The organism is Marinobacter sp. SS13-12 (assembly GCF_030227115.1).
Classification (GTDB): Bacteria; Pseudomonadota; Gammaproteobacteria; order Pseudomonadales; family Oleiphilaceae; genus Marinobacter.
In genome coordinates this window covers 517334-632676 of sequence record NZ_JASSUA010000001.1, presented here as the reverse complement: position 1 = coordinate 632676, position 115343 = coordinate 517334, and the positions used below count along the sequence as shown (strand labels likewise).

Below are 115343 nucleotides of genomic sequence, written 5' to 3'. Positions count from 1 at the left end.
CTGCTCTGCGATCGGCTTCTGGGTCATGGTGTTCACGAACTCGTTATAGATCACATAAAGGCGATCAATCTTGCCTTCCTCAAACGAATCCAGCATAACCTTGACGTTACCGATCAGCTTCTCCGCACTCGGGCTGTCACCGATATGAGTCAGTGCTGCCACCACGTTTCCGCCATAACTGCGGAAAAACGAGGCGCCTTTCTGCCCGATGGCGCAGATATCGGTCTCTACACCTTCTTCTTTCCATGCACGCATTTCACGAACGAGCAGCTTGAACGCATTGGTATTCAGACCACCACAGAGGCCCCGATCAGAGGACACCACGATGTAACCGACACGCTTGACGTCACGCTCCTTCATGAAGGGATGCACGTAATCCTTGTTGGATTTGGCAATATGTCCGATTGCCTGACGCATCTTTTCCGCATAGGGCCGCGTGGCCTTCATGCGTTCCTGAGCCTTACGCATTTTACTCGCAGCCACCATTTCCATGGCGCTGGTGATCTTCTGCGTGCTCTTGATGCTTCCGATCTGATTACGTATTTCTTTTCCGACGGCCATAAGTCACTGCCTTTTCAAGTTAGACACTCATGTGGACCAACGGGCCCGCCGTAGCGGGCCTCGGGCTTACCAGCTTTGAGTGGTCTTGAATTTCTCCAGAGCAGCTTTCAGGCTGGCGGCAACGTCGTCATCGTACTTGCCTTCTTCACCGATCTTGTCGAGCACGTCTTTCTGTTCGGCACGCATCCAGTCAAGCAGTTGCGCTTCGAATTTAACGACGTTGTTAACTTCGACATCATCCAGGAAGCCTTCGTTAGCTGCGAACAGCACGGTACCCATTTCCGCAACGGTCATGGGGCTGTACTGGTTCTGTTTCATCAGCTCGGTAACGCGCTGACCGTGCTCCAGCTGGTTCCGGGTGGCTTCGTCCAGGTCCGATGCGAACTGTGCGAATGCTGCCAGCTCACGGTACTGGGCGAGGGCCAGACGGATATTACCGCCGAGCTTCTTCATGATCTTGGTCTGGGCGGAACCACCAACCCGGGATACGGAGATACCGGCGTTCATCGCCGGACGGATACCGGAGTTGAACAGGTTGGTTTCCAGGAAGATCTGACCGTCGGTAATGGAGATTACGTTGGTCGGTACGAATGCAGACACGTCGCCGGCCTGGGTTTCAATGATCGGCAAAGCGGTCAGTGAGCCGGTCTTGCCTTTCACTTCGCCGTTAGTGAGCTTTTCAACCTCGTCGGCATTAATCCGGGAGGCACGCTCCAGCAGGCGGGAGTGCAGGTAGAATACGTCACCCGGATAGGCTTCGCGGCCCGGCGGACGGCGCAGCAGCAGGGAAATCTGGCGATAGGCCACAGCCTGCTTGGACAGATCATCATAGATGATTAGCGCGTCTTCGCCACGGTCACGGAAGTACTCACCCATGGACGTGCCGGAATACGGAGCCAGGAACTGCATCGCAGCAGGATCGGCGGCACCGGCAGCGACCACAATGGTGTGGTCCATGGCGCCATGCTCTTCCAGCTTGCGGACCACGCCCGCGATAGAAGACTGCTTCTGGCCAATGGCCACGTAGATACACTTGATGCCAGTGTTCTTCTGGTTGATGATCGCGTCGATGGCAACCGCGGTCTTACCAATCTGACGGTCACCGATGATCAGCTCACGCTGGCCACGGCCTATCGGCACCATGGTGTCGATGGCTTTCAGGCCGGTTTGTACCGGCTCATCAACAGACTGACGGGCAATAACGCCGGGCGCGACCTTCTCGACCGGTGAAGTCAGGGTATTGCCAAGCTCACCCTTGCCGTCGATCGGATTACCCAGACCGTCAACAACGCGACCCAGCAGTTCCGGGCCAACCGGAACTTCCAGGATACGGCCGGTACAACGAACTTTCTGACCTTCGGCCAGATCTTCGTAGTCACCCAGTACCACTGAACCAACGGAGTCACGCTCCAGGTTCAGTGCCATACCGTAAATGCCATTGGCGAATTCGATCATCTCGCCGTACATAACATCGGCGAGACCGTGAATCCGCACGATGCCGTCCGAAACGGACAGAATGGTACCTTCGTTTTTTGCTTCTGAAGAGATATCGAGCTTTTCGATTCTCTTCTTGATGATGTCACTGATCTCGGATGGATTCAGTTGCTGCATGCCTTTGTCCTCAAACCTTGTGCTGAAATCAGGAGCCCACGGCGTTGGCCATTCTTGCCAACTTGCCACGAACCGAAGCGTCAATAACCAGGTCGCCCGTGCGTATAACCACCCCGCCGATCAGAGACTGATCAACCGAGGATTCAAGTTCGACCTTGCGCTCCAGTTTCCTGGACAGGGCGTCGATCAATTTCTGCTGCTGCTCGGCTGTCATTTCGAACGCTGTGCTCACCTGCATCTTCACCGTGCGCTCAAGATCAGCTCGGTAGAGGCTGAACAGCTCAGATATGGCTGGCAGCAGGGCAAGGCGATTGTTTTCAGCAAGAATTGACAGGAAGTTGCTGAGCGACTCGGGTAGCTGCTCTTCAAAACAGTCAGCGAGAAGCTGCGCCTTGCGTTGCTCAGCCAGGCCCGGTTTGGCCAGGATGACCTTCACCTGTTCGTTGGCCGCAACCTGAGCGGCAAAAGCCAGAGCCTGATCCCACAGATCAACAGCGTCATGGTCCTTCGCAGCAGCAAAAACGGCTTTCGCGTAGGGTCGGGCTAACGTAGTCAGTTCTGCCATGGTGACCCTCGCTTAGAGTTCTGCGGCCAGCTTGTCCAGCATCTCGCTGTGAGCTTTGGCGTCTACAGAGGTTTCCAGGATCTTCTCGGCACCGGCAATGGCAATGGCTGCCACTTCTGCCCTGAGTGCATCGCGAGCCTGAACACGCTCCTGTTGAATTTCCGCCCGGGCCTGCTCGATGAGTTTCTCGCCTTCTTTGCGAGCGTCATCCTTGGAGGCCTCAACGATCTGGGCGGCACGCTTGTTAGCCTGGTCAATCAGAGCTGCGGATTCTTCCTTCGCCTTTTGCAGTTCCTTGGAGGCTTTTTCCTGCGCAAGTTCCAGATCGAGGGAAGCCCGATCTGCGGCAGAGAGGCCGTCGGCAATTTTCTTCTGGCGCGCACTCATGGCATCGGTAATCGGAGGCCATACATATTTGACGCAGAACCAGACGAAAATAGCGAAGGCAATCGTTTGCCCTATTAACGTAAGGTTTATATTCACGGCGGTGTACCTCTTGCTATTCGTTGCGTCCCGGTGTCCGTTAGAGCGGGGCGCCGCTGCAATTTAACAGAGCAGCGCCCGACAACCCTTCCGGCTGATTAACCAGCTACAACGAAGATCAGGTACATAGCGATACCAACACCGATCATGGGAACAGCGTCCAGAAGACCGGCCATGATGAAGGCCTTGGTCTGAAGCTGGTTGCCAAGCTCTGGCTGGCGAGCGGTAGACTCGAGCAGCTTGCCACCAAGCAGACCGAAACCAATGCCAGCGCCCAGGGCGCCCAGTCCGATGATCAGTGCTGCTGCAATAAATACCATTTCCATTGAAGACTCCTCAGTTTTCTCAGATAGTTAAGGGTTTATTTTCGGTTATCAGTGATCTTCGTGCGCGGCGCTGAGGTAAACCACAGCCAGCGTTGTAAAGATAAAGGCCTGCAGCGTAATTACCAAAAGGTGGAAGATGGCCCAGGGTACGTTCAGGGACCACTGAATCCACAATGGTAACAGCGCAATCAGGATAAATATGACTTCGCCAGCGTACATATTACCGAACAGACGCAGTGCCAGGCTGATCGGTTTGATAATCAGCGCCAGCAGCTCAAGCACCAGGTTGAAGGGTATCAGAGACCAGTGATTGAAGGGTGTAAACGACAGCTCTTTGGCGAAACCACCCGCACCTTTAACCTTGAAGCTGTAAAATAGAATGAGTATGAAAACGCCCAGAGCAATACCGAAAGTGCCATTAGGATCAGTGGTGGGCACGATCTTGAAGTATTCCAGCCCCATTGCATGGGCAATGGAAGGTATGTAATCCACCGGAATCAGCTTCAGGCTGTTCATCAGGAAAATCCAGACGAACAGGGTCAGGGCCAGTGGCGCAATGAGCGGGTTCTTGCCATGGAATACGTCGCGCACGATGTTCTGTATGAATTCGACTGTCATTTCGACAAAGTTCTGCAGGCCAGAGGGCGTATCCGTTGTAGCCCTTTTAGCCACATAGCGGAACAGGCCAAGGAATAACAGACCCATGGCGATGGACCAGCCCATGGAATCCACGTGGATCGCCATGAAGCCCATATCTGCCGCTTCCTGCCCGGTACGGGCCATGGTCCAGGTGGCTTCTTCCACAACCGTGCCATCCGCCCGCTCATAACCTTCAGGCAATTTGCCATAGGTCAGGTTCGTTAGGTGGTGCTTTATATACTCTACTGGGGTATCAGCTGCCATACTGCTCTCGTCCAGTCATCGCTGTGGTTGTGGCCGGATGAACCAACGCAGAAGCGGGCTCAACGCAACCATCACAGCAAAAGTGAATAACAGAGCCGGCACATGTACAGGCTCTATTAAGATGAAAACGGCCGCGAAAAAGACGGCAGTCAGGGCCAGTTTGACGGTCTCGGCCCTGAACATGTTGCCCACCACCAGGTGCGCGTGCTGCGCTCCCTCAAACCGGTACATCCGGTGGGCAAAATACGCGTTTGGTATGACATAAATAAGACCGCCGACAAAAGCGGAATAACCTGCCAAACGACTTTCTGTAAACCAGACAAGGCTCAATACGATAATGAGCCCGCCCTCGATTGCCAGCCACTGCAAAAACGGCAACCGGTTGATACGCTTTCTGGTCGGGGACATGGAACCAGCCTGAAAAATGTACCTGAGTACGTGAAACCTGCTTCCTGTCACACCCTGTCCGGAGTTAATGCAAGCGCGCGAAATTATATGTGTTAACCGATGGGTGTTCAACAGAAGCGGCGGGAAAATTTGATGGAAAAATAGCCAGTTTTCACGGCAGATCCCATCAATATCACACAAGTTGTGTTTTTAAACAATTCCGATCACGACATGTGGTGTTTTAGGGCCGTGTCAGTACTTTCGCACTATCGACCAATGACACTACTTGATGTGCCCCAGGATACCATCCAGCTCGTCCAGTGAGGTGTATTCAATCACCAGCTTGCCTTTTCCACGCTGACCATGGTCGATAGACACCCGGGCTCCCAGACGTTCAGCAAGGTCATCCTGCAGTGCACGGATATTGGGGTCCACCTCGCCCTTGGCTTTCTTGCTGCCCGGGGTTTCCTGCTGAACCCGGCGAACCAGGGCTTCGGTCTGGCGAACAGACAGGGATTTGGCCACCACCTGTTTCGCCACGTGCATCTGCTGTTCCGGCTGCAGGGTCAGCATGGCACGGCCATGGCCCATTTCCAGGTCGCCGTGTTCCAGCATCACCCGCACATCTTCGGACAGGCTGATCAGCCGCAGCAGATTGGTGATGGTGGTTCTGGACTTGCCTACTGCCTCCGCCACCTGGGCCTGGGTCAGGCCGAATTCGTCCTGCAGGCGCTGAAGTGCAAAAGCTTCTTCGATGGGATTGAGATTCTCGCGCTGGATGTTCTCGATCAGCGCCATGGCGATGGCGGCATCATCCGGCACGTCACGAATGATGGCGGGGATGCTGTCGAGTTCGGCCATCTGGGTGGCACGCCAGCGGCGTTCGCCGGCGATCAGTTCGAACCGGCCTTCGGCGATCGGGCGCACGACGACCGGTTGCATCACACCCTGTTGACGAATGGAGTCCGCCAGTTCCTGCAGGGCCGCCGGGTCCATATCCCGGCGCGGCTGGAACCGGCCACGCTGGATCAGGTCAATCGGAACGTCCCGCAGCTCGCCGTCGTGGTCCTTCAGCTCCTGGTCCAGATTGACCCTGGAGCCCTGTAACAGGGCGCCCAGTCCGCGCTCACCCAGTCCTCGTTTCTTCGCCGCCATGGTGTTTGTCATTCTTCCCGATGAAAAATCTGTGTGCAAAGGAGGGGTAGTTTACACGGCAACGGCCGCGGATGTCTTTTGTGAACCGTGCCGTCGAACCATTTCCCCGGCCAGGGCGAGGTAAGCTATCGCGCCCTTGGAGGTGCGGTCGTATTTCAGCGCCGGCAGGCCGTAACTGGGTGCTTCAGCCAGCCGTACGTTGCGGGGAATCACCGCCTTGTAGACCTTGTCGCCGAAAAACTCGCTGAGCTGACCGGATACGTCGAGGGTCAGGCTGTTACGCGGGTCATACATGGTCCGCAATATGCCTTCCACCTGCAGGTCCGGATTAACGGTTTCCTGAATCTGTTCAACCGTGTTCATCAACGCCGCCAGGCCTTCCAGAGCATAGTACTCACACTGCATGGGGATCAGCACGGTGTCTGCCGCCGAGAGCGCGTTGACGGTCAGCAGGCTGAGGGAAGGCGGGCAATCAATAAGGATGTAATCGTAGTTCTCCCGCACTTTGTTCAGAGCCAGACGCAAACGGTGTTCGCGGCCGATTTCGTTCATCAGCTCCACCTCCGCGGCAGTGAGATCGCCGTTGGCGGGGAGGATATCAAAACCAGAGGCTTCCGCCCGGAAAATCACCTCGGCGGCGGTGGCCCGCTTGGTGAGCATGTCATAACCGGAGCGCTCCAGGGCATTCTTGTCCACTCCGCTGCCCATGGTGGCATTGCCCTGGGGATCCATATCCACCAGCAGCACGCGGCGCTTGGTTGCGGCCAGGGAGGCAGCCAGGTTGACGCAGGTGGTGGTTTTCCCAACACCGCCTTTCTGATTGGTCACTGCAATCACACGCGCCATGACTAGCCTCCTGTCTTGAAATTCTTGTGGCCGGAATCCCGCCCGATCACCAGCAGATGCCGGTCTCCGTCCGAGCCGGGTACCGACAACGGATGCCGGGACTTTACCTGCCAACCCGATGGCAGTGCAGCCACCTCATCATCCGGAAACTGGCCTTTCATGGCAAGGAACTCGCCCTCATCCGCAAGCAAATGGCCGCACCAGGCGACCAGGTTGTCCAGTGCCGTGAACGCCCGGCTGCTGATCTGGCGGTACTGAATGGCGGGATCACAGCTTTCTGCCCGACCATGAATAATATCCACGTTCTTCAGGCCCAGTTCCAGAACGCACTGGGTCAGGAACCGGGTTTTCTTGCTGTTACTGTCCAGCAGGGTAAATCGCTTATGGGGCAAGGCAATGGCCAGGGGAATGCCCGGCAGCCCGCCACCGGCGCCCACATCCAGCAAATGTTCGGCGGTTACAAAGGGCAGGATGCTCAGGCTGTCCAGCAACTGGCGCGACACCATCTCCCGCGACTCCCGTACCGCGGTCAGGTTGTAGGCGCGGTTCCACTTGTTCAGCAATGCCAGAAACGCCAGCAGCTGTTGCTGGCTGGCGTCATCAAGCTCCAGTTCAAGATCTGCCAGGCCCTGGGCAAGCTGGCGTTGCCAGAGTACATCGTTCATGGGCGCACTCAGGCGGATTGCTTGCGCAGAAGATCACGCTTCTTGAGATGAACCAGAACCTGGGAAATCGCCGCCGGGGTCACACCCTGGATGCGTGAAGCCTGCGCCACGGTTTCCGGCCGGACTTCCTTGAGCTTCTGTCTGATCTCATTGGACAGGCCGCCAATCGCGTCAAAATCGATGTCGTCCGGCAGGCGGGTGTTCTCATTCCTGCGCAGGCGCTCGATTTCATCGGTCTGACGAGAGATGTAACCCTCGTACTTGATCTCGATTTCCACCTGGTCCGCAACAACGGGATCGTCGGCAATGCCGTCTGCCATCCGGGCAATATGGCTGTAGTTGATTTCCGGGCGACGCAGCAGTTCCGCCAGGGTCTGGTCCCGGTTCATGGGCTGGCGCAGATGGTTGTTGGCTGCATCGCCACCGGGGGTACCGGGATGGATTCGCGTGGTTTCCAGGCGGTTGCGTTCGGCGGCAATGGCGTCGCGCTTGGTGTTGAATGCCTGCCAGCGATGCTCATCCACCAGCCCCAGCCTGTGGCCGGTTTCGGTCAGGCGCAGGTCGGCATTGTCTTCCCGCAGAATCAGCCGGTATTCAGCACGGCTGGTAAACATGCGGTAGGGCTCGGAGGTACCCATGGTGATCAGGTCATCCACCAGCACACCCAGATAGGCTTCGTCACGACGGGGATACCATTCGTCCCGCTCCTGGGCACGCAGTGCCGCGTTGATACCTGCCAGCAGGCCCTGGGCGCCGGCTTCTTCGTAGCCGGTGGTGCCGTTGATCTGGCCGGCAAAGTACAGCCCCCGGATGAACTTGGTTTCCAGGGTATGGCGCAGGTCCTGCGGGTTCAGGAAATCGTACTCGATGGCGTAACCGGGCCGGGTAATGTGGGCATTCTCGAAACCGGGAATGGTACGCACGGCCGCCAGCTGGATATCAAACGGCAGGCTGGTGGAGATACCGTTGGGGTACAGCTCGTTGGTGGTCAGGCCTTCCGGCTCCACGAATATCTGGTGCGAGTCCTTGTCGGCAAAGCGGTTGACCTTGTCTTCGATGGACGGGCAGTAACGGGGCCCGATGCCTTCGATGTTGCCGGCAAACATGGGCGAGCGGTCAAAGCCGCTGCGGATGATGTCGTGAGTCTGCTCGGTGGTTCGGGTGACATAGCAGCACACCTGCTCGGGGTGCTGCTCGCGGGACCCCAGGAATGACATCACCGGTGCCGGGTCATCGCCCCATTGCTCCTGCATCACGGAAAAATCCACACTGCGGGCGTCGATACGGGGCGGGGTACCGGTTTTCAGGCGCCCGACATTGAACGGCAGCTCCCGCAGGCGCTGGGCAAGGGCGTTGGCAGGCGCATCGCCGGCGCGACCACCGGAGTGTTGCTGCATACCGATGTGGATAACACCGCCCAGGAAAGTACCGGTGGTCAGCACAACGGTCGGTGCACGGAACCGAATGCCGGACTGGGTGACCACACCGGTAATGCGCTCGCCTTCGACAATCAGGTCGTCCGCAGCCTGCTGGAACAGGGTCAGGTTGGGTTGGTTCTCCAGGATTTCGCGGATGGCTGCCTTATACAGTACCCGGTCCGCCTGGGCACGGGTGGCGCGAACGGCCGGACCCTTGCGGGAGTTCAGCACCCGGAACTGGATGCCGGCCTTGTCGGTGGCCATGGCCATGGCACCGCCCAGGGCGTCGATTTCCTTCACCAGGTGGCTCTTACCAATACCGCCAATGGCCGGATTACAGGACATCTGGCCCAGGGTTTCAATATTGTGGGTCAGCAGCAGGGTCTGTGAACCCATGCGCGCAGCTGCCAGTGCGGCTTCGGTACCGGCATGGCCACCACCAATGACAATCACATCGAAACGGGTTGGATAATCCACTACATCACCTCGGCAAACGGGGTATCAAAAAATTCCAAGTATAAAAAACAGCCTGAAAATCAGGGCGGGGAGTATAACGCCTCACCCGGTAAATTGCAGTCAGAATGTGCAAATTTTAACCAGACTGGATGGCAGGGAAAACCCTGACCCGCCCCCTCAGATAGGTTCGAGGGTTCCACGTCAGGTTTCACAGATAGGGAAAATGCGAAATCCGAAAAATTTCAGCGGCTTGTAGATGTCTTCTCAGAAAACTTTTCAAGAAAGTTATCCACATTCCCGGAGTGCCGTCAGAGGGCCTGAAACACCAATTAAGCGCTTGTTTTTAAAAGCGTGTTATAGTTTTAGCCAGAGCTTATCCGAAGGTTATCCAATAATTTATCCACAACCTGTCCCGCTTCCGGCCCGGCATACTCAGAATTTATCCATCTCCTTGGCTTGCGGTGCGGCAGCCACCCCGCGACCGCCAGCGGAATGACTGGCCTGTTTCTCGAGTTCGAGCTCAACGGCATTGGTGGACTTGGCGAACCGTGCCAGCAAGTTATAGAGCACGGGAATAATGAACAGGGTCAGGGTGGTGGCAAAGATCAGCCCGCCAAGGATGACAATGCCGATGGAGGCGCGGCTTTCAGCGCCTGCACCGGTTGCCAGCACAAGCGGCACGGCCCCGAAGACAGTGGATATTGTTGTCATCAGGACCGGACGGAAGCGCAGTATTGCCCCTTCCAGAATGGCCTCACGCACTTCGTAGCCCTTATCCCGCAGCTGGTTGGCGAACTCCACAATCAATATCCCGTTCTTGGCCATCAGCCCCAGCAACATGATAATGCCTATCTGGCTGTAGATATTCAGAGTAATACCGGAGAAAAACAGCGCATAGAGCGCGCCGGTCACCGCCAGCGGCACCGAGAGCATGATGATCATCGGGTGAATCCAGCTTTCAAACTGCGCCGCCAGCACCAGGAAGACAATCACGAAAGCCAGCCCGAAAGTAACGTAGATCGCCGCCGAGGAATCCTGGAACTCCCGGCTCAGGCCTTTGTAACTGACCCGTGCCTCAGGCGGCAGGTTATCCACCGCCAGGTTGTTGAGGTAGGTCAGTGCCGAGCCCAGATCATAGCCGTCTGCAAGGGAGCCGCTGATAACCACCGCAGGCAAACGGTCAATCCGCCGCAGGTCAGGATTTGCACCCACTTCTTCAATGGTCACCAATGCTTCCAGGGGAATCAGGTCGCCACCCTGTCGTGGACGCACAAATACGCGCCCGAGATCGTTGGGGGTGGCCCGGTCGATTTCCGCCGCCTGCACGATAACATCGTACTCCCGGCCACGATCCAGATAGGTCGTTACCTGCCGTGAAGCCAGCATGGTTTGCAGGGTCAGACCCACGTCTTCCACCGTTACGTCAAGATCCGCGGCCCGCTCCCGATCAATGGTGACATTCAGTTCCGGGCGGGTGAGCTCGAAGTCGGTTTCCAGGCTGAGGAGGTTGGGATTTTCCTTCGCCCGTTCAACGATCTCCTCACTCCAGGCCTGCACGGATTCGTAATCCGGGCCACCAATGACAAACTCCACCGGCTGATTGAAGCCGCGCTGGCCCAGGCCCGGCGGATTGACCGCCACAGACCGCACGCCGGGAATACTCTCCAGTTTTCCGCGCAACTCGCTGGTAATTTCCTGCTGCTTGATCTCCCGTTCGTCCCAGGGCGCCAGACCCATGATCATGAAGGCATTGTCCGCTTCGTTGCGGAACCCGACGATGGAGAGCAGCCGGTTGGCACTGCCGTCCTCCAGGTAGGGCAGCAACAGCTTTTCGGCCTTGAGGACATGGTGGTCGGTGTATTGCACCGTGGAACCCCGAGGCGCGCTGGTAGGCATGATAATGACGCCGCGGTCTTCGGTAGGAGCCAGTTCCTGGGGTAATTGCGGGAATACCACCACCGCCATGATCAGCCCCACCATACCGAGGCCCAGCAACAGTCCCGGCTGGCGCAGGGAGAACCGCAGCATGCGGGCGTAACCATTGGTGAGCCCGTTGAGAGCCCGCTCGCTGGCAGCCCACAGGCGATGACCTTCTTCGGTTTCGGGACTGTGTTTCAGCCACTTGGAACACAGCATCGGTGTCAGGGTAAGCGCCACGATGCTGGACACCACCACGGCCGCCGCCAGCGTAAATCCGAATTCGGCAAACAGACGGCCAACATTGCCCCCCATGAAAGAGATAGGCACGAACACGGCAATCAGCGTCAGGGTGGTGGCAATAACCGCAAACGCCACCTGCCGCGCACCGCGATAGGCCGCCAACAGGGGCGGTTCACCGTCATCTATGCGCCGCTGGATGTTCTCCAGCATAACGATGGCATCGTCCACCACCAGACCGATGGCAAGAATCACCGCCAGCAGGGTCAGCACGTTGATGGAAAACCCGAGCGCACCCAGGCCGATAAACGCCCCGATGACAGCAACCGGTATGGTCACCGCCGGAATCAGTGTCGCTCGCCAGGAACGCAGGAACATGAAGATAACAAGGATGACCAGAGACACGGCAATGGCCAGGGTGAAGATAACCTCCTTGATCGAGGCACGGATAAAGATGGATTCGTCGTAGCTTTCGGCGATAGTCACTTCGGGAGGGAGGGTATCGCGGATCCGGTCCAGTTCCGCCCTGACCAGATCCGAGACCGCCACGGTGTTGGACTTGGACTGGCGAATAACACCCATACCAATGGCTGTCTGACCGTTGGCCCGCAAGCGGCTGGTGTCAGACTCAACGCCCATCTGCACATTGGCCACCTCGCCCAGTCGCAGCAGATCGTTGCCGTCACGACGAATCACCAGATTGCGGAATTCCTCCACCTCCGACAGGCGCCCCTTGGCGCGCACCGTGAAGTCGCGGGTGGCGGATTCCACCGAGCCGGCGGGCAGTTCCACGTTGTTTGATCGCAGCGCCTGCTCCACTTCCGAGACGGTCATGTCCCGTGCCGCCAGCCGCTCCCGGTCCAGCCACACCCGGATGGCATAACGGCGCTCACCGCCAATACGAACATCGGCCACGCCATCAAGCACGGACAGCCGGTCCGCCAGTACCCGGTCGGCGAAATCGCTGAGCTCGGCACTGTCCCAGACATCACTGCGCAGGGTGATCCACATCATCGGGCGGGCATCAGAATCCGCCTTGCTCACCACCGGTGGGTCTGCTTCCTCGGGAAGAGTATTGGCCACCCGGGCAACCGCATCCCGGACATCATTGGCAGCAATATCCACATTGCGGGAGGTATTGAATTCGATGGAGGTGCGGGACTCACCCTGTTCGGTGCTGGACTCGATGGAACGAATGCCCTCAATGCCACTGATGGCCCCCTCAACCACCTGGGTGATCTGGGTATCCACCACTTCTGCCGCCGCACCGATGTAATCGGTAGAAATCGAAACCACCGGCGGATCAATGTCCGGGTATTCCCGCACCGGCAGGCCCCGCAAGGCGGCAAGACCGAAAACCAGGATCAAGAGGCTGATAACGGTGGCGAAAACCGGCCGTTTGATGGAAATGTCCGAGAGAATCATGGATCAGGACTCCCGGGAATTGGCGAAGCGATTATCCGGAATCGCCTTGTCGTCATCCACCACATCAATACGGTCGCCACTGCTGAGACGGTCCTGGCCGGTGATTATCACCCGGTCCTCCCGGGACAGCCCCTCGGACACTTCCACCCAGCCCGGGGACCTGGAGCCCAGGGAAACCGAGACCCGGCGGGCAACACCATCCTCTGCAATAAAGACGTACTTGTCAGCACCGCGAATCATCACCGCCTGCTCGGGGATCACCAGCGCTTCCCGTTTCCGCAGGGTCAGATTGGCGGACATGAACTGCCCCGGGCGCAGTTTGCCATCGGGATTGTCGATCACCGCCCGCACCGGTAACGTACGGCTGAGTTCGTTGATCCGCGTGCCCAGTTCCACCAGTTCACCCTGAAAACTTTCCTCTGGATAGGCCGGCGAGGTTCCACGAACCCTCTGCCCGATCTGTATCTGGCCGAGAAAGCGCTCGGGTATGGAAAAGCCCAGCTCCATGCGATCCGTTGAATCGAGCGTGGTAACCGAGGTTCCGGAAGCGAGGTAGGTACCGAGGCTGATATCGCTGAGACCGATCACACCCTCAAAAGGCGCTTCAATCCGGTGGTTGTCGAGACGGATCCGGGCTGATTCCCGCTGGGCCTCAGCCACAGCCATGGCCGTGCGGAGCTCATCCACCTGGGACCGGGAAATACTGTTGTTGGCCTGCAGCCGTTGTGCCCGTTCAAACTGACGCCGTGCATCCGCCAGGGTGGCTTCCGCCACCTGCAGATCGGCCCTGGCCTGACGATCATCAAGGCGAAGCAACAACTGGCCGCGACTGACTCGCTTGCTGCTGTCGAGGTTCATTTCCACCACGCGGCCGCTGACCTCGGTGGTCAGTTCAACCTGCTCGAGGGCCCGCAGGTTACCGACGGCGTTGACGGAATCCCGTACCAGCTCCATACCGGGGCTGATCGCGTTCACCTTGCTTGCGGGGCGCTCCATCTGTGCACTCTCAGAGTCTTCCTGGGCAAAGTAGTGCCAGGAAAAAGCGCCTCCAGCGGCCAGGACTACCAGTACCAGGGCGATCAGCCATTGCTTAACCATAATCGTCTCGTTCAGAGTGTTGTTACTTCCTGCTGATCACCAGCACAATTTCCCCCACTTCAATTCCCCACTTGCTCATGGTGGTCTGGTTAATCAATGTGTCGGGTGTGATCAGGTACATCCAGTCATCCATACGGACATCAATGGTGTCGTCACCGTAGGCCACCCGCAGGACATAATTCATATTGATGGCGTTACCCTGCCATCGCATGGTGCCTGGCTCCACCACATCCCCGGCATCTGCGTGCAGGGCACCGTTGTCCGGTGTCAGCGTCCAGACCCGGGTCTGCACCTCGCCGTCGTCAAACCGGAATTCTTCATCCAGCGTGCCAACACCGTCGCTGTCCCAGCTGGCGGAAATATCCGCATCAAAGGTACGGATCACCTCGCCTGAGAAATTCTTGACCACCCCTCGGGCGTACAGTTCGCCGGTGAAGAATTCCTGGGGCGTCAGTACCGGCTCACGATCCTTGTAGTCTTCCAGCGCTGGCCCGGCACAGCCAACGAGCAGGGCTGTGGATAACAATAACCACAGACAGCGGGGCAAACCAGTAATGGCCATCAATCCGGCTGAACTTTGCATGACTTTTACACTCCTGGGCGGTTCGGAATCGGTTACGGGCTCCACAAATACGCCAGCCGCACCGTTATCGATCATTACCGAACCCGTCCTGACCCGCTCCGTCATTTCAGCCAATTGTCCATTCTGACACCGGCAATAGCGATTTCCGTCAATGGCAGGTTGCCGGCAATGCCGTAAAACATAAGGCAACGGAAGGCTGCCGGCCTTCGCCAACGCTGCAAACAGAACCACAGAGGTATTGCCATGCCGGTTTACAAGGCGCCCCTGCGCGACATGAAATTTCTGCTCAACGAGGTGTTCGACTACCCCGGACACTATACCCGGCTCCAGAGTGGCGAAAACGCCACCCCCGATATCGTTGACGCCATACTCAACGAGTGCGGCCGGTTTTGTGAAGAGGTGCTGAGCCCACTCTACCAGAGCGGTGACGAAGAAGGCTGTAAGCTGGAAAATGGTGAAGTTACCACCCCGAAAGGCTATCCCGAGGCCTATCAGCAATACGGCATGGGCGGGTGGCAGGGTCTCTCAGCACCGGAGGAATACGGAGGTCAGGGTCTCCCGGCTTCCATGGGGCTGCTGAAACAGGAAATGATGGGAACCGCCAACTGGCCTTTCTCCATGTACCCTGGCCTGTCCATGGGCGCCATGAACACTATCTTCCTGCACGGCAGTGAAGAACAGAAACAGGCCTACCTGACACCGCTCACCGAAGGCCGCTGGGGTGGCACCATGTGCCTCACGGAACCCCAGTGTGGTACCGACCTGGGACAGGTCAAGGCCAAAGCAGAGCCTCAGGCAGACGGTAGCTACAAGCTCTCCGGCACCAAGATTTTCATCTCCTCCGGGGATCACGACCTGACCGAGAACATTGTCCATATTGTGCTCGCCCGTTTGCCCGATGCCCCCAAGGGCACCCGGGGTATCAGCCTGTTTATCGTGCCCAAATTCCTGCCCGACGGTAACGGTGGCGTTGGTGAACGCAACGGTGTGACCTGCGGCAGCCTGGAAAAGAAAATGGGCATCAAGGCCTCGGCTACCTGTGTACTGAATTTCGACGACGCCACCGGCTTTCTGATCGGGCCGGAGAACGAAGGCCTGAACTGCATGTTCACCTTTATGAACACCGCCCGTATCGGTACCGCCATCCAGGGTGTGGGGCCTGCGGAGCTGTCTTACCAGTGGGCTCTGGACTACGCCAAAGAGCGTCGCTCCATGCGGGCGCTGTCGGGTAAGAAAGAATCGGACCAGGCAGCAGACGCACTGATTCACCACGCCGACGTTCGCCGTATGTTGCTGACCCAGAAAGCCGTTGCCGAAGGAGGCCGGGCAATGCTGTATTACGCGGCCCGCCTGGCGGACCATATGGTGGAAGGCCACACCACCGGCGATGCCAAAAAGGCCGACGCCTACGACGATAAGCTGGGCTTCCTGACACCGATACTGAAAGGTTTCCTGACCGAACTGGGTAATGAAGCCGCCAACCTGGGCGTACAGGTTTTCGGCGGCCATGGTTACATCCGTGAACACGGTATGGAGCAGATTGTCCGGGATACCCGCATTGCCACACTTTATGAGGGCACCACCGGTATCCAGGCACTGGACCTGTTGGGGCGCAAGGTATTGCTGATGACACAGGGCGGGGCTGTCAGGGAGTTCACCCTCCGGGTGGCCAACTTTGCCCGCAAGAACCTGACCGACAAACGGGTGCGCCCTTTCGCCGTAGAGTTGCTCAAACTGACGGCTCAGTGGAATCTGTTGACGGTTCGCCTGATGCTGGCCGCCCGCAAGGATCGCGACATGGTGAGCTCGGCCGCCAATGACTTCCTGATGTACAGTGGTTACGTCACCATGGCTTACATGTGGGCTCGCATGGCTGCCGTCGCCTCCGACAAACTCGACAAGGGCGGGGCCGACTCGGAAGAGTTCTATCGCGCCAAGCTTGCGACGGCGGAATTCTACTATGAGCGCCTGTTACCCAGAGCCCAGGCCCATGCCACCAGTATGCTCAGCCCAAGCAGGAACCTGATGCAGCTGGTTGCGGAGGATATGAGCTTTATCGGCTAAACGTTTTGGGCATGCCGAAATAATCTCCCTGAGAAAAGTCGATGCCCAAATCGCATACCCGCTCCTGAACGGCCCCATTGTGGACAAATTCAGCCACCGTGCGGATGTTGAGGCTGCGGGCAAACTGGACAATGCCGCTGGTCACAAGAAACGCGGTGTGATCCTCATGAAGGTTGCGGATCAGGCTGCCATCGATTTTTATGTAGTCGACATTCAGGCTCAGCAGATGGGCAAAATTGGAGTAGCCGGTGCCAAAATCGTCAATGGCAATGTGACATCCGAAGGGCTTTACCTGTTCAATAAAGTGACGGATTTCATCGTAATTGGTAATACCGTCGGATTCCAGAATCTCGAATATCACCCGGTTACCGATACCGTAACGATCCAGTGCCTCCAGTATCCGGCTCACAGTTTCCGGATCGGCAATGTCGCCGTACGAGAGATTGATGGAAAACTCCTCATCCCGATGGCAAAAACACGCGAAACACTTCTCGATCATTAACACCGTGATTCTGCGATTCAGACGCAAACGGTCGGCAATTTTCACGAACTGGCCAGCACTGATCACACGTCCGTCCGGCTCTATCATCCGCACCAGACATTCGTATTTGGTGACGCGCTGCTGCTGATTGTCGTGAATTGGCTGGAACCAGGGCACCAGGCGGTCATCGTCAATAGCCGCTTTCAGCCGGTTGGCCCAGTAGAGGTTGGCCTCATAATTCTCTTCAATACCCACTGACGGGTCGTATAACAGATGATGACGGTTCTGCTCCCGCGCCTGCAGCACCGCCACCTTGGCCTGACTGACCAGTTGGTCGGCGGCATCCCCACTCTTCCGGTTTCTTCTGACGGCCATTCCGATCGTGACGTCCAGGGTCAGTGGCTGTTGCTGCCAATATATCCGCTCTCCATTAACCAGGTGGCGTAGTTGCCCGGCCAACTCGTGGATGGCATGCTCTTCAAGCAACGGGGCGAGAATGGCGAACTCGTCACCCGGTAGCCGGTAAACCCGCAACACATCCCGTGCCTGCTCATGATTGAAGGCCGTCAAACGCGTGGCAATTGCCAGCAATACATGGTCACCACAGACATTACCGAACAGGCTGTTGATTTCGTTAAAACGGTCCAGATTGATGATCAACAGTGAGGCACCACCGCGGGTCTGCAAATCCCGTAACAGGCGTACCCGATTGGGCAATCCGGTGAGTTCGTCGGTGTAGGAAGCCTGCAATTCCCGGATCAGCTGGATAATCCGGTACAGCAGGTACAGGCTCAGAAGCAGCATCGCTGAAACCGTACCTACGAGAATACGCTGGTTGGTCCGCTCCATGGGCCGCAGTACGGCATTGATCTCATCCACTGGCACGCCGGCGCCGTAGACCATGCCACCGGCCGTGGCTGCGTAATACAGCTCGTAGGCATCATCACCGACCGTGAGCTTGCGGGTGGTAAGGACTCTGGCTCCGGAATCGGAATCGGTATCGCCTGCCAGTTCAAGCGCAAGAATGGCATCAATCAAAGCCTGCTCCTCCCGGGTATCCTCACCTTTGCTGAGGCTCGACAGATTGCGGTTGTTCCTGTCGTTGAGGAAAGTAAAGCTGTGTTCGGTGACGGTGATGCGACTGACAACCTCTATGATCTGTTCCGCTGTCCAGGCCGTTGTTGCCAAACCCAGCAGATTGCTCCGCTGGTCGTACATCGGGCTTGCCAGGGTCAGTACTGCGCGTTCGGTGTTGAGATCGTAATAGATCGGGGACCAGTAGACTTCACCCGTGTTGTCCGGGGTCGGTGTCCATTCTGACCCGAGGGTGCGACTGAACCAGGCTGCATTACGGTAGTTCCGGAGCCGGCTTTCCATAGCCAGCCGCTTCAGCGCCGGGTCATCAGCGTCCCGGATAAAGTACGGCATATAACCCTCGTCGGGGCCGGAAAAGACACCGGGTTCAAACCACAAGCCGCCGCCGGCAGCCCCCTCAAAATCCTGCAAATGGTCTCTGAGGGCGTTTTCCAGACGGGCGCGGAGAATGGAACGGTCAGTCTCGGACAGATCGCTCTGCGCCAGTGAATGAAAGCTCTCTCCAACATTTGCCAGGGTCGTTGTATAACCGGCCAGTGCTGACTGACGTGCGTTGATGCGCATCAGACCGGCACTGACAACTTCATGAATCTGCTGACGCCGGAGCTCGGACAGCGCTTCCTGGGAGTAATTGAGGTTCAGGCGGGACAGCAGCATCATGCCGGCCACAAAGACCAGTATCAACAGGCCCAATAACCACATGACCGACTGTCGGGAAGACGGGTTTTTCCAGTAAGACGGGCGGCGGGGAAACGTTCCCGGCATGAAAAGATATCCTTCGGCGGAGAATCAGGTACCGTCGGCGGGTTTTTGTTCCCGGTAACGCTCAAGCGCTAGGCGGGCGTCCTTATGCCCCAGGTCAGCTGCCTTGTCATACCAGTATACGGCCTGCTCCGGATTTTGCTCGACTCCACGGCCGGACGCATACATCTGGCCCAGAAGATAGGATGCCGGGCCCGAGACAGGGGCCGCTTTCTGCGCCCATTCCAGGGCACTGGCGTAATCTTCAAAGGCGTGGGCAATCATTGCCATATTGGCCTGGGAGCGTGGATCTCCGTTCTCGGCAAATTCGCGGCAGGCTACCTTCGCAGCACTGAAGTTGCGAATGGTGGTCAGCAGGTAACAGTCACTGAGTGACTGTTCGCGCACTTTTTCGGGCTGGGGGTCGGGCCTGGCGCTTTCTTCGTTGTCATCGGCAACAACGACCGCTGGCGGTGGTTCGTTTTGCTGATTCTGCTTTACCCGCTGGGCAAACGCGTTCACGTCGGCCGGGCAGGAATAGTTATATCCGGCACGATAGCGGGAAAGTATCTGTTCCGTCGCTGGTTCACCGGCATAATCTTCGGCAATAACCTGGCAGCGGCGATCCCGTTCATGCCGGATTTGCGTGATCACTGGTTCATGATCGGCGTTATCACCATGCGCTTTCAGGTAGTCCGTAAGCGGGTCGATATAGGGCTGGGCAAACAGTGCCTGACGCTGCTGCTCGTAGGGCTCTTCGTCAGGTTGGGTAACGATCGTCTCTACCGGTTCCTCAGCCCGGGTCTGATCATCCGGCCAGGCTTCGAACAAACGTTCGCTATCGAAGCCAGCGCATCCCGACAGGATCAATAGGGTCAGAACAGAAATATACCAACGATGCATTGAAACCTTTTAGCCGTTTTCGGCAATGGAGCGTCCAGTCTCATGTGGAGGAGCACTGACTCAAAGGTTTCCCTGTGCTTATTTACCTATACAAAAGCTACTGAAGATCTTACCAAGCAACTCATCCGGTGTCATCGCACCGGTAATTTCACCCAGGGCATCCTGGGCGGCCCGCAGGTCCTCTGCCAGCAGCTCGCCGGCGCCGAAGCCCTGCAACTGCGCTTCGCCCTGGCGCATGAAGTCCTGTGCCCGTTCCAACGCATCCAGATGACGGCGCCGGGCAATAAAGCCCCCCTCTGTGGTACTGGCAAACCCCATACACTGCTTCAGGTGGTCCCGCAAAACCTCAAGCCCATCGGCGGATCGGGCGGCGATGCGGATGACGGGTGCCGCCTCCGCATCTGGCTGCTCAAAACCGACAGGTTCACCTGTCAGATCCACCTTGTTCCGGATCACTGTCAGGGGAGCACTCTGTGGCAGCTGGTCAATGAAGTCTGGCCATAACCGGTGAGGTTCGGTTTCCGGTGTGGTGGTGGCGTCCACCATCAGCAGTATGCGGTCGGCCTGACGGATTTCTTCCCAGGCCCGGGCAATACCGATCTGTTCCACTTCATCAGGGCTGTCCCGCAGGCCAGCGGTATCAATAATGTGCAGGGGCATGCCATCGATATGAATGTGTTCCCGCAGAACATCCCGGGTTGTGCCTTCCACCGCCGTAACAATGGCCGCTTCTCGCCCTGCCAGGGCATTAAGCAGGCTGGATTTACCGGCGTTGGGGCGGCCGGCAATCACCACTTTCATGCCATCCCTGAGAATAGTGCCTTGCTGGGCTTCCGCCAGAATAACCTGTAAATCCTGAATAATCGTCTGCAGATCCTTGGCGACCTTGCCATCGGCCAGGAAATCGATTTCTTCTTCGGGAAAATCAATGGCGGCTTCAACGTAGATACGGAGGTGGGTAACCGCTTCCACCAGGGCGTCGATGCGACGGGAAAACACGCCCTGTAATGACCGGACAGCGCAGCGCGCCGCCTGTTCGGAACTGCTTTCGATCAGGTCGGCGATGGCTTCTGCCTGAGTCAGGTCGAGTTTGTCATTGAGGAAGGCCCTTTCGGAAAACTCACCGGGCCGGGCCAGGCGGGCACCCAGTTCACAGACGGTTCTCAATAGCAGGTCCAGGATAACGGTACCGCCGTGTCCCTGGAGCTCAAACACATCCTCGCCGGTAAACGAATGCGGGTTGGGGAAAAACAGCCCTATACCCTCATCAATCAACTCACCATCGGAATCCAGGAACGGCCCGTAGTGGGCATAGCGGGGCTTCGGTTTGAAGCCCAGCATTCGGCGGGCAATGGCCGCTGCCTCCGGACCGGACACACGCACAATTCCCACACCGGACTGGCCCGGCGCAGTAGCAATGGCGGCAATGGTATCGGTGGCATTGAACATCTTGTTGTCCCCTGAAACAACAGAGGCCCCTTGAAGGAGCCTCTGTGATTACTGGTCTGGATTGCGCCTGATCAGCTCTTCTTGGTGGCCATTTCCGCTTCAATCTTGCGGGTAATGTACCACTGCTGGCTGATGGACAGGATGTTGTTAACCAGCCAGTACAGTACCAGACCTGCCGGGAACCAGAGGAAGAAGACCGTAAACACCAGCGGCATCATCTTCATGATCTTGGCCTGCATCGGGTCCGGCGGTGTCGGGTTCAGGCTCATCTGCAGCATCATGCTGGCACCCATCAGGATCGGCAGGATGAAGTAGGGGTCCATCACTGACAGATCGTGAATCCACAGCATAAAGGGCGCGTGGCGCAGTTGCACGCTCTCGAACAGAACCCAGTACAGGGAAATGAACACCGGCATCTGTACCAGTATCGGCAGGCAGCCGCCAAGGGGATTTATCTTTTCCCGTTTGTACAGAGCCATCATTTCCTGGGACATCCGTTGCCGGTCGTCACCGTAGAGTTCTTTCAATCGGGTCAGCTGCGGGGCGACTGCCCGCATTCTTGCCATCGAGCGATAGCTGGTGGCCGAGAGCTTGAAGAACACCGCCTTGACCAGAACCGTCAGCAGTATGATCGCTACACCCCAGTTGCCCACCAGGCCATAGAACCAGTCAAGAATGATGAACAGTGGTAATGCGATGAAGAACAGGAAACCGAAATCGACCGTGCGGTCCAGGTTCGGAGCCACGTTCTCCAGTCGTTCAATGATCTTGGGTCCGACATAGGCGCGGGCAGATACCTCCGCGGTTTCTCCGGGCCCGACCTGTGTGGCGGGATAGACAAACCCCATTACATGAAGTTGCCCGCGTTGCGTGGACTGGAACTGTGCGGGTTGATCCCGTTCCGGTATCCAGGCGGCCAGAAAGTAGTGCTGGAGGAATGCCAGCCAGCCATTGGTGACTGACTGATTAACCGGTTCTTCTGTCAGATCATCAAAATCGTACTTCTCATAGGGGTCTTCCGGGGTGCTGACAACCATACCCAGAAACGCCCTGATACCCAGGCTGTTCTGTGCTGTCGGATCCGGAGCCTGATCCCTGACGATCTTGCCGGTCATGTTGGCTTTCCAGACATCGTCTGACTGGTTATTGATCAGATAGCGTACATCGATCTCATAGCTGTCACGGGCAAACCGGTACTGTTTGGTAATTTCCACATTGTTATCGGTGGAGTAGGTCAGATCTACCGTCAGCGAGTCTTCGCCATCCTGGAGCTGGTATTCGGTTGCAGAGACATCGTAGACCGGTGCACCACCGTTACGTTTGCTGTCGATGCCATCGCGGCCAATGAGACCGCTTTCCATGATGTAGGTGCGTCTATTGGTATTGGTCAGGATCCGCAGGGACTCTTTACTATCCAGAGAACGATCATACTGGAGCAGGGAACTCTCGATCAGGTTACCGCCTACCCGGTCTATTTTCAGTTCATAGACGTCGGTGCGAACCGTAATCAGTTGGTCACTGACATCAACCGAACCATTGTCGGTCGCTCCAATAGCCTGGCTCTCACCTTCCGGTGTGGTGAACTCTTCATCGGAGACGTCAGACCCGCTTGCCGCTTCTGCCGGCAGTGTCATGTCATCGCCATCACCGGATGGGGTGCCGGCACTGGTCTGTTCGGCAACCTGCTCTGTTTGCGGCTGGTTATAGTCTTCGTTCCAGGCAAGCACCATCATATAACTGACAATGGCAAGGCCGGCAAATAATACAACGCGTTGAATATCCATAAACTTACTGTTTGGTCTGGTTAGTGTTATGGGTTTGGCTGGCCGGCCCGCAGCAGGTGGTAGGCATTACCTCGCTGCAGACTTCAGTGCCCGGAACGGGATCATACCCGCCTTTTGCCCACGGATGACACCTCAGAAGGCGTTTCACGGCAAGAAAAAGGCCTTTAACAGCGCCATGGGCGGTTATGGCTTCGACAGCATATTGCGAACAGGTTGGATAGTGACGGCAGTGGCTGGCCATCATCGGGCTGATTGCGTACTGGTAGACTCGGATGGGCAGGAGCAACAGTTTGCGCATTAACCCGTTCCTTTTCTTCTGAGACGCGACCAGAGCTCCGTCAGGGTAGCATTGAGCGTTGCGTTATCAAGCTCTGCCAGCCCTCGCCGCCCCAGTACCACGATGTCCATCGCAGGGTAGTCAGTCTGGTGCCTGAAGGTTTCCCGAACCCGGCGCTTGACGCGATTGCGCTGCACAGCGAGTTTAAGATTCTTCTTTGAAAACACCAGACCGATCCTGGCGTGTCCCAGAGTATTGGGTGTCGCCAGGATCAGAAAATTCCGATGCGGAACCCTGATTTGAACGTCATCGAAGACTTTGCCGTAATCACCTGGTTTGAGCAGCCGGGACGATTTTGGAAAGGTCAAAGCCTTCATCAGGCGGTCAATGTCTTACGCAGACAGACGGGCACGGCCCTTTGCACGGCGGCGGGAGATAACCTTGCGGCCGTTGGCAGTCGCCATGCGGGCACGGAAACCGTGAACGCGCTTACGCTTCAGTACGCTTGGTTGAAACGTTCTTTTCATGGTGTCGATCTCACATTACGGGGTATTGGAAATTCAATGATTGACTGGAAAATGATCAGCCAAAACAGGAGCGGCATTCTATGCAATGTGGGAGAGGAATTCAATGCTTATCGAATGCGCCATTTGCTTATCCGGATTGGGATCGAGCGGGGCGGTCGTGTAATAGATTCAGTAGGTCTTTTTTAATCTCTTTAAGGATTATTATTACTGTTATTACACAAGCTGTTTTCTGTGGACAAGGCTGGAAATGGTAGGGGTAATAGTCAATTGGGCGATTCATAAGACGGTTGACAAGTACCACTGAGCCCTGTGGATAAGCCTGGCAGGAAATGTGGGTAAGATCGGTGCCTGTCATACGGGTGAGTTATCCACTGTCTGATTGGGGGTTGTGCACAGGGTTGGGGCCGGTTTGCCAACAAAGGGCTGTGGGTAACTTTCGGTGCATTGTTTTCTGTACACAAGCCTGTAGGTAAGTCTGTAAAAAATTGAAAATAAACAATTTAAATTTCCACAGGCTGTTTATTAAATTGTTTTGACCCTTTCACTTGAGGGGGGCTCAGGTTAGAATCCTTGGTCATCTCTCTCATCGGGTCCTGGAGATCCGTTACGAGTAATTTCTGAGGCATCGGAGGCAATGCTGTCGTGCCGAATAATATCTGGCATCAGTGTCTGGAAGTACTCCGGGACGAGTTTCCCGCTCAGCAATTCAACACCTGGCTCAGGCCCTTGCAGTCTGATCACCGCGAGGGCCAGTTGATGCTGTTTGCGCCAAACCGCTTCGTGATGGACTGGGTTAACGAGAAATACCTCAGACGAATTGAAGAAGTATTGAAAGATCTGCACGGTGGCCAGGCTCCGCTGGTGAATATGAAAGTGGGTTCGGCACCTAAAATGGCGGACCTGGTGGTTCGTTCGGAAACAGCGGCTAGCGGGGCGGCGTCCGAACAGGAAGGCTCCAGTACGGTGACGGAAGAGGAAAGGGGCATTGCGGCCACGGCAAACCCTCGGTCTGCAAAGCTAAAAAGCGGGGATAATCGCCGCTCGGTGCAGGTGGAAGGGGATATCAAGCACCAGAGCTTTCTCAATGAAGGTTTTACCTTTGATACCTTCGTGGAGGGCAAATCCAACCAGCTGGCCAGGGCGGCATCTATGCAGGTTGCGGAAAATCCCGGTGGCGCCTATAACCCGTTGTTTCTCTATGGTGGCGTGGGCCTCGGTAAAACCCACCTGATGCATGCCATTGGCAACGATATCGTGCGCCGCAATCCCAGGGCAAAGGTAGCGTATCTGCGATCGGAGCGGTTTGTGGCGGATATGGTCAAGGCGCTGCAGCTTAACGCGATCAATGAGTTCAAGCGGTATTACCGGTCTGTGGATGCCCTGCTGATTGATGATATCCAGTTTTTTGCCCGCAAGGAGCGTTCCCAGGAAGAATTTTTCCATACCTTTAATGCGTTGCTTGAAGGCGGGCAGCAAGTCATCGTTACCTGTGACCGTTTTCCGAAAGAAATCGTGGATATGGAAGAGCGGCTCAAGTCCCGATTTGGCTGGGGCCTGACGGTAATGGTCGAGCCGCCGGAACTGGAAACCCGGGTTGCGATACTGATGAAAAAGGCTGAGCAGGTAAACGTGAAACTCAGTAGCGAAGCGGCCTTCTTTATTGCCCAGAAGATCCGGTCAAATGTTCGGGAGCTAGAGGGGGCGCTACGTTTGGTGATAGCGAATGCTCACTTCACTGGTTCGGAAATCACCCCGCCGTTTATTCGTGAGAGCCTCAAGGACTTGCTGGCGCTGCACGAAAAACAGGTGAGTATCGATAATATTCAACGCACGGTGGCAGAGTACTACAAGATCAAGGTGTCCGATCTGTTGTCGAAACGACGCACTCGTACGATCACCCGCCCACGGCAGGTTGCCATGTCTCTTTCCAAAGAGCTCACCAATCACAGTCTGCCGGAAATAGGTGATGCGTTTGGTGGCCGTGATCACACTACGGTGCTGCACGCCTGCAAGAAGATTGTGGAACTCCAGGAGACAGATCCCGGTATCCGCGAGGATTATCAGAACTTTATGCGGTTGCTTACAACCTGACCGGTTCTGTGAACAACCAATAAACATTCACCTTCCAATAAAAGAATGCTGAGTGCCATGAAACTGACGATCAGCCGAGAATCCCTGCTTACCCCGCTGCAGTCCATAGCTGGTGTGGTGGAACGAAAACAGACAATGCCGGTACTGTCCAACGTGTTGCTGGTGGCGGAAGACAATTCCCTGACCCTTACCGGAACCAATATGGAAGTGGAACTGGTGGGACGTGTGTCCCCGGTGCATGTGGACCAGCCGGGGCGTATTACCGTTCCGGCGCGGAAGTTGTCCGACATCTGCCGAGCGCTGGGCGAGGAGTCTCCCATCGAACTGGCACTGGAAGGTGACCGGCTGCACCTGCGATGTGGGGCCAGTCATTTCACCCTGTCGACGCTGCCTGCAGAGCATTTTCCCAATGTCGAGGATGAAGCCGAAAGCTTCCGGCTTGAGCTCCCCCAGAAGGAACTCAGCCGTATGTTTGATGCAACGGCCTTTGCCATGGCGCAACAGGATGTCCGTTACTATCTCAACGGCCTGTTGCTGGAAGTGGACAAGGATCATGTCCGCACGGTAGCGACAGATGGCCATCGCCTTGCCATGGCGCATTTCGACCTGCCTACCGGGTGCCCCGAACCCAGGCAGGTGATTGTGCCCCGTAAGGGTGTGCTGGAGCTCTCCCGACTGCTGGACGATGTGGAAACGCCGGTTACCCTGGTGATCGGGGATAACCATCTGCGAGCGACGGTCGGCTCCTACACGTTTACCTCCAAGCTGATCGAGGGCAAATTTCCCGACTACAACCGGGTCATTCCCCGTGGTGGCGACAAGGTCGTATTGGCGGATCGGGCCACACTCAAGAATACCCTGCAGCGCGCCGGGATTCTTTCCCATGAAAATATCCGCGGTGTGCGGCTGAACCTTGCTCCCAATGAGTTGCAGGTGTTCGCCAACAACCCGGATCAGGAACAGGCCGAAGATGCATTGCCGGTGGAGTATCAGGGCGAATCACTGCAGATCGGATTTAATGTAGGCTACCTGGTGGATGTTATGAACGCGCTGGAGGAAGACCAGGTGAAGATTACCCTGGCAAACCCCAACAGCAGCGCGTTGATAGAAGCGCAGAATGACAACCGCTGCCTTTACGTTGTGATGCCGATGCGGCTCTAGCAGACAATGTTTACGGAATAAGGAAGGAAGAAAACATGGGAACGGTGACGAACAGTCTCAAGGGTGCCTTTCGAATCGGTCAGACCATGTCCGTACTCGGGCGAGCCGGTGCGAATTGGGTTCGTGGCGACCGTCCGCCAGCTCCGCGGTTACTCAGGCAGACGTTTGAATCTCTGGGGGCGACCTATATCAAACTGGGTCAGTTCATTGCCAGTTCCCCCACTTTCTTTCCCAAGGAATACGTAGAGGAATTCCAGCATTGCCTGGACCGCACGCCTAATCTGCCGTTCAGCGTGATCAGAAAGATCATCAGGGACGAACTCGGGCGTCCCCTTGAAGAGGTGTATTCCGATATTGATCCGGTGGCGCTGGCCTCGGCTTCCATAGCGCAGGTCCACGCTGCAAAGCTGGTTACCGGCGAAGACGTGGTGATCAAGGTACAGAAACCCGGTGTGGAAAATATTCTGCTTACGGATCTGAATTTCCTGTACCTGTCCGCGAGGATTCTGGAAACGCTGGCTCCAAAACTGTCCTGGACGTCGTTGTCCGGCATTGTCGAGGAAATTCAGCGCACCATGATGGAAGAGTGTGACTTCATCAAGGAAGCCAATAACCTCAAGGTGTTCCGGGAATTCCTGCTCAATACCCACAACGAGGACGCCACTGTTCCGCTGGTGTATGAAAGCTGTAGCACGCGACGGGTTCTCACCATGGAGCGATTCCATGGTGTTCCGCTGACTGATCTGGAAAGCATTCGCGGTTACGCGCGTGACCCGGAGCGAACCCTGATCACCGCCATGAATACCTGGTTCTCAAGCCTGACCCAATGTGAGTTTTTTCACGCCGATGTCCATGCCGGCAACCTGATGGTATTGAAGGACGGCAGGGTCGGCTTTATCGACTTCGGCATTGTTGGCCGGATTCGTCCGGATACCTGGCAGGCGGTCAGCGATTTTATTTCATCTGTGATGGTCGGAAACTTTGACGGCATGGCAGACGCCATGATCCGTATCGGTATTACCCATCAGAAGGTTCAGGCCAGCGAACTGGCTAACGACCTTCGTCGCCTCTACCAGCAAATGGACACGATGGTGCCGGACGAAGTCCCGTATCAGCCTGATCAGGCCGAAGACGACGTCAACAATATCCTGATGGATATGGTGCGTATCGGCGAAGGCCACGGGCTGCATTTCCCAAGGGAATTCGCCTTGCTGCTGAAACAGTTCCTGTACTTCGACCGTTACGTTCACATACTGGCGCCGGAAATGGACGTCTTCATGGACGAGCGGCTGACGATGTTGCATTAATCGCGTTCGTCAACAAGGTTTTGTACACTGGGGCAGCGTCGCCGAATGGCACGCTGCCTTTTTTGTTCCGTCTCCAGGCTGATAACTTATCGTGACTTATGGCGCTCGTTAAACTGCAAACGGAACATTTCCGCAACCTCTCTCCCGCGCCGGCCAGCTTCTCTCCTTCGATCAATCTTCTGTATGGCGAAAACGGCAGTGGAAAAACCAGTGTGCTGGAGGCCATTGGTTATCTTGGTCTTGGGCGATCATTTCGTGTGGGCCGGCACCAGGCGGTGGTCAGTCATGGTCAGCAGAAGCTCACGGTTTTCGGTGGCCTGGATATGGGAATGGCTGATGGCGGTCGTTCGGTGCCTGGCGAGCTCAGCCATCGCGTAGGCATCTCCCGGGATGTGTTGGCGAAGGAGACAACGCTTCGTGTGGATGGTGAGGCGGTGAGGAATCTTTCATCGCTGGCAATGCACCTTCCGGTGTCGGTGATCGATCCAGGTGTATTCGATATTGTGGCAGGTGGGCCCGGCAAACGACGACAGTTTCTTGATTGGGCGGTGTTCCACGTGGAACATTCCTTTGCGTCGGTCTGGCAGCAGTGTCAAAGAGTCACATCACAGCGGAATCAAATCCTCAGAACTGGTAGAATAGACGATGCTCTGATGAAGGTCTGGGACTCACAGTACACGGAGTTGGCAGAGCGTCTGACAAAAGCACGGAAAGAAACCTTTCGTCTGTTCACAACGGCCTTTGATAGCTTGCTCGGCGAGATAGACGCGCCGTGGGTAGATGGGCTTAAGCTCGACTTTTATGCGGGTTGGGATTCATCGCAATCCCTGTTTGATGTGTTAAAGGCCCATCGCGAACAGGAACGGAAAATGGGTCATACGTTGTATGGTCCCAATCGTGCCGATATACGGTTGCGATTCCAGGGTCGCCCGGTGTCAGAAACCTTCTCCCGGGGTCAACAAAAGACACTGGTCATATTGATGAAGATTGCTCAGGGCATGGTACTGAGCAATCTCGGTAAACAGGTCACATTTCTGCTGGACGACATCAATGCAGAACTGGATGTGGGGCACCGGGCCATGCTTGCCCAGAAGCTCTACGAATTACGATGTCAGGTGTTTCTGACATCGATAGAGTCGCCCCGACCTGAAGAGCTATGGCAGAACACCATGCCGGAATACCGATTGTTCCACGTGGAACATGGAAAATTGACGGAAGAATAGAATAAGGCCCGGATGATCCATCTTCATTCCTCTGAACCAGAGACAATGGTTTCAGCCCGGGAAATCACCCTTCAGGAGTGCCCTAATGAGCGAATCGATTTACAATTCCTCCAGTATCAAGGTATTGAAAGGACTGGACGCGGTGCGGAAACGGCCCGGCATGTACATTGGTGATACCGATGACGGTACCGGACTGCACCACATGGTCTTTGAGTTGGTGGATAACTCCATTGACGAAGCGCTGGCCGGGCACTGTTCTGAAATCGGAGTGATCATTCATCCGGACGAGTCAGTCACGGTGAAGGATAACGGCCGTGGTATTCCTGTTGACCTTCACGAGGAAGAGGGAGTGTCGGCCGCGGAAGTCATCATGACCGTTCTCCATGCCGGCGGTAAGTTCGACGACAACAGCTATAAGGTCTCCGGCGGCCTCCACGGTGTTGGTGTCTCCGTGGTAAACGCCCTGTCCTCTTCGCTTACCCTCACCATCCGTCGTGACGGCAAGGTGTATGAGCAGGTCTACAACGGCGGCGTCCCGAAGGCACCTCTGGGTGTGGTGGGCGATACCGATGCCAGTGGTACCAAGGTTCACTTCATTCCCTCGCCTGAGACCTTCACCAGCATCGAATTCCATTGGGATATTCTGGCCAAGCGCTTGCGGGAACTGGCGTTTCTGAACAGTGGCGTGCGTATCCGCCTTCAGGATGAACGTTCCGGTAAAGAGGAAGTGTTCGAATATGAGGGCGGTCTGCGAGCGTTTGTTGAGCACCTGAACTCAAACAAGACTCCGATCAACCGGGTGTTCCACTTTATCAAGGAGCGCGACGACGGCATCGCTGTTGAAGTCGCCATGCAGTGGAACGACGCCTTCCAGGAGAACATCTACACGTTCACCAACAATATCCCCCAGCGGGACGGTGGTACTCACCTGGCGGGCTTCCGTGCTGCCCTGACCCGTTCGCTGAATAACTACATCGAGCATGAAGGCCTGGGCAAGAAGGCAAAGGTCAGCACCTCCGGTGACGATGCCCGGGAAGGCCTGACTGCGATTATCAGCGTCAAGGTGCCGGACCCCAAGTTTTCCTCACAGACCAAGGACAAACTGGTCTCTTCCGAGGTAAAAACGGCCGTCGAGCAGGAGCTATACCAGTCGTTTGCAGAATACCTGCAGGAGCAGCCTAACGAAGCCAGGCTGATCGTCAACAAGATGATCGACGCTGCCCGTGCTCGTGAAGCCGCACGCAAGGCACGGGACATGACCCGTCGCAAGGGCGCCCTGGATATCGCGGGGCTGCCCGGCAAGCTGGCAGACTGTCAGGAAAAAGACCCTGCTCTCTCCGAACTGTTCATTGTGGAGGGTGACTCTGCCGGCGGCAGTGCCAAGCAGGGTCGTGACCGCAAAACCCAGGCTATCCTGCCGCTCAAAGGCAAAATCCTGAACGTGGAGAAAGCACGTTTTGACAAGATGCTGTCGTCCGTCGAGGTGGGTACACTGATCACCGCCCTGGGCTGTGGTATCGGCCGGGAAGAGTTCAATCCGGAGAAACTCCGCTATCACTCCCTGATTATCATGACCGATGCGGACGTGGATGGCTCTCACATCCGTACGTTGCTGCTCACCTTCCTGTTCCGCCAGATGCGGGAAATCATCGAGCGTGGCCACGTATTTATTGCCATGCCGCCGCTTTACAAGGTCAAGCGGGGCAAGCAGGAGCAGTATCTGAAGGATGAAAAGGCCAAGGAAGCCTACCTGACCCAGACCGCACTGGAAGGCGCCCAGCTTTATGTGAACCCGGAAGCACCGGCGCTCAAGGATTCTGCACTGGAAACCATGGTCAAGGATTACCAGGCCGTGATGGCGATGATTGATCGCCTGTCCCGGGCTTACCCTGCCAAAGTGCTTCAGCAGATGCTGGATAACGTCACCCTGAAGCCGGAAGACCTGAAGAACGAAGAAGCGGTTGCCCGCTGGGTCGCGCGCCTGGGCGATGGCCTGCAGCTGGATACCCGCACGGGCACCAAGTACACCTTCTCGGTGGAAAAGGATTCCGAACGGAATCTCTACCTGCCGAAGGTGGTTATCTATGTGCATGGTATTCCCCACAACCACGTCTTCAGCCATGACTTCTTCGAGTCTTCCTCCTATGGCGCCATCGCGCGGATGGGCGAAACGCTTGATGGCCTGATCGAAGAAGGTGCCTATATCCAGCGTGGCGAGCGCAAACAGGCGGTATTGTCCTTCGCCGGTGCCCTGGAGTGGTTGATGAAGGAAGCCCAGCGCGGCCTGAACATCCAGCGCTACAAGGGGTTGGGCGAAATGAACCCGGAGCAGTTGTGGGAGACCACCATGGACCCGGAAACACGTCGCATGATGAAGGTGACCATCGAGGATGCCATTGCCGCAGACCAGATTTTCACGACCCTTATGGGCGACGATGTGGAGCCGCGACGGTTGTTCATCCAGAACAACGCACTGGAAGTGACCAATCTGGATATCTGATGCTACGAAGCCAGGATATCAAGGTACCCTGAGCTTTGGTCAGGGTCATAAAAAAGGCGGCCAGGTGGCCGCCTTTTTTATTGTAATCAATAGGTTGGAGAGCATACGTTATCTGTTACGGGTCTTGACGACTGGACGCCGAATCCGAGGATTTGCTGTCATGCTGGGCCGCAAGATGCGGCGCCATGACTTCTTCAAGGGTGTAGCCGGTGAGCCGACGAATGGAGCGCCATAAGTAATAGAAAATGGCGATCATCATGATCATCGACGGAATGGCAATCATCGGATAACTCACCAGCGTCATACGCCCCAGTTCTTCATTGAAGGCCTGAGTGCCGGAGGGGCTGGTCACTATCCACTTGGCCAGTACGAAGTTCATGATCGACGAGAACAGAAACGTCAGGCTGAAGAAGTAGCTGGCCTTGAGCAACCGTGCTTCAAACTCGGCCTCGCTTCCCCTCTCCTTCAGCACTGCCTGAATCTTTTCGACGTCCAGTACGGTGGGGTTGTACAGCAGCGTTTTCACCAGCGGGTATTTGGTGCGGGTGGAGACAAGTACGGCAATACCGATCACCGCAGGAACGGCGGCTTCCTTGATCGCCAGCCAGCCGGCATCCAGTTCCATCAGCCCGATACCGCCGGTAAGGCCGACACTGATGACGCCCAGCACCGCGATAAAGTTGTACTTGCGGTAGCGCACCAGCTCGAACAGGCCCCAGCCCAGGGGGAAAGCCAGCCCGATCACCAGTGCCATGACACTTCCCAGGTATTCATCCCCGCTCAACTTCATAAGAATGACAGAGGGAATGATGATGCTGACAAGCAGGTCTACCCAGGGCCTGGGTTTGTGGGTCGGTTTAGAAGGGGTTTCCGGGGAGTTCATAGATCAGCCTGATGGTTCGGAGGAATGATGCCGGTAAGAATCCAGCATACCGAAAAAGTCTTCAGGCAGTATACGATGAAACCACCACTAACCGAAGGCCAGTCGAACCAGCCTGCCAAGAGTGTCAGGCCGAGGAGTTGCAACTTTTATGTCGCTGATAACGACCTGTCATGTAACTGCAACACGCTTTCTGACGGGATCGGTTAAGCTGACAGCCGTTGCACTGTGAGGCTTCAGGGATAGACTTCAGGAGAGAGAATGAAGATCATTGCTTTTTACAGCTTGAAAGGCGGCGTCGGTAAAACCGCGGCGGCTGTAAACATTGCTTACCTGGCCAGTCAGGCCGGTATCCGTACCCTGTTATGGGACCTGGACCCCCAGGGGGCCGCAAGCTGGTACCTGGCCGGTACCGACGAGATCAAGGGCCGGAAACTGGCCGCACTGATGGATGGAAAAACCCCGATTGGCCAGTTCATTCGCGAGAGCGCCTATCCTGACCTGGACTTTATTCCCGCCCACAACAGTTTCCGCAACCTGGATGTCCGCCTGGACAAGGATGACAGTAACAATACCCTGAAGAACTGGCTGGCACCGCTGTCGGAGGAAACCAGCCTGGTGGTGCTGGACTGTCCACCGTCCATGTCGCGGTTATCCGAGCAGGTGTTAAAGACCGCCGATGGCGTATTTGTACCGGTCGTGCCCACCTGGCTTGCGCTGAACAGCTGGCATCAGCTTCAGGCCTTCGCGAAGGACAAGAAACTCAAACCCGGCCGTTTGCATCCGTTTTTCTCCATGGTGGACCGGCGCAAGAACCTGCACCGGGAAATGGTCATCAACCGTAAGAAGCATTTGGAGGGCGGAATGAACGCAATCATTCCCAATGCCAGTGTGGTGGAGAAAATGGGCGAAAGCGGCCAGCCGGTTGAACTGATGGACCGGTCCTCGGCTGCCGCTGACGCCTATCGTCGGCTTTGGAAGGAAATCCGTAAGCTGCTTTAGCCTATTTCTTTCAACGCCTGCTCAACGATGCCCAGGCCTTCCCCGAGAATGTTGTCCTCGATGGTTACCGGCATCAGGAAGCGGATGGTATTGCCATACATACCGCAGCTGAGCAGAATCAGGCCGTTTTCCTTGCATTTCTTGGTCACTGCACCAGCAAAGTCAGCTCTTGGCTCCTTGCTGGTCTTGTCTGTCACCAGCTCAATGGCAGCCATGGGGCCCAGGTTGCGGACGTTGTCCACATGGGGGAACTGCTCCTGCCACTGGTCAAAACGCTTGCGCAGCGTGTCACCCAGGCGCTGGCTCTTGCCCAGGATGTCATCCTCCTCGAACACTTCCAGTACCGCCAGGGCGGCTGCACAGGCACTGGGGCTGCCGGTGTAGGTACCGCCCAGAGAGTTGGGGCCGGAGGCATCCATGTGCTTGTCGGTGCCCACAATGGCGGAGATCGGCATGCCGTCAGCCATGCTCTTGGCCATGGTCATCATGTCCGGCTCAACACCGCTGTGTTCAATGGCAAACATTTTGCCGGTACGTCCGAAGCCACTCTGGACTTCGTCGACAATCATAAGGATGCCGTGCTCATCGCAGATCTCGCGAATGGCTTTCAGGAAGCTTGGCGGTGCGGAGTAGAAACCGCCCTCGCCCAGCACCGGCTCAATAATGATCGCAGCCGTGTCCTTGCCCGGAGAATCCGCTTTCATGGTCATCTTGAGGCCGCGAAGTGCTTCGTCTTCACTGACACCGTGGTACGGCACCGGATAAGGCGCGCGGAAGACGGTTCCCGGCATCGGGCCGAAGTCTGTCTGATAGGGCGCTGCCTTGCCGTTCATGGCCATGGTGTACAGGGTGCGGCCGTGGTAACCACCATCAAAACAGATCACATTACTGCGACCCGTAGCGGCACGGGCGATTTTAACGGCGTTCTCGAGCGCCTCAGCACCACTGTTGGCCAGCATGACCTTGGCGTGGCCACGGACCGGGGCAATGCCGCTCAGCTTCTCAGCGAGCCTGACATAGCCCTCATAGGGCATCACGGTCTGGCAGGTGTGCATCAGCTTGTCCAGCTGCCCTTTCACTGCCTCAACCACTTTGGGGTGACGATGGCCGATGTTCAGTACACCGATGCCGCCGGCGAAGTCGATCATTCGCTTGCCGTCGGCATCCCAGAGCTCGGCATTGGTCGCATGGTCGGCAAACTGCTCGTTGGGGCTGGCTGCACCGGCCGCGACATAACGTTCTTTGAGTGCCTGCAGTTCTTTGTTCGTCACTTTGCTCTCCTCGAATTCGGTTTAGTCCTGTCAGCATACACGAAATGACGGCCCGGTTTGAAAACCCGACCCTGATGTTTCTACGTACTCCGGCTCCCCATGTCTTCCCGGAACTGAAGTTCCGCCAGGCGCCGATACAGGGGATTCCGTGCCACCAGGTCGTCGTGTTTGCCAATATCCTGAAGAATGCCGGCTTCCAGGACAATGATACGATCGGCGTGTCTCACGGTGGCCAGCCGGTGAGCAATGACCAGTGTTGTGCGGTCAGACATCAACCCCGGCATTGCCTGCTGAATCAGGTGTTCGCTTTCAGCATCCAGTGCGCTGGTGGCCTCATCCAGTAACAGTATAGGCGCATCCGCGAGCAATGCCCGGGCAATTGCAAGCCGCTGTTTCTGCCCGCCGGAGAGCCCCAGCCCAGTGTCTCCCAGAGGTGTTTCATAACCTTGGGGGAGTTTGCGAATGAATTCATCGGCATGGGCGATACGGGCGGCTTCCACCATGGCATCTTCGCTGGCATCGGGGCGGGCGTAGCGAATGTTGTCGGCAATGGTGCCGTGGAACAGTGCCGGGTTCTGGGGCACCAGGGCAAAGCATCGTCGCAGGTCATCAAGCGCTACCTGGCGGCTGTCGGATCCGTCGATCAGGATCTGTCCCGTGTCAGGATCGTAGAACCGCAACAACAGATCAAACAGCGTCGACTTGCCTGCCCCTGAAGGACCGACCAGCGCAACGGTTTCCCCGGCGCGGATGCTGAGCGAGAGATCCTTCAGAACCTGGATATCGGGCCGGGAGGGATAGGAAAAACTCAGATTGTTGAATTCGATGTCGCCTCGAATCCTCTCGGGCAACGCCAGGGAAGCGGTGATTTCCATGGGGATCTCACTGGGAGTCTGTAACAGTTCAAAGATCCGCGCCGCCGCCCCGGCCGCTCGCTGCAACTCGCCAATCACCTCGGTGATTGCCCCTGCCGCCAGCCCCACCAGCAGGCTGTAGAACACAAACGCCGCCAGTTCCCCGGGGCTGGTACGCCCGGAAATCACATCCAGGCCGCCAATCCAGATCACCACCCCGATGGCGCCCATCACCAGAGTAATGGCGATGGTGGTCAGCCAGGCCCGCTGGCGAATCCTCACCCGCGCTATGTCAAAGGCATTCTCAGCCACTCGTGCGAAAAACCGGCGGTCGTGAGGCTGATGATTGAACGCCTGCACGGTCTTGATCTGGGTAAGGTTCTCACCCACGTAGCTGCCCACTTCCGCAACCCGGTCCTGGCTCAGCCTGGAAAGCTGCCTGACACGACGCCCGTAAACCAGTATGGGAACGATCACCAGCGGAAAGCCGAGGATAATGATGCTGGCCAGTTTGGCATTGGTAACAAACAATAGAATCAGGCCACCCACCAGCATTAGCGCATTACGCAGCGCAATCGATACTGTTGAGCCAATCACCGACTGCAGCACGGTGGTATCGGCCGTAAAGCGGGATTGAATCTCCAGGCTTCGGTTTTTTTCGTAAAAGCCGGGGTGAAGGTCGATCAGATGGTTGAACACCTGTTTGCGAATATCGGCCACTACCCGTTCTCCTATCCAGGACACCAGATAGAAGCGGGCAAAGGAACCAATAGCTAGTCCGATAACCAATATAAAAAACAGTCCCACAGCTCGAGATAGCATGGCTGGCGATTGAGTGGCGAGGCCCTGATCCACCAGAATCCTTAGCCCTTGACCAAGTCCAAGCGTGATACCAGCCGTAATAACCAGAGCAATCAGGGCACCCGCAACAGCCCTCTTGTAAGGGCTGATAAAATCGATAACCAGCTTTAATGCTTTGCGGTGACGGGCGTTAATGATGTGCCTCCTGGGTCGCGGGTGAGGTAAACTCTGGCATCCATACGGTTTTTACTCAAAACAAGACCTATCATACAGCTACGTAAGAGCGTGCGGGGTGGGACTTGTCTGCCAGGACCGTCAAAAGCCAGGGATGGCTTTTGTCGAGCGTACAGGGACGTATTTACAGCGTGTCCTGGCAGACAAGTCCCACCCCGTGCGCTCGACTACTCCGCCGTCGAAAGGAACCCGAGTGCGAGCCTACGCCGATAACGATTACCCCGCAGACCATAAACCGGACTGGAAAGTCATCGCCGGCCTCTGGCCCTATCTGGCGGAATTCCGGGGCCGTGTTGTTCTGGCACTGGCATTTCTCATAATTTCCAAGTTGGCGACCGTTGCCACACCGGTCGCCTTGAAGTACATCGTCGACTACCTGGATGAGAACCGCGGTGGTGAGGTGCTTCTGTGGATTCCTGTGCTCCTGGTCGTCGCCTATGGCCTGCTCCGATTCGGCAGCACCCTGTTCAGTGAGCTGAGGGATGCGGTGTTCGCCCGGGTGGCGGAACGGGCCATGCGGCGGGTGTCCCTGCGGGTTTTCGAACACCTGCATAATCGGGAACTGGCGTTCCATCTGGACCGGAAAACCGGTGGCCTGGCCCGGGATATCGAGCGCGGCACCAATGGCATCAGCTTCCTGCTGCGTTTTACCCTGTTCAACATCGTGCCCACACTACTGGAAATCCTGCTGGTCGCCGGCATTCTGTTCGTGGTGTTCAATGTGGGCTACGTGCTGGCTATCCTGGTAGCCGTAGTGGTGTATGTGGTGTTTTCCATCAAAGTCACCGAGTGGCGTACCAAATATGTCCGTGAGGCCAACGCCAGGGACAACCAGTCCAACTCCCGGGCGATAGACAGCCTGCTCAACTACGAGACGGTCAAGTACTTCAACAACGAGAAGTTCGAAGCCAGGCTGTACGACGAGGATCTGCACGACTGGGAGCAGGCCCGCCTGAAAAACCGGTTGTCCCTGGCGGCCCTGAACGCTGGCCAGGCCCTTATCATTGGCCTGGCGATGATTGTCATCATGGCCATGGCGGTGCGGGAAGTGGCCAGTGGTGAGATTACCCTGGGTGATTTCACCATGATCAACGCCTACCTGTTGCAGCTGTTTATCCCCCTGAACGCGCTGGGTTTTGTGTACCGGGAGATCCGTCAGGCGCTGGTGAACGTGGAGCGGTTGTTCGGATTGTTGGGTGACGAACCGGTGATTGAGGACGCTCCCGGTGCCAGAGCCCTGGTGGTGGATAAAGGCGAGGTTCGTTTTGACCATGTGCACTTTGCCTATCGACAGGATCGCCAGATCCTCCGGGATGTGAGTTTTTCGATCCCGGCCGGGCACACGGTAGCTGTGGTGGGTGCCAGTGGCGCGGGCAAGTCCACGCTCGCCCGCCTGTTGTTCCGGTTCTACGATGTCGATCAGGGCAGTATCTCCATCGATGGCCAGGATATTCGCAGCGTTACCCAGGATAGCCTGCGCGCCGCCATCGGCGTGGTGCCCCAGGACACGGTACTGTTCAACGATACCCTTTACCGCAATCTGGCCTATGGCCGCCCCGAGGCCAGTGAAGAAGAGGTCTACCGGGCGGCCCGTATGGCGCATCTGGACGCCTTTATTCAAAGCCTGCCCGATGGCTACGAAACCCAGGTCGGCGAGCGTGGGCTGAAGCTCTCCGGGGGTGAGAAACAACGGGTAGCCATTGCCCGGGTCATCCTCAAGAACCCCCCGGTGTTGATTCTGGATGAGGCCACGTCCTCCCTGGACTCGCTATCTGAGCAGGCCATCCTGGGAGCGCTAAAGGAAGTCAGCCGTCAGCGCACCTCCCTGGTGATTGCCCACCGTCTGTCCACCACCCGTGATGCCGATACCATTCTGGTGATGGACGGCGGCCGCATCGTCGAAAGCGGGCACCACAGTGACCTGCTTGCCCGCAATGGCCACTACGCCCATCTCTGGGCGCAGCAACATCGAAGCGGCGACGATGACCATGAAGCCTGACCGCTGACTCAACCCTGATGTCCCGGAGCTCCAGGAAGAATCTGCTATGCCCAGACGTCCGTATTGTCTAAAATATGATCAATAAGGGGGTGTCATGGGCCATAATCGCATGGGCATCAGCAAGAGAGTCACCGCCACGCTGCTGGCCAGCCTGGCTCTGGTGATACTTTGGTCATCGCAGCCCCTGGCCGGTGATACCGATGAGGAGATCCAGGACACCATACTCCGCCAGATCGAAGCCTTCGCCAACAACGACCAGGAACAGGCCTGGGCCCATGCTTCCGAGGGGATCAAACGCCGCTTCGGATCCTCGCAGGTGTTTATTGACATGGTGCGGGAAGCCTATCCCGCCGTGCACAGTGCTACCGCGATAGAATTTACCGAGCGTGTACCCCACGGCAGCTTTGAAATCCAGGTGGTGAAATTGCAGGGCCCCGAGGGTAAACGCTGGGATGCGTACTACCGCATGGTGATGACGGAGGGCGCCTGGAAAATTGCAGGCGTTCGCCTGGAACCCGCCGAACTCAGTATCTGAGTCAGTCTGGCTAGCGAAGTCCGCCAGGTCAGGTCTGGGAGTGTTTGCGCAGTGAGGATTCCAGGTTCTTGGTTTCAGTAATATCCACCAGCGTGATGACCACGCCATCAATCATATTGTCCAGACGCCGGTAGGGGATGATCCTGACCGAAAACCAGCGGTCATCGTTGGTGGTAATCTGCTTTTCGCTGACCGCCAGGGTATTCAGGGTCCGGCGGGCGTCTTCCTGCAGGTCCGGATACCGGAGACTGGTGGTCAGGTCGCTGATCGGGCGGCCTATGTCGCTTTCACGCAGGCTGATAATGGCGGCGGTCCGCTCGGTATAGCGCCGTACGTTCAGGTCCTGATCCAGGAACAGAACCGCAATTTCGATGCTGTTGAGCACGTTCTGCATATCGCTCTGGGCGAGCGCGAGGTCATCCAGCTTGGTTTGCAGCTCGGTGTTGATGGTTTGCAGTTCTTCGTTCATGGACTGCATTTCTTCTTTGGACGTCGTCAGCTCCTCATTGGCAGACTGCAACTCTTCGTTGGTGGACTGAAGCTCTTCGTTGGACGCCTGCAGTTCTTCCCGGGTCTGTTTTGCCTGCTGCCGCAGACTTTCAATTTCCCTCTGATACCGCTGGATTTCCTCAGCGTGATCCGATTCCGCGGCCGAGGCAGGTTTGCGGCGCCGGGACGGCGCTGGTGTGGGTGCCTCGCGGAATACGACCATGGTCATGCCCTTCAGGGCATCGGGTTCGCTCAAGGCCTGAATGGTTACGTCAACGGCGTGAGTGCCGGATTCGCTCTGAACCAGCACTCCCGTAAGCTCAAGCGGTTCCTTTTGCTCCATCGCCTGGTGCAGGGCAGTGCACAGGGGTTCGCGCAGACCCTCCCGGGCCATGGCGTGGATGTTCCAGTTGGCCTTGCCCGCAGCCGGTTCCAGATACTTTCCGGTACGCCCGCTGATATAAACAATATCCGCATCCGCGTTGAGCACCACAGCAGCCGGTGCATAGACCTGTAGCAGGACATGATCCGCAGCAGATTGCAGGGTGTTGGTAACCTCCTGAGGGAGAACCTGGTTGGATCGCACGGGCTGCTCCTTGTGCAGGGTGGACATCGGTGGATAGGATTTTAACAGGAAGTCAGAGTGGCGAAAGGAATCGAAGGGTTTGCATCGGTACAGGCGCATTTTGGGCTTCAGCGGTGAAAACAGATGATTCAGCCGGCCAATGGTTTCCGAACTGCCCAGCATCAACAATCCGTTGGGGCGGAGGCTGTAGTGGAACAGGGGCAGTATCCGCCGTTGCAACGCCACGTCGAAATAAATCAGCAGGTTGCGGCAGGCAATCATATCCAGCTTGGTGAATGGCGGATCGAGGATGACATCGTGCAGGGCAAACAATACCTTGTCACGAATCGACGGGCTTATCTGGTAATAATTGTTGTGTCTGGTGAAAAAACGCGCCAACCGGTCTCCCGATACATCGTCTTCAATACAGAGCGGATACTGCCCTCGCCGTGCCAGGGTAATGGCTTCGGGACTGATGTCGGAGGCAAAAATCTGCAGATTCAGCTTTCGCCTGGATTCGATGGGTTCCAGCGCCTCGGTGAACGCTATGGCCAGCGAATAGGCCTCTTCCCCGGTTGAGCAGCCCACCACCCAGGCTCTCAGCGTGTGGTCCGGGGGTTGCGCAGTGAGCAGTTCTGGCAGGCCAATTTTTATGAGGTAGTCCCAGGTTTCCGGATCCCGGAAAAACTGGGTAACGCCGATCAACAGTTCCCGGAATAACAGCTGAACTTCCTGTTTGTTGTCGGCAAGAAAGTGGCTGTAATCGGCCAGGTCCGCAATTCTGTGGATGGCCATGCGGCGCTCGATCCGACGGTGAAGGGTCGAGGGTTTGTAGAGCGAAAAGTCATGCCGGGTGTGCTTTTGCAGCACGCGGATGATTGGGTCCAGTCGTGTCAGAGACCTGAGATTCCGGTGGTCATGATGGAGGCTTTCACCCGGTTCGGGCACACGCCGGACATACGCCAGAATGCGATCCGGTAATTCCTCAGCCGGTGCCACAATATCGGCACAGCCTGCGGCTATCGCACTCCTGGGCATGGCATCGAACTGGGCCGAGTCGGGACTCTCAACCACGGTTAGCCCGCCAGTGGCCTTTATGGCCTGCAGACCCAGGGTGCCGTCTGAGCCCATGCCGGAAAGCACAACGGCAATGGCCCGCTCGTTCTGGGCGCTGGCCAAGGAGGAAAACAACACATTGATAGGCAGGCGCAGTCCCCGGGATTCCTCTGGCTGCTCCAGCTTCAGGGTCTCATCAAACACTCGCAGTTCCCGGTTCGGCGGGATGACATAAACTGAATCCGCGCGAACGGGCATGTTCTGCTGCGCTTCAAATACAGGCATTTCGGTATAGCGCTGCAGCAGTTCTGGCAGCAGCGCTTTCTGGGTCGGGTCCAGGTGTTGCACCACCAGAAATGCCATGCCGGTATCGCAAGGCGTATTGCGGAAAAAGTCTTCGAAGGACGCCAGACCACCAGCGGAGGCGCCGATACCTACGATACGCATCAGAAGCTGTCGGAGTTATTCGGGGCTTCAGTCAGAATCATCAGAACGCTGTCACCAGCCGCCGCAGGCTTTGCGCAGATTGTCACGTGCCTGTGATCCGGGAGTTCAACCGTTGCATTTGCTGAGTCCTGTGCCCCGGGATTCCTGAACAGTGGGTTCACAACAGCGTCCTGTCCGGGTGCCAGAAGTGCGCCCAGTGCCATGCCGGCAAGATCCATGGTGGAATTGCCGAAAAGTACGCTGGCAGCCTCGTTGCCCTCAATGATGTCACCGTCATTGGCCAGGATCAGATAGGCGGCCGGTGCCTGCTCATAGAGCGATCTGTAGTGGGCCAGCTCTTCGCTGAGTTCATGTTCGTTGGCCTGAACCTGCTCATAGAGAAGATCAAGCTCCACCTGATAGGTCTGCAGCTCATGGAGCAACTTCGAGGCGTCGGCGGCGGATTCGGGGTTGCTGGCACGCTCGTACAGCAGTTTCAGTGTATCCACACTCAGCGCGCCGCCCCGGTTGGGTGGCGGGACTCCGTGGTCGATCAGGTCCCTGGCGCTGCGTCGCAGCCGATCATGACTTTCGGCATTCGGGTATTTGTGTGTGTCTTCCATCTAGACTCCTTTTAGATGCCTCAAAACGTGCCTATCCAAAACTGGCGCCTGAGTGACCTCAATCCAGTTTACTCCACCTTGGCGTAGCCGAATAGCCAGCGTCGAGTGTATATCCAAAGATGCCAGTGTTGTGTGCGTTGGCGAACGGACGGCATCCGGGTCAGGCCCTAATGTTATACAACGTAAAAAAGGAAACACGCCATGAAAACGCACCTGATCCGGCGGGCCGCTGAACGCACCGGCCTTTGTACCACATTATTGCTCGCAGCACTGACTCTCGTTGCCTGTGCGTCTGCGCCGCTACCACCGACGGAATCGCTGAACATGGCCAGTGATGCGATTGCCAATGCCGAGCAGGCAGAGGCCCGGCGTTATGCCGGCGCCGAACTGGAAGAGGCCAACCGTCATCTGGCCGAGGCTAACAAGGCAGTGGCAGCGGAGCGGATGACTGAAGCCGACCGCCTGGCGCAACAGGCCCGGGTTGCTGCAGAACTGGCAATAGCGAGAACAGAAGCGGCCAAGGCCGCGGAAATCAATCGTGAAATGGGGCGTGGTGCCGAGGCTCTGGATGAAGAGATGCAGCGCCAGGGAGATCAGCAATGACTATTTTATCGTTCCTGAAACCGGTTTCGGGTAAAAAAGCGACCATGGCAGTGGTACTGTCGTCGCTACTGCTGAGTGCATGTGCCACGGGACCAACCAGCCCTGATGGCTCGGAGGAGGTGCGCACCAAGCTGACACAGCTGCAACAGAACCCGGACATGATGACTCATGCCAGAGTCGAATTGCGTGATGCGGAAGCGGCCGTGGCGCTTGCTGAACAGCCGCTGGATAACGACGAAGCGGCGCTGGCGGACTACCGGATCTACATGGCTGACCGGATGGTCGAAATTGCCCGCGCCAAAGGCCGGACCCGGCTGCTGGAAGCAGAACGGGAGCAGTTGGGCGAGGAGCGCGATGCCGCCAGGCTGGCAGCACGAACCCTGGAAGCGGATCGGGCACACGCCGAGGCCGAGCGTGCGCGTAGCTCACAAGAAGACGCCGCCGCTCTCTCAGCCAGTGAGGCTGCGGAAATGCAACGGCAGATCGACGCTCTCCAGGCCGAAAAGACAGAACGGGGGCTGGTATTAACCCTGGGTGATGTACTTTTTGCCAGCGGCAGCGCGGAGATTCAGGGTGGTACTAACCAGAACCTGGAGAAACTGGTGAGCTTCCTGCAACAATACCCTGAACGCCAGGTGCAAATAGAAGGCCATACCGACAATGTAGGCAGCGCCATGTTCAATGAAACCCTCTCACGACAGCGGGCAGAGTCTGTCCGCCGCTATCTGACCGGCCGTGGTATCGACGGCGGCAGATTGACCGTGTCCGGGTTCGGCTTTGAACGTCCGGTTGCCAGCAATGACAGTGCAATGGGTCGCCAGCAGAACCGCCGAGTGGAAGTGGTTATCGAGAACAGGGAGTAGCACATGCTGAGGTATCGGGATTTCTTCCCACTGGCCGCGGACACCAAAGCCAGCAGCGAGTCGACGGGTGCCGACTCAGTAATTGACGTAGCCCGAGGTCAGGCGGTCAGTTTCCCGCTTGACCACGGCGTAGCATTCGCAGCTCAGTGCCTCGAGCCCTGGACGGTCAATCACGTTAATGTGGCCGCGATGATATTCGATAATCCCCAGATCCTGCAGTTTGCCAGCCGCCTCGGTGACGCCCTCACGGCGGACACCCAGCATGTTGGCGATGAGTTCCTGGGTCATCGTTAGATGATTGTCATGAAGGCGATCGAGGGATAACAGCAACCAGCGACACAGTTGCTGGTCAATCGAGTGGTGGCGATTACACACTGCCGTCTGGGACATCTGGGTGATCAGCGCCTGGGTGTAACGCAGGGTCAGGACCCGTACCTCGGGGCTGTTATCGAACTCATCCTTGAGTTCCCGAGAATGCATTCGATAGGCGAACCCCTTACTCTGCACAACCGTTCGGCTGGGGGTGCTGTCTCCTCCCATGAAGACGGCAATGCCGGCCATTCCCTCGTTTCCGACCACCGAGATTTCGGCAGACGAGCCGTTGATCATGACGTAAAGCAGGGAAATGATGCAATTGGTCGGAAAGTAGACAAACTCAATGGGCTGGCCGGATTCGTAAATCACATCCCCCAGGTTCATTTCCACCAGTTTGAGCTTTGGGAAAATCCGCGCCTTGGCGCTGTCCGGCAAGGCGGCCAGCAAATGATTCTGTTCGTGAAAGGCTGAAGCTTCGGGCATACCACCTCCATGGCGGAGCCTTCGTTAATAAGTACATCACGCTAACACAATACAAACCGTCGGGCTGAAACAATATCATATTCGGGCGACATGTCCTGATGACAAACCCTCCATCAGGGTCGGGTGCCCATTAAGGTTCGGGACTGTTGGCTCGAGTATCCCAGGTAAATCCGCTGGCCCATTCCAGTGTTTTTTCCAGCGGCATTGGCCTGCTGTAGAAAAAACCCTGCCCCAGCTCGCATCCCAGTTCAATCAGTTTGGTCTCTACGGCAGAGGATTCAATGCCTTCCGCGACGAGACGGCGCTGGAAACTCTGCGACAAACTGACAATGGCACTGACGATCCTGTAATTGTCGTTGTTGTCCAGCATGTCCATAACGAAGGACTGGTCAATCTTGATTTCCTGCGCGGGCAAACGGCGGAAAAGATCCAGCGAGGAGTAGCCAGTGCCAAAATCGTCGAGGGAAATGTCCACGCCCAGATCACGGCAGGCCTGGAGGTTTTTCAGAACCTTGTGGGTGTCGTCCAGCGCGGTGGTTTCGAGAATTTCGAGAATCAGGTGAGAGCGGATGTCGCGGGGGCATTCGCCCAGGGCGCTGGCAAGGTCATCACGGAAGTCGGGGCCCAGAAAATGGGAGGGGCTGAGGTTAACGCTCAGGGTGTACGGCAGCCCGCTGTCTGCGAACTCCTGCAGGCGCGTGATGGCTTCGCGAATAACGACGTTCCCGACACTGCGGGCGTATTCCGTGTATTCAATGTGTTCAAGGAAATAACCGGGACTCAGGAGCCCTAGCACGGGATGGTTCCAGCGTATCAGCGCCTCGAAACCTTCCAGGCATTGTCTGGTGAAATTCACCTTGGGCTGATAGTAGAGCTCGAGCTGGCCCAGTCTGATGGCATCGCCGATCTGCTCGATGACTTTTACCCGCTCCTTGCGTGAGAAATGGGAGTCCAGATCGAACAGGGTGTAAGTGTTCTTTCCTGCTTCCTTGGCCGCATACATGGCCTGGTCAGCATGGCGTATCAGCAGGTCGGCATCGGCATCGTCGCTGGGATAGACAGTCACACCCATGCTGCCTGAAAGGTTCAGAATATAATGCCGGTAGTTGATGGGCTGGCGGATGGCTTCCAGAAGCCGGGCATAAACCCGCTCATCCTCCACATCCCGAAGTATGGCCACAAATTCGTCACCTCCCAGACGGGCAACGATATCGTGGGCGCGAACGCTCGATAGCAGCCTCTGGGCGATGGACTTAAGTACTGCATCACCCACCGCATGGCCGTGTTCGTCGTTGATTTCCTTGAAACCGTCCAGATCAATAAAACAGACCGATACCAGGCCCTTTCGCTGTTTGGCCTCGAACAGCTCCTGCTCAAACAGGGCTGTCAGTCTGCGCCGGTTTGGTAGCCCGGTCAGTGAGTCGTAATTGGCAGCCTGCTCGAGACTCTTCTGGTGTTCGCGTTTTTCCTGGTAGAGCCGTTTGCGCTCAATCAGGTTGCCGACGGTTTGCAGCAGAGGTTCAAGCTCTTCGGCGAGCCTGGCGGTGTAACCATCCAGGCGGTTGGCAAGACCAATGAGGCCGATCTGTCTGTCTCCGGAAAACACCGGGATGCCGATATACGCAGTGATGGGTGGATGGCCGCTGGGCAAACCTCCCCGGCGGGGATCGGTCTCAAGGTCGTTGGCGACGATGACTTCCCCTGTCACCATGGGTTTCCCCAGAATATTGTCGAGACGATCAAAGATCAGTCCCCGCCGCTCAACTTCCTGATACAACGCCTGGGTTTCCGGGCTCCAGGCGATATTGGTGATGGCCCCGATTTTCAGATAAGGGATCTGATCCTCATGGCGAAGCACTTCGCCGATGAAGCCGAACTGGCTGCCAGTCAAGGAAAGCAGGTCGCTCAGCATCTGCTCGAACGCCGCGCGCTCGTTGTCGCTGGTCAGGAAAACGTTCTGCGCCCTGTGGATGGCCCGGCTGAGGTGAGACACATGCACATAATCATGGTCTGTCGCTGCCAGATAGGCGCGCTCCAGTTCATCCTCGACAATACTGGCGAGGCTCCGTAGCACATCCAGGTCAATCTCGTTGAGCTGGCGGGGCTTGTCGTCAATGATGCAAAGGGTGCCAATCTTGAAACCGCTGGGCTCTCGCACCGGCATACCGGCATAGAAACGGATGAAAGGCTCCCCGGTCACCAGGGGGTTTTTACTGAAGCGGGGGTCCACGGCGGCGTCTGCCACCAGAAAGACCTTGTCCTGTTGTATGGCGTAGTCACAGAAGGCAACGGATCGCGGCGTTTCCGGCGTCTCCAGGCCCTGCCGGGATTTGAACCACTGCCGTTCGCTGTCGACGATCGTGAAAAGCGCGATTTTGACCTGATAGTACTGTCGCGCAATTCGCGTCAGCCGCTCAAAGCGTTCCTCCGGCGGAGTGTCAAGAATACCCAGGCGATCGAGAGCGGCAAGCCTGCGTTTTTCGATGTTCGGAGTGGTCATCAATCGGTCTCCGCAAGGGGCCGCTTTACCCGAAGTCCAGATGAGCTCTGGTATATCACCCACTATTGCCTTGAACTAGACTGAATGCAAAACAATAAACAGGTAATGTCCATGACAATACGCAATTACTGGGGTTGGGGTAATGAAGACAGTGCATTTGACGACCAGCAGATTGATCAATTGCGTCAACTGGTGGGTATGCAGTTTGGTGGCATAGAGTTCACGCCTCAGGCCCCGCCGGCATTGGCCGACCTTATAATGCCGGAACCCCGGTTGCAGCCTCCGCAATCATTGCTGCCCATTATTTCCACGGACCGTCGGGACCGGGCCGGCCACACCTACGGCAAATCCTTCCGGGACATTGTGCGGGGCCTGGACGGGGATTACCGCTGCGCGCCGGACCTGATTGCCCGCCCGTCCACCGAACAGGAACTGCTGGACGTGCTGGACTACGCCAGCCGCTGCGGCGCTGCCGTGATTCCCTACGGCGGCGGCTCCAGTGTGGTGGGTGGAACCGAGCCGCGCTACGAGGGCGACTGGGCGGGCACCATTACCGTCGACATGGAGCGTTTCAGCCGCATCATCGAGGTGGACCAGACGTCCCGGGCAGCCCATATAGAGGGTGGCATCTACGGGCCTGCCCTCGAGGACGGTTTGCGCCCCCATGGTTTTACCCTGCGGCATTTCCCCCAGTCGTTCGAGTTCTCGACCCTGGGTGGCTGGATCGCCACCCGCTCTGGCGGCCACTTCGCCACCCTCTATACCCACATTGACGACCTGGTGGAAGCCACCCGTGTGGTAACACCCAGCGGCTCCCTGGAAACCCGGCGGCTGCCCGGCTCGGGCGCCGGCCCTTCGCCGGACCGACTGTTCCTGGGCTCCGAAGGCATTCTCGGTTTCGTGACGTCCGCGTGGATGCGTTTGCAGGCCAGGCCGGAGTTCCGGGCCGCCCGAACGGTTCATTTTGACGACTTTATCAGGGGAGCGGAAGCCGTTCGCAGGCTGTCCCAGTCTGGCCTGTACCCGACCAATTGCCGGCTGATTGATGCCCGGGAAGCCATGATAAACGGCATTGGAAACGGTAGTAAGCACTTACTTATTATCGGCTTTGAATCTGCCGACCATCCGGTGGATGTCTGGATGGAACGGGCGCTGGAAATCGTGGCTGACGCCGGCGGATCGGTTCAGGCCAGCCGGGAACAGACACCTGATAAAGGCCAGGCCGGTGACTGGCGCCAGCAGTTTATCCGCGCACCCTACATGCGGGATGCGCTGATTCGCCTCGGGCTGGTGGCGGAAACCTTCGAAACTGCCATTACCTGGGACAGGTTCGAAGGCTTCCACCAGGGCGTCAGCGAGACAGTGAACAGGGTCACCCGCGAGATCTGCGGCAAGGCCTTCGTCACCTGCCGTTTCACCCACGTGTATCCGGACGGCCCGGCGCCCTACTACACCGTGATTGCCCCGGGCCGGCGTGGCGACCAGTTAAAACAGTGGGACGAGATCAAACTGGCGGTGATGGAAACCCTGATCGACCTGGGCGGCACCATCACCCACCACCACGCCGTAGGCCGTGACCATCGGCCCGGCTATGATCGCCAGCGGCCGGACCTGTTTGCTGATGTGTTGCGTTCAGCCAAACGGACGTTGGACCCTGATGGTCTGTTGAACCCGGGGGTGCTGATCTAGCCCTCAGGCTTCCGGGTAGGCTACCCAGCCTTCAAGCCATGTTGACGTGGCCCTGGGGTTTACAGCACCAGGATACATGGCCGATTCATCGAAAAACTCGCTTTTGGGGGGGCGTCTCGCCGTCATGGACTGTGCCGACCCCCTGGGGCGGAAGTGGGGTGAGGATTCGCTGTTGACTGAGGGTTGCAGGCTCGTTTCGACCTGGATGGTGTTCCGGTGTTCCGGGCTTCGCATCCACAGTTCCTCATTGAACCCGAAGTCATCATCGTCTGTTTCGTTAACGATCGTCAGATTGCCAAGGCGGCCATTGTTGGCAAGCAGATTGTGACTGAAGGTCAGTGCGCCCGTGCCTATCAGAGCCGTGACCTCGTCCCGGGTATCCAGTGCTTCAATGGCGAAGCTGTCGATAATCATGTTGTGGAAATGCCCGCCGGAGCCCTCACGCAGCAGAATGGCCCGGTGTTCCTTTGCGGAGCGGCCATTGCCGTAGAGTGTGACGTTGTAGAACGTGGGTTCGGAGCGGGGCACGGCGGAGTGACTGGACCCGTTGTTGTCACCTTCAAAGGCGTTGTCGCCCGCATCACGGTGCTGCTGGATAATGGCGAACTGAACCCGGCCCCGCCAGCCCCAGTCCCAGTCGATACTGTCATCAGCGGCACCGGTCACCAGGATGTTTTTCAGGTCGACGGTACCGCCGAACATCTCGATGCCGTCGTCCAGCGCCCGATGTACCTGGACGTGCTGAATAATGGTGTTGGATCCGCAACCGCCCAGAGTAAGCCCGTTCAGTTCATTGTTCTGATAGACCTCAAACCCGGCAAACTCAATGCGGGTGTATTGCATCACGCCACAGCTGTGGTGTTCGTCATTGCCACCGAATTGCCCGCGTGAGTCGCTCTCGGGTACGCCCTCGATTGCGGCGTTCGGCTGGTTAACCGGGGCGTTGCCCAGAAGGACCACCCCGCCCCAGTCGCCACGGGCCCGCTGGCCTGGTTGCTTACTGCTTGTGAATACCACGGGCTGGTTTCGGCTGCCGCGGGCAAACAGTTTGGCGCTGGGCGTTACGATCAATGCAGACCCGGATTCGCCTTCAACGGTTACGCCGGGCTCGATGGTCAGCTGAGCGCTTTCGACAAAAATCGTATCTTCGAGCACATAGCGACGCCCCGTCTCCCAGACAGTATCCGAGGTGATATCAGTGCTGATACGCACGCTGCGGTTCTCAAAAGCGGTAAAGCCGGCAACTGTTGCAACGGTAACGCCGATAACGGGAATCAGCACAAGCGCATTACGCTGGAACCATCCTCGGCTTTTAGTGGGCTTGACCGAGCTGGCAGACAATTTTTGGTCCGGCGATTTGGCCATCAGAGGCGCCCCGTCGTCATTTGCCATGATCTCGCGGGCCAATGCCTGGAGTTCCGGTGAGCCGTTAGCTTCAACGCGCCGGAGCACATCCGTCCGGTAACCCGGCTCCCGGAGAAGAACGTTGAGGTGGACGAAATCCACGCCAGGGCATTGACCTTTATCGATACGGCGTTTTAATCGCCAGAGTTTTTCTACCAGTAGGGAGGATTGGTCGGACATTACTGCTGCTCCGTTGGAATGAGAGCATCGTTGTACACGTCCAATATGAAAGCTTGATGTCAGTGGCTGGACATAAAACCAGACAAGAATGAACCGTAGCGTTTCATCGCCGGGCTCTGACAGAAACGAAATCGTGCCGGGATAGGCTTGGAAATAAGGGAAGTATGACAATGGAAAGCGGGAAAGTGGTCGGCGTGGCAGGATTCGAACCTGCGACCCCTTCGTCCCGAACGAAGTGCGCTACCAAGCTGCGCCACACGCCGATCAACGGCCGGTATTATACGGATTAAGTGGTTATTTACCAGCCCCCGGCCAATAAAACGGCATCCCTGGAGTTAGCCGGCCGATTGGCCGGCGCCCCTGATTTCTGTTAACCGGCAGTAGGCAGGACAGAAATATCCGCCACCCGCAGGAACAGGTTCCGCAGCAGGTTGAGCATGGCCAGGCGGTTGTTGCGCACGGCCTCGTCGTCTGCCATGACCATCACTTCGTCGAAGAAGTTATCCACCGGTTCCCGCAGACTCGCCAGGGAGCTCAGAGCGGTGGCGTAGTCGCCTTTCTCGAACAGAGGCCGCACTTTCTCAGCCTGCTGGCGGATCTGCTCTGCCAGGGCTTTCTCGGCGTTGTCCTGCAGCAGATCGGTATCGATGGTTTCACCGATGCTGTCACCGCCCTGCTTGGTGAGAATGTTGGAGACCCGCTTGTTGGCACCGGCCAGGGCCAGAGCTTCCGGCAGCTGGCGGAAGGCTTCCACGGCTTTTACCCGGCGGTCGAAGTCCAGCGGGCGGGTGGGACGGCGGGCGTGTACGGCCAGGTAGACTTCGGCACTGATGCCCTGCTCTTCATAGTGGGCGCGGAAGCGCTCCAGCATGTAATCCACCACAGTGCTGGCGACGTTCGGCTCGGTGATGCTGCTGTGTTCTGCTTCTGCCCATTCGCACAGGGTCTGCAGGTCCAGTGGCAGCTCCCGTTCGATGATGATGCGCAGTACCCCCAGGGAGGCCCGGCGCAGGCCGAAGGGGTCGCGGGTGCCGGACGGCGGCTGGTTGATGCCGAACAGGCCCACCAGCGAATCAATGCGGTCGGCAATGGCCACAGCGCAGCCGGTCAGTGTGGCGGGCAGGTCATCACCGGCAAAGCGGGGCATGTACTGCTCGTTCAGGGCGCTGGCCACTTCTTCGTTTTCGCCGTCATTGGCGGCGTAGTACTGGCCCATGATGCCCTGAAGATCGGTGAATTCCAGCACCATCTCGGTGACCAGGTCGGTCTTGGCCAGCATGGCGGCACGCTCGGCCAGCACCGGATCGCTGCCGATGGCATCGGCAATTTTGCTGGCCAGGGCGGCAACGCGCACGGATTTGTCGTAGATGCTGCCCAGCTTGTCCTGGAACACGATCGGTTTGAGCTGGTCGATACGGTCTTCCAGTCTGGTCTTGCGATCGGTGTCGTAGAAGAAGGCGGCATCGGCCAGGCGTGGGCGGATAACCTTCTCGTTACCGGAGATCACCTGGCTCGGGTCCTTGCTTTCCAGATTGGCGACGGTGATGAACAGCGGTAGCATCTTGCCGTCGGCGGAAACCACGTGGAAATACTTCTGGTGCTCCTTCATGGAGGAAATCAGTGCCTCGGCAGGCACATCCAGGAAGCGTTCCTCGAAGCGGCCCATCAGCGGCACTGGCCATTCGTTGAGGGCGGTGACTTCGTCCAGCAGGTCTTCATCAATGACGGCCTGGCCGCCGGCTTCGTTCCTGGCGATGGCCATCACGCCGTCGCGGATCTGCTCACGGCGTTCGGCAAAGTCGGCGATGACGTAGCCTTCCTGGCGCAGCACCACTTCGTAGTCACCGGGCTTGGGAACAATCAGTGACCTGGGGCAATGGAAGCGGTGGCCCCGGGTGGTGTTGCCCGGTGTCAGTCCCATGATCGGGGTTTCAATCACCTTGCTGCCGAACAGCATGATGGCCCAGTGGACCGGCCTCACGAATTCGGTACGGTGGGCGCCCCAGCGCATACGCTTGGGGATGGGCAGCGCTGCCAGGGACTGATCCACCAGTTCCGGCATCAGTTCCACGGTGGGGCGGCCTTTTTCGATGGTGCGGTAAACCACCCAGGCACCCTTGTCGGTTTCCAGGGTGTCCAGCTGGTCCGGGGTTACGCCCAGGGAGGTAGCAAAACCGGTCAGGGCACGGGTGGGATTGCCGGAATCGTCAAACGCAGCTTTGACGGCCGGGCCGCGCTTTTCCACTGGCTTGTCCGGCTGGGCGTCTTCCAGGCCGCGAATCCGCACCGCAAGCCGGCGTGGAGCGGCAAAGGCTTCTACCTTGCCAAAGTCGATACCGGCTTCTCCCAGGCCCCTGGTAATACCACGGGTAAAAGCGTCAGACAGCGGCTTGAGGGCCTTGGGGGGCAGTTCTTCGGTGCCCAGTTCGACCAGAAAATCCTGTGTTGCCATGATTATGCGTTCCCCTGTTCCTGCTGAGCTTTTTTCGCTTTCTTGCCCTTCTTGCCTTTTTCATCGGCGGCGTCGGCGGCTGCCAGTACTTCCTTGCGCAACGCTTCCGGTGCCATCGGGAAGCCAAGCTTGCGGCGGCTTTCGAAGTACGCCTGGGCAACAGAGCGGGCGAGCGTGCGAACCCGCAGGATGAACCGTTGGCGCTCGGTCACGGAGATGGCGTGCCGGGCGTCCAGGAGGTTGAATGTGTGGGAGGCCTTGAGTACCTGCTCGTAGGCAGGCAGTGCCAGGCCGGCTTCGATCAGGCGAGCGCTCTCTCGTTCGTACACATCAAAGCTGTGGAACAGAAATTCGGTATCGGCATGTTCGAAGTTGTAGGTGGACATTTCCACTTCCTGCTGGTGGAACACGTCACCATAGGTCACTACGCCATCCGGGCCTTCGGTCCATACCAGGTCGTACACGCTGTCGACGCCCTGCAGGTACATGGCAATGCGCTCAAGGCCGTAGGTAAGCTCGCCGGTCACCGGGTAGCATTCCAGGCCACCGACCTGCTGGAAGTAGGTGAACTGGGTGACTTCCATACCGTTGAGCCAGATTTCCCAGCCCAGGCCCCAGGCCCCGAGGGTGGGCGATTCCCAGTTGTCTTCCACAAAGCGGATATCATGAACCAGTGGGTCCAGGCCCAGCGCCTTCAGGGAATCCAGATACAGCTCCTGGATGTTGTCCGGCGACGGCTTCAGTACCACCTGGAACTGGTAGTAGTGTTGCAGGCGGTTGGGGTTTTCCCCGTAGCGGCCGTCGGTGGGGCGGCGGCTGGGCTGAACGTAGGCGGCGTTCCAGGTTTCCGGGCCGATGGAGCGCAGGAAGGTGGCAGGATGGAAAGTGCCGGCCCCGACTTCCATGTCCAGTGGCTGGAGTACCACGCAGCCGTGCTGCGCCCAGAAATTCTGCAGGGCCAGAATCAGGCCCTGGAAGGTTTTGATATCCGGCGTATTTTCGGAAGTTGCCTTGTCTGTCACGACGTTTGCCTGCTGGTCAGTCTGTGTGTGGCGCCCGGGCGTCTGGCCGGGGCACGCTGGAAAAAAGGGGCATTATACGCCTGCCAATCGCGTATTTCTAAGTCAGCTTCACTGGCCTGATTTTGCGCTAGAAGAAGGTGAGCCCAACCTGGAAAAGTTTCTCCACATCCCGGATCCGGGTTTTGTCCACCAGGAACAGGATGACGTGGTCATCGGGCTGGATCCGCAGGTGGTCGTGGGCGATGAGCACCTCGTTATGGCGAACGATGGCGCCGATGGTGGTGCCTTCCGGCAGGTTGATCTCATCAAGCCGCTTGCCTACCACCTTGGAGGACCGGTGATCGCCATGGGCGATGGCTTCGATGGCCTCGGCAGCGCCCCTGCGCAGTGAGTGAACGTTTACTACGTCACCTCGGCGCACATGAGTGAGCAGGCTGCCAATGGTGGTTTGCTGGGGCGAGATGGCGACATCGATATCGCCGCCCTGGATCAGATCGACATAGTCCGGGTTGTTGATCAGGGTCAGCACCTTGCGGGCACCCAGGCGCTTGGCCAGCAGCGAGGCCATGATGTTGGCCTCGTCATCGTTGGTGACGGCGCAGAACACATCGGTGTTCTCGATGTTTTCTTCCAGCAGAATGTCCTTGTTGGCGGCATCCCCTTCCAGCACGACGGTTTTGCGCAGGCTTTCCGACAGCATCACGCAGCGTTCATGGTCCCGCTCCAGCAGCTTCACCTGGTAGCGTGATTCCAGGGTGTGGGCCAGTCGCTGGCCGATGTTGCCCCCACCACAGATGAAAATGCGTTTGTACGCTTTCTCCAGTGGCTGCAGCTCACTCATTACTGAGCGGATGTGGTCGGAGGCGGCAATAAAGAACACCTCATCGCCATCCTCAATCACCGTGTCGCCCTTGGGCATGATCGCCCGGCCTTTTCTGAAGATGGCAGCCACCCGGGTTTCGATCTTGGGCATGTGGGCGCGCAGGTAGGACAGCTCATGCCCCACCAGCGGCCCGCCCTGGGTGGCGCGGATGGCGACCAGCTGGACCAGGCCTTTGGAAAATTCCAGCACCTGCAGGGCGCCCGGATATTCGATCAGCCGGGTGATGTGTTTGGTAACCAGATGTTCGGGGCTGATCAGAACGTCAATGGGGAAGCCGCGCAGACTGTCCAGGTCCTTTTTCTGTTCCCGTTGATAGAACAGTTCCGGTTTTGCCAGATAGGCATTGGCCCTGACCCGACAGATGGTGGTTGGCGTCTTGTACATCAGCTTCGCCACCTGGCAGGCCACCATGTTGACCTCATCACTGTTGGTAACGGCGATGAGCATGTCGCCATCTTCTGCACCGGCCTGCCTCAGCACCGTAGGATAGGACGCCTTGCCCTGGACCGTACGAATATCCAGGCGATCCTGAAGTTCCCGCAGACGGGTACTGTCGCTGTCGATCACGGTGATGTCATTGGCTTCGTTGGCGAGGTTTTCTGCCAGGGTTCCACCCACCTGGCCGGCGCCGAGAATCAGGATTTTCATGGTTGTGTTTTCTCCAGCACGGCGTAAAAGAACCCATCGTGGCTTTCGGCAGCAGGCAGCAGCTGACGGCCTGTTTCCATGTCGCGGCCCCACAGCACCTCCGGCTTGACCAGGGTCGCGTCATCCTGCTGCTTCAGGAATCGACGAATTATACGGTGATTTTCCTGCGGGAACACGGAGCAGGTGGCGTAGACCAAACGCCCTTCCGGGGCGAGTACCTGCCACATGGCCGCCAGCAGGCCCAGCTGGAGGCTGGCCAATGGCACAATGTCCGATTCCCGGCGCAGCAGTTTGATGTCCGGGTGCCTGCGGATCACGCCAGTGGCACTGCAGGGAACATCCAGCAGGATGCGGTCAAACGGCCGCTGATCCCACCATTGCTCAATATCCGCTGCATCCGCCTGTTTCAGGGTGGCCACGAGGTCCAGCCGGTCCAGGTTTTCCTGAACCCGGGGCAACCGGTCGGCAGACTCATCAATGGCGACCACTTCGTCCAGTTCGCCACAGCTTTCAAGAATAGCGCAGGTCTTTCCCCCTGGCGCGGCGCAGGCATCCAGCACCCGCTGGCCGGGAGCCAGGTCCATCAGGGTGGTGCACAGTTGGGCCGCTTCATCCTGGACACTGACCGCGCCATCGGCGAACCAGGGCAGGCGGTCTACCGGTACGGGGGCTGCCAGTTGAATGCCATAGGGAGCAAACCGGGTGGCGGTCGCTTCAATGCCGTCGTCCGCCAGCAACTGCAGATAGTCGTTGCGGCTGAAGCGGCGGGCATTGACCCGCAGGGTCATGGGGGCTTGGGCGTTGTTGGCATCAAGAATGGCCTGCCAGTCATTGGGCCAGTTGTGACGCAGCTTCTCCAGCATCCAGCGGGGATGGCTGAAGCGGGCGCTGTCGTCGGGCCAGGCGGGCTCCCCTTCCCGTTCCGCCGCCCGCAGTACGCCGTTGACCAGTCCGGTCAGGTGGGGCTTGTCGAGCGCACGGCAGGCTTCCACGGTTTCATTCAGTACTGCGTAGGTGGCCTGCTGGCTGAATCGTAGCTGGAACAGCGCCACCAGCATCAGGTGGTGAACAATCCGGTCCGGTTTTCGCAGCGGTTTTTTCAGGCGGGCCTGCAGTTCGGCATCAAGCCGGTGGAACCAGCGGCAGCTGCCATAGCACAAGGCCTGGAGTTGCGGGCGCTCGTTGTCTGCCACGTCATTCAGGGCCAGGGCCAGGCATTGGGTCAGTGACTGGCCATTCTCCACGGATTGCAGAACCCGGGCGGCCACCGCACGCATTGGCTGACCCCGGTCATTCATTCAGTGCAGCTCCTGGCCGGGCATCAGTATTTCCTTGCCGCCGTTGATCAGGTCGTTGGCTGACTGCGGGCGAGAGCCGGACAGTTGCAGCCGGGTGATCCTCAGGGATTCCAGGCCACAGGCAACGTCGATGCCCTCGCGGCCGCGGCGAATCACCGTGCCGGGATGTTTGTCACTGGTGTCGTCCAGGATTTCGGCCTGGTGAATGCGGATGCGCAGGTCGTCCAGATCGGTGTAGGTGCCTGGCCACGGATTGAAGGCACGAACCAGCCGGTCAATGGCGGGAGCGTCCTGGGTCCAGTCGATATGGCCTTCCTCTTTACTGAGCTTGCTGGCGTAACAGGCCCTGGCTTCATCCTGGGCTTCGCCACGCAGCTCACCTTTTTCGAGGTGCTCCAGCGCCTTGACGATGGCGCCACCACCCATATCGGCCAGGCGATCGTGAAGGCTGCCGCCGGTGTCGTCTTCGGCGATCGGGGTAATGGCTTTCAGCAGCATGGCACCGGTGTCGAGGCCGGCGTCCATCTGCATGATGGTGATGCCGGTCTCACGGTCGCCAGCGGCAATGGCCCGTTGGATCGGGGCGGCACCACGCCAGCGGGGTAACAGTGAGGCGTGGATATTCAGGCACCCGTGGCGTGGGATGTCCAACACGGCCTGGGGCAGGATCAGCCCGTAAGCGGCCACGATCATGACATCGGCATCCAGTGCCCGCAGTTCTTCCTGGGCCTCTGCGGTTTTCAGGGACTGGGGCTGGAACACGGGAATGCCCGCCGCCATGGCCACCTGTTTGACCGGGCCGGGTGTCAGCTTGCGGCCGCGGCCAGCGGGCCGGTCGGGCTGGGAGTAGACGCCAACCACCTGATGGCGGGTTGCAAGCAGTGCCTTGAGTGCGGTGGCTGCGAAATCGGGGGTGCCGGCAAAAACAAGTCGCACGGGTTGTCGTTCCCTGGTCCGTTGAATACAAAAAGACCGGGCTTGCACCCGGTCCCGGTTCATTCCGTTAAAGCTGTCTCAGGCACTTTTCTTGTGGAGCTTTTCCAGCTTCTTGCGAATTCGGGTGCGTTTCAGTGAGCTGAGATAGTCCACAAACAGCTTGCCATTGAGATGATCCATCTCGTGCTGGATACACACGGCGAGCAGGCCGCGGGCCTCGATTTCAAACGGGTTACCGTCCCGATCGATGGCCCTGATCATGCAATGCTCAATCCGCGACACGTCTTCATAGAAGCCCGGCACCGAGAGGCAGCCTTCCTGCATCTCTTCAAGCTCGCCGTCCAGTACGTCCACTTCCGGGTTAATGAACACCCGTGGCTCGCTCTTGTCTTCGGACAGGTCCATCACGATGATCTGCCTGTGCACGTTGACCTGGGTGGCCGCAAGGCCAATGCCGGGCGCATCGTACATGGTCTCGAACATGTCGTCGATCAGCTTGCGGGTCTCGTCTGTCACCTTGTCCACCGGCTTGGCTATCGTGCGCAAGCGTGGATCCGGGTATTCGAGAATATCTAGTATCATAGCGCTGGTACTTTTGGCCTCTGTGTCTGGTTTCCACCGTTATGTTTTGTAACGGTGTGAATACTGTCTCCGAAATGCGACAGCGTACTGCGCATTATCCCATCCCGTAGCTATTATGATCGGGATGAAAGAGCCAGTTTCAACGGCTTGCTGCCGTTTATGGGTCTATTATCCCCCAACTCGGTCATTGAGTACAAACTGATCAGCTGATAGTTAAAAGCTTTCGACAGTAACGTAGAATTTACTGGAAGAACAAAAGATAACATCACAATTTGCGAGACATCTTCTATAGTAGTGGTATAAAAGGCAGAGTACCGGCTGCATACCAAGAACAGAATCTAGCGATTCAAGGCACGCGATCAAGGACATAAACAATGAGGAAACTGCTGTACGCTCTGGCAGCAAGCATGTTGCTGCTAACCTCCTGGGCCCACGCCGCCCCGGATCTGAGGTCCGATCATCCCGAGCGTTACACGGTCGTGAAGGGTGACACCCTGTGGGATATTTCCGCACGTTTTCTGAACAACCCCTGGTACTGGCCGGAAATCTGGCACGTGAATCCACAGGTTCAGAACCCTCACCTGATCTATCCGGGCGACGAACTGGCGCTGGTTTATATTGACGGCGAACCCCGCGTAACCAAGGTGTCCAGCGACCGGGTGGTGAAGTTGTCGCCGAAAGTTCGTTCCGAAGCCATCGATACGCCGATTCCTGCCATACCACTGGACGCGATCAGCAGTTTCCTGACGGATACCCGCATTGTGAGTGCTGAAGAGCTTAACGGTGCGCCTTACGTACTGGAAGGCGAGGACGGCCGCATCATTACCGGCGCCGGTGACCGCATTTATGCCCGTGGGCAAAAACCCGCAGATAATCTGGGCGTTTTCCGCCGTAGCAAGGAGTTTCGCGACCCGGAAACCGGTGAATTCCTCGGCCTTGAAGCCCGTAGTATCGCCAAGGGTGAAGTCATCGCTGAAAACAGCGACGTTCTCACCCTTCGCCTGAAACAATCCAGTGAGGAAGTGCGTATTGGTGACCGCCTGCTGGTGGGTGAAGAACGCCGCATAACCACCAGCTTCGTGCCCAGTTCGCCGGATAGTGACATTGAAGCGGAGATGATTTCGGTCGACGGTGGTGTCAACCAGATTGGCCAGTTTGACGTGGTTGCCATTAACCGCGGTGAACGCGAGGGCCTGAAGCCGGGTAACGTTATGGCGGTCCTCAAGAGTGGTAACCTGGTGCGTGATCCGGTTACCAATGAAACCATTGAGCTGCCGTCCGAGCGTGCCGGGCTGATGATGGTGTTCCAGACCTACGAGAAAATGAGCTATGGTCTGATTCTGCAGGCCACACGCCCGTTGTCGGTTGGTGACAAGGTGACCAACCCCTGATGAACTGACCGCCAACATCAAACGATGTTGGCTGACGTTGAGAGATCTTGAGAGAGTTTGAAAAGGGAGCCGCATCGCCGGCTCCTTTTTTTGTGGCATAATTCCGACCGGTCCCGCCAGGAAGGCGAGCTCCACCACCAGTACCTGATCCACGGAAGGATGTGCCATGCCATTAACGACTCTTGCCCCATCAAATCCTGACCTGTTTCAGTCAGAAACCGGATTCTGGTTACTGCTGTCCTGCCTGCCCGGATTCGGCGCCCGCCGTCAGCAGGCCATACGCGAACACTTTCCGGACTTCCATGGCCTGCTGACCAGTAATGCCGCCACATTAAAAGCCATCGGGCTGGTATCAGAAACCATCGAAGCCCTGGAGGCGTGGCGTCGCCGGGATGCCGTCCATCCGGTAGTGGCCAGCACCCTCGCCATTCACGGGGATTGCGTCAGAACCGGCACCGAGATCCTGACTCTGGCGGATGCGGACTACCCCGAACCATTGAAGCATATCCAGGATCCTCCGCTGGTGCTCTATCTGCGCGGTGACCGCAACCTGCTTGGGCGGGAGCAGATCGGTATCGTTGGCAGCCGAAACGCTACCCGGGCCGGGCTGGAACATGCCCGCGCCTTCGCTGCTGCGCTGGGCAGGAAAGGCCTGCTGGTAACCAGCGGGATGGCCCTGGGTGTGGATGGTGCTGCCCACTCCGGCGCGCTGGATGCGGGTTTTCCGACAGTGGCGGTGATTGGCAATGGCGTGGACCAGCCCTACCCCTATCGCCACCGCAGCCTCAGCGAACGCATCGTCGCAAATGGCGTCATTGTGTCCGAATACCCACCGGGCACCTCCGCCAGAGCGGGCCATTTCCCCCGGCGAAACCGAATTATCAGTGGCCTCAGCCGCGGCATCCTGGTGGTGGAAGCAGGGCTGAAAAGCGGCTCCCTGATCACCGCTCGCCTGGCGCTGGAACAGGGGCGCGAGGTCTTTGCCATTCCCGGCTCCGTGCACAATCCCCTGGCGCGTGGCTGCCATGACCTGATACGGCAAGGTGCGAAGCTGGTGGAAACCGTGGACGATATCTGTGAGGAACTGGGCGCCTGGTGGAGCACTCAGGGACAGGAAGAGTCTCCAGCCCCGAAGAGTCTGGTGACGGCAGGCCTGGACTCGCGGGAAATCGCGGTTCTGGAGGCTTTAGGGTATGATCCGCAATCAACCGATGATTTATGCTCAGTGACGGGCCTTCCCGCCGACCAGTTGATGCAGTCGCTGCTGCTTCTGGAGCTCCAGGGGCTGGTGGACTCTGCACCCGGAGGCTTTCAGCGGATTGCCTGAACAGCATTCAGTGACCTGACGATCCGATGAAAAAACCACAGCAACCTTTGTCTGACTGGCACCTTCATTGTGCCCGCCGCACCCTTCTTGGTGGTGGTGTTATTGCTTACCCTACCGAAGCTGTCTGGGGCCTGGGCTGCGACCCCTGGGATCCGGATGCAGTCGAGCGGATTCTTGAGCTGAAGCAGCGCCCGGTCGAGAAAGGCGTGATCCTTGTGGCCGCCTCTGTCGATCAGATACGGTTCCTGCTGGATCCGTTGCCACGGGAGCTGCAGGAAAAAGCCGTGGCCAACTGGCCGGGCCCGGTGACCTGTCTGTTGCCGGATGTCCTGAAACAGGTCCCGGAACAGGTAAGGGGGCGCCACAGCTCCATTGCGGTACGTGTCAGTGATCACCCGGTCGTGCGCGCTTTGTGCGAGACTGCGGGCTTCCCTCTGGTGTCCACGTCCTGCAACCCTGCTGGTCGTCAGCCGGCGCGAACCTCCTGGCAGGTGCGACGGTACTTCGAAGGGCAACTGGACTGGCTGGTGCCGGGGCAATTGGGCGGTAACCGCCAACCCAGCCGAATTATCGATATCGTCAGCGGAAAACAACTGCGTTAGGAGTTCTCATGCCACAGCAACCCGACAGCAATGCCGTCAAACAGTACCTGCTGGGACTACAGGAGCAGATCTGCCAACGGCTGGCCGAGGTTGATGGCAAGGGCAGTTTCGAAACCGACGCCTGGGACCGGCCCGAGGGTGGCGGCGGCATCAGCCGGGTTATCACGGAGGGTGCGGTCTTCGAGAAGGGTGGGGTTAATTTCTCCCACGTCATGGGCGAAACCATGCCCGCCTCTGCCACCGCGCACCGGCCCCATCTCGCAGGTGCACCCTGGCAGGCCATGGGCGTGTCCCTGGTGATGCATCCTTTCAATCCCTACGTGCCGACATCCCACGCGAACGTGCGGTTTTTCGTGGCGACACCGGAAAATGCCGAACCGGTGTACTGGTTCGGCGGTGGCTATGATCTCACCCCCTATTACGGCTTCGATGAGGACTGCGTGGCGTGGCACCGGGTGGCGAAGGCAGCCTGCGATCCCTTCGGTGAGCAGATCTATCGCCAATACAAGCACTGGTGTGACGACTACTTTTACCTCAAGCACCGGGACGAGCCCCGGGGCGTTGGCGGGCTGTTTTTTGATGATCACAATACCGGGGATTTCGGCCGTGACTTTGCACTGATGCAATCCGTGGGCGATAGTTTCATTGAGGCCTATGAACCTATCGTTCAGCGGCGCAAAGATACGCCCTGGGGAGACCGCGAGCGGGAGTTTCAGCTGTATCGCCGTGGCCGCTACGTGGAATTCAACCTGGTGTATGACCGCGGCACCCTGTTTGGCCTGCAGTCCGGCGGCCGTACCGAATCCATCCTGATGTCATTACCCCCGCTGGTGCGCTGGGAATACCGGTATACGCCGGAGCCGGGCTCGGAAGAAGCACGGCTGACCGAGCATTTCCTCACCGGGCGGGACTGGCTGGAGACTGCCAATGAATAACGATCTATACGCTGTGGTGGGTAATCCCATCAGCCACAGCAAATCCCCCCGTATTCACAGCCTGTTTGCCAGCCAGACGGGTGAAAATCTGGAATACACCGCCATCCAGGCCCCGGAGGATGATTTTGCCGGCACCGTCACCGGATTCTTCCAGCGTGGTGGCCAGGGGCTGAATGTCACCGTGCCCTTCAAGGAACAGGCCTGGAAGCTGGCCGACCGGCGCACTGAAAGGGCGGAACTGGCCGGAGCCGCCAATACGCTGTATCAGGACAGTGAAGGCTTACTGACCGCGGATAATACGGATGGCAAGGGTCTGGTAATGGACCTTACCGAAAACCACTGCATCACCCTGGCGGGTAAACGCATCCTGGTGCTGGGTGCAGGCGGAGCGGTACGGGGTGTTCTGGGGCCTTTGTTGGCGGAGAAACCGTCGGCCCTGGTCATCGCCAATCGCACCGTTGCTAAGGCCGAGGGGCTGGTGACGCTGTTTGAACCCCTTGCTGAGCAGACCCTGCTGGAGGCGTGTGGATTCGAGGAGCTCAAGGAACCGTATGACCTGATCATCAATGGCACCAGTGCCAGCCTGCAGGGTGATCTGCCACCGATTTCGGCAAATGTGATCGGTACCGGCACGGTGGTCTACGACATGATGTATTCTCTGCAGACCACGACTTTCAATCAGTGGGCGCTGGATCACGGAGCGACGCTGGTATTTGACGGCCTGGGCATGCTGGTGGAGCAGGCGGCCGAGTCGTTCCGGATATGGCGTGGCGTCAGTCCCGAAACACGGTCGGTGATCGACGAACTGCGAAACGACTGAGCTCGATCCGGGTGCATGGGCTATGCTCAGCAAGTGTGTACAGGTGTACAAGATTCCCAAAGGTTTCTGATGTAAGGTCTCTGATGGATATTCTCACCCTTGTGGGGCTGGTGGCAGGCGTTCTGATTGTAGTGCTCGCCATGCTGGCCAACGCGTCGATTCTTACCTTTCTCAATCTTCCCGGGCTGGCGATCGTATTGGGCGGTACCTTTGCCGTTACGCTGATCAAGTTTCGCCTGCCCTCGGTCCTGGGTGCATTCCGAATGGCGTTTGCGGCTGCGTTTACCGACCGCGTGGAACGGCCAGCGGACCTGATCCGGGAGGCAGGCGCGCTGGCACTGGTGGTGCGCAAGGAAGGTATCCTGGGCCTGGAGAACCACGACACCCGCAACGAATTCCTGCGCAAGGCCATCAACCTGTGCGTCGACGGACACCCGCCAGAACTGGTCGAGGAAGCGCTGGCCCAGGAAACCCAGCAGACGGCAGAACGCTATGACGTTGCCGAGCGGGTGTTTCGTGGTATCGGTGAATCCGCGCCGGCCATTGGTATGCTGGGCACCCTTGTGGGTCTGGTACAGATGCTCAATACCCTCGATGACCCCGCTTCCATTGGCCCGGCCATGGCCATTGCCCTGCTGACCACGCTCTATGGCGCCTTTATCGCCCAGTTGATCGCCCTGCCCCTGGCGGACAAACTCCAGCTCAAGGCGGAAGACGAGGCCCGCAATCAGGTGCTGATTACCACGTCGATACGCAATATCATGCGTGGAGAAAACCCACGGGTAATGACTGAGCTACTGTCTTCGTTTGTGACCCCGGAACAGCGCACCAACCTTGCGCCGGAGCGGGAGGCGTAGGTTTTGATGTTGCGCCAGCCAGTCAAAAAGAAGAAGCATGGCCGGGGTTCTCCGGCCTGGATTGTGACCTTTGCCGACCTGGCGACGCTGTTGCTGACCTTCTTTATCCTGCTGTTGTCCTTCGCGGAGATGGATGTCGAAAAGTACCGCGCCATGGCCAACTCCATGGCTGTGGCCTTCGGTAGCAACCAGGTGCTGTCGGATGGCGTGGGTGGGTCACCCTTGACCCTGATCGAGTCCGATTCGGTGTCCCTGCCGCAACCCACCGATACCGCCGCCAGGGAGCCTGAGTTTATCGACGAGCGTGCCGAAGGAGAGGCGCCCACCAGGATTTCTGCCGGGATCATCGAGCTGGCCAGCCGCATGATTGAGGAACTGGAAGCGGAAGTGGCTTCCGAGGCATTGACCGTCACTTATGATGAAACCCGGGTGGTCATCCGTTTCTCCGAGGAGGCCACTTTCCGTTCCGGTGACGCCACCATCAAGTCAGAGATGATTCCGATCATCGAGCGGGTGGTGGATGTGCTGTCCGGTTGCAGCGGCGACGTGCTGGTAGCCGGTTACACGGACGACCGCCCCATCTCCAGCGGCCGTTATCGCTCCAACTGGGACCTGTCTGCGGCACGGGCGGTTTCCGTGGTCCATGAGCTGGTACTGAACCGGCAGGTACCGGCGGAACGGGTCGTGGCTGCCGGCCGTGCGGAAACCAACCCGCTGGCGCCGAACGACAGCGCTGAGAACCGGGCGAAAAACCGGCGTGTGGAGATCGCCATTCGGGACCCGGAGTGCAGTGACAAGATCGATACCGGGCAATTGCCGGTGGAAATCATGCCCTGACCGTGCTTTATACTGTGCGGCCCCAAACGAACACATTTACTGATTCAATTTGTCGATACACAAAGGCCAGAGAGATTATGAGCGGACCAGACAAACCGAAAGTTATTGGTGAGGAATGGAGTGATGAGCGGGTAAAGAGCTTTCTGGCGATTACTCCTTACGACAGCACTGTCAACGCTGACTTCAATGCCCTGATCAAGGCCTACCAGGCCATGATTGCCGAAGATTTCGAGCGCTTTGTCGGTTTCTTTGTGGAAGCGGGGCGGGATATCAACGCCGTGGACGAAAACGGCGAGACGATTCTGGATCTGGTTTCCCGGCACCGCCGCAGCACCGCATACGCAGAGACACTCAAAAAGGCCGGAGCGAGAACAGCAGCAGAGGCCGGGAACTGAGCCCCGGCTCTGCCCTTTCCAGCCGTGCCGGATTACTGAACGTCTACCTCAATGGCCTTGGGTTCCGCCGGCTCGGCCTTGGTCAGCGTCAGGGACAACACGCCATCCTTGAAATTGGCCCGGATGCTGTTTTCGTCCACATTTTCCGGCAGGGTAAACCGGCGCAGGAAACTGCCATAGAAGCGCTCAATGCGGTGATGTTTCTTGTCGTCGGTCTCTTCCTCATGCTTGCGTTCACCCTGAATGCTCAACACGCCGTCCTGCACCGTGACTTTCACGTCATCCTTGGACATACCCGGTAGTTCGGCCTCAATGTTGAAGGCCTCCGGGGTTTCCTTGATATCCACGGCCGGGGCCCAGTCGCTGCGGCTGAACAGGTCTTTGCCTTCCCGTTCTCCATTGCCGCGTGCCAGGCCAAACAACCGGTTATAACGGTTCATCAGGTCATCGAATTCGTTGACCGGATTCCAGCGGGTTATGTTAGCCATACGAAACTCCTCCTACGAAATTGAAATAACACGTTGATGTCAGCTTCAATCGCGGAACAGCTCCATACCGGCGGCGCCAGCCGGATGGTTATCCGTGAAGTTCTGCTATCTCTCAATGTTGGAGCAATTGGTCAGTTTTCAATAGGTCGGCTGTTAGAAATTTCCACTGCTCTGGAGGATGAGCCAAACTGTTGCTGAAGGAAGGGCCGGAAACGGGCCATGGCCGGGCCTTCCCGGTCCCTGTCGGGTTGTGCCCCCCAACGGAATCCCGGCAGCCTGTCGTTGGCGACAAAGGGAGCCACCAGCTCCGGATCGGCACTGATGATGTGCACAATCACATCCCGGCTGGCACTTTCGCCGGTGATCAACGGCGCGGGTTGATGGTCGCCGATCAGCACCAGCAGAGTCTGGTTGTCGACATGCCGGATGGCGTACTCCGTGGCTACATTCAGGGCGTAATCGAGCGCACGGCCATAATGCTCACGCACCCGTTGCGGATCGCGCCACAGACTGGCCGGTGCCTCGCCGCTGTCTTTCCATTGATTGAAGGTTTCACCGTCGCCGATGCTGTCCCAGTCTTTCAGAACCGGCAGCACCGGTACCCAGGGGGCATGGCTGCTGATCAGTGCAATTTCGGCAAACAGCGGCGTTTCCGCCCGGTCGCGAACGCTACGCTGGAACCAGGACCAGGTGTACTGGTCCGGCATGGTAACCCAGTTAAGGGCGGGCCCCCGGTAATCCATGGTGGAGGACTCATAGATACGGTTGTAACCGAATGCCTGGCCTTCTGGCCAGGCTTCGGTAATGGCCGGCATCACAGCTACCGTGTCGTGGCCGGTGGTGTCCAGGTCGTCTATCAGTGTGGGGAAGTCGCTGGCCAGGAATATCTCGTAGTCCAGCTGGGTTTTGATCCATTGGCCGCTGAGCAGGGTGGTGTGTGCCAGCCAGGACTGGCCGCCCTGAACCGGCGAGCGCAGGCGACCGGTTACGATGTGCAGGCCGTCCTCCTCCAGCGCTTCCTCCATCTGATCCAGGCGAAGGCTGATCAGTGGCCGGTAGCGGGGGTCGGTGAAGGCCGAAATACCGTAGGATTCGATAAAGCCGAGGATTACATCGGTTTCCGCCAGTCCCGTCAGGGGTGTGGCCTGGGCGGCATCCGGAGTGTCTTCAAGGTGTTGTCGGAAAGCCAGCGTCGACTGGTGGGTATCTGCCGCCAGCTGAATCTGTGTCGCTGCCAGCCGGGAGGCGCTCAAACCCACAGTGGACTGGGGCAGCCACGATACGGCTACCGCGATAGCGCCTGCCACTGCCACCACGCGGCCAGCTCTGGCCGGAGTACCGGCACCAAGCTGTGACAGCAGCCTGCCGACAAAGCCACCGAGGCCGGCAAAGGCGATGGCCAGTGCCAGAATGACCAGTAGCGACAGACCAAGCCCCAGGTTGCTCTCCATCAGGTCGAACACCGAGCCTGCTACGCCCAGCTCCAGATAGAGATTGAACGACCTTCCGATGCTCTGCCGCACCAGCACATCGCTCAGGGCAAAGAAAGCCAGTACCGCATACAGCACACCAATGGTGCCGGCCAGCAGTTGCTTGCTTCTCCCGCCCGGCAACACCGTGAACAGTCCGGTCAGCAGCAGTGCATCAGCGGCAATCCACGGTATCCAGGGATAGCGCGGTAGCAGCAGTGCCAGGAACAGCCCGTTGAGCAGTAGCGTGGTGACTATCAGCCGTTTCATATCGACGCCTCTGCTCCTTAATAGAACAACACAGGCTAATACGCTGGCACTGTCGGTTTCAGATTAAATGGCCGGATCAAACCTCATTCAGGTATTCGTCTTTGAGCTTCACGTAATTACTGGCGGTGTAGCGGAAAAAGGTTTTTTCTTCGTCCGACAGTGCCCGAGCCTGGCGGGCGGGTGAGCCCACATACAGAAACCCCGATTCCAGGGTTTTCCCCGGCGGCACCAGACAACCGGCGGCGACAATCACCTCATCTTCCACCACGGCTCCATCCATAATAATACAGCCCATACCCACCAGCACCCGGCTACCGATGGTGCAGCCGTGTAGCAGTGCCTTGTGTCCAACCGTGACATCGTCACCGATCGTTAGCGGGTAACCGCCCGGATTAAAGTCACTGGCATGGGTTATGTGCAACACAGACCCATCCTGAATGCTGCAACGGTCACCGATGCGGATTCTGTGCATGTCACCGCGAACCACCGTCATCGGCCAAATGGAAACGTCATCACCCGTCTGCACGTCACCAATCACCACTGCACTTGGGTCTATCCATGTGCGTTCTCCAAATTGTGGCGTGTTACCCTTGTTTGTTCGTACATTCGACATTACATACACCATTAGAATGGATTGATGCTTGTGAGGAAGGAGTCTCTGGGGGAGGCCTTTCCGAAACACGCTCAAGCACGTCCCTGTGGCGCTTGAGCTCCGCCATCCATGGCTCCGCACAGTTTCGGAAAGGCCTCCCCCAGAGACTCCCCAAGCATGGGAGTTAACTCAAATTACCGTAGACACCCGTAGCTGGGAAGAGGACTTATGAATAACCCGTTACTGACCGACGACCTGTTGCCAAGGTTTGACCATGTTCGCACTGAACACATGGAACCCGCAATCGACCAGATTCTCAGCGAAAATCGCATGAAAATCTCTCAAATAGCGCAGCAGGACGATCCCACGTGGGAAACCCTGGCGCAACCCATGCAGGCAACCGAGGACCGGCTGGAGCGCGCCTGGTCGGTGATTTCCCATCTTAACGGTGTCATGAACAGTGACGAACTCCGGAAAGTCTACAAGACCTGTCTGGAAAAGCTCACCGAGTACAGCACCGAGCTGAGCCAGAACGCCGAACTCTGCGACGCCTACAAGAAACTGGCGGCCAGCGACGAGTTCAAAGAGCTGAGCGAAGCCCAGCGCAAGTCTGTGGAGAACACCCTGCGGGATTTCCATCTTGGTGGTGTCGACCTGCCGCCGGAACAGAAAAAGCGTTATGCCGATCTTTCCATGGAGATTTCGGAACTGTCCAACCGCTTCAGCGATAACGTTCTGGATGCCACCCAGCACTGGTTCAAGCACATCACCGATGTGGAAGACCTGGCTGGTGTCCCTGAGTCCGCGTTGGACGGTGCGAAACAGGCAGCGCAGCAGAAAGATCTCGACGGCTACGTCATCACCCTGGACTTCCCCAGCTTTTATCCGGTGATGACCTACTGTGACAACCGGGATCTTCGCCGCGAAGTCTACGAGGCTTTTGTGACCCGGGCTTCCGACATGGGGCCGGACGCCGGTACCTGGGACAATACCCCGGTGATGGCGGAAATTCTCAAACGCCGCCATGCCATGGCGAAGCTATTGGGGTTCAACAACTACGCCGAACGCTCCCTGGCCACCAAGATGGCCCGCAGTGTGGACGAGGTTCTGGAGTTTCTGAACCAGCTGGCAGCGAAATCGAAGCCCATCGCCGAGCGGGAGTTTGCCGAGCTGAAGGCGTTTGCCAAAGACACTCATGGCGTTGACGACCTGCAGGCCTGGGATATCGGCTACTACAGCGAAAAGCTGCGCCATGACCGCTACGATATCTCACCGGAAACCCTGCGCCCCTGGTTCCCCGTCGACAAGGTGGTGCCTGGGCTGTTTGCGGTTGCTGAAAAGCTGTTTGATATCCAGATTGAGGCCAGACCGGAAGTGGAAACCTGGCACCCGGACGCCACCGCGTACTGCATCAGCCGTAATGGCGAGCCGCTGGCCTGGTTCTACCTCGACCTGTTCGCCCGCCAGGGCAAACGCGGCGGCGCCTGGATGGCCGACTGCCGGGTACGCTGGCGCAACCTCCGTGGCCAGTTGCAGCTGCCGGTCGCCTTCCTGACCTGTAACTTCACGCCACCGGTCAACGGCAAGCCGTCGCTGCTGACCCACGACGAAGTGACCACCATGTTCCACGAATTCGGCCATGGCCTGCACCATATGCTGACCCAGGTGGACGTGCTGGATGTGTCCGGTATCAACGGTGTGGCCTGGGACGCGGTGGAACTGCCCAGCCAGTTCCTGGAAAACTGGTGCTGGAACCCGGATTCCCTGGCCCTGATCGCTTCGCACCACGAAACCGGTGAACCGTTGCCTGAGGATCTGCTTCAGAAAATGCTGGCGGCCAAGAACTTCCAGTCCGGCATGGCGATGGTGCGGCAGCTGGAATTCTCGTTGTTCGATTTCCGCCTGCACGCGGAATTCACCGAGGAAGCTCCCACCAACCCGCTGGACATGCACCGCAAGATACGCAGCGAAATCGCGGTGGTGGAAGCACCAGAGTTCAACCGCTTCCCCAACAGCTTCTCCCATGTGTTTTCTGGCGGCTATGCCGCGGGCTATTACAGTTACAAGTGGGCGGAAGTATTGGCGGCTGATGCCTTCTCTCTGTTTGAAGAGCGAGGCATCTTCGACCCGGAGACCGGCAAGGCGTTCCTGGAGAATATTCTCGAGAAAGGTGGTTCCCAGGAACCCATGGCGCTGTTCAAGGCCTTCCGCGGCCGTGAGCCGCAAGTGGATGCGTTGCTGAAGCAGAATGGCATTACGGATGATGCTGCGTGATTTGACTCGAAGCTGGGTTGTCGGATTACGGCTTTGCCTAATCCGACCTACCGTGAACTCGAGCCTTTTGTAGCCCGTAGGTCGGATTAGGCCAAAGGCCGTAATCCGACAACCGGATCAGAATTCGGAGCATTATATGCCAACCCCAAAACGCTTCATCGCCGGCGCTGTCTGCCCCCGCTGTGCGGAGATGGACAAGATCATGATGTTCACCACCGACGACGATGACCAGGTCCGCGAATGTGTGGCCTGCGGCTTCACCGATGCGGTGTCCGACGCACCCCCGGCTCCGGCCAATCCGGAGCTGGAAACTCGCGTCAACAAGCGCGGCAACGAGGACGACCATACGGTCAAACAGGTGGTGTTTTTCAAGTCTGGGGAGGAGGACTGATACTTTTGGAGTTTGCCCTCCTTTGTAGCCTGCTGGTTTCGGAGGCCTGGAGGGCGTCGTGGTGCTTTCTTCTGGGAAAAAGAACTCGCTGTCGCTCAGACACCTTTTTCCCGGCAGAAAGCACCCCAACACCCTCCGGTTTGAACCAAAAAGATATCGCTGGAAAGGACAGTCACGAGATGTGTGTCCTTGGCGATATCCTGGGTGTTCATTCGTGAGGGGGCAGGGGGATTTTTTCTCGCCAGAAATGGGTGTCTGAGCGCAGCGAGTTCCATTTCAAGAGAAAAAACTCCCCCTGCCCCCTCGCAGCCCCCAATCCAACCAGGCTACAAAAAGGCAGGCAACTCCCAACCCTAAAGAACCATAGCCGCCACCCAACCAAAGCCCAACAGGGGAAGGTTGTAGTGCAGGAACGTAGGCACCACCGTATCCCAGATGTGGTTGTGCTGGCCGTCGACGTTGAGGCCGGCGGTGGGGCCGAGGGTGGAATCGGAGGCCGGGGAACCGGCGTCGCCCAGGGCGCCGGCGGTGCCTACCAGGGCCACGATGGCCAGGGGGGTGAAGCCCAGGTCCAGTGCCAGAGGCACGTACAGGGCCGCGATGATGGGGATGGTGGAGAACGACGAACCGATGCCCATGGTGATCAGAAGGCCGACGACCAACATCAGCAATGCTGCCAGGGCCTTGTTGTCGCCGATAGTAGCAACAGAACCTTCCACCAGGGTGGCGATTTCGCCGGTTTCGCGCATCACTTCCGCAAAGCCTGAGGCGGCGATCATGATGAAGCCGATCATCGCCAGCATCTTCATGCCTTCGGTGAACAGGTCATCGGCCTCCTTCCATTTCACCACGCCGGACAGGTTGAACAACACGAAGCCCGCCAGCGCGCCGAGAATCATCGAACCCAGCCACAGCTGCACCACGAAGGCCGCCACAATGGCGACCACGGCCATGAGCAATGTACCGCCGTTGTAGTTCACATCCACCCGTTCAGTGCGGGCGATGGCGTCCAGGTTGTAGTGCCGTTCGCCGCGGTAGCTGAAGAAGACCGCCACCAGCAAGCCACAGAGCATGCCCAGGGCCGGCAGGGCCATGGCGGACATGACGTTGAGGCCGGTGGCGTCGATGCCGTTTTCGCCTATGTTCGCCAGCAGGATTTCATTCAGATAGATGCCGCCAAAGCCCACGGGCAGGAACATGTAGGGAGTAATCAGGCCGAATGTCAGTACACAGGCAACCAGGCGGCGGTCCATGTTCAGTTTTGCCATCACGTACAGCAACGGCGGCACCACCAGGGGGATGAAGGCGATGTGGATCGGCAGGATATTCTGGGACGACATGGCGATGGCCAGTAGCAGGCCGATAATCAGCAGGCGTATACCGCCAGCGGCCTTGCCGTCATCCTGCCGGCCCACCAGGGCCAGAGCCTTGTCGGCAAGGGCATGGGCAAGGCCGGATTTGCCGATGGCGACGGCGAAGGCACCCAGGGTGGCGTAGGACAGCGCGACGGTTGCCCCGCCTCCGAGCCCTTCGTTGAACGCGGCAATGGTGGCGTCCAGTGACAGGCCGCTGATCAGGCCTCCGGCAACGGCGCCTATGATCAGGGCAACGACAACGTGGATGCGGCACAGACTCAGGACGAGCATGATAGCTACCGCAGCAACAACGGCATTCATGGCAGACTCCGGGATTTCGGGATGGCTTTCAGCGCCCTGAAGCAGGGGGCAGTTCAGGAAAGCGCGCTAATGTGCCGGAAACGGGTGCTGCAGTCAAAACCGTGATAACCGTTACTTGTCGCCCACGTAGGCAAACCGGGGAACCTGCTCGCCGGCCAATTCCACGGTTTCGCGGAACATCGACAATGGCCTTACCCACAGGCTGTAGTCGCCGTAAAGGCAACGATAGACCACCATCTGCTCGTCGGTTTCACTGTGGCGGGCAACGCCGATGACCTCGTAATCCATGCCCTTGTAGTGGCGATAGCGGCCAGGGCGGAGTTCCGGTTTCCTGGTGGTCATTGTATGCTTCTCCACGCGTAGCCCACGGCTACGTGTTTTTGCAAGGCGGACGTGCTTCCCGTAAACGTATAGACTGAGACTGATTGAGCGCAGGGAGGCATCGTAACGGATTGTTGGCTTCGTCAGTCTAGTTGAGTTTTCTTGTTCCGGGTAAAACAGACACTATGAAATTTCCTGTTGCTTGCCAATTGTGGCGCTTACTGCTGTTGGCACTGCTGCTTGCGCCTGTCCCGGCGCTTGCACAGGATGCTACCGTGGCCTGGGTCGAAGCTGCGGAACCGGAAACCGGAATCGAGGATATCCGGGCGTTACCGGAATCGCAATGGCAGCCAGCGGCCGGTGATGAAACCCTGAGTTTCGGCTTCAGCAACAGCAGTTTCTGGCTCCGGGTCAAGGTGCCGGCGGAACCGTTCAATCGCGTGCTGGAAATTGGCTATCCCCTGCTGGACGATGTCCGGGTCTACTGGTTTGTGGGTGGCAACCAGGTGGAACGCCACGCCACCGGTGACCGCCGTGTGTTCAGTTCTCGCCCCATCCACCACCGGAATTTTGTCTTCCTGGTGCCCTCCAATACTGAGCCGGCCACCGCGTATGTCCGGGTTCGGAGTGAGGGGTCAGTGCAGATACCCGTGCAGGTCATTGCCTCGTCGGACTTCCTGGAGGTTGAGCAGCTGGATTTCGGCTGGCAGGCACTGTTTCTGGGCATCATGATTTCCATGGCCCTGTACAACCTGTTCATTTTCGTGATCGTCCGGCACCTGGCGTACTTGTGGTATGTGCTCACCGTTGTTGCCTCGGCCCTGGTGTTGCTCAACTTCAATGGTCTGGTGTTCCAGTGGCTGTGGCCGGACCTGCCGATCATTAACCGGTATTTTACGGTCCCGGCTATCTCCGCCAATATGTTCTTCGCTGCTATGTTTACGCTGAGTTTTCTGGCAGTGCGACGATACAGCCCGGGGGCTCACCGATTCCTACAGCTGATTGTGCTGACGAGCATTGGCTGCTTCATCTATGGCCTGTTTGGCAGCTATCAGAGTGCCACAGTCCTCATCAGTGTGGTGGCTGCGGTCGCTACTCCGCTGACCTGGTTAATAGGCCTGGTTGTCTGGTACCGGGGGCAGGTGCTCGCTGGCTTCTATGTGGTGGCCTGGACGCCCCTGTTGCTGGGGCACCTGGTGATGGCTGTCAGCAAGATCGGCCTGATTCCGACCAATGCCCTGACCGAGACTGCGCCGCAGATTGGAGTAGCGCTGGAGGTGATCCTGTTGTCATTCGCCCTGGCCTATCGCATTAACCTGGAGCGACAGCGCCGGATTCGGGCCCAGGAACACGCCCTGGAAATCCAGCGCAAGGCCAATCAGACGCTGGAAGCCCGGGTGCAGGCCCGAACGGAAGAACTGGAGCAGGCCAATGAACAGCTCAAGGCCGTTTCCATTACCGATGGCCTGACCCAGGTGGCCAATCGCCGTCGCTTCGACGAGAAACTGGAAGCCGAGTGGAACCGTGCCCTGCGCCAGGGGCATCCCCTGAGCCTGATCATGTTGGATATTGACCATTTCAAGCGGGTAAACGACGACCTTGGTCATCTGGCGGGAGATGATTGCCTGATCAGCATTGCCAGGGCTTGTGCGGATGAAATCCAGCGCTCGGGTGACTTGCTGGCACGGTACGGTGGTGAGGAGTTCAGTGTTTTGCTGCCTGCGACACCGGAGGCCGGGGCCATCAGTGTGGCAGAGCGTTTGCGGGTAGCCGTCGCAGCGACGCCGGTGCCTGTGGATGATCAGGCTGGTCCGGTGAACCTGTCGGTCAGTGTTGGTGTCGCGACAATCATCCCGGAGCCGGGGAACCGCCCTTCAGACCTTATAGCCCGCGCCGACGAAGCCCTCTACGCGGCCAAGAACGCCGGTCGCAACCGGGTGATGGTGTTCCGGGAGAGCGGCGCCGAGACGGTTCCCGGCTCCTAGCGTCAGTTCTTCAACTTGTAGCGACCCGGGCCGAGAAATATCACTGCAACGGCAATAAACAGGAAGAAGCCCTGCAGTTCCAGCGCCCAGCCGCCGTTGTTCCCCAGGGCCATCAGCTCGTGGCTGTGTACCAGCGCTATAGCCACCAGCATGTTGAAGACAATCAGCAGTGCGCCAATGCGGGTCTGGTAACCGAGGATGACCATCAGTGGTGCCAGTAACTCTCCGATGAAAACGCCCCAGGCGAAAAATGCCGGTATACCGTGGCTGGCCAGTTGGCCTTCAATAAATCCTACCCCGTGGAACAGCTTTGCGATGCCATGAAACAGCAGCAGGCCACCAAGGGTGAGGCGAACAATCAGTTTTCCGAGGTCTGCATTTTCCAGCAACGTCTTTCTCCCGTCAGATAAGGATCATGGATAAGCGGGCAAGCTTAAACGGTTTGCCGCCAGTCTCAAAGGTTACGGATCTGCGGGTACAGGGGCACCAGTCGTTTGATCAGCCGGTTCTGGGCACCCGTGGGGATATTGTTCTGTTCCATGGCGAGAATCAGGTTTTCGGCAAGGGCGTTGAACTGGGTGTCCGTAACGTTCATGTCGGCATGGCTTTCTCGCATCTCCCTGCCGGAATAGGTGCAGGGGCCGCCGCTGAGCTCGCAGAGCTGGTCCGTCAGGTTGCTATGGAACTGCCGCACGTCAACGCCGCTGAACTGCTCATTGATGCGTTCATCCTCAACGATCAGATAGAGCAGGTCTTCCACAATGCTGGCGATACCGGATCGTTCACCAAGCTGTAGATACAGAGACTCCGGGCGGTCGGTTTTTTCAGCCATCGACTGGCAGCCGGCAAGTGCCAGCATTGTAACCAGAGCTACGGCAATGGCGGGGTATCTCATGGGGGTCTCCCGGGTTGTCAGAAGCTGGCCTGTAGTGAAAGGTAGGCGCCACGTTGGTCTTCCAGGGTGGCGACATCCCCCAGGTTGACGAAAGCGGCCGTGACCGACAACCGTCTGTCGGGTACCCAGGCGATGAACACGTCCCACCAGTCATCCTCTGTGGCGAAGCCCAGGTTGTCGGGCTTCTGGCGGTACTCGGTGCCCACCAGCCACTGCCGCGTAATAAACAGCCCAACGCTGCCCTCCAACATGGCGTCATAGCTGTCGTTGCGGTCGCCGCCAAATCCCAGCAGGCCGCCCTGATTTGCCCGGGTGCCACGAAGAGTGGCGCTGACCAGCAGGTTGCGATCCATCACAGCTGCGAAGAAGAGTTTGCTGCCGCCGACATAGACATCAGTGCCGGTGTCGTCTTTGGCACCAATGGCGTCGGGTACCGTGAATTCCCGGTTGCGCTTGTGCTGCAGGCCTGCAGACCATTGCCCCCAGGGGCTGAAGAGCGCGTCTCCGAAGAGTCTGACTTTGAGCCCAAGAACATCCTGTACCAGTTCGTCTTCCTCGAGGCCGAATCCGTCCTTCAGGGTGAACACCAGGCTGTCCAGGTCCAGAGTCTGGCGCGCCAGGGTGAGTTCAATCCGGTTGTTCCAGGTAACGCCGGCTCCGACCACGGACAGGGTGTAATCGTCAGTTTCAGCATGGGACAGTGTCAGGGTACCGCCCCACTCCCCGTCACTGGCATAGCCGCCCAGCAGGGCCCAGGGGGACAGCCCGCCGCCGGCACTGCCCTCGACGGAAGTGACACCACCGGTGGCCCACAGCCGGCTGCCGGTGTCTGCCTGCAGGTTTGCGGATACCAATACCACCAGCATCCCTGCACTGAGTGCCCGGCCCACGCGTTTCATGACAATGTCTCTCCTGTGTGTGTGAGATCCCGTTGTCGATTCGACAGCAACTGTTCCGTGGCTTGCAGGTCGGATGCCGCGACAGGCCGGCTCAGGAAGAACCCCTGTCCCAGTTCACAACCCCAGTTCCGCAGCAGGTTCCAGCTTTCGACATTCTCGATACCTTCCGCCACAACCCGCAGTCCCAGTCCATGGGCCATATCGATGGTGGAACGCACAATTAACTGGTCCTGGGGTTCGGCGTCCAGATGAAGAACAAAGGACTTGTCGATCTTCAACTCCTGTACCGGCAACTTGCGTAATTGCGATAAAGAAGAATAGCCGGTACCGAAATCATCCACCGACAGGGTTACGCCCAGTTGTCGCAGCCGCCGCAAGGTTTCCAGGGCGGTTTCGGGGTCGTCCATCAGCGCGCTTTCGGTCACTTCCAGAGTGATTCTGGACATCGGCAACTGCCACCGTGAGAAGGCTTCGGCCACATCGTCGGGAAGATCCGGGCGGGTAAGATCCAGGGCAGAGAGATTGATGGCAACGCCGATATTCAGGCCGGCTGCATGCCACTCGCCGGCGTCTTCGGCAACCCGGTGGAGGATATGCCGGGTGAGTTCGTTGATCTGGCCCGATTTTTCGGCCAGGAGAATGAATTCTTCCGGGGAAACAAAGCCCAGCTCCGGGTGAATCCAGCGCACCAGCGCTTCGACCTGGTGAAAACTGGCGCAGACCATCTCCAGCTTGGGCTGATAGTTCATGTAAAGGCTGTTATCCGTTAGGGCGGCGTTCAGGTCAGAAATGATCTGCAGTTCCCGCAGATGATTTTCATCGTCGCCCGGCTGGTAATGGGTCACTGCCTGCCGGGATTTCTGGGCCTGCTCGAAGGTCAGGTTCAGCCGCCTGCGGACCTGGTCGGTGTTCATGGCATCCGCTGGCAGTTGAAGCGTCACCATCGTGCAACGGAGGGAAAACGGGGTGGTTTCGACCATGAGCGGTGACTCCACCGCCAGGCGAAGCCCGTTTGCCTGGGCTTCCAGTTCTTCCTCCGACTGCTGTGGCGTCATCATCAGGAATTCGCCACCCCCGGTCCTCGCCAGTGCGGACATGTCGGGGAGCTGGTCTGCAAGCCTCGCGGATACGGCCCGAAGTACCTTGTCTCCGAATTCCAGCCCGAGGGTGTCGTTTACGTCCGACAGGTCATTGATGCGAAGCCCAAGCAGGCAGCAGGGTTTGCCACTGGAGAATTGCTCACGCAATTGCGACAGGAAGGCATTGCGATTGGGCAGCCCGGTGATTTCATCGTGGCTGGCGGCATGGCGGATCTGGTCCTCGCGGTCCCGCAGCTTGGTCAGCATGTCGCCCAGCGCCTGTCGCAGTTGTGCCAGTTCGCCACCAGCACGGATGGGCGGAGGCAACGGGGTGCGGCCGTCACCGATCGCTTTGGCATAATCCGCCAGTTGCAGCACCGGGCGGCCCATGTTGCGGGCTATCATCAGCGCGATCAGAGCTGCCAGTACAAGAACTGTGCTGACCAGCAGAATGATTTCCACAGCACGGCGGTAGTAATTGGCCAGGCTGGCCTCACGGTTGATCTGCAGCAGCAATTGCAGGGCAGAGGGACCGTTTTCGGTCAGCTTGACGATGCGGGTGAAATATTGGGTGCTCTCGAGGAAGCGGGCTTCGCTGTTGGCACCGGTTCTGAATTGCGCCTCGGTGCCACTGAGGCGACCAATCACGTCACTCAGTTCGGCACCCAGGCTGAAACCGGCAATCAGCCAGGCTCGCAGTCCTGGCGCTTCAACAGGGATGGCGATCAGCTCGACGCCTTTATCCCCAAAAACAGCCATACGGCTGGCATAGCCTGACTGCCGGGCTTCGGCCAGCAACTGGCCGGACTGGAGTCGATCTGGCGGGGTGCCGGATTCTGCGAGCGCAATACTGTCGTTGTCCAGTAGCACGGCGAACCTGGCACCAACACGGCGGGCCTGATTGGCCAGGGCGCTGTCTGCAGTCGGGCGGTCGCCACTGGCAACGGCTGAGCGGAAGCCGAAGTCTCTTACCACCACGTCCAGCCGTGACAGAATCAGGCTGGTCCGGCGATCCAGTACTTCGTCTGCGACCCGTTCCCCCAGGCGCAATTGTTCCATGGCCCGAGCCTTTTCGTCCTCGAACAGATACAGCATCAGCAAGCCACCGATACTGAGGCTGACAACGGCAACCAGCGCAACCATGACGGTTACCAGACGCCCGCGAAACCCTATCCGGTGAGCAACAGCCATCAAAGCTCCCGGAACCGTTTCTGCAGGCCGTCCAGCCTGTCATCGCCGGCAGGCTCAGGTGATAGCTCAACGGATAGCTCAAGGAACTCGGGGTAGGGCTGGTTCACCGTAAAACGGGCCATACGGGTGTTATCGGTCATACGTGGATGCCAGATTCGCAGGCCGGATTCCGCGTTGCCGTTGGCGGATGCCGGCAGGCGCAGGTCCAATCGGCCCTGGTCATCGGTGTAACCGGCGGGGTTTACGTCGGTCACAAGGATGAAACCCTGCATGTTGTCATGGATGTTGCAGCCAATTTCTACCACGCCGGTCTGGTCGAAGGTGATGGGCTTCTCCGGTCGGCCAGCATAGAGTTCAAGATCGAATACCTTGGCTGGCGAGAAGGAATAGACGTGATGCTGGGTGTTGTCACGATTAGGGAAATCTACCTTTGAATGTCGTGCAATGACCAGGCTGTGGGGTTGGAATTCCCGGTTCTTCTGGATGATTTCCGCTTCAGCGGGCTGGTTTTCAGAACCACTGTCGAGAATGATAACCGCGTCCACCACCGGCTGGCCGGTGGTGCTATCGGTCAGCTCCAGTGTCAAGCCAGTGGGCTCGGCGCCATGGCAAAGGGGGCCGGTCAGCGCGATTAGCAGGGTAATGATTGGTCTGTACATTGCTTTGAGCCATCCAGGTCATCGTCATATGCCCGCGCCTAACGACAAGCGTATGTGGTTACGTACCAGCAGGTTTTCCCAGTAGTGTTTCATCCAGTCCCACGCCGCGTTCCTTGTCTGTTCTACGAACGGATCCAGATTCAGTTCGTAATAATCGGGTGTGCCGGCAATCTGCAGGACAGTAACGGTGATTGACTGGTCCAGCTCGTTGGCAAAGGGTTCGCCGATCAGTTGATGGGCAAGCAGGTTGGCCCGTGTTGCCTCCACGTCGACCAGTTCACTGGCTCGGGTGGAACGGTTGTTTTCGCACATTTCCTCCATCAGGCGGTGGCAGAGGTAGGCTCGTATGAGAAGGCCGTCGAGGCCGTCGTAGCGGACCAGAAGGACAGACGGCTGGGTAAAATAACCGGTCGCCGCATTCACGAATGGTTCAAACAGCTCTGCCTTGCCGGCTTCCCGGGCGCAGGCTTCCACGCATTCGATCAGTCGCGGCGCCATTTCAATGTATTCGATGGCAAACTGAAACAGGCAGGTGGCAGGCTGATAGCCGTCGATAGTGATTGTAGCAGGCAAAGACGACGCCCTCTCCCGCATCTGCTCGAGGAAGGTGCCGGAGCGGGCTTCCTGCCTGCGTGCCTGATCAATGATGTCGAGAACAGCCTTAGGTGTCATTTCAGGAGATGCCGGTCTCTGAACGGAATGGGGTCGCAAGGCGCCTCCCGTTGTACGCATAGGGTCGTCAGGGGGCACGGAAAGCGGCTGGCCACCGCAACATGCCTGCCTTTTCTCACAAGTGTAGACGAGTTTTGGCAGGCTGCTCTGGCATCCACATTAAAACCTGAACACGATGTTCATGAATCATTGCGCGCACTGGTCTATTGTTGCGAAAACCAGCGATCGTGTCGAGAATGGCTCAGAAAAAGCAATCCCATGGTGGCGGCACGTGCCAGCATCAGGCAGATCAGCGAAAACCAGAGCCCATGGTTCCCCCAGCCAGTGGTCAGCCACCACACCGGCAGAAATACCACAAGCGCCGAAAACAGCATGGTGTTCTGCATGTCCCGGGTGCGGGTGGCACCAATAAAAACGCCGTCAAGCAGATAACCCCATACGGCGGCCAGGGGTAGCACCCACAGCCAGGGCAGGTAGAGCCAGGCGGTGGTGCGTACTTCTTCAATGCCGGTCAGCAGGCTGATCAGGTAGCGCCCGCCCAACACAAAGGCCACCGTAAACAGTACCGAACCCCACAGGGACCAGCGAAAAGCCACCCGGAACACCTGGCGGAATTGCTGACGGCTGTTTTTGCCCACGGCCTCACCAATCAGCGCCTCGGCGGCATTGGCAAAGCCATCCAGGCCGTTGGAGATCACCAGCAGAAAAGTGATCAGGACGGCATTGGCGGCCAGTATGGTGTCGCCCTGCCTTGCTCCCTGGGCGGTAAAAAATGCCAGCACCAGAAGCAGGGCGATGGTTCGCACCATGATGTAACGGTTGACCTGCAGTATTCTGAGGTAGTCGTTCAGCTGGCCGAACAGGGCGCGGCTGAAACCTTGACCAGCCGGCATCCGCAACAGCACCATGCGAAACCCGATGGCCGCTGCAGAGTATTCGGCCAGCACGGTGGCCATGGCAACGCCGCGGCTGTTCCAGCCGAAGCCGGTGACGAACAGAATGTCCAGAACGATGTTGAGCCCGTTCGCCACAATCAGCATGACCATCGGCCCCTTGGGCAATTGAGTGCCGATGAGCCAGCCCACCAGGGTGTACTGGCACAGTACCGCCGGGGCGCTCCAGATACGAATGCTGGCATACTCTGCGGCAAGCGCTGCAACACGTTCACTGGGGTTCATCAGCTCAAGGCCGAGGCGGATCAGGGGCTGGTGGAGCAGGATCAGCAACAGCCCTATTCCGACAGCCAACAATACCGACCGCAACAACAGTGCGATCTGCGCGAATTCATCCCGCTTGCCCCAGGCCTGGGCTGCAAGGCCGGTAGTGCCCATGCGCATGAAGCCGAAGGTCCAGTACAGTATGCTGAACAGGTTTGCGCCCACGGCAACAGCGCCCAGGTATTCCGGGCTCTCCAGGTGCCCCAGCACAGCAGTATCCACCAGCCCCAGAAGCGGCACCGTGAGGTTGGTGAGCATCAGGGGCCAGGCCAGTGCCCAGAGCCGGCGATCCGTGGTGGTGAGTTTCGGGGACGATTCTACAGAAATGAAAAAAGTTCCTTCTTTAGTCGATTAATGGCCACTCGGACTTTCGCATTTTTTTGATCTGTGTCTATACTTGGTGCGTGAATTATCCATAGCAGACTTCCACTCTGGCCCGAACAGTGTGTGCGAGCACTGTCCGGAACAGAGGGATTGGACGCAAAATCCGACAAGAATAACACTCTGTGGAGACACAGTATTATGCGCGTGCACGCTAAGCGGGCAGGTGTCCTCTTGGGCGGACTTATGACGCCAGCGTTGTCCATGGCGGACTGGACGCTGAACATGAGTCCCGGGGTCACCGGTACCAGTAACGAGATTTTCAGCCTTCACATGACCATCCTGTGGATCTGCGTCGTCATCGGCGTTGTGGTCTTTGGTATCATGTTCTGGTCAATATTTGCCCACCGCAAATCTTCGGGTCGTAAACCGGCCAACTTCCACGAGAATACGCTGGTCGAGATTCTGTGGACGATCATCCCCCTGGTTATTCTCGTGGTGATGGCCATTCCCGCCACCGCGACGCTGGTCGACATGTACGACACCAGCGAAGCCGATGTTGATATCAAGGTCACCGGTTATCAGTGGCGCTGGAAATACGACTATATCAACGATGATTTCGGGTATTTTTCCAATATATCCACCAGCGATGACGAGATTTACAACCGCACCGCCAAGTCTGAAAACTACTTGCTGGATGTCGATAACCCGATGGTGGTGCCGGTGGGCGCAAAGATTCGCCTGCTGCTCACAGCCAACGATGTTATTCACAGCTGGTGGGTGCCTGAGTTCGGCGTCAAAAAGGATGCCATACCTGGTTTTGTTAACGAGGCCTGGACCAGAGTCGATGAGCCGGGTATTTACCGTGGTCAGTGCACCGAGTTATGCGGCGTAAAACACGGTTTTATGCCGGTGGTGGTAAAGGCAGTTCCTCAGGACGAATACGATGCCTGGGTGGCGGAGCAGAAGGAAGCCGCCCAGCGTGAGCGCGAACTCACCGAGAAAGACTGGACACTGGAAGAGTTGATGGTCCGTGGCGAGAAGGCCTACGCCAGTGCCTGTGCGTCCTGTCACCAGGCCGATGGCAGCGGGGCGCCACCAGCGTTCCCGGCCCTCAAAGGCAGCCAGATTGCCCTGGAAGATATGGATGCGCACCTGGATATTGTTGTTAACGGTGTTTCCGGTACCGCCATGCAGGCGTTTGGTGGCCAGCTGAGCGAAGTCGATCTTGCAGCGGTTATCACCTATGAGCGTAACGCCTGGGGTAACAATACCGGTGAGATGATTACGCCGAAAGAAGTATTCGAGTACAAGAATCAGGAATGATGAACCGGGCAGGCTATAACCAGAGTTAAAGCCTGCCCCGTCCAATTTCGCCAGACTAATGACATCACCAGCCAGAACAACACGGCGGTAACGGGGGTTTTTCATGAGTGCGGTTGCAGATACCCACGCCCAGGACGATCATCACCACGGCCCCGCGAAGGGCATTACACGGTGGCTGCTGACGACCAACCACAAGGATATCGGGTCCATGTACCTGATATTCAGTTTCACCATGTTCCTGCTCGGCGGGGCCATGGCCATGGTTATCCGGGCCGAGCTGTTCCAGCCGGGCCTGCAGATTGTTGAGCCGGAATTCTTCAACCAGATGACGACCATGCATGGTCTGATCATGGTGTTCGGTGCGGTCATGCCGGCCTTCGTTGGTCTTGCCAACTGGATGATCCCGCTGATGGTAGGCGCTCCTGACATGGCGCTGCCACGGATGAACAACTGGAGTTTCTGGCTGCTGCCTTGTGCCTTCCTGATTCTGGTATCCACCCTGTTCATGCAGGGCGGGGCTCCGAACTTTGGCTGGACCTTCTACGCGCCGCTGTCGACCACCTACGGCCCGCCAAGTACCACCTTCTTCATCTTTGCCGTTCACATCATGGGTGTGTCGTCGATCATGGGTGCCATCAACGTCATTGCCACCATCCTCAACATGCGGGCTCCGGGCATGACCCTGATGAAAATGCCCCTGTTCGTATGGACCTGGCTGATCACTGCGTTCCTGCTGATTGCGGTTATGCCGGTTCTGGCTGGCGTGGTGACCATGATGCTGATGGACATCAACTTCGGCACCAGCTTCTTTGATGCCTCCGGCGGCGGCGACCCGGTACTGTTCCAGCATGTGTTCTGGTTCTTCGGGCACCCCGAGGTGTACATCATGATCCTGCCGGCTTTCGGCGCGGTGTCCCACATTATCCCGGCGTTCTCCCGCAAACCACTGTTTGGCTATGCCTCTATGGTCTACGCGGTGGGCGCCATTGCCCTGCTGTCGTTCGTGGTCTGGGCACACCACATGTTTACCGTGGGTATCCCCATCGCCGGCCAGCTGTTCTTCATGTATGCCACCATGCTGATTGCGGTGCCTACCGGGGTGAAGGTATTCAACTGGGTGGCGACCATGTTCCGTGGCTCGCTGACGTTCGAGGCGCCGATGCTGTTCGCGGTGGCCTTTGTCATCCTGTTCACCATCGGTGGTTTCTCCGGGCTGATGCTGGCCATTGCACCGGCGGATTTCCAGTACCACGATACCTACTTCGTGGTTGCCCACTTCCACTATGTACTGGTGCCGGGTGCCATCTTCGGCATTTTTGCCTCGGCTTACTTCTGGCTGCCCAAGTGGACAGGCCACATGTATGACGAGACCCTGGCAAAAACCCATTTCTGGCTGTCTTTCGTGGGCATGAACCTGGCCTTCTTCCCCATGCATTTCCTTGGCCTGGCGGGTATGCCGCGACGCATTCCGGACTACGCGCTGCAGTTTGCCGACTTCAACATGGTGTCCAGTATCGGTGCCTTCATGTTTGGTGCCACCCAGATCCTGTTCCTGGTGATCGTGGTCAAGTGTGTGAAGGGTGGCAAGAAGGCTGCGGCCAACCCCTGGGATGGAGCGGAAGGCCTTGAGTGGACTGTTCCCTCTCCGGCGCCTTACCACACCTTCTCCACCCCGCCGGAAGTGAAGTGAGCGGCCGGGAAAATAATAAACGATAACGGATAAGCCATCGGAGATTGTCATGGCGGAAAACCAGACGTACTACGTTCCAGAACAGAGCAAGTGGCCGATTGTGGCCACTGTGGGCCTGGGGGTTACCCTCTACGGAAGCGCCTCTATTATGGTGAACAGCAACCAGGGGGAAAGCACCACCGGCGCCTGGCTGACGTTCTTTGTGGGCGCCGCCATCATGACCTATATGCTGTTCGGATGGTTCGGCGCTGTTATCAAGGAAAGCCGCTCAGGATTGTACAGCCCACAAATGGATCGCTCTTTCCGCTGGGGTATGAGCTGGTTCATTTTTTCGGAAGTGATGTTCTTCGCGGCCTTTTTCGGGGCTCTGTTCTATACCCGGGTCTTCGCCATACCCTGGCTTGGTGGTGAAGGTGATCGCGGCAGCTCCAACATGCTCTGGGAAGGTTTTCAGGCCACATGGCCGCTGATCAATACACCCAACCCCGAGGCCTATCCGCCGCCGGAAGGTACGATCGGGCCCTGGGGGCTGCCGCTGATCAACACCATTCTGCTGGTCACCTCGTCCTTTACGGTGACGGTTGCCCATCATGCTTTGAAGGAAGACAACCGCAAAAAGGTCAAGACCTGGCTCGCCGCCACCATTGCACTGGCGCTGGTTTTTGTATGTGTCCAGGGCTACGAATACGTTCACGCGTATCAGGATCTGGGTCTGACACTTCAGTCAGGCATCTATGGCAGTACGTTCTTCATGCTGACCGGTTTCCACGGCGCCCACGTGATATTGGGTACCCTGATGCTGGTGATCATGCTGATACGCATACAGAAGGGTCACTTCACGGGTGACAATCACTTCGGGTTTGAAGCCACGTCCTGGTACTGGCACTTTGTGGACGTGGTCTGGCTCGGACTCTTTGTGTTTGTCTATGTAATCTGATTGTAGTGAACCGGTGAGATCAGGGGGTCGGATTCAGCGTCAGGCTCCCTTGCCATAACGAAATCAGAATGACGGCCAGCAGCATCACGCTCAGTGCGACCCGCAATGCCAGGGAATTCAGGACACGGTTCGTTTTCCCGCCATCCTTGATCAGGAAAAACAGCCCGCTGAACAGGCTCACCAGAACCGCCAACATCAGTACGACAATGAGAAACTTCAGCATGAAAAATCCTGTTTACGGGAATATTGGTCAAGAAACCACTATAGCAGAGCATGTCTGATCCGGCTGATCAATCCCGCCGACAGTGGCATTTTGATTGGCGGCTTTTGCTGTTTTCGGGGCTGTTCCTGCCGCTGCTGATTGGCCTGGGTGTCTGGCAGCTGGAGCGGGCACAGGAGAAAAAGACACAACTGGCCCAGTGGCAGCAGGAAGCTGGTAGCCTGAGCTGGGTGGAACTCGAGGCTGCAGGCCTGGAGGCCGGTCAGCCGGTCACTATTTCCGGCCGTTACGGGGAGACTTCATGGTTGCTGGATAATCGTACCCGCGATGGTGCACCCGGATACGAGGTGCTGACGCTATTCTTGCCCGAACAGGGTCGCCCGGTGGTGGTGAACCGGGGCTGGCTCCAGGCCCCCAGGAGACGGGACGAGCTGCCGGAAATCAGCCGGCCAAACGGTGATGTCCGCCTGCAGGGCCGCCTGAGTGATTTCCCCGAGCCGCCAGTACTGAAGGATGTGTCCCGGGAGAGTGATGAATGGCCACGGCGAACCCAGTCACTGTCCCATCAGCAGGCGCAAGAGGTTCAGGCAGATGTGGCTGGTCTTGTACTGAGGCTTTCGGGTCCCGAACAGCCCGGAGCCTACCGCGCAGACTGGGCTCCGGATATGATGGGGCCGCAGACGCATTACGGATACGCATTGCAATGGTTTTCACTGGCCGCGGCACTGGTTATATTGACGGTGGTAGCGAGTTATCGCAAAACAGGAGCCAACGACGACAATGACAACGGCTGAGAAGATGCACCAGAACGACCAGGAAGACGCGGTTTCCCCTGAAAAGGTCCGCCGCGGCAGACGAACAGCGCTGTTGCTGTTTGCCATTGGCTTTGGCCCGATGATTTTTGCAACGATCATGTACTATACCGGCTGGCTGAACCCGACCGGTCATAGCAATAATGGCGAACTGATCCAGCCACCCGCGCCCCTGGCCCAGATGCAACTGGAAGGTGCTAACGGCAAGCCCCTCGCAGACCGTTTCGGTCCCGAAGCGGTTGACCCGGAATGGATGATGGTGGTGGTGTCTGGCGATTGTGCAGCGGATTGCGAAGAGCTCCTGTACCGCGCCCGTCAGGTCAATATTGCCTTGGGCAAGAATGCCAACCGTGTCAATCGGGCCGCCTGGCTGGGCTCTGTTTCGGAAGACCTGACCGCGCGCTGGGATGATGAGTACCGTTCCATGGAACGCCTGAGCATCTCCGGCAATGGCTCTCCCCAATGGCCGGCTGGCATCAGCCCGGAGCAGGAGCCCCGAATCTTGCTGGTGGACCCCTTCGGTAATGTCATCATGCACTATGGTAGTGAACACACCGGCAAGGACATGCTGAAAGACCTCAAGCATCTGTTGAAACTGTCGCAGATTGGTTAATGATGATTGCCGGGAGATCCAGCGTTGAACGATATCCGGAATAATACGTCCCGCCATGCCCGCATACTGGCGCGCTTGGCTCTGCTGGCGAGCTTGCTGGCGGTCGTGGTCATCATGCTGGGCGCCTGGACCCGGCTGGTAGATGCAGGCCTGGGATGCCCTGACTGGCCCGGCTGCTATGGATTTCTTACCGTACCCCAGGACGAAGCACGGATGGCCATCGCCAATGCCAGGTTCCCGGAAACGCCTGTAGATGTACAAAAAGGCTGGCCGGAGATGATTCACCGCTACGCCGCCGGTACTCTCGGGCTGGTCGTCTTTGGCCTGGCAGCGTTCGCTTTCCGCCATCGCAGGGAAGGGTTGCCCTACAGGTTGCCACTGTTTATCGCCCTGTTCATTGTGCTTCAGGGCGCATTTGGCATGTGGACGGTTACCCTGAAGCTCTGGCCCCAGGTGGTTGCGCTGCATCTGCTTGGCGGATTTACCACCCTCAGCATGCTCGCTCTGCTTACACTGCGGTTGCGTGGCAAACAGCAGCGGGCTGCCGCCGGGCTGGAGAAGGCAGGGCCTTCCGGGCGCAACGGCTTCCGGCCCTGGCTTTACGGCGGCCTTGTGTTGGTCGTAATGCAGATAGCCCTGGGTGCCTGGACTGCGGCCAATTATGCAGCAGTGGCCTGTACCGACCTGCCAACCTGCCAGGGCGAATGGTGGCCTGCCGACATGGATTTTGCTCACGGGTTTGATGTTACCCAGCACGTGGGACCGAATTACCTGGGAGGACAGCTGACAGCGGATGGGCGGGTTGCCATCCACGTCACCCACCGCCTGGGCGCCGTGATAGTACTTGCGTACTTCACGGTATTTCTGGCATTACTGTGGCGCAGAACGAGGCGGACCTCCATGGCACCGCATGTTCAGCTGGTGGCGGTAGTACTGATGGCGCAAATTGCGCTCGGACTGGCCAATATCGTGTTCCATATTCCCTTGTCAGTGGCGGTGGCGCACAATGCCATGGGTGCGGGGTTGCTGCTGAGCGTGATCAACCTGCTCTGGCGCTTTCACCAGCAGGAACTGCCGCAACCAGCGGACGCAACACATACAACAACAATTGAGCGAGAGGTGACGGCATGAGCGAGCGTGTTGAGGCACTGCCGGCGCAGAACACAACCAGCAGATCCGATTCTGCGAGCATTTCCTGGCGTGATTTTCTGGAGCTGACCAAGCCCACGGTCGTGGCGATGATGATCCTCACCTCGGTCATCGGCATGTTGCTGGCCACTCCGGGCGTGCCGGGCTGGGAAGTCCTGCTCTATGGCAACCTTGGTATTGCCCTGCTGGCGGGCGCCGCTGCCGTGGTCAACCACGTGGTTGACCAGAAGATCGACACCGTCATGGCCCGCACCCGCAAGCGGCCCGTTGCCACCGGAAAGATTTCCCCCCTTGATGCATTGATGTTTGCGACTGTGCTGGCGGCTTCGGGCATGGTGGTTCTGGTATGGCAGGTAAATGCCCTCACGGCGTGGCTGACACTGGCCTCACTGGTCGGATACGCCGGCGTGTATACCCTTTTTCTAAAGCGCATGACGCCCCAGAACATCGTGATTGGTGGCCTGGCCGGTGCCATGCCCCCCTTGCTCGGCTGGACAGCGGTTACCGGGCAGGTTGAAGGGCACGGCCTGCTGCTCGTGCTGATAATTTTTGCCTGGACACCGCCGCATTTCTGGGCCCTGGCCATTCACCGCAAGGAAGAATACGCCAAAGCGGGTATTCCAATGCTGCCGGTCACCCACGGCAACAAATACACCGAGCTGCATATTCTGCTGTATACCCTGATGCTGCTTGCGGTCAGCCTGCTGCCGTTTGTTACCGGCATGTCCGGGATGATCTACCTGGTAGGCGCCCTGGCCCTTGGCCTGCGCTTCCTGCAGTATGCAGTGCGCCTGCTCCGGGGTGATGATCGCCGGGTAGCATTGAACACGTTCAAATACTCCATCACCTACCTGATGGCTCTTTTCGTCGTGTTGCTGGTCGACCATTTTGTGTTTTTCTGATTACTGATCTGCCGGAGATTTCATGGACCGTTCGATTCGCCTGACGCTGATCATCCTGCTTTTGGTTATCGTGTTGATCTTCGGGCTGGTGGTCGGACGACAGGTACTGCTAGTCGGGAATGACGAGCCCTCTCCCGCACCAGAACTGAGTGAGATCAACGCCTACGTGTATGACCAGGGCCGCGAGCTTGCCGACTTCGAACTGGTCAACGAGCACGGCGAAACGGTCACCCGCGAAAGCCTGCGGGGACAATGGACCTTTGCCTTTGTGGGCTACACCAATTGCCCGGACATCTGCCCTGCCGCCATGGCCAACCTGCGCAGAACCGACAACCTGCTTCCGGATGACCTGCCCCAGCCGGAATTCCTGCTGATCACCGCAGACCCGGAACACGATACGCCGGAAAGACTGCGGGAGTACGTGCAATTCTTCGGCGATGACTTCCATGGCCTGACCGGTGATCTGGAAACCCTGAGGCAGCTGGCCAGAAGCCTCAATGCGGCCTTTACCCACCGGGAGGTGGACGGTGAACTGCTTGTAGACCACAGTGGCCACTTTGCCCTGATCAATCCGGAAGGTAAAATGACTGCAGTGCTACAACCCCCGCACAATCCGGAAGACCTGGTGAAGGCCTACCGTGAAATCTACGAGTGGGCCCGCGCCAACCATCCACGGGCTTCACAATCCTGATTCGTTACGCGGTTTCGCCTTGCTCAGGACTGATAGGTCAGGTGCAGGAGCGGGGTGGTGGGGTATTTTTCCTTGGGAATGGAACTCGCTTCGCTCAGACACCCATTCCTGGCGGAAAAATACCCCACCACCCCACTCCCAGGTAACTGGCAGTTATCGCCTTAAATACATTGCGCGAACTCACGCCCTTCCCCCAACCCGACCAGTCCTGAAAAAAGCAAAACCAATGCTCCCAATCAACCAAATAATCCCGGATCTACAAAAGACCCTGGAATCCGAGACAACCGTCCTGCTCCAGGCCCCACCGGGCGCCGGCAAAACCACGAGGGTGCCATTGGCGCTGCTGGATGCTCCATGGCGGCAGGGGCGCAGGATTTTGATGCTGGAGCCAAGGAGGCTGGCAGCCAGGTCGGCAGCCAGGTATATGGCGGGGCAGATGGGCGAGAAGCCGGGTGAGACGGTGGGTTATCGAACACGGCTGGATACACGGGTGACCTCGGCTACTGTGATTGAAGTGGTCACGGAGGGGATTCTTACGCGGCTGATTCAGAACGATCCTGCGCTGGAAGGCTATGCAGTCGTGATTTTCGACGAATTTCACGAACGTTCGCTGCAAGCGGACCTTGGCCTGGCGTTGGTGAGGGAATCGCGGCAGGCGTTGCGGGAGGATCTGCGGGTGATCGTGATGTCGGCAACCCTGGATACTGCGCCGATCGCCCGCCTGCTGGGTGACGTACCGGTGCTGACCAGCGAGGGCCGGGCGTTTCCCGTGGATGTGGCCTACCGGCCGCTCCCACGTAATGGCCGGATGGTGGATCAGGTGGTGTCAGTGATTCACGAGGCGCTGGCGGAGCAGACCGGGTCGCTGTTGGTATTCCTGCCGGGTGCCGGGGAAATCCGGCGGGTGGAGCGAAAGCTTCAGAGCCAGGTGGGCAGGAACGTGATCGTGGCGCCGCTATACGGCAACCTCAGGAACGACGAACAGGACCGGGCCATTGCCCCGGCGCCCGAGGGTTATCGCAAGGTCGTTCTGGCTACCGCCATTGCTGAATCCAGCCTGACCATCGAGGGGATTCGGGTGGTCGTCGACTGTGGCCAGCAGCGCCGGGCAGTGTTCGATGCCAACAGCGGTATGACACGGCTGGTGACGGGCTGGGTGTCCAAAGCCTCGGCGGAACAGCGCAAGGGGCGGGCGGGGCGTATTGAGCCTGGTGTGTGTTACCGGCTGTGGAGCGAGTCCGCTCAGTTTGGTCTGGCGGAGTTCACCGCGCCGGAAATACAGGAGGCGGACCTGGCCCCCCTGGTTCTGGAGCTGGCTCAGTGGGGTGCCAGGTCTGCGGAGCAACTGGACTGGATTGATCGGCCGCCTTCAGCACACTGGCAGCAGGCAGTGCAATTGCTGCAATGGCTGGACCTGCTGGATACTGACGGCGCCATCACCGGGCATGGCAAGGCCGCCCGGGATATGGGCGTGCATCCAAGACTGGCGCACATGATTCTCCGGGGCCGTGAAATTGGTCTTGGTTTTCTTGCGGCTGAACTGGCGGCATTGCTGGAAGAGCGGGACCTGGCCGGGCGGTCTGCGGGGGCGGATATGCAGGAGAGGGTCCGGATATTGCGGGGACAGGGGCCTCGTTATGGCATTGATGCTGCCAGAGTGAAAGCCATTGCAAAGTCCGTATCACGGCTGGCCGGCAATCTGGACCGGCCACGAGAGTTGCCTGCTGATGACGAAGTGGGCCGACTGCTCGCCCTGGCCTACCCGGACAGGGTTGCCCGTAAACGGCGCGGTGACGCTCCCCGTTACCAACTCAGCAACGGGCGCGGCGCCGTTCTGCGGGATGAGGATCCTCTTGCCCGACATCCGTGGCTGGCGACCGCCGAGCTTGATGGCAAGGCCAGGGAAGCGACGATCTATCTGGCGGCACCGGTTGATCCGGTGCTACTCGAACTGGACCTGGCCAACCATATCCATGAGCGGGAGGAAGCCGTCTGGGACGACAAGCGCGGAACGGTCATAGCCCGCCGCGTCAGAAAACTGGGGCAACTGGTACTGGAAGAAACCGCCTTGCCGGCCCCGTCCCCGGAATTGCTGCAGCAGGGGCTGCTGGCGGCGGTGCGCAAACAAGGGCTCAAAAGCCTGCCCTGGACCCCGGCTGCCGAACAGTGGCTTGCCCGGGTTTCCCTGCTGGCCCGTTGCTTTCCGGGTGACTGGCCGGAGGTCAGCGAACGCTGGCTGGCTGACAACCTTGAGTTCTGGCTCGGGCCCTTCCTGGCAGGAATGGATCGCTGGCGCGACCTGGAGAAGCTCAACCTTAACCAGGCACTCGGCAGCCTGCTGGACTACCGGCAACAACAGTCACTGGAAGAACTGGTGCCAATCCGCCTGACGATTCCCAGTGGCCAGTCGGTAACACTGGATTACACGGCGGAAAACGGGCCGGTACTGGCCGCCAAGCTCCAGGCCCTGTTCGGCTGGGCCAGAACCCCGACCGTCGCCGGCGGCCGGGTGCCAGTGGTTATCCACCTGCTCTCCCCGGCCCAGCGCCCCCTCGCCGTCACGGCGGACCTGGCCAGCTTCTGGCGCAATGCCTACCCGGAGGTGCGCAAGGACATGCGCGGGCGCTACCCGAAACACCCCTGGCCGGAAGACCCGTTCACTGCCGAGGCAAGCCAGGGAACGAAAAAACGCCCTGCTCGTTGATTCTGCCGGTCACCAGCGATTCCGGCACGGTTTCGAAATAGACATTCCGGGGCCTAATCCACTCACCCTCTGGGGCGTGCAATTCGCTGGTTGGCATTTCTTCCAGGGTGACGTGCTCGCTGGTCTGATCACTGTGTCTGAAACTGTCCCCCAGCACCCAGAAAGGTCTGTTATGAGCACGGGCTGCCAGGGCAAGCAGGCGGGTTCCACTTTTATTGATGAAATGCCCATCCGCCAGCCAGGTATCACAACCGGTGACCACCACATCCGCCTGGGGAACAAACAAGGCCATCTGGGCATCGGTAATCAGGGTGACCGGTACGCCCATGTCATTCAGCGACCGGGCGAGCTGATGCCCCTCGAAGCCGGGGCTGCTCTGGGTACAGATGACAGAAAAGGCGTGTTGCTCCTGCTCCAGAAGACGAAACAGTCCCAGCACCACCGAGCTGGCACTGTGGGTCATAATCACGGCATTGGCGGGAATTTTCTGGCAGGCATGCTGGGCTATGGCGGCACTGGCGTTTTCCAGCTCGTGGGTAACCCGGTTAACCGACACCAGTGGCGTCTCCCCGCTTGCCAGTCGTGACTCCACCCTCGCCATGGCGTTGCCAATCACGATCATGCTGGGGCGGGCATTGCGAAGTTCTGTGAGTAACGTTGCCAGGTCGCTGGAAGCAGGCTCGGTCGCCTCCACATATTCTTGCAGGCCCTTGAGTGTTTCCAGCGCCAGCGCTGTGGCCCCGGACTCGTAATCCTGCCGGAGCCTGTTCAGTAGTTCGTTTGCTCTGTCATCAAAACCGGGCATCGCTGCTATCCCTTGCCGTTAAGATTCAAGGGTAGCAGCGAGAGTGCCGGTTGTCCGCGAGGTTTACTTGATGACTGTGCGGCTGGTTTCCAGATAGCTTTCACCATTGCTCGCCACGGCTTCAGTATCGGCGCGTTCGGAGGCAAGGTGGATTTCCTCCAGCGTTTCCGCCAGTCCGTCGAACTGCTCGTTGATCTTGCCGAGGGCGTTTTCCAGGGTATAGGTAAGCTGATGGATCTCGTTCATGGCCTCCGGAGTCAGGTCACCGGCCAGAACCTTTTCCAGCTTCCTGTTGTACTCTGAAAAGTTGACCACGGCCTCTTTCAGGTTGGCGGATTCCTTGCCTTCGAAGTGTTCAACTTCTTCAGCAAGGGAAGACATCGGCAGTGTCAGGGCAGCACAGGTCAGTAGTGCCAGGGTCTGTTTTCTCATATCGTTTTCTCCTTGTCGATATTAAAAATGATAATAGTTCGCGTTCAAGATTAGGGTAAGTTTGTTCTGGTGGCAATGATTTCTGTCAGTTTTGGTCTTGGCTCTGGCTCTGGCTCTGGCTCTGGTAGGACTGGGACTTTGGTGGGGATCGGGGTGGTGGGGGTATTTTTCCTTGGGGATGGAACTCGCTTCGCTCAGACACCCATTCCTGGCGGAAAAATACCCCCACCACCCCGCTCTACCGGAAAATGGTGATGTCGTTACGGAAAGGGTTGGTTTGGCTGCGCTTTGATGTCGGACTTATCGGACTGAGGCATTTTCAGTGGGGCCATATTCTCAGACAAACCCGGGTAAAACCCCGGTAGATCGTTACGACAACTGGAGTTACCTAAGGGTACGGGGGTGTTTTATTTTTCAATAAAGAAAATGGTGTCTGAGCGAAGCGAGTTCATTTTCATTTGAAAAATAAAACACCCCCGTACCCCTCCCCCAACCCAACAAGTCCTACCAGCCCAATAAACATTGCACCAATAAAAAACCTGTATAAAATGCGACCAACTCAACCACGCACCCCACCCACATGAAACTGGTTTCCTTCGATATTTTCCGCACCCTTGGCTTCCCGGATACCAAAGTACTCAAGCCCGAACAGTTCCTGGCCCACAAGGAACTGCTTAAAAGCGCAGACTGGGTTCTGTTCCCGGAATACTGGCAGTTGAACGCCCTGGTTTATGGCTTGAAATGCCGGGTGTTCCCCAGTGTTGCCAGTTATCGGATTGGCCACGACAAGGTCGAGATGACCCGTGCCTTCCAGGTGGTGGCTCCGGAGCACACTCCATGGACATTGATAGAGGCCAACGGCCCTGAGGAACAACAGGCGGTGTGGGATGCCATGGTGCTGCCGTTTGTGGCCAAGTTACCTAAGGCGAGCATGGGCGAAGGGGTATGGCTGATCGAGAACCGGGCCGACTGGCAGCGTTATTGTGAGCGGACCAGCGTTTTATATGCTCAGGAATATTTGCCGATCGACCGGGATGTGCGGGTGGTGATTGTCGGGGAGCGGGTGGTATCGGCTTACTGGCGGACCCAGGCGGATCAGGGGTTCTATAACAACGTGTCGCAGGGTGGACGTATTGATAACAGCCCGGTTCCGCCCGTGGTAACGAACCTGGCACTGCGGCTGGCGAGAGAGCTGGGGGTGGACCATGCGGGTTTCGATATTGCGCTGGTGGAAGGTTACCCCTACGTGCTGGAGTTCAACCGGTTGTTCGGAAATAAAGGGCTGGGTCAGCCCGGTGACCTGAAGTCTGCCATTCTGGACTACCTGCAGCAACAGGCCGAGCCGGAAGATCCTGATGGACCCACCGGGCCGGCGCCGTTATGGCCGGTTGCGGTGTAATTGGGGGACAGATTCCTGTTTTGGCAGAGCGGCTGATACTTATGGGTAGATATGCTCATATCCGGGGTCCCGAAAAAGCCCGATGATCGCTTCATTACCGGGTGCCGCAGCGTCGCTGTGGTGCCCTTTTTTATGCCTGTTTACCCCGTGGAGGGAAACACTATCCATGACCGAGTCTGCCAACGCCATCATCGCTGATTACTACGACGCCGAGACCTTTGCCCGTATCAAGGCATTTGCCGATACAAAGGAAACGCCCTGCGTAGTTATCGATACCGCCACCATCGACCGTCAGTACGACGAACTGGTGGAAGGCTTTCCCTATGCCAACGTCTACTATGCGGTAAAGGCCAATCCGGCCCCGCAGGTGTTGACTATGTTGCGCGACAAGGGTGCCAGCTTTGATATTGCGTCTGTGTATGAGCTCGAAAAAGTCATGGGCCTGGGTGTAACCGGTGAGCGCATCAGCTACGGCAACACCATCAAGAAAGCCAGAGACATCCGTACGTTCTATGAAAAGGGCGTGCGCCTGTTTGCTACTGACTCCGAAGCGGACCTTCGCAACATCGCCAAGGCGGCTCCGGGCTCGAAGGTGTATGTACGCATCCTCACCGAAGGCACCCTGACGGCCGACTGGCCCCTGTCCCGCAAGTTCGGCTGCCAGACTGACATGGCCATGGACCTGCTGATCCTGGCCCGCGACCTGGGCCTGGTGCCCTACGGCGTCTCCTTCCACGTGGGTTCCCAGCAACGGGAAATCGGCGCCTGGGACGCAGCGCTGGGCAAGGTGAAGGTGATCTTCGAGCGCCTGAAGGAAGAAGACGGCATTGAGCTGAAGATGATCAACATGGGCGGCGGCTTCCCGGCCAACTACATCACCCGTACCAACGATCTGAAAACCTACGCCGAAGAGATCAAGCGGTTTCTTGACGAGGACTTTGGCGACGAGTTGCCCGAGATCATTATTGAGCCCGGTCGTTCACTGATCTCCAATGCCGGTGTTCTGGTGAGTGAAGTGGTGTTAATTTCAAGAAAGTCGCGTACAGCTTTGCATCGCTGGGTATTCACCGATGTCGGTAAGTTTGGTGGCCTGATCGAAACCCTGGACGAATCCATCAAGTTTCCGATCTACACCGAGAAAACCGGCGAAGGCGAAGACTGTGTGATAGCCGGACCTACCTGCGACAGTGCCGACATAATGTACGAGCACCACAAGTACCCGTTGCCCCTGAACCTGGCCATTGGTGATCGCATGTATTGGTTGTCTACCGGTGCCTACACGACTACCTACAGCGCTATTGAGTTCAACGGGTTTCCTCCTCTAAAAGATTACTACATCTAACCTTGGGGCGGCCGCGGGGCGGGGGTACTGTTTTCCTTGGAAATGGAACTCGCTTCGCTCAGACACCCATTTCTGGCGGAAAACAGTACCCCCACCCCACGGCTAGCAAGTTGGGAGTGGGCTTCCTTTTGAGGGTCAGCTTTGGGGCTGGCCCTTTTGTCGTCTTAGGTCCAGGGTAAATGTCAGGGGAAAGACCAGGATACAATAGGCAATTATAAAACCTACCGCGTACCGGGCGTCGTTACCCCAGTCAGCCAGTAAACCGCCGATCATCGGCACTGCAAACGCCAGGGTGTAGCCGACCAGGAAATTACCTGCAGATAGGCGGCCTGTTTCCTGAGATGGCACCAGCACTGGCGGTAATGCCACCAACAGAATCAACAGAATGCCTGCCGTCAGGCTCATAAACGTCGCACTGGCAATTGCCCACCAGCCGGTAAACAATAGTGTTCCGAGCGTCCCAATGACGCTACAGCTAGCGGCTACTATGATAGGTAGTTTTCGGCCCACCCAGTATCTCGCCATTTTCAGCATCAGCAACGAGGCGATCACCTGCGCAAAGTTGTACCAGAACAGGGCATCGGCGAGCATTTCGAAATTACCCTGTTGCTTCAGCAGGTTACCCATGTAGGCGTTGAGGCCGAAAAACAGGGAGCCGGAGAGGCCCAGTAACAGGCCGATTCTCAGGGTGAGAGGGTTTTTCCAGTCAGGCAGCCAGGAGGGTTTTCGTACCGGTCGGGCCATGTCCCGGCGTGGGAGGAACAGGGCTGCAGCTACCAGTAAACCGGGCAGTGACCAGGCCAGCAGGGTGGCTCGCCAGCTGTTATCCATCAATGGCATCAATACTGGCAGGGTGATGCCGGCGCCGATGAACTCGCCCATCAGCATGCCGTTCATGTAGATGGCGGAACCGATGGCCAGGTGTCGGGGTTCCAGCCATCGGGGCAACAATGCCGGCAGGGAGGGTTGCATCATGGCGACGCCGAGGCCCATAACGGCGCTGGCGAGCATGAGTGTGACGGTATCCGGGGAAAGGCCGCGGCCGGCTGAACCTGCAACCATGATTACCATGGCCAGCGCCAGGGTGTTCCGTGGCCCTAGTCTGGCGATCGCAAGCGAGCCGGGCATGGAGCCGATCGCCAGCATCAGTATGGGCAGGGTGGTGAGTGCCCCGGTCAGGGCCTGGGACAGGCCGAGTTCGTCGCTGATAAACGGGGCCAGGGGCGGCGCCACCAGTATCGGTATGCGCAGGTAAACACCGGCCAGCCAAAGCAACACCGCCACCGGGAGCAGCTTTGCTGCCGGTGGCGGTGTTGTGATCTCTGAAGCGTCAGCCACTGGGGCCAGGCTTAAACGTCGCTGGTATCCAGAATGTAGGCACCGTCCTTGTCATGGACTTCACGGCCGGTGACAGGCGGGTTGAAGGCGCAGATCAGGCGCATGTCCTCGGTCCCACCGCGTAGAGTGTGGGGGTCGTTCTTGTCCAGCGCGTACAGGGTTCCGTCAGAAATTTCGTGGGTTTCACCTGTTGCCTTGTCGAGGATGGTGCCGTTGCCGGCGACGCAATAGACCGCTTCCAGGTGGTTCTTGTACCAGAGATTCAATTCAGCCCCGGCAGGGATAATGGTCTCGTGGAATGAAAAGCCCATGCCATCCTTTTTGAGCAGCATACGGCGGCTGGTCCAGCCCGGTCCGGTTACTTCGCGCTCGGTGCCGATGATGTCCTCAACTCGTACAATTTTCATACTTGTCCCTCGCTGTTTGTTGGAGCAGTCTTACAGTATACACATGCCGCTTACGTTCGGTTCAACCGCCAATCGTCGTAGGCGCTCATGGCTTGCTCAATGGCAGCGGCCAGGGCAAACCGGGTTTTGTCATCCAGGACTCGCTGTTTTCGGCAGCGTTCGAGGGCCCGATGAATGACCTGACGGTTGGCCCGGTCCAGGTGCTCCAGCCAGTGGTTGTCCGCCGGTGCCAGGTCCAGCAGTTCGCGACCGGCGTGATTACGGTGGCTGATATGCCACCAGTGATTTATTGCCCTTCCTAATACAACATAGCCGAACTGACTGTCTTGTACAGGGCCAAAAACAGCGGTTCTGAGTCCGTTGGTCAGTACCCCGGTATTGAGCACCGGTAAAGTCAGGCGATCGCCATAAAAATAGCTGCCGGCAGCACCAATCAATCCACCGACCAGGGCGCCGGCTCCCAATGAGTGGCCAAGGGTCAGCGCATCCACCCCGGCACCGCCTACAGCACCGGCCCCGAATCCGGCTGTTGCCAGGTAACGGCGGTTGACGCCCCAGGCCTTGCGGCTGTCCTCGCTGAACAGGTCGTGTTCACTGTGCCACTCAAGTTCGGCTTCCTGGCGCTCCACACGATGATGCTCGTAAAGCTTTTCGATGGCGATCCGCAGATTCTGTTCCCGTTTCCGCTGGTTGTGATACCAGCTGGTTCGCAATTGTCTGGCCAGCTCTTCGTCGGACATGTCGCTGGTCTGGAGCGTGGTCAGCGTGCGTTTCTCCCGAAATGACATCATTTCTTCCAGAGTGTGCGCAATCTTTGCAGCCGCTTCGGTCCGACGTTGACGTCGCTGGGCAAGGAGAAAGTCTGTAGCCTGCTCCAGTGGTCGCTCCCAGTCCGGCTCTAGCTGGCCAAACGCTCGCAAAAGGCTGAGATGTTGTTCGAATGGAGCACTAACCGCATCGAACTTGCGGACAACCTGGAAGAACTGGCCAAGCGCCTGTGCCCAGGTGTCACTGTAATCGTCTTCGCCAATACTGTTGATCAGCGCCAGGCTCGGTCGTCCGGTCCAGCGCAAGATGGTCATTTCAGCCTCATGTTGTGCGCTGTAGGGTACGGAGCCATCCACCACGTAAATGATGCCTGCACCTTCGGTCAGTGGTGTCAGCAACTCACATTCATCCGTGAATCCGCCGTCGTCACGGTGCTGGATAATAAACGCCTTCACGGTTTCTGACCGATCCGAGGCGGAAATGCTATGGGCTTCCAGCCATTCCAGTACCCGTCGGGGGCGCTGGAAACCCGGAGTATCTACCAGTGTATACAGGGTTTTGCCATCCACGGTCAGCGGGTATTCCTGGCGCTGGCGGGTCGTCCCCGGTTCCAGGGCAATGGCGATGGCATCGTTCTGGGACAGGGTGGCCACAACACTGGACTTTCCCTTGTTGGGATGGCCAACCACGGCGAATACGGGGGTGGTCATTGTCGGTGCTCATGCTGAAGTGCGCGGTGAATGCGGGCCTCCTGGGAGGCCAGGTCCGGAGTGCTGACAACGATCTGGCTGTCTCCGGATCTGTCGGCAAACCGCAGCCACTGGCTCACCTGATGCTCCGGCGGGGGCTGATCCGGTTCCGCTGCCAGGGGCACCAGCGCAATGAGGGTCGTTGCTGGCCAGGCCTTGCGGGCTTCGCCCAGGAAATCCGCCAATTCTCCGGTCGGCGGCTCCCAACTGCGGGTCACCACCAGGACAGCAGGGTTGGGGGTGGCAGCAATAACCTGCCCGGCCTGCCGGATAATTCGATGGTCATCCTCAAGGGAAGCGTTGCCTCCGGCTGCAAGAATGTCGCGGTATCCGGCTGACAGGGCGTCGGGGAGTTCGGGCTCACCGGCACCTGCCCAGCGGATAAGAACCTGCCCGGCCGGCAGCGAATGCAGTTGCCCCGAGGTGCTGGTATCTGGCTGGTCACCGGCGTCATTATGTCGGTTGCCGGTATCCAGTGCCGGGGTTTCCATGCGGTACTGCAGCGCGATCATGCCGGGGTGGCTGGCCAGTTCCCTGCGGGCCCGCAGGCCCGGATGGACTACCGCCAGTGCCAGTAGCAACAGCCTGGGCAGGATGACATAGGTGACCCATACCATGGCAACGAAAGGCCACCAGCGCCCCCAGAGCGCGGGATCAGCGTTGCCCCTGTCGTCGCTGCGGAAGAAACGGGTAGCGTCCACCAGGTCCCTGTCGGGCACTGCGGCCGGCCAGAGGTTCTGCCAGGGCGTGGCCAGGGTCGCCAGCAGTCTGTAATAGCTGTCCGAGCCGGTGTCGAGGGTCGTACTCCAGCCAAAGGCGAGATCCTGAATCACCACAAGCACCAGCAGGGTGAGCAATCCGGCCAGACCAAACATCAGTCCGCCGGCGTGGGCAGCGCGGGCCATCAGCATGGGTTGCAACGGCCGCAACGCGCCGGAGGAGCCCGTCAGCGAGAACTTTCGTAACAGCCAGCGCCAGGGCTGCCAGCCGGCGAAGGCCTGCACAGTGGTGATCGCCGCCAGCAGGCATTGGAGCAATACGAACGCGAGGATAACCGTGAGGTTGATTCTCTGGCCGCCGTCGTAGAACAACAGCCCCAGCATGGCCATAACGCCCGTGACCAGGCCCACAAGTGCAAAACCCGTAGTCAGGTGCCGCCACTGGCGCAAAGGGTCGTCGGTGGGTTGTGGCGTGCGTAATCTGCGGATGTGCTCAAGCCACAGTTCCGGGCCCGGTGACAGACCCTTCTCACGGGATTCCAGGGCAAAACGGCGGTCCCGCCGGTGCAGGAAAGCCGCGCTCTGGTCGCGGTCTCGCTGAACCTGGTGATCAAACTCCAATAATCGTCGAATCGCGCTGTCTGGCATTGATTATCCTGGTGAACTGGGCGGTGAGAACCATCCCGGAATGCTAGGATAAGGGTATCCCATAACCCGGTGCCAGACATACCATGACCAACCACCTCATGAACCTCCGCCATGTTCCCGACGACGAAGCGGACGAAATCCGTGAGCTGTTTGAAGCGCACGATATCCCCTATTACGAAACTCCGCCCAGCCGCTGGGGCATCAGCATGGGTGGTTTCTGGGTGCACGATAACGACGAGGCCCGGCGAGCAAGGGAACTGCTGGACAACTATCAGCGGGAGCGTCTGCATCGTCAGCGCGAGGCTTACGAACTTGATCTGGCGGAAGGGCGGACAGGTGGATTCTGGCATCGAGTCCGGCATAAACCGGTCACAACGGTTGCAGCGTGCCTCGCAATTCTGGTTATCCTGGCGCTCTCCGTGGCGCCTTTTGTCTCGCTTTGACCTTCACTTCAGTTCTGTGTCTGCATCGTCTGACGGGTATTGCCCGTGTGGCGAACCAGAAAGTCCGTGGCCTTTTCAACGGCGTTACCGGCAGTCAGGAAGCTGGTGATATGACCTCGCAGATGCATCAGGTACAGCTCGCTAACGACGCCATGAGCCGTCAGGCGATCCCGGAATTCTTTTGCCTGGCTGACAGGGACCAGCATGTCCTGGGCACCATGGAACAGAAAGAACGGTGGCGCACCGGCGGTAATGTGCGTTATCGGTGAGGCGGCCTGGTAGACGCCGGGAATATCTTGCTGCACACCATCCAGAAACTGGCGAATCAGTTTTCCGGAGTCAAATGCGCGGAGATCGCCCGGCAGACCGCCGGCAACAACGGCCACGGGCCTGGCGTGCTTCCTTCCGTGGGGCTGGTTTAACGGGTGTCCGGATTCGGCAACCAGGGCCATCAGGCTGACCAGGTGGGCGCCGGAGGAAAATCCGAACGCACTGATGGCATCCCGGTCCAGGTGGTAGGTATCGGCCTGGTCGTGGAGCCAGTTCATGGCAACCTGAAGATCATACAACTGAGCCGGGAAGGTATGCTCCGGCGCAAACCGGTAGTCGATGTTCATCACCGCGAAACCCCGGCTGGCAAGGTGCTCGGCGATCCACGCCATATCCTTCCTGGAGCGACGCTCCCAGCCACCGCCGTGGACCAGCAGCACGGTCGGCAGGGGCTGGTTGCTTTCCGGCAGGTAAAGATCGGCCTGCAGAGCCTGGGGCCAGCCAGCCGGCGAAAAAGTAATGTCTGTTTGTGTGCTGTAGTCGGTTTGCAGCGCCGGTGCTGCCTGCTCGGGTGCGTTCTGGTGAGAGGCACAGGCGGTCAGCAGGGCACTGACCACCATGGCCAGCAGGCGTGAGGGGTGCATCAATCCTCCGTCAATTGATCCGGTGACAGCAACTGATACGGTGAAATCCTGTCTGCGGATGCGTTGCAGCATTACAGTGGCAAGTGAGGCGTTCTTCCCTCAGGCGGCCGGTACTGTCCGGAAAACAGGACGGCGTCCGGATAGCGCTACACTCGTGCCGTGCGGCGCTGAGCATAACCTGAGCCTCCATTCTCGCCTAGTTGCCGGCTTCAAACTGTCCGGTTATCCGGAAACCTGTGTGCCGTATTTTCGGTTTTTTTTGATAACACTCCTATTATCAACGGCTTGCCTTATTGGCACAGGATGCGCATGGCACTGTGGTGGTGCCTGGTGTTTCCATTTTGCGCCCGGTTCCCGTGTCTAACAAAAACAACAGGGAATAATGATGAAAACATTACTGCAATGCACGTTGATTGGCGCGGTCACGTTAACGGTGTCCGCCTGTAAAGAAGGTAACTCCCCTTTCAATCAGCTCCCGGATTTCGTCCAGGGAGAGGTTGTTTCGAACCAGTATGACGGTGTAAACAATGACCTGCTGACCGGTGGGCTTGGTGCCAGTGGCCTTGCCAGTGGGACACCACCGGCCTTCGATGACCCCATCAATCCAACGCCTGAAGAGTTACGGACCCTGGCGATCTACAACAACTACCGTGCTCTGGTGGATACGGTACCCGGCGGTGGGTATGGCGAGTTTTTCGGGCCCCAGGTCGGCAGTGGTGGTGAAGGTCTGATTCCGGGAGAAGAGCACCTTGCCTATATGACCGTCGAGGGCACGGATGTGCCCGTTACCGTGATGGTCCAGGTGCCGGACAGTTTCGACCCTGACCAGGCCTGCATGATTACAGCACCTTCGTCGGGCTCCCGGGGTATCTACGGCGCCATTGGAACGGCCGGAGAGTGGGGCCTGAAGAAAGGTTGCGCCGTGGTCTATACCGACAAGGGCACCGGTACCGGTTCCCACAACCTGGCCACCAATGCGGCCCAACGCATTGACGGAACCCTGACCCGGGCCGACGAGCCGGTGCAATTCCGCGCCGACCTGGACGCCCAGGCGCGGGCGGATTTCGATGCTGCCTGGCCGGACCGGTTTGCCTACAAGCATGCCCACTCACAGGTCAATCCCGAGGCGGATTGGGGCCGGCATGTTCTCCAGTCTATTGAATTCGGCTTCTATGTGCTGAATGAAAAGTTCGGGCAGGAGACCGGCAATGACCGTAAGGTCATCAAGATAAAGCCGAAAAACACTCTGGTGATCGCCTCCAGCGTATCCAACGGTGGCGGCGCCTCCGTCCGTGCCGCGGAACTGGACGACAGCGACTTGATCGACGGTGTTGCGGTGTCGGAGCCCAACGTCAATCCCCGGGTGGATACCAGCTTCACCATTCGCCAGGGCAATGGCCCCGAACTTGCCGAGCACAGTCGCAGCCTGCTGGATTACACCACAGCACTGGCGGTGTACCAGGGCTGTGCCAATATCGCACCGGAAGTGCGCGATGTGGCGCCCCTGAACGCCACTTTCAACAACTTCACCATTGCGGAAAATATCTGTAACTCCCTTGCCAACAAGGGTCTGGTGGCGGGCGCCACTACCGATGACCGTGCGACCGACGCCCTGCGCATCCTGGAGGAGGACGTGGGTATTCAGCCCGAGCAGAACCTGCTGGCCCCCATCCATTTCGGACTGGCGGTGGCCCAGAGTATCTCCACCACCTATGCCAACACCTACGCCAGGGCGGGGGTGGAAGACAGGTTGTGTGATATCAGCCTGGCGGCTACCGGGGCCGGGGGCGCGGTGGTGCCCCTTACCGAGGCCCAGGAAGCCGCGCTGTTCTCGGCAAGCAATGGTATTCCACCCAGTGCCGGCATGAGCCTGGTGTATGACGATGCCGAGGGTCAGCCCACCAACCTTGCGGCCAGCGCTTCGCCCAGTTCCAGCCAGCAGGATTATGGTCTGGATGCGCTGCTGTGTCTGAGGAGCCTTGCGTTGGGAACGGATGTTGTTTCCGGGAGCGAGCTTTCAGAGAGTGACGCGGATATGGCAGAGCGCATTGCCGGTGGTATCGAAGAGGTGCGGGCCTCCGGTAACCTGCAAGGCAAGCCGACGGTTTTCGTAACCGGCCGTGCCGATGCCATCCTGCCAATCAACCACACGTCACGACCCTATTTCGGCCTCAACCAGCGGGCTGAAGGCAGCGACAGTAACTTGCGGTACTACGAAATTCTCAATGCCCACCATCTGGATGTTCTCAACGGATTCCAGGTCCCGGGACTGGCGGACACCTATGTACCCCTGCATCACTACTACTTCCAGGCGCTAGACCTGGTGTGGGCGAACCTTACCGAAAAGCAGGCACTGCCACCCAGCCAGGTGGTGCGCACCTTGCCGCGAGGCGATCTAGGAACACCCCTGTCCGAAGCCAACCTGACCCCGATCGCGGCCAATCCGGATGCCGGCGATCTCATCGTGTTCAGCGATAACCAGGTGCAGATCCCTGATTGAAGCGCCTGATAGCCGGCCCATCCGGATTCCGGGCCGGCATCGTTTGCCCCCATACCGGGGGCGCCATATACTTCCGTCACCGCACCCGGTTCGCCGGGTGTCATGGGTATTGCCATGAATAACTTCCAACCCGGTGGTACAGGGTACATGACAGAGCTGTTTACAGATAACAACAAGAGCGGCCTCACCAGGGACCTGATCGAGGCCCTGTTTCCCATGTTCGAGGAAGCCAGCGCCGGCGCCATTGCCGTTGATCACGAAAGCCGTATTACCTGGATCAACAGCAGCTATTCTCACCTGCTGGGGCTGGGCGATCCCAAGGCGGTCATTGGCAAACTGGTGCGTCAGGTGATTCCCCATACCCGGATGCCGGAGGTGGTGGAGTCCGGCAAACCTCTGCTGCTCGATATCATGGAACACAACCAGCAACAGCTGGTGGTAACTCGCCTGCCTTTTTACGACGATGACGGGCGGATCATGGGGGCGGTGGCGTTTGTCCTTTACGACGACCTGCAACCACTGACGCCGCTGGTAGCCAAGTACCGTCGCCTGCACCAGGACCTGGCGGCTGCCCGCAAGGCCCTGGCCAAAAAAACCCGTGGCACGCGCTATAACCTCGCCGACTTTGTTGGTGCCAGCCCGGCAGCGCTGGAGGTCAAGCGACGAGCGCGGCTGGCGGCCGGCCGCGACATGCCAGTGCTGCTGTTGGGTGAGACGGGCACTGGCAAGGAAGTGCTGGCCCAGGCAATTCATTCGGTCTCCATACGTGCCGAAAAGCCGTTTGTGGGGGTGAACGTTGCTGCCATTCCGGACAACCTCCTGGAGGCCGAGTTTTTCGGTGTTGCGCCCGGTGCTTACACGGGTGCCGATCGTCGTACCCGCGAGGGTAAGTTCCAGCTGGCCAATGGTGGCACGCTGTTCCTGGATGAAGTCGGGGATATGCCATTGCCGCTGCAGGCAAAGCTTCTGCGCGCGTTACAGGAAGGTGAAATTGAGCCGCTGGGTTCCAACAAGGTGGCCTCAGTGGACGTGCGTGTCATTGCTGCTACCAGCCGAAACCTGGAGGCAATGATTGCCGAGGGTGAGTTCCGGTCCGACCTGTATTACCGGCTGAATGTGCTGGAAATACCCATACCCCCGCTTCGTGACCGTCTGGCGGATCTGGGCGTTTTGTGTGAGGCCCTGCTGGGCGAGATCTGCGATGGTCTTGAGATAAGGGGTGAAATCACCGACGCGGGTGTGGCTGCCCTGGGAGGTTATGACTGGCCAGGCAACATACGCGAACTTCGCAATGTCCTGGAGCGGGCCCTGACCATGGGCGAGGATGGCGGTTTGCTGGATGCGGACGCCATTTTCAAGGTTTTGCCCCGCAGCGGTAACCGGCCGGCCTCCTCATTGGCGTCACAACCAGTGCGCCCACTTGCCAAAACCCTGGCCGATGCAGAGGCGCAGGCGATCGAGGAAGCCCTGGTCGCAAGCCGCGGCAATCGGACCCGCGCCGCCAAGATGCTGGGGATCTCCCGCTCAGTGCTTTATGAAAAACTGGCAAAAATGTCCTGAATTCGGGACAGCTGTCCTGACATCCGTACAAACCCCTACGACTGATGGCTACATTTGTCCTGAAATCCGGACAATGTGTCGTCTTTTTTCTCTATCTGAATTTTTAACGTGCTGATAACTATAATAAAAAAATGGTTGGCATAGTGCCTGCTATATCCTGCTCGCAGGACGTCAGAACAACGCAGAAAACAAGGCTGGCGCTTTCGTTGGACCCGAAAAAATTTATTTGTCCGTCTCGTTTCCTGCGATGTCTGACTACACTTGGATCAGGCCTGTCGGAATATTCCCGTCCGGCCGAATACAACAACAATGTTAGGAGACTTGCCAATGAAACTCTTCAAGGCCCTTACCGGTATCGCCGGTGCGATTGCCCTGACTACAGGATCGGCTTTCGCGGATGACCTGCGCTGGAAAATGCCGGTCGCCTTCGCCACCAACCTGCCCGGCCTGGGTTCCCCCGGTGCCTGGGTTGCCGAAAACCTCACCACCGCTTCCGATGGCAGCCTTCAGGTTCGCGTCTATGAGCCCGGCAAGCTGGTTCCACCTTTCGATATCCTGCAGTCGGTTTCCGATGGCAAAGTTGAAGCAGGTTACACCTGGATCGGATACGACCAGGGCAAGGTACCTGCGATTCCCCTCTTTGCGGCCGTTCCGTTTGGCATGAAACCCTGGGCCTACACTGCCTGGTATTACTATGGTGGTGGCCATGAGATGCTGCAGGAAGTCTATGCCAACAAGGGCTTCGACGTGCACGCTCAGCTGTGTGGCATTATCGGGCCTGAAACAGCGGGCTGGTATTCGGAACCAATTGAAACACTGGAAGACTACAAGGGCCTGAAGATTCGCTTTGCAGGTCTGGGCGGCAAGGTTCTGGAAGAGCTGGGCGCCTCTGTCACCATGATGCCAGGTGGTGAGCTTTACCAGGCACTGGAGAAAGGCACCATTGATGCGACTGAATTTTCCATGCCTGCCATTGACCAACTGCTCGGCTTTGACCAGGTGGTCAAGTACAACCTGTTCCCGGGCTGGCATCAGCAGTTTACTGCCCAATACATGCTGATCAACAAGGACCAGTGGAACAAAACCACTGACGCACAGAAAGCGTTGGTTGAGGCTTCCTGTACTGCTGCAACCACCCTCGGCCTGGCCGAAGGTGAGTACAAGAACGGTGCGGTTCTGGCGGGATTCCAGGAAAAGGGCGTCCAGGCTGATCAGATCCCCCGCGAGGTTTTGCAGGAGCTGAAAGAGGTTACTGACAAAGTAATGGAGCAGGAATCTGCCAAAGATGCTGACTTCAAACGCGTCTACGAAAGCCAGAACGAGTTCCTTGAAACCTATAAGATATGGGACGAGCGTGCCTATGTTCCTACCGACCTCTAAGGTCCGGGGCTGATCCTGAGGCACCGGGCAGAGTTCCGGTGTTCTCTGACCAAGTCTGGATGGCCCTTCGGGGCCATCCTTTTTTCACCATCGGCTTTTTGAGCGAGGAACCGTTGTATGACGGTGTCAGATAAAGGCTCACCGCAGAGTGAGCGGGCATCGGTTTCCGACGCCCAGGAATTTCTTCATCACCACACCGAATTACCTACCACCCGGATCAGTCAGGGTGTGGATCTAGTGATATCCGGGATTGGCAAAACCGCCTCCTGGATGTGGCTGATTGTCACAGGTGTGATCATTTACGCCGTGGTTGGCCGCTATGCCTTTGGCCTTGGTTCGGTAACGCTGGAAGAAGTTCAGTGGCATCTGGCCGGCGCAGGCTGGCTATTGGGGCTGGGTTATACGCTGGTGACTGATGGTCATGTAAGAGTGGATGTGATCCATGAACGCTTGTCCCTCAGGGGCCAGGCCTGGGTCGAGCTTTTCGGTCTATTGCTTCTGTTGCTGCCCTTCCTGGGCTTGGCAGTCTACGAAATGGTTCCTTATGCCTACAGCTCCTGGCAGCAAGGCGAGACCAGTCAGGCACCGGCAGGACTTCCTCACCGCTGGGTTCTGAAGGGGGTTCTGGCATTGTCGTTTATCTTGCTTATTTTGGCGGCGCTGTCTCGCTTGCTGAAAGTCACCGCACTGCTTTTCGGCTTTCCAAAGCCGATCCGGGTCGAATCCGAAAGTAACAAGAAAGAGGAAGCGTCCTGATGGAGCTTGAAACCCTGTTTGTAATCGGCATGTTCCTGACGTTCGGGGCGCTGCTGATGACCGGCTATCCTGTCGCCTGGGTGCTGGGTGGCACCGCCGTCATCTGGACCGTGATTGGTGTGATTGCCGTCGATAACTTCGGCGCGAACCTCTGGTTCGATTACCCGTCTTCCATGGGGCTTGTTCCCGAGCGGATATGGGATGTCGTAAACAGCGAGACCCTTGTTGCTCTGCCCATGTTCATCTTCATGGGCATTATGCTCGATCAGTCCGGCGTTGCCGAGAAACTGATGAACAGCATGGTAAAGCTCTTTGGTGCAGTCCGCGGTGGCTATGCTGTGACAGTGGTTGTCATTGGCGTATTGCTGGCTGCCACTACGGGTATCATCGGGGCGTCGGTGGTGCTGCTGGGCATGCTCTCCCTGCCGGTAATGATGGAGAACAAGTACGACAAGGGTTTTGCCGTAGGCACTGCCTGTGCAACCGGTACCCTGGGGATCCTGATTCCGCCGTCCATCATGCTGGTGCTGATGGCCGACCGGCTGGCAGTTCCGGAGGCATCCGTGGGTGATCTGTTCATGGGGGCGTTCCTGCCCGGGCTGCTTCTCGGCGCCATGTACGTCGCCTATGTAATGATCCGCCCCCTGCTTCAGCCACATATTGCTCCGGTGCCTGAAGGGACAGAGAAGGTTACCTGGAGTATTGTCTGGGAAGTGGCCAAAGCCGTCGTTCCCACGGCCGCGTTGATACTCGGTGTGCTTGGTTCCATTTTCGCCGGTATAGCGACGCCTACGGAGGCTTCCGGTGTTGGTGCCCTTGGCGCCCTGCTGCTGGCCCTGATGGCGCGCCGGCTGAACCTGAAAGTGCTGAACGCCTCGATGCAGCAGACAACACGCACAGCGGCTTTCATTTTTGCCATTTTCCTCGGTGCAACGGCGTTCTCCGTGGTGCTGCGAGGTCTGGGTGGCGACCAGGTGATAGAAGACGCGCTGTTGGGGCTGCCGTTCGGACCCTATGGCGTGGTTTTGACCATTCTGTTCGCGGTATTCCTGCTCGGCTTCTTCCTGGACTGGGTCGAGATCACCCTGATCATCCTTCCGCTGGTGGCACCCGTTGTCCAATCCCTGGGCTTTGACCTGGTGTGGTTTACCATCCTCTTTGCCATGTGCCTGCAGACGTCGTTCCTGACGCCGCCGGTGGGATTTGCCCTGTTCTACATCAAGGGTGTCGCGCCGCCGGAAATCGATGTGATGGACATCTACAGGGGCGTCATACCCTTCATTATTATTCAGCTGGTGGCCCTGGCAATCGTATTCCTGGTGCCCGAAATTGCGACCTGGCTGCCCGGCGTAGCTTACGACTAAGGAGAGAACACTAATGCGTCTAGAAAACCGGATAGCTTTGATCACCGGAGCGGGGCGGGGCATTGGCCGTGCCATTGCCGAACATTATGGCCGTGAAGGCGCCCGGGTTGCTGTCGCCGATCTTACGCTGGAAAGCGCCGGTGACACCGTCGATGCCATCGAACGGGCTGGCGGCACCGCCATGGCCCTGGCGATGGATGTTACCGACGAGCAGGCTGTCGACCGTGGTGTGGCCGCTATCGTGGAGAAGTGGGGTGGGCTTGATATTGCCTTGGCCAACGCTGGTGTCCAGCACATTGACCCGGTGCACAAACTGGCCTTTGCCGACTGGAGCAAGGTGATGAGTGTTCACCTTGACGGTGCGTTCCTGGTCACCCGTGCTGCACTGAAACAGATGTACGCCAGTGGCGGCGGTACCATGCTCTACATGGGGTCGGTCCACTCCCTGGAAGCTTCCCCGCTGAAGGCGCCTTACGTGGCCGCCAAGCACGGCATGCTGGGCCTGTGTCGGGCGGTGGCCAAAGAAGGGGCAGAGCACGGTGTTCGCAGCAATATCATTTGCCCGGGATTTGTCCGCACCCCGCTGGTGGACAAACAGATCCCCGAACAGGCAAAAGAGCTGGGCATTTCCGAGGAAGAAGTGATCAGCAAGGTCATGCTGAAAAACACAGTGGATGGGCAGTTCACCACGCTGGAAGATGTTTCTGAACTGGCGGTGCATCTGGCGGCCTTCCCCTCGGCAGCCATGACTGGCCAGTCCATCGTGGTCAGCCACGGCTGGCATATGCAGTGAGCAACAGGAGAGACGGATGAGTAACACAGAACAATCACCGGTGGTCTGGTCTCCCTCGGACGACACACTGAAAAATTGCCAGATGGGCCGGTTTCAGGGCTGGCTGGAGCAACAGGGCTTCGGCCCGTTTGCCGATTACCATGCCCTGCATAAGTGGTCGATTGATAACCTGGAGACGTTCTGGCAGAAGGTCTGGGACTACTGCGGCCTGGTCTGTGAGACCCCGGCCGATAAGGTGCTGGGTAAGCGGGAAATGCCAGGAGCGGAATGGTTCCCGGGCATGAAGCTGAATTTCGCCGCCAACTTGCTGCGGCTGGCGGATGGCGAACATGCAGACAGAGAAGCCGTGGTGGCCTACTGTGAAACCCGCCCGGTACTGCGCCGCACCTACGCCCAGCTGAAAGCCGATACCGGTGCCCTGGAAGCTTTCCTGCGCAACAAGGGTATACAGCAGGGTGACCGGGTAGCCGGTGTTGTCACCAATGGCTACGAAGCCCTGGTAGGCATGCTGGCAGCCACCAGCCTGGGTGCCATCTGGAGTTCGGCCTCCCCGGATTTCGGCGTTGGCGCAATTCTCGACCGCTTCGGCCAGATCGAGCCGGCCGCGCTGATTGTGGTCAACGGGTATGGTTATGGCGGCAAGGTGTTCAAGCGCCAGGACGATTTTGCCGGCCTGATTGACGGCCTGCCTACCCTGCGCTGTGTGGTCAGCATCGAACAACTGCCGGGCGAGCCCGCCATTGCCGGTGACAAGGTCACCCACTGGAACGATGCCCTCGCTGAGGGGCAGGGCCAGGCGCCTTCATTTACGCCGCTGCCGCCGGATCATCCGGTGTATATCCTTTATTCCTCCGGCACCACCGGCAAGCCCAAGTGCATCGTCCATGGCAATGCCGGCCTGCTGGTCAACCACGCCAAGGAACTGATGCTCCACGGTGACGTGGGCCCCGACGACCGCTTCCTGTATTTCACCACCTGCGGCTGGATGATGTGGAACTGGCAGGCTTCCGCCCTGCTGACCGGCGCTGCCGTAATCACCATCGACGGCTCCCCCGGCTACCCGGACCTGAACCACCTGTGGCAGGTCGTCGCGGATGAGAAAGTCACCCACTACGGTACCAGCGCCCGCTTCATTGCCGGCTGTCGCAAGGCCGAACTGGCTCCGGCGAAAAGCCTGGACCTGGACGCCCTGCGAGTGGTCTTCTCCACCGGCTCACCCCTGTTGCCGGAAGATTACGACTGGGTCTACAGCGACGGTGCGCCGGATGTACTGCTGGGCTCCATCGCCGGTGGCACCGATATCTGCGGCTGTTTCGTGGGCTCCACACCCCTGCTGCCGGTTCGCCGTGGCGAAATCCAGTGCCGCTTTCTGGGCGTGGACGCCGTGGCCTACGGCGACGATGGCAAACCTGTCAGCTCAGGCCGTGGCGAACTGGTGTGCCGCCAGCCGCTGCCCTCCATGCCGGTGAGTTTCTGGGACGATCCTGGCGACGAACGCTACAAGGACGCTTACTTCAGCACCTTCCCCGACGTCTGGGCCCACGGTGACTTCATCGAGTTCACCGAGCACGGCGGCGCCATCATCTACGGCCGCTCCGACGCCACCCTCAACCCCGGCGGCGTCCGCATCGGCACTGCTGAAATCTACCGCCAGGTGGAAACCGTGGCCGAAGTCAAAGACAGCCTCGTGGTCGGCCGGCAGATCGAGGGCGACGTGGAAGTGGTTCTGCTGGTCGTCCCGGCCGATGGCCAGGCCCTCACCGACGACCTTCGGAAAAACCTCAAAACCCGCATCCGCCAGGGCGCCAGCCCCCGCCACGTGCCGAAGCACATCATTGAGGTGCCGGATATTCCCTACACCCGGAGCGGCAAGAAGGTTGAGCTCGCGGTGGCCCGGCTGATCAATGGCTCATCCAGGGCCGATAACCGGGATGCGTTGGCGAATCCGGAGGCTTTGGACCGGATTGGTGAGTGCCTCGACAAAGCCGGGTTGTTGCCGAAAGAAGCGTAGGTCGTATAGAGCGGAGCGAAATGCGACGGAGGTGCCGAGTGGACCTGTTGTCGGATTACGGCTACGCCTAATCCGACCTACGCGGAGCCATGGATGGCGGAGCTCAAGCGCCACATGGATGTGCTTGAGCGTGTTTTGGTTGCCCTCACCCCCAGTGCGACACTCCCAAACCCTAAATGTCCGAAAGTTTCGTAAATTCCTGCCTTTTCATTGTCCTGTAACGGGTTTTAGCGCATTTTTAGACGGTTCTTATACTAAGATCGTAACCAGAAATGTTAAAAAAATGCTATCTTAGTAGCCCTATCAAAAGTTCCCGAATCAGTCATTGCTCAGGTCGGGCGTTCACAAGACACCTGACCCTGCCATGACCGTCCTGAACTCACCCATTAGCCTGAGGACGAAAATGACATCATCCAAAGCAAAGATCATCTACACCCTGACCGACGAGGCGCCAGCGCTGGCGACCCGGTCGCTGCTGCCGATTCTTGAAACCTACGCCAAGCCGGCGGGCATCGAATTTGAAACCAGCGATATTTCCCTGGCGGCGCGTATTCTGGCGTTGTTTCCCGATTACCTTGAGGAAGGCCAGCAGGTCCCCGACGACCTGAAAGCACTGGGTGATTACACCAAGGATCCGGAAGCCAACATCATCAAGCTTCCCAACATCAGCGCGTCCATTCCCCAGCTGCGGGCAGCCATCAACGAGCTCAATGAGCAGGGCTACAAACTGCCCGAGTACAAGGAAAACCCGCAAACCGACGAAGAAAAAGAAATTCACGCCCGTTATTCCAAAGTACTGGGCAGTGCCGTCAATCCGGTACTGCGGGAAGGCAACTCCGACCGTCGTGCTCCGACGGCCGTAAAAGCCTTTGCCCGCAAGCATCCCCACACCATGGGCGAGTGGAGCCCGGCGTCACGCACTCACGTGGCTCACATGCGTGGTGGCGACTTCTATTCCAACGAGCAGTCGCTGACTCTGGACAAGGCCACCAACGCTCGTATCGTGTTCGAAAATGCAAAGGGCGAGCAGACCGTACTGAAGAGCGAGCTGCCGCTGCAGGAAGGCGAAGTGCTGGATGGCATGTACATGAGCTGCAAGGCCCTGCGCAAGTTCTTCGAAGACTGCATCGAAGACTGCGAGAAGACCGGCGTGATGTTCTCCCTGCACGTCAAGGCCACCATGATGAAGATCTCCCACCCGATCGTATTCGGTCACGCGGTGAAGATTTTCTACAAGGAGCTGTTCGACAAGTACGGCGAGCTGTTCGACGAATTGGGTGTGAACCCCAACAACGGCCTGTCCAGTGTTACCGAGAAGATCAAGCAATTGCCGGAATCCAAGCAGGAGCAGATCCTCGAGGACCTGCACGCCTGCTACGAGCACCGTCCGGAAATTGCGATGGTGGATTCGGTAAAGGGTATCACCAACCTGCACGTGCCCAGTGACGTTATTGTAGACGCCTCCATGCCGGCCATGATCCGTAACTCCGGCAAGATGTGGGCGCGGGACAACAAGCTCAAGGACACCAAGGCAGTGATGCCGGAAAGCACCTACGCCACCATCTACCAGGAA

At 58.1% G+C, this 115343-nt stretch carries 98 protein-coding genes and 1 tRNA gene (2 of these 99 running past the window's edge); 43 read left to right on the top strand and 56 right to left on the bottom strand.

Going from position 1 to position 115343, the window contains the following annotated elements:
• The 14 genes from atpG to QPL94_RS02825 form a co-directional block, all read right to left on the bottom strand.
• A protein-coding gene (gene atpG, locus QPL94_RS02890) for a F0F1 ATP synthase subunit gamma (protein WP_285355381.1) crosses the window boundary here: on the bottom strand, positions 1-561 show its 5' portion. The gene continues 300 nt to the left of window position 1, outside the view; only the first 561 of its 861 coding nucleotides appear in the window; it begins with the start codon at positions 559-561; its stop codon lies off the left edge, out of view.
• 66 nt (positions 562-627) lie between these two features.
• The gene (gene atpA / locus QPL94_RS02885) at positions 628-2172 is read right to left on the bottom strand and encodes a F0F1 ATP synthase subunit alpha (protein ID WP_285355380.1); all 1545 of its coding nucleotides are present in this window, start codon (positions 2170-2172) and stop codon (positions 628-630) included.
• Positions 2173-2200: 28 nt separating this feature from the next.
• On the bottom strand, positions 2201-2737 hold the full coding sequence (locus QPL94_RS02880; protein WP_285355379.1) for a F0F1 ATP synthase subunit delta: 537 nt from the start codon (positions 2735-2737) through the stop codon (positions 2201-2203).
• A gap of 12 nt (positions 2738-2749) precedes the next feature.
• Entirely contained in the window at positions 2750-3220 is a 471-nt protein-coding gene (locus QPL94_RS02875) for a F0F1 ATP synthase subunit B (protein WP_137436482.1), read from the bottom strand.
• A 98-nt stretch (positions 3221-3318) separates the two neighbouring features.
• Positions 3319-3546, bottom strand: coding sequence for a F0F1 ATP synthase subunit C (gene atpE / locus QPL94_RS02870; RefSeq protein WP_027830230.1), 228 nt, complete (start codon positions 3544-3546; stop codon positions 3319-3321).
• Positions 3547-3594: 48 nt separating this feature from the next.
• Positions 3595-4449 carry a F0F1 ATP synthase subunit A gene (gene atpB / locus QPL94_RS02865; protein ID WP_285355377.1) on the bottom strand — a complete coding sequence of 285 codons (855 nt, stop codon included), beginning with the start codon at positions 4447-4449 and terminating at the stop codon, positions 3595-3597.
• A gap of 15 nt (positions 4450-4464) precedes the next feature.
• Positions 4465-4857 carry an ATP synthase subunit I gene (locus tag QPL94_RS02860; protein ID WP_285355376.1) on the bottom strand — a complete coding sequence of 131 codons (393 nt, stop codon included), beginning with the start codon at positions 4855-4857 and terminating at the stop codon, positions 4465-4467.
• A gap of 261 nt (positions 4858-5118) precedes the next feature.
• Positions 5119-5991, bottom strand: coding sequence for a ParB/RepB/Spo0J family partition protein (locus QPL94_RS02855; RefSeq protein WP_285355375.1), 873 nt, complete (start codon positions 5989-5991; stop codon positions 5119-5121).
• Between the two features lie 51 nt (positions 5992-6042).
• The gene (locus QPL94_RS02850; protein WP_137436486.1) at positions 6043-6837 is read right to left on the bottom strand and encodes a ParA family protein; all 795 of its coding nucleotides are present in this window, start codon (positions 6835-6837) and stop codon (positions 6043-6045) included.
• 2 nt (positions 6838-6839) lie between these two features.
• Positions 6840-7502: a 16S rRNA (guanine(527)-N(7))-methyltransferase RsmG gene (rsmG, locus tag QPL94_RS02845; RefSeq protein ID WP_285355374.1), complete on the bottom strand. Its 663-nt coding sequence runs from the start codon at positions 7500-7502 to the stop codon at positions 6840-6842.
• Between the two features lie 8 nt (positions 7503-7510).
• The gene (gene mnmG / locus QPL94_RS02840) at positions 7511-9397 is read right to left on the bottom strand and encodes a tRNA uridine-5-carboxymethylaminomethyl(34) synthesis enzyme MnmG (protein WP_285355373.1); all 1887 of its coding nucleotides are present in this window, start codon (positions 9395-9397) and stop codon (positions 7511-7513) included.
• A 411-nt stretch (positions 9398-9808) separates the two neighbouring features.
• On the bottom strand, positions 9809-12958 hold the full coding sequence (locus tag QPL94_RS02835; protein WP_285355372.1) for an efflux RND transporter permease subunit: 3150 nt from the start codon (positions 12956-12958) through the stop codon (positions 9809-9811).
• Between the two features lie 3 nt (positions 12959-12961).
• Positions 12962-14056 (bottom strand): efflux RND transporter periplasmic adaptor subunit, encoded by a 1095-nt coding sequence (locus tag QPL94_RS02830; protein WP_285355370.1) that lies wholly within the window; start codon positions 14054-14056, stop codon positions 12962-12964.
• Positions 14057-14078: 22 nt separating this feature from the next.
• Entirely contained in the window at positions 14079-14618 is a 540-nt protein-coding gene (locus tag QPL94_RS02825; RefSeq protein ID WP_285357816.1) for a DUF3833 domain-containing protein, read from the bottom strand.
• Between the two features lie 264 nt (positions 14619-14882).
• Here QPL94_RS02825 and QPL94_RS02820 point away from each other — a divergent pair, with 264 nt between their 5' ends.
• Complete coding sequence (locus QPL94_RS02820) at positions 14883-16703, top strand: acyl-CoA dehydrogenase C-terminal domain-containing protein (protein WP_285355369.1); 1821 nt, start codon at positions 14883-14885, stop codon at positions 16701-16703.
• Here QPL94_RS02820 and QPL94_RS02815 read toward each other — a convergent pair.
• The 7 genes from QPL94_RS02815 to rpmH all read right to left on the bottom strand — a co-directional run bounded on the left by QPL94_RS02815 (position 16693) and on the right by rpmH (position 23960).
• Positions 16693-19044 (bottom strand): bifunctional diguanylate cyclase/phosphodiesterase, encoded by a 2352-nt coding sequence (locus tag QPL94_RS02815; protein ID WP_285355367.1) that lies wholly within the window; start codon positions 19042-19044, stop codon positions 16693-16695. The two genes, QPL94_RS02820 and QPL94_RS02815, sit on opposite strands and share 11 nt — an antisense overlap.
• A gap of 24 nt (positions 19045-19068) precedes the next feature.
• A complete protein-coding gene (locus tag QPL94_RS02810; RefSeq protein ID WP_285355366.1) occupies positions 19069-19923 on the bottom strand; it encodes a tetratricopeptide repeat protein in 855 nt (284 codons plus the stop codon).
• A 78-nt stretch (positions 19924-20001) separates the two neighbouring features.
• On the bottom strand, positions 20002-21372 hold the full coding sequence (gene mnmE, locus QPL94_RS02805; RefSeq protein ID WP_285355364.1) for a tRNA uridine-5-carboxymethylaminomethyl(34) synthesis GTPase MnmE: 1371 nt from the start codon (positions 21370-21372) through the stop codon (positions 20002-20004).
• A 71-nt stretch (positions 21373-21443) separates the two neighbouring features.
• Positions 21444-23156 (bottom strand): membrane protein insertase YidC, encoded by a 1713-nt coding sequence (yidC, locus tag QPL94_RS02800; RefSeq protein WP_285355363.1) that lies wholly within the window; start codon positions 23154-23156, stop codon positions 21444-21446.
• 4 nt (positions 23157-23160) lie between these two features.
• Entirely contained in the window at positions 23161-23454 is a 294-nt protein-coding gene (gene yidD, locus QPL94_RS02795) for a membrane protein insertion efficiency factor YidD (protein WP_285355361.1), read from the bottom strand.
• Positions 23454-23810 carry a ribonuclease P protein component gene (gene rnpA, locus QPL94_RS02790; protein ID WP_285355359.1) on the bottom strand — a complete coding sequence of 119 codons (357 nt, stop codon included), beginning with the start codon at positions 23808-23810 and terminating at the stop codon, positions 23454-23456. Before rnpA ends, yidD begins: the two co-directional genes overlap by 1 nt.
• A 15-nt stretch (positions 23811-23825) precedes the next feature.
• Positions 23826-23960 carry a 50S ribosomal protein L34 gene (gene rpmH, locus QPL94_RS02785; protein ID WP_008172542.1) on the bottom strand — a complete coding sequence of 45 codons (135 nt, stop codon included), beginning with the start codon at positions 23958-23960 and terminating at the stop codon, positions 23826-23828.
• Between the two features lie 642 nt (positions 23961-24602).
• Here rpmH and dnaA point away from each other — a divergent pair.
• The 5 genes from dnaA (at position 24603) to gyrB (ending at position 32242) form a co-directional block, all read left to right on the top strand.
• The gene (dnaA, locus tag QPL94_RS02780) at positions 24603-26051 is read left to right on the top strand and encodes a chromosomal replication initiator protein DnaA (RefSeq protein ID WP_137436497.1); all 1449 of its coding nucleotides are present in this window, start codon (positions 24603-24605) and stop codon (positions 26049-26051) included.
• Between the two features lie 57 nt (positions 26052-26108).
• Positions 26109-27212 carry a DNA polymerase III subunit beta gene (gene dnaN / locus QPL94_RS02775; RefSeq protein ID WP_137436498.1) on the top strand — a complete coding sequence of 368 codons (1104 nt, stop codon included), beginning with the start codon at positions 26109-26111 and terminating at the stop codon, positions 27210-27212.
• Between the two features lie 35 nt (positions 27213-27247).
• Positions 27248-28519, top strand: a complete 1272-nt coding sequence (locus QPL94_RS02770; RefSeq protein WP_285355350.1) for an ABC1 kinase family protein — start codon at positions 27248-27250, stop codon at positions 28517-28519.
• A gap of 98 nt (positions 28520-28617) precedes the next feature.
• Positions 28618-29742: a DNA replication/repair protein RecF gene (recF, locus tag QPL94_RS02765; RefSeq protein ID WP_285355348.1), complete on the top strand. Its 1125-nt coding sequence runs from the start codon at positions 28618-28620 to the stop codon at positions 29740-29742.
• An 85-nt stretch (positions 29743-29827) separates the two neighbouring features.
• A complete protein-coding gene (gene gyrB / locus QPL94_RS02760; RefSeq protein ID WP_285355347.1) occupies positions 29828-32242 on the top strand; it encodes a DNA topoisomerase (ATP-hydrolyzing) subunit B in 2415 nt (804 codons plus the stop codon).
• Between the two features lie 115 nt (positions 32243-32357).
• Here the strand turns inward: gyrB and QPL94_RS02755 are convergent, their stop codons facing one another.
• Positions 32358-33125: a VC0807 family protein gene (locus QPL94_RS02755; RefSeq protein ID WP_285355346.1), complete on the bottom strand. Its 768-nt coding sequence runs from the start codon at positions 33123-33125 to the stop codon at positions 32358-32360.
• A gap of 258 nt (positions 33126-33383) precedes the next feature.
• On the opposite strand from QPL94_RS02755, the gene QPL94_RS02750 reads away from it, so the two are divergent.
• A complete protein-coding gene (locus tag QPL94_RS02750) occupies positions 33384-34124 on the top strand; it encodes a ParA family protein (protein WP_285355345.1) in 741 nt (246 codons plus the stop codon).
• Here QPL94_RS02750 and gabT read toward each other — a convergent pair.
• Both gabT and QPL94_RS02740 read right to left on the bottom strand, forming a co-directional pair.
• On the bottom strand, positions 34121-35395 hold the full coding sequence (gene gabT, locus QPL94_RS02745) for a 4-aminobutyrate--2-oxoglutarate transaminase (RefSeq protein WP_285355343.1): 1275 nt from the start codon (positions 35393-35395) through the stop codon (positions 34121-34123). The two genes, QPL94_RS02750 and gabT, sit on opposite strands and share 4 nt — an antisense overlap.
• A gap of 80 nt (positions 35396-35475) precedes the next feature.
• Positions 35476-37248, bottom strand: a complete 1773-nt coding sequence (locus tag QPL94_RS02740; RefSeq protein WP_285357815.1) for an ABC transporter transmembrane domain-containing protein — start codon at positions 37246-37248, stop codon at positions 35476-35478.
• Between the two features lie 229 nt (positions 37249-37477).
• Here QPL94_RS02740 and QPL94_RS02735 point away from each other — a divergent pair, with 229 nt between their 5' ends.
• Entirely contained in the window at positions 37478-39283 is a 1806-nt protein-coding gene (locus QPL94_RS02735; RefSeq protein WP_285355342.1) for an ABCB family ABC transporter ATP-binding protein/permease, read from the top strand.
• 94 nt (positions 39284-39377) lie between these two features.
• Positions 39378-39818 (top strand): DUF4864 domain-containing protein, encoded by a 441-nt coding sequence (locus QPL94_RS02730; protein ID WP_285355340.1) that lies wholly within the window; start codon positions 39378-39380, stop codon positions 39816-39818.
• A 28-nt stretch (positions 39819-39846) separates the two neighbouring features.
• Here QPL94_RS02730 and QPL94_RS02725 read toward each other — a convergent pair whose 3' ends face one another.
• Both QPL94_RS02725 and QPL94_RS02720 read right to left on the bottom strand, forming a co-directional pair.
• Entirely contained in the window at positions 39847-42375 is a 2529-nt protein-coding gene (locus QPL94_RS02725; protein ID WP_285355338.1) for a chemotaxis protein CheB, read from the bottom strand.
• A complete protein-coding gene (locus QPL94_RS02720; protein ID WP_285355337.1) occupies positions 42375-42977 on the bottom strand; it encodes a PAS domain S-box protein in 603 nt (200 codons plus the stop codon). Before QPL94_RS02720 ends, QPL94_RS02725 begins: the two co-directional genes overlap by 1 nt.
• A gap of 201 nt (positions 42978-43178) precedes the next feature.
• Between QPL94_RS02720 and QPL94_RS02715 the strand changes: the two genes are divergently transcribed.
• Together QPL94_RS02715 and QPL94_RS02710 are read left to right on the top strand one after the other, a co-directional pair.
• Entirely contained in the window at positions 43179-43580 is a 402-nt protein-coding gene (locus tag QPL94_RS02715; RefSeq protein WP_285355336.1) for a DUF4398 domain-containing protein, read from the top strand.
• Positions 43577-44443, top strand: coding sequence for an OmpA family protein (locus QPL94_RS02710; RefSeq protein WP_285355335.1), 867 nt, complete (start codon positions 43577-43579; stop codon positions 44441-44443). Before QPL94_RS02715 ends, QPL94_RS02710 begins: the two co-directional genes overlap by 4 nt.
• A gap of 75 nt (positions 44444-44518) precedes the next feature.
• Here QPL94_RS02710 and QPL94_RS02705 read toward each other — a convergent pair whose 3' ends face one another.
• Both QPL94_RS02705 and QPL94_RS02700 read right to left on the bottom strand, forming a co-directional pair.
• The gene (locus QPL94_RS02705; RefSeq protein ID WP_285355334.1) at positions 44519-45241 is read right to left on the bottom strand and encodes a Crp/Fnr family transcriptional regulator; all 723 of its coding nucleotides are present in this window, start codon (positions 45239-45241) and stop codon (positions 44519-44521) included.
• Between the two features lie 130 nt (positions 45242-45371).
• Positions 45372-47741 (bottom strand): sensor domain-containing phosphodiesterase, encoded by a 2370-nt coding sequence (locus QPL94_RS02700; protein ID WP_285355333.1) that lies wholly within the window; start codon positions 47739-47741, stop codon positions 45372-45374.
• 111 nt (positions 47742-47852) lie between these two features.
• Here QPL94_RS02700 and QPL94_RS02695 point away from each other — a divergent pair, with 111 nt between their 5' ends.
• Complete coding sequence (locus QPL94_RS02695; RefSeq protein ID WP_285355332.1) at positions 47853-49430, top strand: FAD-binding oxidoreductase; 1578 nt, start codon at positions 47853-47855, stop codon at positions 49428-49430.
• A gap of 3 nt (positions 49431-49433) precedes the next feature.
• Here QPL94_RS02695 and QPL94_RS02690 read toward each other — a convergent pair whose 3' ends face one another.
• The 8 genes from QPL94_RS02690 to def all read right to left on the bottom strand — a co-directional run bounded on the left by QPL94_RS02690 (position 49434) and on the right by def (position 58835).
• Complete coding sequence (locus QPL94_RS02690) at positions 49434-51014, bottom strand: beta-helix domain-containing protein (RefSeq protein ID WP_285355331.1); 1581 nt, start codon at positions 51012-51014, stop codon at positions 49434-49436.
• Between the two features lie 186 nt (positions 51015-51200).
• Positions 51201-51277, bottom strand: a tRNA-Pro gene (locus QPL94_RS02685).
• Between the two features lie 107 nt (positions 51278-51384).
• Positions 51385-53466, bottom strand: coding sequence for a glycine--tRNA ligase subunit beta (glyS, locus tag QPL94_RS02680; protein ID WP_285355330.1), 2082 nt, complete (start codon positions 53464-53466; stop codon positions 51385-51387).
• Positions 53467-53468: 2 nt separating this feature from the next.
• Entirely contained in the window at positions 53469-54488 is a 1020-nt protein-coding gene (glyQ, locus tag QPL94_RS02675) for a glycine--tRNA ligase subunit alpha (RefSeq protein ID WP_285355329.1), read from the bottom strand.
• Between the two features lie 127 nt (positions 54489-54615).
• Positions 54616-56019 (bottom strand): Trk system potassium transporter TrkA, encoded by a 1404-nt coding sequence (gene trkA / locus QPL94_RS02670; RefSeq protein WP_285355327.1) that lies wholly within the window; start codon positions 56017-56019, stop codon positions 54616-54618.
• Positions 56016-57317 carry a 16S rRNA (cytosine(967)-C(5))-methyltransferase RsmB gene (gene rsmB / locus QPL94_RS02665; RefSeq protein ID WP_285355326.1) on the bottom strand — a complete coding sequence of 434 codons (1302 nt, stop codon included), beginning with the start codon at positions 57315-57317 and terminating at the stop codon, positions 56016-56018. The genes trkA and rsmB overlap by 4 nt, the downstream gene beginning before the upstream one ends.
• Positions 57318-58253 (bottom strand): methionyl-tRNA formyltransferase, encoded by a 936-nt coding sequence (gene fmt / locus QPL94_RS02660; RefSeq protein WP_285355324.1) that lies wholly within the window; start codon positions 58251-58253, stop codon positions 57318-57320.
• A gap of 78 nt (positions 58254-58331) precedes the next feature.
• Entirely contained in the window at positions 58332-58835 is a 504-nt protein-coding gene (def, locus tag QPL94_RS02655; RefSeq protein WP_285355323.1) for a peptide deformylase, read from the bottom strand.
• Between the two features lie 374 nt (positions 58836-59209).
• Between def and QPL94_RS02650 the strand changes: the two genes are divergently transcribed.
• The 8 genes from QPL94_RS02650 (at position 59210) to QPL94_RS02615 (ending at position 65999) form a co-directional block, all read left to right on the top strand.
• Positions 59210-60226, top strand: coding sequence for a LysM peptidoglycan-binding domain-containing protein (locus QPL94_RS02650; protein ID WP_285355321.1), 1017 nt, complete (start codon positions 59210-59212; stop codon positions 60224-60226).
• A 166-nt stretch (positions 60227-60392) separates the two neighbouring features.
• Positions 60393-61553 carry a DNA-processing protein DprA gene (gene dprA / locus QPL94_RS02645; protein WP_285355319.1) on the top strand — a complete coding sequence of 387 codons (1161 nt, stop codon included), beginning with the start codon at positions 60393-60395 and terminating at the stop codon, positions 61551-61553.
• A gap of 26 nt (positions 61554-61579) precedes the next feature.
• Positions 61580-62155, top strand: a complete 576-nt coding sequence (gene tsaC / locus QPL94_RS02640; RefSeq protein ID WP_285355318.1) for an L-threonylcarbamoyladenylate synthase type 1 TsaC — start codon at positions 61580-61582, stop codon at positions 62153-62155.
• Positions 62156-62163: 8 nt separating this feature from the next.
• Positions 62164-63090, top strand: a complete 927-nt coding sequence (hemF, locus tag QPL94_RS02635; protein WP_285355316.1) for an oxygen-dependent coproporphyrinogen oxidase — start codon at positions 62164-62166, stop codon at positions 63088-63090.
• Entirely contained in the window at positions 63083-63910 is an 828-nt protein-coding gene (gene aroE, locus QPL94_RS02630; RefSeq protein WP_285355314.1) for a shikimate dehydrogenase, read from the top strand. The genes hemF and aroE overlap by 8 nt, the downstream gene beginning before the upstream one ends.
• 83 nt (positions 63911-63993) lie before the next feature.
• Positions 63994-64767, top strand: a complete 774-nt coding sequence (locus QPL94_RS02625; protein WP_285355313.1) for a MotA/TolQ/ExbB proton channel family protein — start codon at positions 63994-63996, stop codon at positions 64765-64767.
• 6 nt (positions 64768-64773) lie between these two features.
• Positions 64774-65604 carry a flagellar motor protein MotB gene (locus QPL94_RS02620; RefSeq protein WP_285355312.1) on the top strand — a complete coding sequence of 277 codons (831 nt, stop codon included), beginning with the start codon at positions 64774-64776 and terminating at the stop codon, positions 65602-65604.
• 77 nt (positions 65605-65681) lie between these two features.
• A complete protein-coding gene (locus QPL94_RS02615) occupies positions 65682-65999 on the top strand; it encodes a PA4642 family protein (protein WP_285355310.1) in 318 nt (105 codons plus the stop codon).
• A 32-nt stretch (positions 66000-66031) separates the two neighbouring features.
• Here QPL94_RS02615 and QPL94_RS02610 read toward each other — a convergent pair whose 3' ends face one another.
• From QPL94_RS02610 to QPL94_RS02600, 3 genes are all read right to left on the bottom strand, one after another.
• Positions 66032-66487 carry an Hsp20/alpha crystallin family protein gene (locus QPL94_RS02610; RefSeq protein ID WP_285355309.1) on the bottom strand — a complete coding sequence of 152 codons (456 nt, stop codon included), beginning with the start codon at positions 66485-66487 and terminating at the stop codon, positions 66032-66034.
• A gap of 131 nt (positions 66488-66618) precedes the next feature.
• Positions 66619-68226: an alkaline phosphatase family protein gene (locus QPL94_RS02605; RefSeq protein ID WP_285355308.1), complete on the bottom strand. Its 1608-nt coding sequence runs from the start codon at positions 68224-68226 to the stop codon at positions 66619-66621.
• Between the two features lie 76 nt (positions 68227-68302).
• Positions 68303-68839, bottom strand: coding sequence for a gamma carbonic anhydrase family protein (locus tag QPL94_RS02600; RefSeq protein ID WP_285355307.1), 537 nt, complete (start codon positions 68837-68839; stop codon positions 68303-68305).
• A 207-nt stretch (positions 68840-69046) separates the two neighbouring features.
• Between QPL94_RS02600 and prlC the strand changes: the two genes are divergently transcribed.
• Positions 69047-71092: an oligopeptidase A gene (gene prlC / locus QPL94_RS02595; RefSeq protein WP_285355306.1), complete on the top strand. Its 2046-nt coding sequence runs from the start codon at positions 69047-69049 to the stop codon at positions 71090-71092.
• A gap of 136 nt (positions 71093-71228) precedes the next feature.
• The gene (locus QPL94_RS02590; RefSeq protein WP_285355305.1) at positions 71229-71483 is read left to right on the top strand and encodes a YheV family putative zinc ribbon protein; all 255 of its coding nucleotides are present in this window, start codon (positions 71229-71231) and stop codon (positions 71481-71483) included.
• A 353-nt stretch (positions 71484-71836) separates the two neighbouring features.
• Here the strand turns inward: QPL94_RS02590 and QPL94_RS02585 are convergent, their stop codons facing one another.
• Together QPL94_RS02585 and QPL94_RS02580 are read right to left on the bottom strand one after the other, a co-directional pair.
• Positions 71837-73159 carry a Na+/H+ antiporter family protein gene (locus QPL94_RS02585; RefSeq protein WP_285355304.1) on the bottom strand — a complete coding sequence of 441 codons (1323 nt, stop codon included), beginning with the start codon at positions 73157-73159 and terminating at the stop codon, positions 71837-71839.
• A 111-nt stretch (positions 73160-73270) separates the two neighbouring features.
• Positions 73271-73501: a DUF1653 domain-containing protein gene (locus QPL94_RS02580; RefSeq protein ID WP_285355303.1), complete on the bottom strand. Its 231-nt coding sequence runs from the start codon at positions 73499-73501 to the stop codon at positions 73271-73273.
• Between the two features lie 164 nt (positions 73502-73665).
• Between QPL94_RS02580 and QPL94_RS02575 the strand changes: the two genes are divergently transcribed.
• Positions 73666-75465 (top strand): sensor domain-containing diguanylate cyclase, encoded by a 1800-nt coding sequence (locus QPL94_RS02575; RefSeq protein WP_285355302.1) that lies wholly within the window; start codon positions 73666-73668, stop codon positions 75463-75465.
• A gap of 2 nt (positions 75466-75467) precedes the next feature.
• Here the strand turns inward: QPL94_RS02575 and QPL94_RS02570 are convergent, their stop codons facing one another.
• From QPL94_RS02570 to QPL94_RS02540, 7 genes are all read right to left on the bottom strand, one after another.
• Positions 75468-75854: a DoxX family protein gene (locus QPL94_RS02570; RefSeq protein WP_285355301.1), complete on the bottom strand. Its 387-nt coding sequence runs from the start codon at positions 75852-75854 to the stop codon at positions 75468-75470.
• Between the two features lie 65 nt (positions 75855-75919).
• Entirely contained in the window at positions 75920-76360 is a 441-nt protein-coding gene (locus QPL94_RS02565) for a group I truncated hemoglobin (RefSeq protein WP_285355300.1), read from the bottom strand.
• 17 nt (positions 76361-76377) lie between these two features.
• The gene (locus QPL94_RS02560; RefSeq protein WP_285355299.1) at positions 76378-77259 is read right to left on the bottom strand and encodes a DUF3034 family protein; all 882 of its coding nucleotides are present in this window, start codon (positions 77257-77259) and stop codon (positions 76378-76380) included.
• The gene (locus tag QPL94_RS02555) at positions 77256-79529 is read right to left on the bottom strand and encodes a putative bifunctional diguanylate cyclase/phosphodiesterase (protein WP_285355298.1); all 2274 of its coding nucleotides are present in this window, start codon (positions 79527-79529) and stop codon (positions 77256-77258) included. The genes QPL94_RS02560 and QPL94_RS02555 overlap by 4 nt, the downstream gene beginning before the upstream one ends.
• Positions 79529-80188: a methylamine utilization protein gene (locus QPL94_RS02550; protein WP_285355296.1), complete on the bottom strand. Its 660-nt coding sequence runs from the start codon at positions 80186-80188 to the stop codon at positions 79529-79531. The genes QPL94_RS02555 and QPL94_RS02550 overlap by 1 nt, the downstream gene beginning before the upstream one ends.
• A gap of 24 nt (positions 80189-80212) precedes the next feature.
• Complete coding sequence (locus QPL94_RS02545; RefSeq protein WP_285355295.1) at positions 80213-80860, bottom strand: hypothetical protein; 648 nt, start codon at positions 80858-80860, stop codon at positions 80213-80215.
• Between the two features lie 203 nt (positions 80861-81063).
• Positions 81064-82335 (bottom strand): MATE family efflux transporter, encoded by a 1272-nt coding sequence (locus QPL94_RS02540; protein WP_285355294.1) that lies wholly within the window; start codon positions 82333-82335, stop codon positions 81064-81066.
• A gap of 264 nt (positions 82336-82599) precedes the next feature.
• On the opposite strand from QPL94_RS02540, the gene coxB reads away from it, so the two are divergent.
• From coxB to QPL94_RS02525, 3 genes are all read left to right on the top strand, one after another.
• Positions 82600-83724 carry a cytochrome c oxidase subunit II gene (gene coxB, locus QPL94_RS02535; RefSeq protein WP_285355293.1) on the top strand — a complete coding sequence of 375 codons (1125 nt, stop codon included), beginning with the start codon at positions 82600-82602 and terminating at the stop codon, positions 83722-83724.
• A gap of 103 nt (positions 83725-83827) precedes the next feature.
• Positions 83828-85414, top strand: a complete 1587-nt coding sequence (ctaD, locus tag QPL94_RS02530) for a cytochrome c oxidase subunit I (RefSeq protein ID WP_137436564.1) — start codon at positions 83828-83830, stop codon at positions 85412-85414.
• 49 nt (positions 85415-85463) lie between these two features.
• Complete coding sequence (locus QPL94_RS02525; protein ID WP_285355292.1) at positions 85464-86351, top strand: cytochrome c oxidase subunit 3; 888 nt, start codon at positions 85464-85466, stop codon at positions 86349-86351.
• Between the two features lie 19 nt (positions 86352-86370).
• Here QPL94_RS02525 and QPL94_RS02520 read toward each other — a convergent pair whose 3' ends face one another.
• The gene (locus tag QPL94_RS02520; RefSeq protein ID WP_285355290.1) at positions 86371-86574 is read right to left on the bottom strand and encodes a twin transmembrane helix small protein; all 204 of its coding nucleotides are present in this window, start codon (positions 86572-86574) and stop codon (positions 86371-86373) included.
• A gap of 50 nt (positions 86575-86624) precedes the next feature.
• Between QPL94_RS02520 and QPL94_RS02515 the strand changes: the two genes are divergently transcribed.
• From QPL94_RS02515 to hrpB, 6 genes are all read left to right on the top strand, one after another.
• A complete protein-coding gene (locus tag QPL94_RS02515) occupies positions 86625-87365 on the top strand; it encodes an SURF1 family protein (RefSeq protein ID WP_285355289.1) in 741 nt (246 codons plus the stop codon).
• Positions 87352-87996, top strand: a complete 645-nt coding sequence (locus QPL94_RS02510) for a redox-active disulfide-containing membrane protein (protein WP_285355287.1) — start codon at positions 87352-87354, stop codon at positions 87994-87996. The genes QPL94_RS02515 and QPL94_RS02510 overlap by 14 nt, the downstream gene beginning before the upstream one ends.
• Before the next feature lie 24 nt (positions 87997-88020).
• Complete coding sequence (locus QPL94_RS02505; protein ID WP_502881505.1) at positions 88021-89127, top strand: COX15/CtaA family protein; 1107 nt, start codon at positions 88021-88023, stop codon at positions 89125-89127.
• On the top strand, positions 89124-90047 hold the full coding sequence (cyoE, locus tag QPL94_RS02500; RefSeq protein ID WP_285355286.1) for a heme o synthase: 924 nt from the start codon (positions 89124-89126) through the stop codon (positions 90045-90047). Before QPL94_RS02505 ends, cyoE begins: the two co-directional genes overlap by 4 nt.
• Before the next feature lie 22 nt (positions 90048-90069).
• On the top strand, positions 90070-90738 hold the full coding sequence (locus tag QPL94_RS02495) for an SCO family protein (protein WP_285355284.1): 669 nt from the start codon (positions 90070-90072) through the stop codon (positions 90736-90738).
• 226 nt (positions 90739-90964) lie between these two features.
• Entirely contained in the window at positions 90965-93442 is a 2478-nt protein-coding gene (gene hrpB / locus QPL94_RS02490; RefSeq protein ID WP_285355283.1) for an ATP-dependent helicase HrpB, read from the top strand.
• Here the strand turns inward: hrpB and QPL94_RS02485 are convergent.
• Both QPL94_RS02485 and QPL94_RS02480 read right to left on the bottom strand, forming a co-directional pair.
• Positions 93396-94247 carry an eIF2B alpha/beta/delta subunit family protein gene (locus tag QPL94_RS02485; protein WP_285355281.1) on the bottom strand — a complete coding sequence of 284 codons (852 nt, stop codon included), beginning with the start codon at positions 94245-94247 and terminating at the stop codon, positions 93396-93398. The genes hrpB and QPL94_RS02485 overlap by 47 nt on opposite strands.
• A gap of 63 nt (positions 94248-94310) precedes the next feature.
• The gene (locus QPL94_RS02480) at positions 94311-94679 is read right to left on the bottom strand and encodes a DUF6746 family protein (RefSeq protein ID WP_285355280.1); all 369 of its coding nucleotides are present in this window, start codon (positions 94677-94679) and stop codon (positions 94311-94313) included.
• 580 nt (positions 94680-95259) lie between these two features.
• On the opposite strand from QPL94_RS02480, the gene QPL94_RS02475 reads away from it, so the two are divergent.
• Together QPL94_RS02475 and QPL94_RS02470 are read left to right on the top strand one after the other, a co-directional pair.
• Positions 95260-96078 carry an ATP-grasp domain-containing protein gene (locus tag QPL94_RS02475; protein ID WP_285355279.1) on the top strand — a complete coding sequence of 273 codons (819 nt, stop codon included), beginning with the start codon at positions 95260-95262 and terminating at the stop codon, positions 96076-96078.
• A 166-nt stretch (positions 96079-96244) separates the two neighbouring features.
• On the top strand, positions 96245-97420 hold the full coding sequence (locus QPL94_RS02470; RefSeq protein WP_285355278.1) for a type III PLP-dependent enzyme: 1176 nt from the start codon (positions 96245-96247) through the stop codon (positions 97418-97420).
• A gap of 135 nt (positions 97421-97555) precedes the next feature.
• On the opposite strand, the gene QPL94_RS02465 is transcribed toward QPL94_RS02470, so the two are convergent.
• Genes QPL94_RS02465 through QPL94_RS02450 form a run of 4 tightly spaced genes read right to left on the bottom strand, consistent with a single transcriptional unit; the run spans position 97556 to position 102049 of the window.
• The gene (locus tag QPL94_RS02465; protein ID WP_285355276.1) at positions 97556-98758 is read right to left on the bottom strand and encodes an MFS transporter; all 1203 of its coding nucleotides are present in this window, start codon (positions 98756-98758) and stop codon (positions 97556-97558) included.
• Positions 98759-98769: 11 nt separating this feature from the next.
• Positions 98770-99165: an ectoine synthase gene (locus QPL94_RS02460; RefSeq protein WP_114612157.1), complete on the bottom strand. Its 396-nt coding sequence runs from the start codon at positions 99163-99165 to the stop codon at positions 98770-98772.
• A gap of 50 nt (positions 99166-99215) precedes the next feature.
• Entirely contained in the window at positions 99216-100643 is a 1428-nt protein-coding gene (locus QPL94_RS02455; RefSeq protein WP_285355275.1) for a GTPase/DUF3482 domain-containing protein, read from the bottom strand.
• On the bottom strand, positions 100640-102049 hold the full coding sequence (locus tag QPL94_RS02450) for a DUF2868 domain-containing protein (RefSeq protein ID WP_285355274.1): 1410 nt from the start codon (positions 102047-102049) through the stop codon (positions 100640-100642). The genes QPL94_RS02455 and QPL94_RS02450 overlap by 4 nt, the downstream gene beginning before the upstream one ends.
• 83 nt (positions 102050-102132) lie before the next feature.
• Here QPL94_RS02450 and QPL94_RS02445 point away from each other — a divergent pair, with 83 nt between their 5' ends.
• Positions 102133-102492: a DUF6164 family protein gene (locus QPL94_RS02445; protein ID WP_285355273.1), complete on the top strand. Its 360-nt coding sequence runs from the start codon at positions 102133-102135 to the stop codon at positions 102490-102492.
• A gap of 8 nt (positions 102493-102500) precedes the next feature.
• Here QPL94_RS02445 and QPL94_RS02440 read toward each other — a convergent pair whose 3' ends face one another.
• Entirely contained in the window at positions 102501-103406 is a 906-nt protein-coding gene (locus tag QPL94_RS02440; RefSeq protein WP_285355272.1) for an alpha/beta hydrolase, read from the bottom strand.
• A gap of 385 nt (positions 103407-103791) precedes the next feature.
• Between QPL94_RS02440 and QPL94_RS02435 the strand changes: the two genes are divergently transcribed.
• The 8 genes from QPL94_RS02435 to QPL94_RS02400 all read left to right on the top strand — a co-directional run.
• Positions 103792-105906: a 3-hydroxybutyrate oligomer hydrolase family protein gene (locus QPL94_RS02435; protein WP_285355271.1), complete on the top strand. Its 2115-nt coding sequence runs from the start codon at positions 103792-103794 to the stop codon at positions 105904-105906.
• A gap of 147 nt (positions 105907-106053) precedes the next feature.
• On the top strand, positions 106054-107466 hold the full coding sequence (locus tag QPL94_RS02430) for a sigma-54 interaction domain-containing protein (RefSeq protein WP_502881532.1): 1413 nt from the start codon (positions 106054-106056) through the stop codon (positions 107464-107466).
• Between the two features lie 327 nt (positions 107467-107793).
• Complete coding sequence (locus QPL94_RS02425) at positions 107794-108846, top strand: TRAP transporter substrate-binding protein (RefSeq protein WP_285355268.1); 1053 nt, start codon at positions 107794-107796, stop codon at positions 108844-108846.
• A gap of 117 nt (positions 108847-108963) precedes the next feature.
• Positions 108964-109602, top strand: coding sequence for a TRAP transporter small permease subunit (locus QPL94_RS02420; protein WP_285355266.1), 639 nt, complete (start codon positions 108964-108966; stop codon positions 109600-109602).
• Positions 109602-110966 (top strand): TRAP transporter large permease, encoded by a 1365-nt coding sequence (locus tag QPL94_RS02415; RefSeq protein ID WP_285355264.1) that lies wholly within the window; start codon positions 109602-109604, stop codon positions 110964-110966. Before QPL94_RS02420 ends, QPL94_RS02415 begins: the two co-directional genes overlap by 1 nt.
• A gap of 13 nt (positions 110967-110979) precedes the next feature.
• Positions 110980-111759 (top strand): 3-hydroxybutyrate dehydrogenase, encoded by a 780-nt coding sequence (locus QPL94_RS02410; RefSeq protein ID WP_285355262.1) that lies wholly within the window; start codon positions 110980-110982, stop codon positions 111757-111759.
• 16 nt (positions 111760-111775) lie between these two features.
• Positions 111776-113770 (top strand): acetoacetate--CoA ligase, encoded by a 1995-nt coding sequence (locus QPL94_RS02405; RefSeq protein ID WP_285355260.1) that lies wholly within the window; start codon positions 111776-111778, stop codon positions 113768-113770.
• A gap of 403 nt (positions 113771-114173) precedes the next feature.
• Positions 114174-115343, top strand: partial view of an NADP-dependent isocitrate dehydrogenase gene (locus tag QPL94_RS02400; protein WP_285355258.1) — the 5' portion only. It continues 1074 nt past the right edge of the window; 1170 of the gene's 2244 nt are visible here — the first part of the coding sequence; the start codon lies at positions 114174-114176; its stop codon lies beyond the right edge, outside the window.

Excerpts from the sequence above, each read along its gene's own strand:
- QPL94_RS02755 (WP_285355346.1), bottom strand. The coding sequence starts at position 33,125 with ATGAACTCCCCGGAAACCCCTTCTAAACCGACCCACAAACCCAGGCCC.
- def (WP_285355323.1), bottom strand. The coding sequence starts at position 58,835 with ATGATACTAGATATTCTCGAATACCCGGATCCACGCTTGCGCACGATA.
- QPL94_RS02475 (WP_285355279.1), top strand. The coding sequence starts at position 95,260 with ATGAAACTGGTTTCCTTCGATATTTTCCGCACCCTTGGCTTCCCGGAT.
- QPL94_RS02555 (WP_285355298.1), bottom strand. The coding sequence starts at position 79,529 with ATGGCTGTTGCTCACCGGATAGGGTTTCGCGGGCGTCTGGTAACCGTC.
- yidC (WP_285355363.1), bottom strand. The coding sequence starts at position 23,156 with ATGGATATTCAACGCGTTGTATTATTTGCCGGCCTTGCCATTGTCAGT.
- QPL94_RS02510 (WP_285355287.1), top strand. The coding sequence starts at position 87,352 with ATGACAACGGCTGAGAAGATGCACCAGAACGACCAGGAAGACGCGGTT.
- QPL94_RS02560 (WP_285355299.1), bottom strand. The coding sequence starts at position 77,259 with ATGAAACGCGTGGGCCGGGCACTCAGTGCAGGGATGCTGGTGGTATTG.
- QPL94_RS02460 (WP_114612157.1), bottom strand. The coding sequence starts at position 99,165 with ATGAAAATTGTACGAGTTGAGGACATCATCGGCACCGAGCGCGAAGTA.
- QPL94_RS02710 (WP_285355335.1), top strand. The coding sequence starts at position 43,577 with ATGACTATTTTATCGTTCCTGAAACCGGTTTCGGGTAAAAAAGCGACC.
- QPL94_RS02850 (WP_137436486.1), bottom strand. The coding sequence starts at position 6,837 with ATGGCGCGTGTGATTGCAGTGACCAATCAGAAAGGCGGTGTTGGGAAA.
- QPL94_RS02700 (WP_285355333.1), bottom strand. The coding sequence starts at position 47,741 with ATGACCACTCCGAACATCGAAAAACGCAGGCTTGCCGCTCTCGATCGC.
- rsmG (WP_285355374.1), bottom strand. The coding sequence starts at position 7,502 with ATGAACGATGTACTCTGGCAACGCCAGCTTGCCCAGGGCCTGGCAGAT.
- QPL94_RS02430 (WP_502881532.1), top strand. The coding sequence starts at position 106,054 with ATGACAGAGCTGTTTACAGATAACAACAAGAGCGGCCTCACCAGGGAC.
- mnmE (WP_285355364.1), bottom strand. The coding sequence starts at position 21,372 with ATGTTCAATGCCACCGATACCATTGCCGCCATTGCTACTGCGCCGGGC.
- gyrB (WP_285355347.1), top strand. The coding sequence starts at position 29,828 with ATGAGCGAATCGATTTACAATTCCTCCAGTATCAAGGTATTGAAAGGA.
- rsmB (WP_285355326.1), bottom strand. The coding sequence starts at position 57,317 with ATGAATGACCGGGGTCAGCCAATGCGTGCGGTGGCCGCCCGGGTTCTG.
- QPL94_RS02830 (WP_285355370.1), bottom strand. The coding sequence starts at position 14,056 with ATGGTTAAGCAATGGCTGATCGCCCTGGTACTGGTAGTCCTGGCCGCT.
- QPL94_RS02405 (WP_285355260.1), top strand. The coding sequence starts at position 111,776 with ATGAGTAACACAGAACAATCACCGGTGGTCTGGTCTCCCTCGGACGAC.
- QPL94_RS02580 (WP_285355303.1), bottom strand. The coding sequence starts at position 73,501 with ATGACCACCAGGAAACCGGAACTCCGCCCTGGCCGCTATCGCCACTAC.
- QPL94_RS02620 (WP_285355312.1), top strand. The coding sequence starts at position 64,774 with ATGTTGCGCCAGCCAGTCAAAAAGAAGAAGCATGGCCGGGGTTCTCCG.
- QPL94_RS02470 (WP_285355278.1), top strand. The coding sequence starts at position 96,245 with ATGACCGAGTCTGCCAACGCCATCATCGCTGATTACTACGACGCCGAG.
- QPL94_RS02440 (WP_285355272.1), bottom strand. The coding sequence starts at position 103,406 with ATGCACCCCTCACGCCTGCTGGCCATGGTGGTCAGTGCCCTGCTGACC.
- QPL94_RS02880 (WP_285355379.1), bottom strand. The coding sequence starts at position 2,737 with ATGGCAGAACTGACTACGTTAGCCCGACCCTACGCGAAAGCCGTTTTT.
- dprA (WP_285355319.1), top strand. The coding sequence starts at position 60,393 with ATGCCATTAACGACTCTTGCCCCATCAAATCCTGACCTGTTTCAGTCA.
- QPL94_RS02855 (WP_285355375.1), bottom strand. The coding sequence starts at position 5,991 with ATGGCGGCGAAGAAACGAGGACTGGGTGAGCGCGGACTGGGCGCCCTG.
- atpB (WP_285355377.1), bottom strand. The coding sequence starts at position 4,449 with ATGGCAGCTGATACCCCAGTAGAGTATATAAAGCACCACCTAACGAAC.
- cyoE (WP_285355286.1), top strand. The coding sequence starts at position 89,124 with ATGAGCGAGCGTGTTGAGGCACTGCCGGCGCAGAACACAACCAGCAGA.
- QPL94_RS02825 (WP_285357816.1), bottom strand. The coding sequence starts at position 14,618 with ATGGCCATTACTGGTTTGCCCCGCTGTCTGTGGTTATTGTTATCCACA.
- QPL94_RS02525 (WP_285355292.1), top strand. The coding sequence starts at position 85,464 with ATGGCGGAAAACCAGACGTACTACGTTCCAGAACAGAGCAAGTGGCCG.
- tsaC (WP_285355318.1), top strand. The coding sequence starts at position 61,580 with ATGAAAAAACCACAGCAACCTTTGTCTGACTGGCACCTTCATTGTGCC.
- QPL94_RS02705 (WP_285355334.1), bottom strand. The coding sequence starts at position 45,241 with ATGCCCGAAGCTTCAGCCTTTCACGAACAGAATCATTTGCTGGCCGCC.
- QPL94_RS02615 (WP_285355310.1), top strand. The coding sequence starts at position 65,682 with ATGAGCGGACCAGACAAACCGAAAGTTATTGGTGAGGAATGGAGTGAT.
- ctaD (WP_137436564.1), top strand. The coding sequence starts at position 83,828 with ATGAGTGCGGTTGCAGATACCCACGCCCAGGACGATCATCACCACGGC.
- QPL94_RS02625 (WP_285355313.1), top strand. The coding sequence starts at position 63,994 with ATGGATATTCTCACCCTTGTGGGGCTGGTGGCAGGCGTTCTGATTGTA.
- prlC (WP_285355306.1), top strand. The coding sequence starts at position 69,047 with ATGAATAACCCGTTACTGACCGACGACCTGTTGCCAAGGTTTGACCAT.
- QPL94_RS02860 (WP_285355376.1), bottom strand. The coding sequence starts at position 4,857 with ATGTCCCCGACCAGAAAGCGTATCAACCGGTTGCCGTTTTTGCAGTGG.
- QPL94_RS02410 (WP_285355262.1), top strand. The coding sequence starts at position 110,980 with ATGCGTCTAGAAAACCGGATAGCTTTGATCACCGGAGCGGGGCGGGGC.
- QPL94_RS02515 (WP_285355289.1), top strand. The coding sequence starts at position 86,625 with ATGTCTGATCCGGCTGATCAATCCCGCCGACAGTGGCATTTTGATTGG.
- QPL94_RS02425 (WP_285355268.1), top strand. The coding sequence starts at position 107,794 with ATGAAACTCTTCAAGGCCCTTACCGGTATCGCCGGTGCGATTGCCCTG.
- QPL94_RS02455 (WP_285355275.1), bottom strand. The coding sequence starts at position 100,643 with ATGACCACCCCCGTATTCGCCGTGGTTGGCCATCCCAACAAGGGAAAG.
- atpE (WP_027830230.1), bottom strand. The coding sequence starts at position 3,546 with ATGGAAATGGTATTTATTGCAGCAGCACTGATCATCGGACTGGGCGCC.
- QPL94_RS02605 (WP_285355308.1), bottom strand. The coding sequence starts at position 68,226 with ATGAAACGGCTGATAGTCACCACGCTACTGCTCAACGGGCTGTTCCTG.
- hrpB (WP_285355283.1), top strand. The coding sequence starts at position 90,965 with ATGCTCCCAATCAACCAAATAATCCCGGATCTACAAAAGACCCTGGAA.
- QPL94_RS02650 (WP_285355321.1), top strand. The coding sequence starts at position 59,210 with ATGAGGAAACTGCTGTACGCTCTGGCAGCAAGCATGTTGCTGCTAACC.
- QPL94_RS02725 (WP_285355338.1), bottom strand. The coding sequence starts at position 42,375 with ATGCGTATCGTAGGTATCGGCGCCTCCGCTGGTGGTCTGGCGTCCTTC.
- QPL94_RS02585 (WP_285355304.1), bottom strand. The coding sequence starts at position 73,159 with ATGAATGCCGTTGTTGCTGCGGTAGCTATCATGCTCGTCCTGAGTCTG.
- QPL94_RS02720 (WP_285355337.1), bottom strand. The coding sequence starts at position 42,977 with ATGGAAGACACACACAAATACCCGAATGCCGAAAGTCATGATCGGCTG.
- QPL94_RS02690 (WP_285355331.1), bottom strand. The coding sequence starts at position 51,014 with ATGTCCGACCAATCCTCCCTACTGGTAGAAAAACTCTGGCGATTAAAA.
- rnpA (WP_285355359.1), bottom strand. The coding sequence starts at position 23,810 with ATGAAGGCTTTGACCTTTCCAAAATCGTCCCGGCTGCTCAAACCAGGT.
- QPL94_RS02810 (WP_285355366.1), bottom strand. The coding sequence starts at position 19,923 with ATGCATCGTTGGTATATTTCTGTTCTGACCCTATTGATCCTGTCGGGA.
- QPL94_RS02715 (WP_285355336.1), top strand. The coding sequence starts at position 43,179 with ATGAAAACGCACCTGATCCGGCGGGCCGCTGAACGCACCGGCCTTTGT.
- QPL94_RS02565 (WP_285355300.1), bottom strand. The coding sequence starts at position 76,360 with ATGAGATACCCCGCCATTGCCGTAGCTCTGGTTACAATGCTGGCACTT.
- QPL94_RS02485 (WP_285355281.1), bottom strand. The coding sequence starts at position 94,247 with ATGCCCGGTTTTGATGACAGAGCAAACGAACTACTGAACAGGCTCCGG.
- QPL94_RS02450 (WP_285355274.1), bottom strand. The coding sequence starts at position 102,049 with ATGCCAGACAGCGCGATTCGACGATTATTGGAGTTTGATCACCAGGTT.
- QPL94_RS02520 (WP_285355290.1), bottom strand. The coding sequence starts at position 86,574 with ATGCTGAAGTTTCTCATTGTCGTACTGATGTTGGCGGTTCTGGTGAGC.
- QPL94_RS02610 (WP_285355309.1), bottom strand. The coding sequence starts at position 66,487 with ATGGCTAACATAACCCGCTGGAATCCGGTCAACGAATTCGATGACCTG.
- hemF (WP_285355316.1), top strand. The coding sequence starts at position 62,164 with ATGCCACAGCAACCCGACAGCAATGCCGTCAAACAGTACCTGCTGGGA.
- yidD (WP_285355361.1), bottom strand. The coding sequence starts at position 23,454 with ATGCGCAAACTGTTGCTCCTGCCCATCCGAGTCTACCAGTACGCAATC.
- QPL94_RS02540 (WP_285355294.1), bottom strand. The coding sequence starts at position 82,335 with ATGCTCACCAACCTCACGGTGCCGCTTCTGGGGCTGGTGGATACTGCT.
- coxB (WP_285355293.1), top strand. The coding sequence starts at position 82,600 with ATGCGCGTGCACGCTAAGCGGGCAGGTGTCCTCTTGGGCGGACTTATG.
- QPL94_RS02750 (WP_285355345.1), top strand. The coding sequence starts at position 33,384 with ATGAAGATCATTGCTTTTTACAGCTTGAAAGGCGGCGTCGGTAAAACC.
- QPL94_RS02495 (WP_285355284.1), top strand. The coding sequence starts at position 90,070 with ATGGACCGTTCGATTCGCCTGACGCTGATCATCCTGCTTTTGGTTATC.
- QPL94_RS02420 (WP_285355266.1), top strand. The coding sequence starts at position 108,964 with ATGACGGTGTCAGATAAAGGCTCACCGCAGAGTGAGCGGGCATCGGTT.
- recF (WP_285355348.1), top strand. The coding sequence starts at position 28,618 with ATGGCGCTCGTTAAACTGCAAACGGAACATTTCCGCAACCTCTCTCCC.
- trkA (WP_285355327.1), bottom strand. The coding sequence starts at position 56,019 with ATGAAAATCCTGATTCTCGGCGCCGGCCAGGTGGGTGGAACCCTGGCA.
- glyS (WP_285355330.1), bottom strand. The coding sequence starts at position 53,466 with ATGGCAACACAGGATTTTCTGGTCGAACTGGGCACCGAAGAACTGCCC.
- dnaN (WP_137436498.1), top strand. The coding sequence starts at position 26,109 with ATGAAACTGACGATCAGCCGAGAATCCCTGCTTACCCCGCTGCAGTCC.
- aroE (WP_285355314.1), top strand. The coding sequence starts at position 63,083 with ATGAATAACGATCTATACGCTGTGGTGGGTAATCCCATCAGCCACAGC.
- QPL94_RS02730 (WP_285355340.1), top strand. The coding sequence starts at position 39,378 with ATGGGCCATAATCGCATGGGCATCAGCAAGAGAGTCACCGCCACGCTG.
- QPL94_RS02435 (WP_285355271.1), top strand. The coding sequence starts at position 103,792 with ATGAAAACATTACTGCAATGCACGTTGATTGGCGCGGTCACGTTAACG.
- QPL94_RS02445 (WP_285355273.1), top strand. The coding sequence starts at position 102,133 with ATGACCAACCACCTCATGAACCTCCGCCATGTTCCCGACGACGAAGCG.
- QPL94_RS02480 (WP_285355280.1), bottom strand. The coding sequence starts at position 94,679 with ATGAGAAAACAGACCCTGGCACTACTGACCTGTGCTGCCCTGACACTG.
- rpmH (WP_008172542.1), bottom strand. The coding sequence starts at position 23,960 with ATGAAAAGAACGTTTCAACCAAGCGTACTGAAGCGTAAGCGCGTTCAC.
- QPL94_RS02820 (WP_285355369.1), top strand. The coding sequence starts at position 14,883 with ATGCCGGTTTACAAGGCGCCCCTGCGCGACATGAAATTTCTGCTCAAC.
- QPL94_RS02835 (WP_285355372.1), bottom strand. The coding sequence starts at position 12,958 with ATGATTCTCTCGGACATTTCCATCAAACGGCCGGTTTTCGCCACCGTT.
- QPL94_RS02545 (WP_285355295.1), bottom strand. The coding sequence starts at position 80,860 with ATGACACCTAAGGCTGTTCTCGACATCATTGATCAGGCACGCAGGCAG.
- atpA (WP_285355380.1), bottom strand. The coding sequence starts at position 2,172 with ATGCAGCAACTGAATCCATCCGAGATCAGTGACATCATCAAGAAGAGA.
- QPL94_RS02600 (WP_285355307.1), bottom strand. The coding sequence starts at position 68,839 with ATGTCGAATGTACGAACAAACAAGGGTAACACGCCACAATTTGGAGAA.
- QPL94_RS02815 (WP_285355367.1), bottom strand. The coding sequence starts at position 19,044 with ATGCCGGGAACGTTTCCCCGCCGCCCGTCTTACTGGAAAAACCCGTCT.
- QPL94_RS02695 (WP_285355332.1), top strand. The coding sequence starts at position 47,853 with ATGACAATACGCAATTACTGGGGTTGGGGTAATGAAGACAGTGCATTT.
- QPL94_RS02415 (WP_285355264.1), top strand. The coding sequence starts at position 109,602 with ATGGAGCTTGAAACCCTGTTTGTAATCGGCATGTTCCTGACGTTCGGG.
- QPL94_RS02550 (WP_285355296.1), bottom strand. The coding sequence starts at position 80,188 with ATGTACAGACCAATCATTACCCTGCTAATCGCGCTGACCGGCCCCCTT.
- QPL94_RS02770 (WP_285355350.1), top strand. The coding sequence starts at position 27,248 with ATGGGAACGGTGACGAACAGTCTCAAGGGTGCCTTTCGAATCGGTCAG.
- QPL94_RS02575 (WP_285355302.1), top strand. The coding sequence starts at position 73,666 with ATGAAATTTCCTGTTGCTTGCCAATTGTGGCGCTTACTGCTGTTGGCA.
- QPL94_RS02590 (WP_285355305.1), top strand. The coding sequence starts at position 71,229 with ATGCCAACCCCAAAACGCTTCATCGCCGGCGCTGTCTGCCCCCGCTGT.